Origin of the sequence: Streptomyces ardesiacus, assembly GCF_003112575.1 — a bacterium.
In the GTDB taxonomy this organism is placed as follows: domain Bacteria; phylum Actinomycetota; class Actinomycetes; order Streptomycetales; family Streptomycetaceae; genus Streptomyces; species Streptomyces ardesiacus.
The window spans coordinates 172,523-260,720 of sequence record NZ_BEWC01000009.1; the positions used below are offsets into that span (position 1 = coordinate 172,523).

Below are 88,198 nucleotides of genomic sequence, written 5' to 3' on the forward strand. Positions count from 1 at the left end.
GCCGCCCATCAGCACTCCCCGGCCGGCGGCCAGGGCATGAACACCGGCCTCCAGGACGCCGCCAACCTCGGCTGGAAGCTGGCGGCGGTGCACCACGGCCGGTCCGCCGACGCCCTGCTGGACACCTACCACGCCGAACGCCACCCCATCGGCAAGGCGGTCCTGCGCAGCAGCGGCCTCAACCTGCGCCTCGCCATGGCCCACAACCCGCTGGAGATCGCCCTGCGCACCGTACGCAAGCTGGTGGTCACCCACGTACGCCCGGTGACGCGGCAGGCCGTCGGCGAGATCACCGGCATCGGCTTCTCCTACTCCGCCCCGAGAGGCGCGCACCCCCTGACCGGCCACCGCGCCCCCGACCTGGAGCTGGACCGAGGACGCCTGTACGAGGTGCTGCGAGAGGGACGTTTCGTGCTTGCCCTGCCGCCCGGTACGGAGGCCGGCGGGCTCGCCCGGAACGGACTGGTCGTCGCCCACCTGACCGGCGGCGACGAGGCGCTCCTGGTCCGACCCGACGGCTACTACGCCTGGGCGGGTGCTCCGCGGGCCGCCGTCATCGAGGCGGGCCTCGCCCCCTGGACGGGCTGACCGGAACCGGCGGACCGCGACAGAGCGGTCCGCCATCACCGGCCGAACGCAGACCATCCCAGGCCCTCAGCGCGGCAGCGGCGACAGCGTCGGCAGGTGGGCGAGGAAGCCGCCGTCCACCGAGAGCACCTGCCCGGTGATGAACGAGGCGGCCGGGGAGGCGAGGAACGCCACCAACTGGCTCACGTCCTGCGGAGTACCGAGGCGCGGGATCAGGTTCGCGCTCTGGAACATCTGCTGCACCGGCACCGGCATGTCCGCCTCCAGCGCCGGCGTGCGGACCAGCCCAGGCGCGACCGCGTTGCAGCGGATGCCGTCCGAGCCGTACGCGGCGGCCACGAACCGGGTCAGCGCGATCAGCCCGCCCTTGGAGCTGCCGTAGGCGACCATCACCCGGTCACCGGACAGGCCCTGTCCGCTGGTGATGTTGATGACGGACCCGCCGCCGCGCTCGATCATCACGGGAACCGTGTGCTTGCACAGCAGCATCGGTCCGCGAAGGTTGACCGCGAGGACCTGGTCCCACAGCTCCACCGACATCGACACGACGTCCCGGTCCTGCCGGATCGCGGACGTCAGCGCCGCGTTGTTGTCCAGGACGTCGATGCCGCCGAAGGTGTCGACGGCGAAGTCCACCAGCCGCTCGACGCTCGCCTCGGACGATATGTCGACGCCGTGCCCGACCACCGACAGCCCCTGCGCCGCCAGCTTCTCGGCGGCCGCCTTCGCCGTGTCGTCCGCGACGTCCGCGAGGACGACCTGCGCCCCCGCGACCGCGAGCGCCTCCACCGTCGCGACGCCGATCCCTCCCGCGCCGCCGGTGACCACGGCCACCTTGCCGGCCAGGGACTGCGTTCCGTTCGACATCGGTCAACTGCCTTTCGTAGCCGGGCGGACGTGCACAGAGGCGGCGCTGTACGGTCGTACGGGGTGTCCGGAAAGGTCAGGTGGAGGCGCCGAACAGCTCGCCGAACCGTCCGAGCAGCAGGTCGGCGCCCTTGTAGCCGGAGGTCTCCGCCGCGCCGAGCACGACCGGACCGTCGGGGCCCGGCACCTGAGAGGCACCGCCGGTCGATCCCAGCGGCACGAGCACCGCGTCCGGCCCCGGCCGGTAGGTCTGCTCGACCGGGCGCCCGGCGGCCAGCGCCCTGATGTTGGCCGCGACCGTGACGGCGTGTTCGGTGGCCGCCTTCGACCGCTTCGGCTCGGGCACGGCCGTGACGTCGCCGATGGCGAACACGTTCGGCGCGCCCGCCACCCGCAGGTGCTCGTCGACCTCCACGTGGCCGTCCGGCCGCCGGGCGGCGGCGAGTTCACCGGCCAGCATGTCGCTGAGGGGCGTCATGCCGTAGCACCGGAACCACAGGTCCGCGTCGATCCGTACGCCCGCCTCAGTGGTGACCGAGAACGGCTCGCGCACTCCCGCGGGCGCCGGCGGCGGGGCGGTCAGGGCACTGCCCAGCTCCAGCCGCACGCCCCTCTGGGTCAGTTGCTCGCGCAGCGCGTCGCGCAGCTCGGGCACATAACGGCCGCCCAGTACGTCCTCGGCGGGGTCGACCACGACCACCTCCGTCTGCGGCCACCGCTCGGTGATCTCCCCGGCCAGCTCAAGCCCTACGGGACCGGCCCCGAGCAGCAACACCCGGGAGGAGGCGGCGAGTTCGGCCCGCGTGTCCGCGTGCCGCAGCACGGAGTCGGCCGTGTCCTCGGTGTCCGGCTTCGCCGGGTAGGGGTAGGACGAACCGGTGGCGAGGACGACGTAGTCCGCGTCGACACGCGTGCCGTCGGCGGTGGTGACACCTGCCGCGTCGACCGCCACCGCGCGGCCCCGCACATGACGGCCCCGGGTGAACAGCCCGTCGTACCCGAAGTAGATCCGCCGGGCCCACTCCTCGTCGACCAGCCCGCGCAGGGCCGCCACCGCGTGGACGAAGGCGTCCTTGGGATCGATCAGGACGACGTCGAAGTCCGGGTCCAGCTCACGGGCCAGTGCAGACCCTCCGTATCCGCCGCCGACGATCGCGACCGTGCTGCCCATACGTTGCGCTCCTTGTGCTCACCGCGTCGGTACCACCGGCGGAAAACAGGTCTCCACCGAACCTCGAGGAGCCTAACCGGGGGCTTAGGTAAAGTGCAATCTGCATGGCAATTAATGACCGAAGCCAGACAGAGACGTCGAGGTGCCGCATGCCCCTGGCCTACGTGTACGACCGTTTCGGCGGACCGGAGGTCGAGCACTTCGCCGACCTGCCGCGACCGGCTCCGGGCCCCGGTGACCTGCTGGTCGCCGTGCGCGCGGCCGGCGTCAACCCGGTCGACTGGAAACGCCGTTCGGGCCGCCGCCCGGCCGGGGCGCCCGCCGTCGTCCTGCCCGCCGTGATGGGCGGCGAGGCGGCGGGCAGGGTCGTCGCGCTCGGCCCCGGCACCACCGGGTTCGCCGTGGGCGACGCGGTCCTCGGCGGCCCGACGACAGGCGGGTACGCGCAGTTCACCCTGCTGCCGGCGAGAGCGGCGGTCCGCAAACCGCCGGAGGTCTCCTGGACCGACGCCGCCGTCCTGCCCATCGCCGCCGCGACCGGCTACGGCGCAGTTCGCCGACTCGCCCTGCCGCCGGGCGCGACGCTGCTGGTGACCGGTGTCGGGGGCGGTGTCGGCGTGGCCGCCGCGCAGGTCGCCGCGGGGCTGGGGCTGACCGTGGTGGGTTCGGCGGCCGAGGACAAGCGGGCGTTCGTCGAGGAACTCGGTGTACGGTTCGTCGCCTCCGGACCCGGTCTTGCCGCGCGGATACCGGGCCGCGTGGACGGCGTCCTCGACCTGGTCGGCGGGGAGATCCTGCGCGAGAGCGCCGCGCTCCTGGAGGACCGTACGAAGCTGGTGAGCGGAGCCGACCGGGACGCCGTCGCCGCACTCGGCGGCGCACCGGTGGGGCCGGTGCGCGACCCGGCGATCCTGGGCGCGGTCGTGGAACTCGTCCGCACCGGCGCCCTGGACCCGAAGGTGACGCACGTGATCCCGTTCGAGCGGGCACCGCAGGCGGTCCGGGCCGTGGAGGGCGGACACGGCCGGGGCAAGACCGTCCTGATGATGCCCAGGTAAGGAGAATTCAGTAAAATGCAAGCTGCATGGCAATTCGGCCGACGGGCCGCCCTGATCCACCGGAGGCTCCCCTGAACACCACACCCGCGGCCCCCGCCGACCCTGACGCGCTGCCACGCCCCGGCCGACCCGGCGGCAGAGCTGCGAAACGCCGGGCCATCACCCAGGGCGCGCGTACCGTCTTCGGCCGCGAGGGATACAGCCGCACCAGCATCGAGGCCATCGCCGCCGAGGCCGGGGTGTCCACCCGCACGATCTACAACCACTTCGAGGGCAAGGACCACCTCTTCTCGGAGGTCGTCCACGACAGCGCCGGCCAGGTCGCGGACGCCTTCATCGCGACGGTGGCCGAACAACTCTCCGGCACCGACGCCCGCGCCGACCTGATCGCCCTCGGCCGCGCCCTCGTCGGCCAGCGCACCCAGTTCCCCGACCACTTCGCGATGATCCGGCAGATCAAGGCCGAGAGGCAGCACTTCCCGCCCGCCCTGATCGACACCTGGCAGCAGGCGGGACCCCTCCGCGTCCAGCAGGAGGTCTCCAGGCGCCTCTCCCAGCTCACCGACGCGGGCCTCCTGCATATCTCCAGCCCCGCCCGGGCCACCCTCCACTTCGTCGCCCTGGTCAACTCCGAGATCACCATCAGCCCCTACGCCAGCGGCGCTCCGAGCCCGGCACAGGTCCGCGCCTGCGTCACCCGCGCGGTCGACGCGTTCCTCCACGGCTACGGGGGCGCCGCCGGTACGGCCTGAGCCCCTCTCCACTACGTCCCCGACGGCGGGCGCCGGCCTCCGGGGCGCTCTCCGGAAACCGGACCGCACCACCAGTCGACCGCGGAGGCGGTCATGGCACAGGTGGACCCCGAGGAGTGCCGCGATTTCTCCGGAGCGATGCCTTCTCAGCGGCGTACCCGAGGCGTCTTTGCGCGGCCTTGCGGAGTTCCTGCTCTCACTGTCGGCGTTCGGCCGTCGCGGGATGCTGTCGGGGTGATTCCGACGCTGCCCGCGACGAGCAGGATGAATGCTTCGGCGGCGAACGGGATGGCGTACCGGGGCTGGGTGATGGCGACCTGCATACCGTCTCCCAGGGCGTGGGAGACGACATCCTCGGCCGCTTGGTGCTTGGTGCTTGGTGCTTGGTGGCGACCACCGCACCGGACGGTAGCCCACGCCCCCCGTTCAACGGCCCGGCGCCCTCAACGGCACTGTTTCGATCAGGCAGGCCGGCAGGCAGGTGCCTGTCTGTGCCTCCCGAGACGGACTGTCGGCCGTGACGCTCGTTTGACGCTCTGGGTGCACGCACGGAGGACAGCGAGCCGAGGAGCGGCCCCTGACCTGGCCTTTTCCTCGACCCGCTCAAGTCGAAATCTTTCCGATGACGCACCACGTTGAGTGCGTGGCGATTCTGGAACCCGCCGCAAAGCAGCTCTGAAGTGCAGCTCTACCGGGTTTCTCAGGCGTGGCCGGACAGGCCACGACCACGCCCTTCTCATGGCGCCCGCACTGCTCCGGCTCCGGCTCGTTCCGACCACGCGCACCGTCGTGTCAGGCCGCCGGGACGGGCCGCAGCCGGTAGGCGCCCCCGTGCGCGACGACACGGCCGGCGGTGGGCGGGGCGAAATGGGTGCCCAGGAGGAGGGTGTCCGTGCCGGCGAGGGAAGCGAGCAGTGCACCGCGGGTGGCCTCGGACTGCTGTGGGTCGATGTCCACGCAGGCGCCGATGGCGGGGTGGGCGAGTTGGACCGGGTGGTGAATGCAGTCACCGGTGATCAGCGCGGTTGCGCCCTGACTGCTCAGTTCGACCGCGACATGGCCGGGGGTGTGGCCGGGGGTGGGGACCAGGCGCAGGCCCGGGGTGATCCGCGCGCCCTCGGCCGGGACGTCGACCAGGTCGAGCAGATCGGCCTGCTCGACCGGAATCATCGAGTCGCGGAACATCTGGCGGCGCGCCTCCTCCATGTCGTACGCGGCCCAGAACTCCCTTTCGGCGCGTGCGGTGAGGTAGCGCGCCCCGGGGAACGTGGGGACCCATGCGCCGTCCTCCTTCCGGGTGTTCCAGCCGACGTGGTCGGCGTGCAGGTGGGTGAGGATCACCAGGTCGACGGAGCCGGGCGGGAAGCCGGCGGCGGTCAGGCGCTCGGGGTAGTCGGTGCGCAGGTTGTGCCAGGCCGGGTTGGCCCGTTCCTTGCCGTTGCCGATGCCGGTGTCGACGAGCACGCGCAGCCCGTCCACGACGAACGCGAAACTGTGGCTGTCGATGCGGAGGATGCCGTCGTCGCCGGCGAAGTGGGGGTGCAGCCAGTCCTGGCCGGCCACTACCTGAGGTGTGGCGTCGGGCAGCAGCCAGGGTCCGGTCGCGGGCGGCAGCAGTGTCTCGTCGATGCGGTGGACGGTGATGTCGCCCACGGCCCAGGAGGGGACGGGGGTGTCCGGGGGAGTCTGCATGATCTGTCGTTTCCCTTGTTCTTCGGCGGAGTGGTCGGTTGCGCGGCCTGCCGCAGGGCCTCGTTCGGGTGCGTGCCACCACGGCGAGCGCGGTGAGGAACGCCGCGGCGAGGAGGGCGGCGACGGCGGCGTGGGCGGGAGAGGCGTCCGCCGATCGCACCTCCTTAAAGCAACGAGTTTGCGTTAAGCGACGGTAGGACCTACGGTCGGGCTAAAGCAAATCAATAGCTTTTGGCGTGGGGCGTCTCGTCGCTCCAGGCCCGACCAGGGAGAATCCATGTCCTCCGCCGCACTCACCCCGCCCGAGGCCGCCCGCTGGGCCGCGCGTGCCGGGCTGCCGCTGCCCGATGAACGCCACTGCGCGGTTGCGGTCACCGCCGACCACATCCACTCCGTCGTCGCCGTCCTGCGCGAGCTGGACTTCGGTGACACCCCGCCCGCCGGTGCCTTCCGTGCGGAAGAGGAGCAGCGTGATGCAGCCGTATGAGTTGTCCCTCGCCGCCGCCGCGCGCGAGATCCGGGAGCGGCGGCTGTCCCCCGTCGAGCTGGTCGACTCGGTCCTCGACCGCATCGAGCAGGTGGAGCCGCACGTGGCGGCCTACGTCGCGGTCTCCGCCGAGCAGGCCCGCCGGACCGCCCGTGAGGCCGAGCGCGACGCCGCACGGGGCTCCTGCCGAGGCCCTCTGCACGGGATCCCGGTGGGACTCAAGGACCTGATCGACGTCGCGGGGGAGCCCACCACCGCGAGCTCCAGGACCCGGGCGGGTCACCGCGCGGCCTCCGACAGCACGGTCGTCGCGAGGCTGCGGGCGGCCGGCGCGATTCTGATCGGCAAGACGCACACCCACGAGTTCGCCTACGGGCTGACCACCCCGCAGACCAGCAATGCCTGGGACCAGGGGAGGGTCGCCGGCGGCTCCAGCGGCGGCTCCGCCGTCGCCGTGGCCACGGGTGCGGCGACCTTCGCCCTCGGCACCGACACCGGCGGATCCATCCGGGTGCCCGCCACCCTGAACGGGGTGGTCGGACTCAAGCCGACGTACGGGCTGGTGCCCCGGCACGGCGTCACGTCGCTGTCCTGGTCGCTCGACCACGTCGGCCCGATCACCCGCACCGTCGACGACGCCGCCCTGGTTCTGACCGCCATCGCCGGGCACGACCCCCGCGACCCCGCCTCGGTGGCCGCCCCCGGCGCCGACTACCGGCCGCGCCGCGACCCGGACCTGACCGGAGTGCGCGTCGGCGTGCCTCGCACCTACTACTTCGAACACGTCGACGCGGACGTCGAGGCCGCCGTCCGCCGCGCCGTCGCGCAGCTGGAGGCGCTCGGCGCCCGGCTCGTCGAGATCGACATACCGATGGCCCGCTACGTCCAGGCCACCCAGTGGGGCCTGATGGTGCCGGAAGCCACCGCGTACCACGAGAGCACCCTGCGCACCGTCCCCGAGCTGTACCAGGCGGATGTCCGGATCCTCCTGGAGGCCGGCGAGCTGATGGGCGCGGGCGACTACCTGCGGGCGCAGCGTGCCCGGACGCTGATGCGCGACGCATGGGCCCGTGTCCTGAAGGACGTCGACGTGATCGCCGCCCCTGCGGTCCCGATGGGCGCGGTGCCGTCGGGCCGGGAGACCGTCACCTGGCCGGACGGCACGGTCGAGAGCGTCTCCGACGCCTACGTGCGCCTCTCCTCCCCGGCCAACATCACAGGAGTGCCCGCGCTCTCCGTCCCCGTCGGCCACGACGCGGCGGGCATGCCCATCGGCATGCAGGTGCTCGGGCGGCCTTTCGCCGAGCGGACGCTGCTGCTGGTGGGCCACGCGTACGAGCGGACGCAGCCCGCACGGTCGCTCGCCCCCTCGCCCGAGAACGCCGGAACTCGCTAAACGCAATAAATGTGCTTTAACCTGGTGCGATGAGCAGCAGGCAAGGGGTCCGCCCCGGCGGGCGCAGCGCACGCGTCCAGGCGTCGGTGCACACCGCTGTACGGGAACTCATGGAGGACAGGGGCCGCGAGGCGCTGACCGTCCCCCTCGTCGCCCAGCGCGCCGGGGTCACCCCGTCCACCGTCTACCGGCGCTGGGGCACCCTGCAGGAACTGCTGTCGGACGTCGCGGTGGAGCGGCTGCGCCCCGACACCGAACCGGAGGACCACGGCGACCTGCGGTCCGACCTCACGGCATGGGCCGAACAGTTCCTCGACGAAATGTCGTCCGCCTCGGGTCGCGCCTACATCCGCGACGCCCTGCTCGGCGACCCGGACGGCGACAACGCCGGCCAGTGCTCGGCCTACGCGGCCGAACAGATCAACGTCATTCTCGCCCGGGCCAGGGACCGCGGGGAGAACACCCCCGACGTCGAGACGGCGATGGACCGCGTCGTCGCCCCCCTGATGTACCGCATCCTCTTCCGGCCGGCCGGGCTCGACGCCGCGTACGCCCGACGGCTGGTGGCCGGGCTCGTCGGCGTACGCGGGACGGGCGGCCGGTGACCGGGTGAAGGCGGCTGTGGACGTGTCGCCCGGAGCACCGGCCGAGCGGCCGCGCAGCTCAGGCTGACGCGAACTCTGCGGTCAGGCAGGCCAGCAGTTGCCCCGGTGCGTCCTCCTGCAGGAGGTGACCGGCGCCCTCGATCCAGTGCAGCTCCGCCTGCGGAACACGTTCGTGCAGCCACTCGGCGTACTCCGGCGGAAGGATGCGGTCCTCGCGGCCCCAGACGATCCGTACCGGAATCGGGATGCCGTCCAGCAAGTGCCCGTACGCGGCCGTGTCCGCCTGCCTGATCTGGCTGTACTGACGGTAGAACGCCGCCTGACCCTCCTCCCCCCGCCACGGTGCGAGGAAGGCGTCGAGGATCCCCGGCCGGAACCCGGTGTGCGTGGCGTGCCGCAGATGGGCGGCGACGAGCGCTTCGTGCGCGTAGCCCGGAAGCCCCCGGAAGACCTCCGTGTGCTCCAGGAAGAGCTGGAAGAGTCCCCGCTCCCACGCCCCTCCGCTCACCGCGTCGAAGAGGGTCAGGTCCCGGTAGCTCCTCTGCTCCAGCAGCAGGGTGCGCAGCGCCACCGCCCCGCCGATGTCGTGCGCCACGACGCTGGGGCGGGACAGGCCCCAGTGGTCGAGGAGCCGGGCGAAGTTCTCCGCGTGGGCCGCCAGGCTCAGGTCCTGTCCCTCGCGCTGCTCGGACTGGCCGAAGCCGAGATGGTCGAAGAAGAAGACCTCGCGGGTACGGGCGAGCGCGGGAGCGATGTCCCGCCACAGGAAGGAGGAGTACGGGGTGCCGTGCACCAGCACGAGGGGGTCTCCGCTGCCCAAGGACCCCCACCGGACCACTCCTCCGGGCGTCTCGAACGTCTCGTCCAGTGTCCAGTCCACCGCCGCTCTCCTCTCTCGTCTCTCGCCTCGTGGGCACCACCTTCCACGCACAGCGCGCTTCGATGCGTCGGCAGCCGGGGTCTTCCTGGTCTCCGCCTCGACCAGCGCCCCACGGTTCGGGAAGTGCGGGGCCGCGGCCGGCCGGGGCCGGGGCGCACACCGGGGACGCGGTCAGGCCGTGGACGGGCTCGGTGTGGCTGGCCGGGCCGGGGCCGTCTCCCACTGCTCCGCGATGCGCATGAGGGGTCCCGCCCCGCGCTCGTACGGGGCCCAGCCCGGGTCTCCCGTCGTGGCGAAGGCGATCCATGCCGCGTGTGTGCGTGCGGCGAGGCCGGCCGGTGGCGTCCCGGCGCCGAGCAGGGCGTCGGGGCCGCGCAGACCGGGCTGGTCGGTCACGTCGAAGACGAAGGGGACCTCGACGGCGTGCGCCGCGCCCAGGTGACCGCCCAGAGCGGGCGAACGCCAGGCGAACTCGTAGCGGAAGGTGCGCGAGCCCGGGTGTGCGGCGTGCGCGTCGGCGAGGTCGCGGCTGCCGGCGACGAACAGGGCCTCGGCCATGAGGGCGGAGCGCAGTTCGCCGGCCGTGGCTCCCGGACGGCCGCGGCGGAAGGACGCGACGTACCGCGCGGGGTCGGGGTGGAACAGGGCGGCGGTGGCCTCCAGGTCGGCCGCCGTCGACGTGCCGAGCGTGCCGAACGGGGCGAGGTAGAGATGGCCCTCCTCGGCGTTGGTCCCGATCAGCAGGTCCGCGTGCGCGCCCTGTCCGGCGGCGACGGCGTCGGCGGGCTGACGGTCGAGCACCAGGCTGAATGGGCTGAGCCCGAGGAGCGGATCGCCGGCGGTCGCCGTGCGCAGGTCGATCCCCGACAGGCCGGGCATGATCTCGACGAGGCGGTCGTCGGTGATCCGCGCGAACGCCTCGGCGTGCGGTGCGGCACCCAGCTCCGCGGCGGCGCGCGCCGTCACCCGCGCCGCCTGCTCGGGCGTGAACGCCCCCCGTCCGTTGCCGCTCTGGACGATCACGCGCGAGAGGAGGCCCCGCGCCGCGGGATCGGCCAGGACGGCACCGGCGATGGTGGCACCGGCCGACTGACCGAACAGCGTGACGTTCCCGGGGTCTCCGCCGAAGGCGGCGACGTTCTCCCGCACCCAGCGCAGGGCTTGGAGCACGTCGAGCAGACCCCGGTTGCGCGGGGCTCCGGGCAGGTCGAGGAACCCGGGGATGCCGAGCCGGTAGTTCACCGTGACCAGCACGACGCCGTCACGGGCGAAGCGGCTGCCGTCGTAGAGGGACGCCCGGTTGGAACCGGCGACGAAGCCGCCGCCGTGCACGAACACCATGACCGGCGCACCGGGCCGCGTGGTCCGGGGCGTCCAGACGTTGACGGTGAGGTAGTCCGGCCCTCGCACCCAGCCGGACCCGAAGTAGGCCGTCATCTCCAGTGCGCCGAGGCGGCGCGGCGCCTGCGGCGCGGTCGGTCCCCCTTCCGTGGCGTTGAGGACCCCCTCCCACGGATCGTGCGGTCGCGGGGCCGCGAAGCGTGCCGCGCCGACGGGAGGCGCGGCGTAGGGGACACCGAGGAACACGGCGTGGTCGTCGTGCAGGCTGCCGCGGACCGCGCCCTGCGCGGTCCGGACGACGAGGTTGCGGTCGGTCAACGGACTTTCCTTGTGGGCCGGGGAGTCGTCGGACGTGAGGGGTGGGCCCGGACGGGCCGGTCGGGTCAGGTGAGGGAGAACGGCGCCCAGTCGGTCAGCTCGAAGCCGGAACCCCTGCGACGCATTTCGAAGGCGCCGTGTCCGGGCAGGTGCGCCGGGAGCACGAGCGCGTGGTGGTCCGCGGCGTGCGCGAACATGCGCGCCCGGCTGGCGCGGGCAGCGTCCTCGTCCTCTTCGAAGCAACTGTTGATGTGCGGCTCGTGCACCTGGATCGCGCCGTGCAGCAGGTCGCCGGCGAAGATCGCGCGGTCGCCCCCGGACTCCAGGTGGATGATCGAGGCTCCGGGGGTGTGGCCGGGGGCCAGTTCGAGGCGGAGGTGGGAGTCGATCGTGTACGACTCGTCCCAGGTCCGCACCAGTCCGGCCTCGACGACCGGGTCGATGCTGTCCTCGTAGACGTTCTGGTTGCCACGTCCGAACACCGTGTTGTGGAGGTTCTCCGGCTTCCAGTACTCGAAGTCGCGCCGCGGCATGAGGTACGTCGCGTTGGGGAAGGTGGGCACCCAGTCGCGGCCTTCGAGCCGGGTGTTCCAGCCGACGTGGTCGTCGTGGAGGTGGGTGTTGACCACGATGTCGACGTCTTCGGGCCGCACGCCGGCAGCGGCGAGATGCGCCAGGTAGTCGGTGTTCAGGTAGGACCAGATCGGCTGCAGCGGGCGGTACTTGCCGTTGCCCGCGCCGGTGTCGATCAGGATGATCCTGCCCTCGCTGCGCAGCACCCAGGACTGCGTGGCGGCGCGCGTGAGACCGGTCTCCGGTTCCCAGTGGTGGGGCGCCAGCATCTCCCGGTGCCGCTGCCACTCCTCGGGCGTGCTGCCGGGGAAGAAGACGTCCGTCGTCATGGGCGTGGTGTCGGAGTACTCCATGACACGGTCGATCCGCACATCACCGAGCTCGATGGTGCTCACGGTGGGCGTCGCGGTGGCGGAGGGCGGGGAGTCAAGGGGGGACATGGTTCTCCTTCGAAGGTTCGGACGTCTTCCAGCCTGCGAGCGGGGGGTGCCCCGGCGGTATCGGACAGGTGACTGCACTTCTCCGGGGCGCCGTCCGCAGGAGCCGTCCGTGAGGTGGCCGCACCCGGGGTGCGCCGAGAACGCCCTGGTAGCGTCGGTGCGCGGGATGCGGTGGCCGCAGGCGTCGAGCCCTGGAGGATCCCGCCACGTCTGGAGAACCGGTGGACGAGTACACAGTGACAACCGCCCGGTGCCGCAGCGGCACCGCCCTGGTCAGGCAAGCCGAGCTGGACAGGCTGGTCGCGGCGGTGACCGCGCCGCGCGCGGCGGAGCCCGCGGCGAGGCCGGCGGAGGCCCTGCTGACCGTGGTGGGGGAGTCAGGAGCGGGCAGGACCACCCTGCTGGAGGCGGTCGCGGCGCGCTTCGCCGCGGACGGCGGCCGGGTCCTCAGGGCCGACGGCAGCCGGTCCGAGACCCATCTGGCGTTCTCGGGGCTGCACCAGATGCTGCGCCCGGTCCGCGGACGGATCGACGCCCTGCCCCCCAGGCAGCGCGGTGCGCTGCACGTCGCTTTCGGGGTGGCGGAACGCCGTGGGGCGCCGGACCCGATGCTCATCGGGACAGCGGTCCTCACCCTGCTGTCGGACCTCGCCGCCGAGCGCCCGCTGCTGGTGGTCGTGGACGACGCCCAGTGGGCCGACCTCGCCTCACTGGACGCTCTCTCCTTCGTCGCCCGGCGTCTGACCGACGAACCGGTGACGCTGCTGGTCGCCACCGGGGACCCCACGTTGCGAGGGCTGGCCGTGCGGGAACCGGCCCTCGTCCTGGAGCCCCTCGGCCGCGGCGCGTCGGAGCGGCTGCTGGACCTCCAGCCGCGGGTGCCCACCGGAGTCACCCGGGCATCCGTCCTCGACCAGGCCGAGGGCAATCCGCTCGCCCTGGTGGAACTGGCCCGGGCCGTCGCCGGCCACGACAGCGCGTCCCGCACGGGCTACGGCCCGCTTCCGGTCACCGAACGGCTGGGGCGGGTCTACGCCGACCGTCTGGCCGCACTACCCGCCGCGACGCGCCGCGCGGTGGTGCGTCTGGCCACCGTCGACGGCGAGGACCCGCCGAGCACCGTGCTGTCCTGGCTTCCCGACATCGCCGATCCGGTGTGGGCGCCCGCCGAGGAGGCCGGACTCGTCCGGCGCAGCGGCGGGCGGCTGCGCTGCGACCACCCGCTCTCCCGCCTCGCGATCTATCACGCGGCCCCCGCCGAGGAGCGGCGAGCCGCGCACCTGGGGCTGGCCGGGCTGTTCGGCGACCAGGACCCCGACCGGCACGCCTGGCACCTCGCCGCCGCCACCTCCGGGCCGAGCGCGGCGGTCTCGGCCCGACTCGAAGGCGGCGCGGACCGGGCACGCCACCGCAGTGGCCACGCGGCCGCCGCCCACATGCTGGAACGGGCGGCCGACCTGCACCCCGACCGGGACGAGAGCACCCGGCTGCTGGGCGCCGCGACCCGTGCGGCGGTCCTGACCGGCCGGCTCGACTCCGTCGAACGGCTGGCCGCACGCGTCCGCGCCGCCACCGACGACCCGACGGCCGCGGCCCTCGCCGCCCTCCAGGTCGGCCGGCTCATGCTGCTGACCAGCTCGCACAACGCCTCCTTCGGACACCTGATGCGCCCCGCTGCCGTCCTGGCCGGCACCGATCCGGCGGCGGCCGCGGAGGCCCTGGCCGCCGCCGCCGTGGTGCGCTTCTACTCCGGTGACGCGGCCCAGTTGCACGAGATCGAACGCCTGCTGCCCCGGGCCTCGCCGCCCGACGGCCACCGGCTCGGAGAGCGGGGGGCGTTCCTGGCGGCCTGGGCCGGGGTCGTCGCGCATCCGGAGGCCGCCGACGCGCGCTTCGCCCTGGGGCTGCCCGCCCTGGCCGCGGCCGCGGCGGAGGAACCGCGGACGCTGATCCTGCTCGCCACCGCGGCCTGGCTGCTGGACGAGACGGAACTGGCCGCGCGTACGTACGACGCGGCCTTCGCCGCGCGGACCGCGCAGGGGCCGCTGCCGGACGGCCTCGCCGGGGTGGCCGCCCTCGCCTTTCTGGACCAGGGCCGGTGGGCCCGTGCGCAGACGGCCTGCGCCGAGCTGGCGGCCGTCGCGTCGTCGGCCGGTCTCGATCACGCCACGGCCTGCGCCGCCGCGACGGAGGCGCTGTTGTGCGCACTGCGCGGCGACGTGGCCGGGGCCCGCACGCGGGCGCGGTACGCCCTGTCTCTCGTCGACCCGCGGGAGAGCCGTTCCGTCCTCGTCCTCGCCCACCGCGCGCTGGGCACCGCCGCCACCGTGGAGGGCGATCACCGGACCGCCTTCCAGCACTACCGTGCGCTCTTCGACGACCGGGGCAACCCCACGCACTACCACCTCTCCCACCCGGCGCTGCCCGGACTGGCGGCTGCCGCGGTGCGGGCCGGCCGTCACGAGGACGCCAGCCGCATCGTGGACGGAGTCGAGCGGTCCCTGGCGGAAGCGGGCGCGTCGGCGCCGCGCAGGGCCGCGCTGGTCCGTCTGAGCCGGGCGGTGCTCGCCCCCGCCGAGGAGGCCGAGCACCACTTCACGGCGGCCCTGGAGAATCCCGCGCTCGCCCGCCGGCCCTTCGAGCGGGCCCAGGCGCTGCTCGCGTACGGGGAGTGGCTGCGCCGCCGTCGGCGTATCTCGGATGCGCGTCCGCCCCTGGTCGAGGCCGACGCCGTCTTCCGTCGGCTGGCCGCGCAGCCCTGGGTGGCGCGCGCCCAGTCCGAACTCAGGGCCGCCGGCGCCCGGACCGGCGCCGCGAAACCGGACGCCTTCGACGGCCTCACCCCGCAGCAACAGCAGATCGTGCGGCTGGCGGCGCGCGGGCTGACCAACCGTGAGGTGGCCGAGAGGCTGTATCTGTCCCCGCGCACCGTCGGCTCGCACCTCTACCGGGCGTTTCCCAAGCTGGGCATCACCGTGCGCTCCCAACTGAGGCACGTCGTCGACGGCATGGCCGCTGAGGCGGGCGCGGGCCGAGACGCCGACGCGAGGGGCGGTGCCTGAGCGCCGCCCCTCGCGAAAGGCACGGCGCTCGTGCGCGGCAGGTCCCCTCAGGTGCGGGTCCAGCGCTGGTTGCTGCCGTTCGAGCAGGAGTAGAGCTGGATCTTGGTTCCGTTGGCGGTGCCGTTCCCGACGGCGTCGAGGCAGAGGCCGGACTGGACGCCGACGACGGATCCGTCGGAGTTGAGGCGCCATTTCTGGTTGTCGCCGCCCCAGCAGCCGTAGATCTGGACCTTGGCGCCGTTGCCGGTGCCGGCGGCGTCCAGGCACTTGTTGCCGTAGACCCTGAGTTCTCCGGCGTCGGTGTACGTCCACTGCTGGTTGGTGCCGCTGTGGCAGTCCCACAACTGGAGCTGGGTGCCGTCGGCGGTGCCGGCGTCGGGCACGTCCAGGCAGCGGCCCGAACCGACGCCCTTGATCTGCCCGCCGTCCGCGGGGGGATTGGTGGTGCCGCCGCCGTTGAGCGCGTCGAGGACGGCGGTGTAGGCGGCCTTCTTGCTGCCGTCGTTGTTGAACAGCAACGGTGTCTGCTCCGACCGCCATGAGTCGCTGTCGCGCACACCCCAGACGGTGATGCCGAGGCAGCGCTCGACGGCCAGGCAGTCCTTGGTCACGTTGGCGTAGGTCGAGGCCGGGGCACCCTGGATGTCGAGTTCGGTGATGGCCACGTCGACGCCGAGAGCGGCGAAGTTCTGCAGGGTGGTGCGGAAGTTGGCGTCGTAGGGGCTGCCGCTGTTGAAGTGGGACTGGAAGCCGACGCAGTCGATCGGCACGCCGCGCTGCTTGAAGTCCCGGACCATCGCGTACATGGCCTGGGTCTTGGCCCAGGTCCAGTTCTCGACGTTGTAGTCGTTGTAGCAGAGCTTGGCCGCCGGGTCGGCGGCGCGGGCCGTGCGGAAGGCGACCTCGATCCAGTCGTTGCCGGTGCGCTGCAGGTTGGAGTCGCGCCGTGCTCCCGAACTGCCGTCGGCGAAGGCCTCGTTCACGACGTCCCACTGGGCGATCTTGCCCTTGTAGTGGGCCATCACGCCGTTGATGTGGTCGATCATCGCCTGGCGCAGTGCGCTGCCGCTGAGGCTCTGCATCCACCCGGGCTGCTGGGAGTGCCAGGCCAGGGTGTGTCCGCGCACCTGCTTGCCGTTCTGCACCGCCCAGTTGTACACACGGTCGGCGGCGCCGAAGTTGAACTGGCCCCGCTGCGGCTCGGTGGCGTCGATCTTCATCTCGTTCTCGGCCGTCACCATGTTGAACTCGCGGCCCGCTATCGACGTGTACGTCGAGTCGCCCAGCTTGCCGGAGGCGATGGCGGTGCCGAAGTAGCGGCCGTGCTGTGCCGCCGCGGCGCCGAGGGTGCTCTCGGCGGCGTGTGCGCCGGGCGGTGCGGCCAGTGCGGTGACCAGACAGAGGACGCCGACGACCAGGGCCGGCAGCAGGCCGCGGATCTTCTCGCGGACCGAAGGTCTGGGGAGGGCGTACGAGCCCATTGCTGTGCCTCCAAGTTGGACGTCGCGGAAGGACCGAAGCGGGGGAGACGGAGTCGTCCGCTCCTCTTCGGGCGCTGGTTCTCCGGTGGGCGGACCCGTCGTGCGGCGCGGATCGCCACGGCCGGTTGTGTTCGACATGTCGATCGGCGATCGGGTTCTCAGGCAGGAATGATTGGGCGTTGACGGTGCATCGTCAATGCTTCGGCCAAGAAAAGTTTCAGCTTCGAGTCCGAAACTTTCGAAGCGTCATCGTCCCACCCCGGCCCTCTCCTGGCCGGTGACTCGAACCAACAGCGGTGCGTGCGCGAGGTGTTGACGTGGTTCGTCGGCTCCTTATCATTCGGAATGCTCGACCCCTCGACCTTCGTTCGAAAACCCGAACACAGTCGGTCGTTCCGCGCACAGCAGAGCACCCCAACCCCCCGTCGCAGTCATGGAGGACATCCCCATGCACAGAGGAAGTGTGAACCGCAGGCATACGTCCGCGGTGGTCGCCGCCGTGGTCGCGGCCCTGGCCGCGCTGGCGGCGCTGCTCGTCGCCACCCCCTGGCCCAGGCGGCCACCAGTGGCGCTGTGCGAGGTGTCGGTTCGGACCGGTGTCTCGACGTGGTGGGCGCCGGCCAGACCGACGGCACGTCCGTGCAGCTCCACGACTGCTGGGGCGGGACCAACCAGCAGTGGACGCTGACGGACGCCAACCAGCTGACCGTGTACGGCAGCAAGTGTCTGGACGTCCCGGGACACGCCACCACGGCCGGTACCCGGGTGCAGATCTGGACCTGTTCCGGCGGTGCGAACCAGCAGTGGCGGGTGAACCCCGACGGCACGGTCGTCGCAGTGGAGTCCGGACTGTGCCTGGAGGCCGCCGGCGCCGGCACCGCCAACGGCACCGCGGTGCAGCTCTGGACGTGCAACGGGGGCAGCAACCAGAAGTGGACCGGCCCGACCGGGACGCCGCCGACGGACGGCACGTGTACTCTTCCGTCGACGTACCGGTGGTCCTCGACGGGTGTCCTGGCGCAGCCGAAGAGCGGGTGGGTCGCGCTGAAGGACTTCACCACGGTGACGTACAACGGCAGGCACCTGGTCTACGGGTCGACCTCGTCGGGATCGTCGTACGGGTCCATGGCGTTCAGCCCCTTCACCAACTGGTCGGACATGGCGTCGGCCGGCCAGAACGCGATGGGCCAGGCCGCGGTGGCGCCCACGCTGTTCTACTTCGCGCCCAAGAACATCTGGGTGCTGGCGTACCAGTGGGGTTCCTCTCCCTTCGTCTACCGCACGTCGAGCGACCCCACCAACGCCAACGGCTGGTCCGCTCCGCAGCCGCTGTTCACCGGGAGCATCTCCGGTTCCGACACCGGCCCGATCGACCAGACCCTGATCGCCGACGGCCAGAACATGTACCTCTTCTTCGCCGGTGACAACGGCAAGATCTACCGGGCGAGCATGCCGATCGGGAACTTCCCGGGCAACTTCGGCTCGTCGTACACGACGGTCATGAGCGACACGAAGGCCAACCTGTTCGAGGGCGTGCAGGTCTACAAGGTGCAGGGCCAGAACCAGTACCTCATGATCGTCGAGGCGATGGGGGCGAACGGGCGCTACTTCCGCTCCTTCACGGCCTCCAGCCTGAACGGCTCGTGGACCCCGCAGGCCGCCAGTGAGAGCAACCCCTTCGCGGGCAAGGCCAACAGCGGGGCCACCTGGACCAACGACATCAGTCACGGCGACCTGGTCCGCGACAACCCCGACCAGACCATGACCGTCGACCCCTGCAACCTGCGCTTCCTCTACCAGGGCAAGTCCCCGAACGCGGGCGGGGACTACAACGCGCTGCCGTGGCGGCCGGGTCTCCTCACCCTGCAGCGCTGACCTTCCCGGGCGGGCTCACGTCGACGACGCCGGTTCGGGAGGAGGCGCGGACGCCGGTGCGCCGCTCACCCGTCGCGGTGAGCGGCGCACGGCCAGGACCGCCAAGTCGTCCTGCTGTGCTCCCCCGGTGAAGGTGTGGACGTCCTCGACGAGCGCGTGGGTGAGGCGGTCCGCGGTGATGTCGATGCGGCCCGCGAGGTGAGTCTCGAGCGGGTAGAAGGTGCCCGCGGGGGAGCGGGCCTCGGTGAGGCCGTCGGTGCACAGCAGCAGCGTCGCACCGGCGGGGAAGGGGAACCAGGACACCCTGCGCGGCTCGTCGACGAGGTCCGCCAGGCCGAGCGGCGCGTGCTCCGTCCCCCGGCCCACGGCGGTGACGGCCCCGTCGTGCAGCAGGTAGGGCGGGATGTGGCCGCACGTGACGAACTGGGCCTCGGTACCGGCGTCCACCGCCAGGACGACGGCGGTGACGAACCGTTCCGGCTCGCCGCGCTGTTCCGCGTACCCGTTGTGGCGCACCACCGCCGCCTCCAGCGAGTCCACGAGCGCGGTCACCGTCGGTTCGCGGTGGGCGGCCTCACGGAAGGCGCCGACCACGTCGATCGCCATGCCGATGGCGGCGAGTCCCTTGCCCTGGACGTCGCCGATCAGCACCCGGGTGCCCCAGGGCGTGGCCGCCACGTCGTAGATGTCGCCGCCCACGAGTTTGTCCTGCTGCACCGGCTCGTACACGCCGTCCACGAGTACGTCGTCGGTGAGCAGCGGCAGCGGACGCAGGATCTGCCGTTGCATCGCGGCGGCGGTCGACCGCAGACGGACCAGCGCCCCCTCGCGCGTGATGCGCACCCAGGAGCCGTAGACGGCCAGCGCGCCGAAGCCGAGGGCGAACAGGGCCAGGACCACACGGTCGGCGACCCGCTCCGCCGACAGGGCCACCGGCACGATGACGAGGACGCTCACCCAGGCGGAGATCAGCGCCGTCTGGCGCGGGGTGCACAGCGCGGCGGCGAACGCGGGGAGGAACACCAGCAGCCCCAGCAGGAGCACGGCGGTACCGGTCAGCGTCCCCAGGGCGAGCGTGAGCACCGTCGCCGCGACCGTCACCAGCACGACGGCGCCCGTGGGGGGCGTGCGGATCGTGGCGCCGTCGTCCCGTTCCGCACGGTCCTGCGCGGGGACCGGCGTCGCACGCGACGAACCGAACATGCGAGCATCCTCCAGCGGCGGGGTGATCGGGCGGTGCGCATGCCGGATGCCGCGACCGGCGGGCGGCCTCGGTCATCCAATCCGCTTGGCATACCGAACGGAGGGAGGCTGGCCGCCACCCGTGCCGGAGTGCCTCCGCCCGGGTGATCGACGGAGGCGCGGCTCAGTCGTGGTAGGCGTGGGTCTGGGTGGCCTTGACCGTGGCCCAGACGGCCGCGCCGGGGTGCAGGTCGAGTTCGGCGGCGGCGACGGTGGTGAGGTCGGCGGCGAGGGGGAGTTCGCCGGTGAGGTCGGCGCGGATCCGGTCGCCGTGGGTCTCCAGCCCGGCGACCTCGCAGCGCCAGAGGTTGCGGGCGCTGGTGCCGGTGGGGCGGTCCCGGTGCAGGGTCACCGCGCTGGGCGGGAAGGCGACGAAGGCCGGCCCGGTCAGGTCCTCGGCGGTCGTGATCACGGGGCCGTCGTCGAGCCGTACGGTGTGGCCCGCGGCCTGTCCCCGGTACAGGTTGAGGCCGACCAGGTGGGCGATGTAGTCGGTGCGCGGGCGGCGGGCGATGTGCGAGGGGGCGCCCTCCTGGACCACGTGTCCGTCCTCGACGACGACGAGGTGGTCGGCGAGGACCATGGCGTCCAGCGGGTCGTGCGTGACGAGTACGGCGACGGCCTCGAAGTCGGCCAGGTGACGGCGGAGTTGGGCGCGGACGTCGAGGCGGGTGCGGGCGTCGAGGGCGGCGAGCGGTTCGTCCAGGAGCAGCAGGCGGGGGTGGGTGGCCAGGGCGCGGGCGAGGGCGACGCGCTGGGCCTGGCCGCCGGAGAGCCGCCGCGGCTTGGCGGCGGCGTGCGCGGCGAGGCCCAGGCGCTCCAGCCAGGCGGCGGCCTGCGCCCGCGACCGGGCCCTGCTCGCGCCCCGGCAGCGCGGCCCGAAGGCGACGTTGTCCAGCGCGGTCAGGTGGGGGAAGAGCAGGTAGTCCTGGAAGACGACGCCGACCGGCCGGGACTCCGGCGGCGTGCGGTCCAACTCCACGCCGTCCAGGCGCAGGTGACCGCCCGAGAGCGGAACGAGGCCGGCGAGGGCGCGCAGGGCGGTGGTCTTGCCGGCGCCGTTGGGGCCGAGCAGCGCGACGACGTCGCCGGGTGCCGCGCTCAGGGTCACGTCGAGGCGGAAGGCGCCGCGTTCGACGACGAGCCGCGCGTCGAGCCCTCCGGCGGCCGGGACGCCGGTCCCGGGCCCGGGAGTCTTCTCGGCCGGGGGCCGCTCGTTCTTCTCGGTGTCGGTCATGAGGCGGTCATCCAGCGGTCGCGCAGTCCGGCGAGTACGGCGATGGACACGGCCAGCAGCACCAGGCTGAGCGCGACGGCCGCCTCCGGGTCGCTCTGCAGGGCGAGGTAGACGGCCAGCGGCATGGTCTGGGTGCGGCCGGGGAAGTTCCCGGCGAAGGTGATCGTCGCCCCGAACTCGCCGAGCGCCCGCGCCCAGGCCAGGACGGCGCCCGCGGCGATGCCCGGCGCGATCAGCGGCAGGGTGACCCGGCGGAAGGCGGTGAAGCGGGACGCGCCGAGGGTGGTGGCCGCCTCCTCGTAGCGGGGGTCGGCGGCGCGCAGGGTGCCCTCGACGCTGATGACGAGGAACGGCATCGCCACGAACGCCTCGGCGAGGACGACGCCGGTGGTGGTGAACGGCAGGGTGAGGCCGAACCAGGAGTCCAGCCAGCGCCCGACGACGCCGTTGCGGCCCAGCGCCATGAGCAGGGCGACACCGCCCACCACCGGCGGCAGGACCAGCGGCAGCGTCACCAGGGCCCGGACGAGACCGCGTCCCGGGAACTCCACCCGGGCCAGCAGCCAGGCCAGCGGCACGCCGATCACCATGCTCACCGCGGTCGCCGCCGTGGCGCAGATCAGCGACAGCCGGAGCGCCTGCCACACCTCGGTACTGGTCAGCAGTTCGGGCATGCTCGTCCACGGGGCCCGGACCAGCAGGGCGACGAGGGGGAGCACCAGGAACGCCAGGCCGATCAGCGCAGGCACGAGCAGCGGCAGGGGAGCACCGCCCCGGAGCGGGCGGGGGCGCCGCGGCCCGCCCGTGCGGGGGCCGGCCGCGGCACCGGTCTCGGGCGAGGCGGTCACGGCGCGGTGAACCCGGCCTCGGTCAGGACCTTCCGGCCCTCGGCGGACCGCACCAGCTCGATGAACGCCGTGCCGACCGCGGCGTTGGGCGCGTCCTTGAGCAGGGTGATCGGATAGTCGTTGACGGCGTCGGCCGCTTCGGGGAACTCCACGCCCTCCACCTTGTCACCGGCCGCCCGCACGTCCGTCCTGTACACGACCGCGGCGTCGGCCTCCTTGAGGACGACCTTGTTGAGGGCCGACTTCACGTCCTCCTCGTAGGAGACCGGGGTGAGCTTGAGGTCTGCGGCGGTCAGCGCCTTCTGGGCGGCGGCTCCGCACGGCACCGTCTTGTCGCACAGCACGACCTTGAGGTCGTCCCCGGTGAGGTCCGCGAGGGAGGCGACCTCGTCCGGGTTGCCGGGCAGGGTCGCGATCTCCAGCCGGTTGCGGACGAAGGTGGCCGGCGTGCCCGCGGCGTCCCCGGCGTCGGTGACGACCTTCATCGTCCTGGGGCTGGCTGAGGCGAACACGTCGGCGGGCGCACCGCTGGTGATGCCCGCGGCGAGCGAGTCGCTGCCGCCGAAGTTGAAGACGACCTTGGTGCCGGGGTGCCGCTCCTCGAAGTCCTTGCCCAGCTGCGTGAAGCTCTCGGTCAGCGAGGCCGCGGCGAAGACGTTCACCGTCCCCGACAGCTTGTCCGGACCACCGGCCGACGAGGAGGCGCCGGCCTTGCCGCCGGAGTCCTCGCCGGAGGAGGAGCAGGCGCTCAGGGCTAGCAGCGCTGCGGCGCCGGCGCCGGTCGTCCGAAGCATCCGGCGGGTCCGGCGCGCGGAACGGGTCATCACGGGTGCACTCCTCAAGGTCCTGAACGACACGTCTCCGGATCCCGGCCGTGGGCCGCGAGGGCCGCCCGGGGACGATCCGGCGGCTCCCGGAGGCGGCCGCGCCCTCCATCCGGTAGGTGTGCTTACGTCGAGCATACTGCCGCAGGTGCGAGGAGAAAGTCTCCTGTTGGTTCGCATGAGCCGGATCAAGGTTTCTTTTGCCTGGCATGTGCGTTTGTACTGCCCGGCCGGCCGGGTACGGTTCCGGCGGAGGTGACAGCCCGTGAGTCAGTCCCTCGCGGCCTCCGGTGCGGCGGCCGGCCCACCGGCCGGGATCACCACCGTCACCGGCGACCCGGGCCGGCCGGCCCGGCCGACGGCGGCCGACCTGCGGGCCCGGTCCGCCCGCTCAGACGCGGTCGACGTGCACGTTCGTCGACTTCACGCGGGCGGTGGCCTCCATCCCGACCTCCAGCCCCAGTTCCTCCACCGCCTCCCGGGTGAGCAGGGAGACCAGCCGGTGGGGTCCGGCCTGGATCTCCACCTGGGCCGCGACGTCACCGAGCTTGACGGCGGTGACGATGCCGGGAAAGGCGTTGCGGACCGAGGTGTGGGAGGTGTCCTCGTCGCCGCTCCCGCCCTGGGCGAGTTCCGTCGAGAAGGCGGCCAGGTCCTTCCCGTGGATGAGCCGCTTCCCCGTCTCGTCCCGGTGGGTGGCCACCCGTCCCGCGTCCGCCCACCGGCGTGCCGTGTCCGGACTCACGCCGAGGAGCCGTGCTGCCTGGCCGATCGTGTATGACTGCATGAGCGCCAAGATAGATCCGCCGGCGGGAGACGCGTGCGCCGGCGACGCGTGCCCGGCTCGGCGCCGGTCGGCCGGTCCCCGCCCCGCGGGCCGGACCGGCCTCGTTACCCTTCAGGCATGGCGGAGACGCACGGGGTTGCCGTACTGGCCTTCGACGGCATGGCTCCCTTCGAACTGGGCGTGGTGGTGGAGGTCTTCGGCCTGTCCCGGCCCGAACTGGGGGAGCTGCCCTGGTACGAGCTGCGGGTGTGCGCCGAGGAACCCGGCCGGGACCTGCGGGCGGTCGGCGGGTTCACGCTGTGTGCCGAGTACGGTCTGGACGCGCTGGCCGCCGCGGACACGGTGATCGTCCCGGGGGTGGCCGAGACCGCGGGGGAGGTCCCGCCCGCCCTGGTGGACGCGCTGCTGCGGGCCCACGCGCGCGGGGCCCGCCTGGTGTCGATCTGCTCGGGGGCGTTCGCCCTGGCCGCGACCGGCCTGCTGGACGGCCGGCGTGCCACCACGCACTGGCGCTACGCCCGTGCGCTCGCCGAACGGCATCCCGCGGTCGAGGTCGACCCCGACGTGCTGTACGTCGACAACGGCGACGTCCTCACCAGCGCGGGCAGCGCGGCCGGCATCGACCTCTGCCTCTACCTGGTCCGGGCCGATCACGGTGCCGCCGTCGCCAACGCGGTGGCGCGCCGCTTCGTCGTCTCCCCGCACCGCGAGGGCGGGCAGGCCCAGTTCATCGAGGCGGCGGTCGGAGACATCGATCCCGGGGACGACGGCGTCACGCGGAGCATGGACTGGGCGCTGCGCCATCTGCACACCCCGCTGTCCGTGCCCGCCCTGGCCGGTGCCGCGCGCATGTCGGAACGTTCGTACGCGAGGCACTTCACCCGCCGCAACGGCGTGAGCCCCATGCGCTGGGTCGTCGCCCAGCGGGTGGCGGCGAGCCTGCCGCTGCTCGAGTCCGGCGAGGGCACCGTGGACGAGGTCGCCGCCGCCGTCGGCTTCGACAGCACCGCGACGTACCGGCACCACTTCACCCGCCGGATGCGTACGACGCCGACGGCCTACCGCAAGACGTTCACCCGCGCCCCCGCACCCCCGTAGGGGGCCCGGGGACGGGCTGGCGGAATCTTGGAGATCGCTGGCGTTCACGCCACTCGCGGGGCGGGCCGCGGGCGCGGAGGATCGAGTCGTCGCCGGCCGGGACATCCGGCACGGCAGGCGAGTCCCCCGTCCTGACCCCCGACTTGACAGCGCGAAGAAGAGGTTCCTCCATGTCTCCCACTACGTCCGCGTCCGCCTCCGCCGGGACCACCGGCGCCGTCCTGAGCGTGCCCCCCGCCGCACCGGCCGTGGCCGCGGCCCACTACGCCGCCCGTCTCGCCTTCGAGGCGGACGTCTCCGACGTCCACGCCGACCTGGAGTCCGGTGCCCCCGGGATCGTGGTGGTCGACACCCGTGGCGACGCGGGCTGGGAACAGGGACGCGTCCCGGGCGCCCTCCACATCCCGACCGCGCGGATCGCCGACGTGGCCCCGCGGCTCGTCGACCCGGCCCTGACCGTGGTCACCTACTGCTGGGGCCCCGGCTGCAACGGGGCGACCCGTGCGGCGCTGGCCTTCGCCCGCCTCGGCTACCGGGTCAAGGAGATGCTCGGCGGCTTCGAGTACTGGGTGCGGGAGGGCTTCGCCTTCGAGTCCGCCGCCGGTGCCCGGCGGCGTCCGGTCGACGACCTCACCGCGCCGCGTTCGGGCATCTCCTGCGCCTGCTGAAACCTTCGGGGGCGGCAACGCCACGTCGTCAGGTGTCCGACGCGGCGCTGCGCGCCCCCGCCGGGGCCCCGGAGCCGGCCGCGTCGACGTGGGGCGGCATGGCCCGACGGCGGGGAGACGGCCGGACTGTCGGACCCCGTCCGTAGGGTGCACCCATGACGCAGTTCACCGACTTCAACTTCAAGCTCCTGGTCATCGAGCGGCTCATGTACGCCGACGGGACCCTCACCCCCAGGTTCGACCTGGGCTCCCACCTCGTGGAGCAGGGTCTGATCGAGGACGACGGCGACCCCGCGTACACGTACACCGTGCGGAACGGCCTGAGCCACCAGGTGGTGCCCGCCGCCCGGGAGTACTTCGAGGCCCTGGAGATATCTCCGGAACTGCTCGCCTCCGTGGAGGAGTTGGTGCTCGACGGCGGGCTTCGGGTCTACTTCCACTGCTCCCCGGTCTGGGACGGCGAGGACGACCTCTACGACGTCCGCTCCCTGGACGACCTGCCGCTCCTGCCCCACCTCAAGCGGATCAGGGGCGCCGACGACTTCTGGCCGCCGGAGTTCCTGGAGGTCCTGCGGAAGCGGGGCACGGCGACGGACGGCTAGCCGGGCACGGTCGGGGCGGCGGGCCTCCGGGCGGTCGCCGCCGTGGAGTCACCGAGAGACCGAGAAGGGGCCGTCCAGGGCCGCCCATTGCAGGAGCAGCACGGTCTTGCCGTCGGTGATGCGGCCGTCGCGGGTCATCGCGAGGGCTTCGGCGAAGGGCAGTTCAAGGACTTCGATGTCCTCGCCCTCCGCCTCCACGCCTCCGCCGTCTCCGGTGCGGTCGGCGGGCGTGTAGGGGGCGGCGAAGAAGTGGAGGCGTTCGGTGACGGAGCCGGGGCTCATGTAGGCGTCGAGGACGTGGGTGAGGGCGCCGAGGGTGACGCCGAGTTCCTCGGCCGCCTCGCGGCGGACGGCGGCCACCGGGTCGTCCGCGTCGAGCAGTCCGGCGGCCGCCTCGACGAGCATGCCGTCGGGATGGTCGTTGACGTAGGCCGGGTAGCGGAACTGGCGGGTGAGCAGGACGCGGCCGCGTGCCGTGTCGTAGGGGAGGACGACGGCGCCGTTGCCGCGGTCGTACGTCTCGCGGACCTGCGTCTCCCAGCGTCCGTCGCGGCGGCGGTAGTCGAAGGTGGTGCGGCGCAGGACGTGCCAGCCCCGGGAGGTCAGCTCGACGTCGCGGACCCGGACGGCGGGGTTGCGGTCGAGGCCGCGCCCGGCCCGGTCGAGCCCGGTCCGGCCGCGGTGGTCCGGGGTGTCCACGCCGGGCCGGGGCTTCACGCGGCGCCCTGCCGGTCGAGGGCCGGGGTCTCGGCGACGCCGTGGCAGACGGGCAGGGCGATCCACTCCCCGATGACGGGAAGGTGCCCGGCGGCGAGGACGAGCACGGGTGTGTCGGTCATGGGCGCTACGATACATGCAGAAACGTGCAACAACAGGAGAGAATGCGGATGCTGGCTGCTGAACGACGCGACCACCTGCTGGACCTGCTCGCCCGGGAAGGCAAGATCGTCGCCAAGGACGTGGCCGCCGGGCTGCGCATCTCCGAGGACACGGTGCGGCGGGACCTGCGCGACCTCGCGAACGAGGGGCTGTGCCAGCGGGTCTACGGCGGGGCGCTCCCCGTCTCACCGGCCGTGGTGGACTACGGAGCCCGGCAGACCGTGGCCCCGGACGGCAAGCGGAAGGTGGCCTCGGTGGCCGCCGGACTCGTGCGGCCCGGCGGCGTCGTGATCCTCGACGGCGGCACCACCGCCCTGGCCGTGGCCCACGCGCTCCCGCGGGACCTGGCCTGCACCGTGATCACCCACAGCCCGCCGGTCGCCGTCGCCCTGCTCGACCATCCGCAGGCCGAGGTCCTCGTGCTGGGCGGCCGCCTCTTCAAGCACTCGGCGGTCACCTGCGGCGCGGCCGCCGCCGAGGCCGCGCGGAACGTCTCCGCCGACCTCTTCCTCCTCGGCGTCACCGGGGTGCACCCCGAGGCGGGCCTCACCACCGGGGACGCCGAGGACGCCGCGATGAAACGCGCCCTGGCGGCCCGGGCCGCGGACACCTACGTCCTCGCCTCCTCCGAGAAGATCGGCACCGCATCCCGGTACCGCGTCCTGCCCTGGGAGGAGATCAGCGGACTCGTCACGGACGAGCCGGCGCACAACCCGGTGATCGAGCAGCTCACGGCAGCCGGGGTCGACGTGCTGCCGGCCGGCGCACCCTCACCGTCGTCCGAGGTCAGCGCCTGAAGTCCGTCTCCTCCAGCCGGGTCTGCACCGTCCGGCCCGACTCCCACGCGTTGGCGCCCGGTGCCACGTCCGGCACGGGGATGTCCGCGCGGTGCTCGCGCTTGCGGGCCGTGGAGAGGCCGAGTCTGTCGTCACGGGCCCGGATCATGTCGTCCGACGCCTGTCCGTCCTCGGTGAAGCCCATCATGAGCCGGGGGATGCCGTACGGGAAGTCGTCGCGGTCGTACTGCCAGGTGTGGAAGGTCTTGCCGTACGTGGTGACGAGGTCCTCGAAGTAGGCGTGCTCGGCCAGGTCCGGGATGCCGGGGGCGGTGAGGATGCCGGACGTGACCTCGTAGTGGTGACTGTGCCAGAGGCGTTTCTCGTCCTCGGGCAGGGCACGGAAACGCTCCTCGCTGATGATGTACTCGATGCCGATCAGACGGGCGTCGGGCGCGTTGCGGTCGAAGATGACGCACTGGTGCAGGTCGTGCTGGAGGTGGATGCACAGGTGCGTGGCCTCCACCTGGCGGCCCATGTCGTCGGCGTACATGTGGAAGCCGTTGAGATACGTGCTCATCGCCTCCAGCGGGTACTTCCGCTGGATCGAGCCGGCCGCCAGGTCCAGCGCGCGGTGCTTGAGCGGATGCCCCTTGCCGATCCTGCCGACCGTGGCCGCCTTGCGGCCCAGCAGGAGACCGGCCGCCGCCGTGACGCCCGCCGCGGCGCCGATGCCGATGCTCGCGGCCGCCCCCGGGCCGGAGCCGCGTCCGCCCTGTGTGCCCCGTGTGAATGCCATGGGCGGCGAGTCCCCCGGGCCGGGCGGCCGTAACACCCGTCGCCGGTCGGCGACCCGCCTCCGCCCCCTACCCCGGTAGCACTCCCGCCTTGGCTCCCCGGTATGACGCCCGGCGCACCGGCGTCACCGCACTCTGCCTCCCGTCACCCCAGGGACGGCCGTACCACTCGCGGACGGCGCCCGCACGGACGAGGAGGCGGAGATGACGACCCGACGGGAAGTGCACGACACCGGTGAAGCGGCCGGTACGAGCGCGGCCGGACGCTCATGACCACCACCGTCCCGGCGCCCCCGGCCCGCGTCGGGAAGGCCGCGGTCGGGGCCCTCGGCCTGCTGGCGCTGTCCACCGGCGCCCTGGAGTCGGTGGTGTCGCCGACGATCCCGCTGCTGGAGCGCGAACTGGACATGAGCCAGTCCGAGGGGGCGCTGCTCAGCATCGTCCTGCTCATCACCGGCGCGCTCGTCACCCCGCTGGCGGGCAAGTTCGGCGACCGCTGCGGCGGGAAGCGGGTCCTGGTCCTGCTGATGGCGGTGGTGTCGGCCGGCGGCACGGTCTCCGCGCTGGCCCCCAACCTGCCCGTGCTGCTGCTCGGCCAGGTACTGCAGGGCGCGATGGTGGGCGCGCTGCCCCTGTCGTTCGTCGTGGTCCGCCGGCACCTGCCCGCGGGCGAGTCCAAGGTCGCCATCGGCGTCGTCAGCGGGCTCTTCGTCGGGGGCGGCATGGTCGGCATGCTGTGCGCCGGGCCGGTGGCCGAACAGCTCTCCCGGCACTGGATGTTCGCCCTGCCCACCCTCGCGGTCGCCGGGGCCACCCTGCTCGTGCACCGGATCATGCCGGACGACCCGCCCGGGCGGGCGGACGGTGCCGGGATCGACTGGCCCGGCCTGCTGCTCCTGAGCGGGATGCTGGTCACGCTCATGCTCGTCCTCGCGCTGGCGCCCGAGGCGGGCTCGCAGCCGCTCGTCCTCGGCTGTCTCGTCGCGCTGCTGGCCGCCCTCGTCGCCGGATGGGTGAGGGTCGAACGGCGCGCCGCCGCTCCCATGGTCGACCTGCGCATGCTCGCCCGCCCCGCGATGTGGAAGGCGTGCGTGCTGACGTTCGTGATCTGCCTCGGCACCGCCATGGCGGTCTACCTCGTCCCGCAGTTGCTCGACGAGCGCGGCGAGGGCTACGGGTTCGGGGCGAGCGCCACGGAGATCGGCTTCTTCCTGCTGCCCGGCGCGATCGCCGCGACGCTGGCGGGACCGCTCGGCGGAATCGGCGACCGGCGCTTCGGCTCGCGGGCCGTGGTCGGCACCGGCGTCGTCGTGATGGCCCTCTCCCTGGTCGCCCTGGCCGCCGTGCACAGCGAGATCTGGCACCTCGTCGTCGGCAAGGCGCTGATCGCGCTGGCCAACGGGCTGTGCGTCACGGCGCTGATGACCAGCACCGCCACCGCCGTCGACCGGGACGACACGGGCATCGCCACCAGCCTGATCCTGGTCAGCCGGGTCCTCGGCTACGCCGTCGGCGGCCAGCTCGGCGGCGCGCTCCTCACCGCCGGAACCCCTGCCGGGTCGCAGGCCGCCGCCGAGTCGGCCTACGTCACCGGATTCGTCATCGCCGGAGCCGTCGTCTCGACGGCCCTGTTCGTCACCCGCACCCTGCGCAAAGGAGCCACGGCATGACCCGCACCACACCCCGGCCCACGGTCCTCGTCTCCGGGGCGAGCATCGCCGGACCCGCCCTCGCCCACTGGCTCAACCGCCACGGATACGCGGTCACCGTGGTGGAGAAGGCCCGCACGATCCGCAGCGGCGGCTACCCCGTGGACGTCCGCGGCACCGCACTGGACGTCGTGGAGAAGATGGGCCTCCTGCCCCGACTGCGGGACGCGCACGTCGACCTGCGCCGGCTCACCTTCCGCGACGCGGACGGCGGCGAGGTCGCCTCACTCCACCCGCACGCCGTCACCGGCGGGGCCACCGGCCGCGACCTGGAGATACGGCGCGGGGACCTCACGGACGCTCTGTACGCGGCGGTCCGGGACGACGTGGAGTTCCTGTTCGACGACTCGGTCGACACCCTCGACCAGTCCGGGCACGGGGTCGACGTCGTCTTCCGGAGCGGCCGAAGCCGTACGTTCGACCTGGTCTTCGGCGCGGACGGCATGCACTCGCGCACCCGGGGGATGGTGTTCGGCCCCGAGGAGCGCTTCCACCGCTACCTCGGTCACTGCTTCGCGGTGTTCCCCATGCGCAACACCCTCGGCCTCTCCCACGAGACGGTCGTCTGGAACACCCCGGGCAGGACCGCCGCCCTCTACGCCGTGGAGGACGACGACGAGGTGCACGCCTTCCTGAACTTCGCCCAACCCGCCCCGCCGCGCGAGTTGTTCGGGGACAAGCAGGCCCAACGCGACCTGATCGCGGACGTCTTCGCCGACGCCGGCTGGGAGGTCCCCGGCATCCTGGCCGCCCTCCGCGACGCGGACGACGTGTTCTTCGACGCGGTCGGCCAGATCCGCATGCCCCGCTGGTCCAGCGGCAGGGTCGCGCTGCTGGGCGACGCCGCGTACGCCCCCTCGTTCCTGACCGGCCAGGGCACCAGCCTCGCCCTCGTCGGCGCGTACCACCTGGCCGGTGCCCTGGCCGCCGGGGGCCACGCGGAGGGCTTCGCCGCCTACGAGCGCGGTACGCGTGACGTCGTGACCCGGACGCAGGACCGGGTCGGGGAGGGCGGCGGCACCCTCTTCCCGACCACGGCGGCAGCCCTGGAGCGTCGCAACGAACGGCTGCGGAGCCTCAGCGGCCGATGAACCCGGCCCACGCGTCGCGCGAGACGCGGATGACGGGACCGGGGACGGCCTTGGAGTCCCGGACGAGCACGGCGTGCGTGCCTGCGGCTATTTCGACGCATTGGCCGCCCTCGGTTCCGCTGTAGCTGCTCTTGACCCAGGCGACTTCGACGCAGTCGCCGCCTTCGGCCCCGCTGTAGCTGCTTTTGAACCAGGTAAGTTCGGGCATGACGGCCGAGGGATCAGCGGTGTTCATAGGTCTCCCAGCAACCTCTCGATGAACGCCAGTGACTCTCGCGGAGTGAGAGCCTGTGATCGGATGATCCCATAACGGGCGGCTGCGAGCGCCGCCTGTTGCGGGTCCGTCTGCAGGCTGCTGGTTCCCTGAGCCTCTGTATAGGCGAACTTCTTGCCGTCTTCCCGGGTGACGACCGTGAACGGTCCGTCCACACCGGCACTTTCCTCACAGGCGAGCGGCATGATCTGGATCTCGACGTTGCGCCGCTGCCCCGCCAGCAGCAAGTGCTCCAGTTGGCCCCGCTGCACGGCCTTTCCACCGAGCGGACGTCGCACCACCGACTCGTCCATCACGAAGCTCAGCAGAGGGGCGGGTTGTCGATCGAACACGCTTTGCCGGGCGAGTCGGGCCGCCACCCGTTGCTCCACCGTGTCCTGGTGAAGGGGCGGTCGGCGCATGGTGAGCACCGCTCTCATGTAGTCCTCGGTCTGCAGAAGGCCCTTGACCACCAGAGTGTCGTACGCGAGCAACTCGATGGCCTCCTTCTCCAACGACGCCATCCCCTGGAAGAACACCGGATACTGCGCCCGCTCCACCTGCTCCTTCCACACCGTCAGCAACCCGCCCGCGTCCAGGACCTCGTCCGCCCGCTCGATGGTCCTGGGCGACGGGATGCGCCGCCCCTGCTCGTACGACGCGACCGTGGCCGCCGAGTAGCCGATCCGCCGGCCGAACTCCTCGCGTTCCAGGCCCGCCCGCACCCGCAGCGTCTTCATCGTCTGGCCGAACGCGACGACCACCGTCTGCCCGGACGTGTCCGCACCCTCACTCATCGGCACCGCCTCCCTGCCCCAACGCCGTCCCCGCGCACCCGTTACGCCGCGCGGCGCGTACCCGCGGCGCCCCCGCGCGTACACCCGGCCGCGTCGGTGCGTCACCACTGGTCACGCTACGCGGCCGGCGTCACCGTTGTCGGCATGACCAGCCAACCCGCCGTCGCCGACGGCAACGTGACGCGCGCCTTCGAGATGCGCTTCACCTCGACCCCGCGCGGCGCCCGTCTGGCCCGCCGACTGGGCGCGCACCGACTGGACGCCTGGGGCATCCCGTACGGCACCCGCCCGCACGAGGAGATCGTGCTCGTCCTGGGCGAGCTGACCGCCAACGCCGTGCGCCACGGCCATGTCCCCGGCCGGGACTTCCACCTGCTCCTGCGCGTGCTCACGCCCTCCGGCCGGGTGCGGATCGAGGTCACCGACAGCCGGGGCGAACGCCTGCCGCCCTCGCCGGAGGAACTGCCCGCGCCCGACGACGGGGACACGGGCGGCCGGGGTCTGCTCCTGGTCGCCGCACTCGCCGAGCGCTGGGGCCGGCACCCGCGGTCCGGGGGGCCGGGCAAGACGGTGTGGGCGGAGTGCGCACCCGGTTGACGCATTGGTCCAGACCTTCTACGTTGTGGGCGCTCCACTCCCTCACGCGCGCACGGTTCACCTCACCCCTGTACCACCCCACCACCACAGGGAGAGCCATGTACCCCAGGCGCAGACCACCCACCGGGTTCGGGGCGCGGATCGCCGCCCTGCTGACCGCACTGCTGCTGCCGCTGGCGGCGCTCACCGCGCTGGCGACGCCCGCCCGGGCGGCCGGGACGCTCACGGCGACCTTCACCACCCAGACCAACGGGTCGGGCTGGACGGGCAAGTACGTCGTCCACAACAACGGCACGGCCGCCTCCGACGGCTGGACCCTGGAGTTCGACCTGCCGCCCGGCGTGTCCGCGAGCGGGCACCTCTACGGCGAGGCCACGGTCTCCGGCCGCCACGTGACCGTCAAGAACGCCTACTACAACGGCAGGGTCCCGGCCGGCGGCACCACCGAGCCCTACAGCTACCAGTTCTCGGCGACCGGCCCCGTGGGCACCCCGACCGGCTGCACCGTCAACGGCGACAAGTGCGACGGCACCCCCGACGTGCCGCCGGCCGCTCCCGGCACGCCGGAGGCGACCGCGGTCACGGCGCACACGGTCGCGCTGAAGTGGGCCGCGGCCAAGCCCGGTGACCACCCCGTCACCTCCTACGAGGTGCTGAAGGGCACGGACACCGTCGCCACCACCGGCGGCACCTCCGCGACCGTCACCGGCCTGACTCCGGCGACGCGTTACACCTTCACCGTCCGGGCCACCGACAAGCGCGGCAACGTCGGACCGGCGAGTCAGCCGCTCACCGTCGCGACCGTGGACCCGTCCACCGACCCGACGCCGCCGACCGCGCCGGGCAACCCGCGCAGTACCGGTAAGACGGCCACCACCGTCGCCCTCGCCTGGGACAAGTCCACCGACAACGTGGCCGTGGCCGCGTACGACGTCTACCGCGGCACCACCCTGGCCAAGACCGTCGGCGCGGACACCACCACGGCCACGGTGGACGGGCTCTCCCCGGCCACCGCCTACACCTTCACCGTCAAGGCCCGGGACACGGCCGACAACTCCTCGGCGGCCTCCGCGGCCGTGAAGGTGACCACCGACGACGTGGCCGGACCGGGGAAGCAGCTCAAGGTCGGGTACTTCGTGCAGTGGGGCATCTACGGACGCCAGTACTTCGTGAAGAACCTCGACACGTCCGGCGCCGCGAAGCAACTGGACGTCGTCAACTACGCGTTCGAGAACCTCGATCCGACGGCCCTCACCTGCCGGGCGGGCGTCACCAAGGGCACCTCCGGCAATCCGCAGGACCCCGACGAGGGCACCGGCGCCGGGGACGCGGACGCCGACTACGCGCGGCCCATGTCCGCCGCGCAGTCGGTCGACGGCGTCGCCGACGACGGCTGGGGCAAACTGCGCGGCAACCTCAACCAGCTCAAGAAGCTCAAGGCCAAGTACCCGCACCTGAAGGTCGTCGTGTCCCTCGGCGGCTGGACGTACTCGAAGTTCTTCTCGGACGCAGCCGCCACGCCCGAGTCCCGGAAGAAGTTCGTCGAGTCCTGCATCGACGTGTGGATCAAGGGCAACCTGCCCGTCTACAACGGCGCGGGGGGCCCGGGCACGGCCGCGGGCATCTTCGACGGCATCGACATCGACTGGGAGTGGCCGGGCGCCGAGGGCCACCCGGGCAACCACTACGGCGCCCAGGACAAGGGCAACCTGACCGCCCTGCTCGCCGAGTTCCGCAAGCAGCTCGACGCGCTCGGCGGCGAGCACAAGCTGCTCACCGCGTTCACCCCGGCCGACCCGGCGAAGATCGAGGCGGGCTGGGACCTCGGCAGGATCTTCGCGTCCCTCGACTACGCCAACGTGCAGGGGTACGACTTCCACGGCGCGGGCAGCGACAACTCCTGGGAGCCCAAACGGACCGGACACGCGTCCAACCTGTACGCGGACGCGGAGGACCCCTACCCCTTCCACTTCAGCGTCGAGAACGCCATCCAGACGTACCTCGACGCGGGGGTCAACCCGCGCAAGCTGACCGTCGGTTTCCCGTTCTACGGGCGCGGCTGGCAGGGTGTCGCCGAGGGCGGCGCGGCCGGTGAGTGGCAGGACGCGAACGGTGCGGCGCCCGGCCAGTTCGACACGGAGGCCGGGGTCCGCGGGTACAACAACCTGATCGCGAGCTTCCCGGCCATGACCGTCCGCCACGACGAGGCGTCCGTGTCGACGTTCGGTTACACCGGCCCCGGCGGTCAGTGGTGGTCCTTCGACGACACCTGGTCGATCGGGAAGAAGACCGACTGGGTCAGGTCCAAGGGCCTGCTCGGCGGATTCGTCTGGGAGATGTCCGGAGACACCCCGGACGGCCGGCTGATGACCGCGCTGGACACCGGACTGAAGTGAGGCAGGGCGCCACCGGCCGAGGCCGCCTCGCGCGAGGGATGCGCGAGGCGGCCTCGGCCGGCCGCCCTCCCGCCCGCCCCGTGCCAGAATGGACCTCCCGTGCCCCCAGCCCAGCCCCGCACCGTCCCGCACCGAGGTTCCCGTGACCAAGCCCGTCGCCCGTGAGCCGCAGCGACGCAACGCGCGGTCCAACCGGGCGCGCATCCTGGCCACCGCCCGCCGGGAACTGGGCCGCAATCCGGACACCACGCTGGAGGAGCTGGCCCGGGCGGCCGGGGTCGTACGGCGTACCCTCTTCGGCCACTTTCCGGGGCGCTCGGCCCTGCTCGAAGCCCTCGCCGAGGAGGCGTCCGAGACGCTGCGGGAGGCGATGGCCCACGCGGCCGGGGCGTCCGAACCGGCCGACCGGGCGCTCGCGCACTTCACGCTGCTGATGTGGCCCGTGGGCGACCGCTACCGCATGCTGCTGGCCCTGGCCCGGCACGACCTGGGCGCGGAGCGGGTGTCCGAGATCCTGGCCCCGGCCCGCGCGGAGGTCACCGCCATCCTGGAGCGCGGCCAGCGGGACGGGGTCTTCCCGGCCCACCTGCCGCCCGTGGCGCTGAGCGCCGGGCTGGAGGCGATGATCGTCGCCCTGCTGGAGCAGGTCAACACCGGCGCCCTGGAGGACGACGGCACCCGGGCCGCCGTCGCCACGCTCATCGCGGCCGGAGTGCCGGAGCGGCGGGCCGGGGCCGTCGTCGAGGCCGTCGCCCCGGCGGCGTTCGCGCAGTCCGTCGCGGCCGAGTAGAACCCCCTCACCCCACCAGGAGATCAGCCACGCCCGAGGCGTGGCCGTGTCGCCGTATTTGCACACCCGTGTGCAACAAACTAATCTGCTCTTGTCTGCACACCCATGGGCAATTAAGTAGCCCTCGCTCGTTCCCCGGGAGCCCTCCCATGTCCCTACTGGCCACCACCCCCGTCGAGAAGATGTCCGGGCCCTACGCCCGGCGCTGGTGGGCTCTCCTCGTGCTCTGCCTGAGCCTGCTGATCGTCGTCATGGCCAACACGTCCCTGATCGTCGCCGCCCCGGACATGACGGCCGACCTGGGGCTGAGCAGCAGCGACCTGCAGTGGGTCATCGACGGCTACACCGTCCCGTACGCCGCGCTGATGCTGGTGCTCGGCGCGATCGGCGACAAGTACAGCCGCCGCGGCGCCCTCGTCGCCGGTCTGGTGATCTTCGCGGGCGGTTCGGTGATGGGCAGCCTCGTCCACGAGACGGGGCTGGTCGTCGCGGCCCGCGCGATCATGGGCGTCGGCGCCGCCGTCGTCATGCCGGCCACGCTGTCCCTGCTGGTCGCGGTCTTCCCGAAGGGGGAGCGGGCCCGCGCCATCACGGCCTGGACCGCCACCTCGGGACTCGCCATCGCCGTCGGGCCGCTGGTCGCCGGCCGGCTGCTCGAAGACCACGCCTGGGGCTCGACCTTCCTCGTCAACGTCCCCATCGCGGTCCTCGCCGTCGCCGGCGCGCTGATCCTCGTACCGCCGTCCAAGGCGGCCGGCATGGGCCGCATCGACTACGTCGGCGGCCTGCTCTCCATCGTCTCCGTCGGCAGCCTCGTCTACGCGACCATCGAGGGCCCGCACTTCGGCTGGGGCGCCGGTCCCGTCGTCGCCGCCGTCGTCGCGGGGGTCGGGCTGGTCGCCTTCGTGGCCTGGGAGCTGCGCCACCCGCACCCCATGCTGGACGTGCGGCGCTTCCTGCTGCGGCCCTTCAGCGGCTCCATGCTGGCGGTGCTGTTCTTCTTCTTCGGCACCTACGGCGCCATCTACTACGCCACGCAGTTCCTGCAGTTTGTGCTCGGCTACGGCGCGCTGGAGACCGGCGTACGGCTGCTGCCGCTGGCCGGTGCCGTCTTCGTCGGCGCCGCGGCGACCGGGCGGCTGACCCCGAGGCTCGGTGTGAAGGCGATGGTCGGCTCCGGCATGGCGATCGGCACCGTCGGCGTCTTCCTCCTGGTCCTGATCGACCAGGGCTCCACCTACGCCGACTTCCTCGCCCCGATGCTGCTGCTCGGCCTCGCCATCGGCCTCAGCGTCTCCCCGGCCACCGACACCATCATGGGCTCCTTCCCGGAGAGCGAACTCGGCGTCGGCGGCGGCGCCAACGACACCGCCCTGGAACTCGGCGGCTCGCTCGGCATCGCCGTCCTGGGCTCCCTGCTCGGCACCTCCTACCGGGACGAGCTCTCCGGCCTCGTCGGCGACCGGCTCCCGGCAGCAGCCCTCGACACCGCCCAGGACTCCGTGGGCGGGGGACTGGCCGTCGCCGAGCGGCTCGCCACCAACCCGGCCGCCGGACCGGAGCAGGCACAGGCCCTCGCCGACGCCGTGAACAAGGCCTTCGCCCACGGCGTGTCGACGACCAGCCTCGTCGGCGGCATCATCATGGCCGCCGGTACGGCCCTCGTCCTCGCCGTCCTGCCCGGCCGCCGGTCCCGCCGCGCCGCCGAGGCCGAATCCGAGCAGGACACGACGCGGGAGCCGGACGCCGAACTCAGCCGTTCCCGGGACTGAGCCCCGGGCACTCGGCGCCGGCGTCACTCCGCCGGCGCCGCCGGCTCCTCCGCCGTACGCGGACCCCTCGCCGAGCCGGCCAGCAGCCCCCGTGCCCGCAGCAGCCCCGCCGCCGCGCGGCCTCCGAGGGCACGTCAGCGGGACCGGCCCCGCTCGGGACGCCGGACCACCATGTCCCGCATCCGGGTGGTCAGCGCGGTCGCGGCGGCGGTGAGGAAGACGAAGCTGTACGTGATCTGGAGGACGGCCACCACGCGTGCGGCCTGTCCCCGCGGCGTGATGTCGCCGTACCCGACGGTGGCGAGCGTCACCACGGTGAAGTACAGCGCGTCGATCTTGGTGTGCAGCCCGTTGAACTCGCCGGGCTGCTTGGCGAGGGCGTAGTACCCGGCCGAGAAGACGTGCACGGACAGGACGATCAGCAGGGAGATGACCACCCCGGGCCGGGTGTCCGGACGGTTGAGGAGGACGTGCCGGATCTGCCGGAGCAGCGCCACGGCCACGGCGGTGAGCAGCACGGCGAACAGCGCCCAGCTCAGCACGGGCCGCTGCGGGCCCAGTTGGTCGAGGGGAAGCAGGAAGTAGGCCACGACCACGGCGGCCGCGATCCCGGTCCGGACGAGCCAGGGCCGGACGGCGGCCCACCCGGCGGCCCACCCGGTGGGGCGGGGCGCTTCGCTGTCGTGGGGCGGGTCGGCCGGGTCCGGGGGCGTGGGGCCCGTCCGGCCGGTCACCGCTCCGCCCCCGTCGCCGGCGCCTTCCTCGTGCCCGCCCCGTCCCGGCGCACCACTTGGGCCACGACGAAGGAGACGACCGACGCCATGACGATCAGCGGCATCTGGTCGTGGGCGTCCCGGCCCATCAGCAGCACCGCCAGGACCGCGCTGCCCAGCGGCAGCCCGGTCACCGCCGCCGCGGCGGCCGAGATGCCGAGGGCGAGGGCCGGGGTCGTGCCGAACCCGGGCAGCCCGGAGCAGGCCAGGGCGGTCGCCGCGCCCAGCAGTACGGACGGGAAGATCGGGCCGCCGCGCAGGGACCCCAGCGCGATGCCCCAGGCCAGCCCCTTGCACGCGACCAGCGCGACCAGCGCCCCCACGGACCAGGCGTGCGGGTGCGCGGCGAGCTGGGCGAGGGTGGCCTGGCCGGACAGCGCGGCCTCGGCCGGGTTGCGGCCGGTGATCAGCGCGTACGCGGCGACGCAGACGCCGACCGCGGTGGCGCAGGCGACGGTGCGGGCGGCGGTGCGGTGCCGCGTCCAGGTGACGGTGCGGCGGCCCAGCGCGCGGGCCAGCGTGACCAGGACGGCGATCAGGGCGGCCGTGGGCAGTCCCCACAGGAAGTCGCCCGCGTCGGGACCGGCCTGCGGCGGCAGGTCGGGCAGGGACAGCGCGCCGATCTTCAGCCCCGTCCACTGCCCGAAGCCGGTGAAGACCAGGGCGCCCGTCGCGCTGGCCAGCAGACAGGGCAGCAGCAGGGCGACGAGCTGGGTCCCGGCGAGCCCCGCCCCCTCGATGAGCAGGACCGCCGCCGCGATCGGGCCGCCGAGGATGGTGGAGATCGCGGCGGTGGAACCGGCCGTGGCGAGGATCGCGCTCGCCCGCTGATCCACGCCCGTCCGCCGCCGCACCGCCAGCAGGGCGAGCCCGCTGCCGACGGCCATGAGCGGGGCCTCGGGGCCCAGCACCACGCCGAGCGGCAGCGTCGCCAGCGCGGCGAGCACCGCGCCGGGCAGGGCACGGGGGCCGACGGGCGCGCCGCCCAGGCCGTCCACCGGGAGGTGGCCGCCGCCGCCCGGCATCCGGGTCACGATCGGCGCCAGGACCAGCCCGGCGAGCACCAGCGCGGGCAGCGGCCACCACCAGGGCGGGGTGTCGTACCCGACCGCCTCGGGCAGCGAGGTCCACACCCAGTGCTGCAGCTCGTGCTGGAACCCGACGAAGAAGAAGCAGGCCAGCGCGACGGGAACACCCAGCAGCACGCAGAGCAGCAACAGCCGCCGGTACCCGGGGCTGAGCAGCGTCTGCCGCAGCGACTGCTCGGCCCGCTCCGGCACGGCGTCGGCGGGCGCGGTCACGGAACCCGCGCGTGCGGCCCGCGCCGGGACAGCGCCCCCCGTCGGGACAGCGGCCGACTCCTCACGCGCCCTCCTTCTTCCGCACCGGTTCCCGCTCGCGCCCGCGCTCCGTCGGTCACCCGCGGTCGTGGGTGGCCTCAGTCAACGCGAGTTCACGGGCACCCGCACGCGCACGGCCGGCGCGTGGCTCACCCGTTCGGTGGGCCCGCGTGGCCGGGGAGCGCGGCGGCCCGCACGCTCGTACAGACCTGTCGGTGCCGTTCGCGCCGGTGGGGAGTTGCCCCGTACGGGGGACACAGAAAGGACTCCGCTCATGAGCCAGCACGCCGAATCCCCTTCCGGCCGGCCGTCGCACGGCGGCGACCCCTCCTGGGCCCGGCGTCCGGACGACCGCACCAGCGGCTGGGTGACCGGCGGTGTCGTCTTCGCGGGCGTCCTGCTCCTGCTGAGCGGCGCCCTCACCATCCTGCAGGGCATCGCGGCCATCGCCGAGAACGACGTGTACGCGCATATCGGCGCCTACGTCTACAAGATGAACCTCACCGGCTGGGGGATCGTCCACGTCGTCCTCGGCGCCCTCGTGCTCGTCACCGGGTACAGCCTGCTCAGGGACATGACCTGGGCGCGCATCACGGGCATCGTCCTCGCCTCGCTGAGCCTGATCGCCCAGTTCCTGTTCCTGCCGTACTCGCCCGTCTGGTCCGTGGTCATGATGGCGATCGACGTGTTCGTCATCTGGGCCCTGGCCAGCCGGCAGGAGCACGCGTCCCGCGTCTGACGCCCCGTCCCCCCCGGCCCGGCGGCCGGGGGCTCAGCGGCGGCGCAGGCTCCGGGCCAGGACCGACGCCGCGCCCGCCGTCCCCAGTGCGGCGGCCGCCGCGCCCGCGAGGGCCAGGACCCGGGCCCGGCGGCCCGGGACCGCCGGACGGGCGCCCGGCGCGGTGCCGTACGCGCTGCCCGCGGCCCCGGGGCCGCCCGGCAGGGCCGAGGCCAGCAACTCCGCGAGGTGCACGCCCTCGTGGCCGCCGCTGTCGAACTCGTGGATCTGGGTGCGGCAGCTGAACCCGTCCGCGAGGACGACGGTCGACTCGTCCTCCGCCCGCAGCCGGGGCAGCAGCACCCGCTCCGCGCAGGCCTCGCTGACGTCCAGGTGACCGCGCTCGAAGCCGAAGTTGCCGGCCAGCCCGCAGCAGCCGGAGTCCAGCCGCTGCGCGTCCACACCGGCCCGGCGCAGCAGCTCCCGGTCGGCCTCCCAGCCCAGTACCGCGTGCTGGTGGCAGTGCACCTGGGCCAGCGCACGCGCGGAGCGCTCGGGCACCCTCGGCGGCTCGTAGCCGGGGGAGTGCTCGGTGAGCAGCTCCGAGAGGGTCACCGTCTGACCGGCCAGCCGCAGCACGTCCTGGTCGCCGGGGAAGAGTTCCGCCGCGTCCGCCCGGAACACGGCCGTGCAGCTCGGCTCCAGCGCCACGACCAGGCCGCCGGCGCGGACGTGCCCGGCCAGGGCGCGCACGGTCCGGGTGAGGACCTTCTCCGCCGTGCCGAGCTGCCCCGTGGAGATCCAGGTCAGCCCGCAGCACAGCGGCTCCTCGGGCAACCGCACCCGCCAGCCCGCGTGTTCGAGGACCCGTACGGCCGCCCTGCCGATGTGCGGGTGGAAGTGGTTGGTGAAGGTGTCCGGCCACAGCAGCACGGACCCGCGGTGCCCGTCGCCCTCCGGTTCGTGGTCCGCGAACCACTGCTCGAACGTCCGCTCCGCGAACAGCGGCACCTCCCGGTCCGCCACCCCCGCCGCCCACACCGCCGCCTTCGACAGCAGCGGGGCGTGCGTGAGCGCGTTGACGACCGGCCCCAGCCGGGTGCGGCCCACCACCTGGGCGAGGGCCGGCAGCCAGCCCATCGACCAGTCCGAACGCGGCCTGCGCCACGGCCGGCCCGCGTAGTGGTGGGAGAGGAACTCCGCCTTGTAGGTGGCCATGTCCACGTCCGCCGGGCAGTCCTTCTTGCAGCCCTTGCAGGCCAGGCACAGATCCAGGGCGTCCTTGACGGCCTCCGAGCGCCAGCCGTCCCGGATCGCGCCGTCCCCGTGCCCGTCGAGCATCTCGAACAGCAGCCGGGCCCGCCCCCGCGTCGAGTGCTCCTCCTCCCGGGTCACCTGGTACGACGGGCACATCACCGTGCCGTCACTGGTGTGCTGGCGGCACTTGCCGACGCCCACGCAGCGGTTGGCCGCCTGCGCGAACGAACCCCCGTCGTGGGGGAACCGGAAGTGCAGGTCCCGGGGCTCGAACGGGGCCCAGTCACCGCCGAGGCGCAGATTCTCGTCCAGCCCGTACGGCGCGACGACCTTCCCCGGGTTCATCCGGTTGTCCGGGTCGAAGACGGCCTTGAGCCGCCCGAACGCCTCCACCAGCCGGTCCCCGAACATCCGGGAGAGCAGCTCGCCCCGGCTCTGCCCGTCCCCGTGCTCGCCGGAGAGCGAACCGCCGAACTCGACGACGAGATCGGCCGCCCGCTCCATGAACCGCCGGTACGCCGCCACCCCGTCGGCGGTGTACAGGTCGAACGGGATCCGGGTGTGCACGCAGCCCTGGCCGAAGTGGCCGTACAGGCTCGGACCGGTGTCGCTCAGGTACCCGAACTCCTCGAACAGGGCGCGCAGCCGCCGCAGGTAGTCGCCCAGCCGGTCGGGGGAGACCGCCGAGTCCTCCCAGCCCTCGAAGGTGTCGGGCTTGCCCGGGATGTGCGCGGTGGCGCCGAGCCCGGCCTCCCGGACCTGCCACAGGTCCTGTTCGTGCGCCGGGTCGTCCAGGAACGCGCAGTCGGCATCGTGCTCGGAGCGGTGCACGGCCTCCAGCAGCCGGTGCGCCCGGGAGTCGGCCTCCTCGACGGTGTCCCCTCCGAACTGCACCATCAGGTAGGCGTTTCCCTCGGGCATCTGGGCCAGCGCCCGCGGGTTGAGGTGCTTGATCCGCTCGTCGCGGACCAGCCGGGCGTCGACGCCCTCCAGCGCGATCGGCTCGTGCGGCAGGATGTCGGGCACCGCGTCGGCGGCCTTGTCGATGCTGTCGAACCCCAGCACCAGCAGGGAGCGTTCCTTCACCACCGGCACCAGTTCCAGCTCCGCCCGCACCACGGTGACCAGCGTCGACTCGCTGCCCACCAGCAGTCCGGCCACGTCGAAGCCGTACTCCGGCAGCAGCGAGTCCAGGTTGTAGCCCGAGACCCGGCGCGGAACGTCGGGGAACCGGCGGCGGATCTCGTCCCCGTAGGTGTCACGCAGCGCGCGCAGCCGCCGGTAGACGGTCGCCCGCAGATCGCCCTGCCGCTCGATCTCGGCGTACTCCTCGTCGCTGGTCTCCCCGCACCAGAAGCGGGTGCCGTCGTACAGCAGCACCTCCAGGCGGGCGATGTTGTCCACGACCTTGCCGTGCGCCTGCGCGGTGGCGCCGCAGGAGTTGTTGCCGATCATGCCGCCGAGGGTGCAGTTGGCGTGCGTGGCGGGCTCGGGACCGTAGCGCAGGCCGTACGGCGCGAGCTGCCGGTTCAGGTCGTCCAGCACGATCCCGGGCTGGACGACGCAGGTGCGGGCGTCGGCGTCCACCGACTCCACCCGCGTGCAGTACTTCGACCAGTCGAGGACCACACCCGCGTTGGTGCACTGCCCGGCCAGGCTCGTCCCGCCGCCGCGCGAGAGCACGGGCGCGCCGAACTCCCGCGCCACGGCCACCGCCTCGGCGCCGGCCTCCGGGGTGCGCGGGACGACCACGCCGAGGGGCGTCTGCCGGAAGTTCGACGCGTCCGTGGAGTAGGCGGCCCGGCTCCCGGCGTCGAAGCGGATCTCCCCGTCCACCCGGTCGTGCAGGGCCGCCTGCAGCGCGGCGGTGTCGACGGGCGCAGGTGCCCCTTCGCGCGTGACGGGCTCGGGCAGATCCAGCGCACCCATGGGCACTCCTCCGTGTGACGGTGTACGTCCGCCGGCGCACCGGTGGCACCCGCCGGGCGCGGCGGCCGTCGCTGAGTACCCCGCCCCGCGCCGCGCAACCACCGGACACGGAGCGTCGCCAACCGTGTCGCTGTTGGGCCGAACGGGTGACTTGGCGTAAGAATTGGCTGGTGCACGCAATGAAGGCGAGTGGAATCGGGGGGAGCCGGTGAACAGCCACGACGTCACCGATGAACAGTGGGAAGGGCTCGCCCAGGTCGTTCCCTTGCGCGGACGCGATGCCTGGCCCTCTTCGGTCGGCCACCGGGCGATGCCGGAGGCGGAGACGGAGCGGCGCCGCCGGTTCGTCGTCCTGCGGGTCAACGTGTTCGCGGACGCCCGGGAGGTCGCCGAGACCCTGATGTCGGGCATCCCGGTCCTCCTGGACCTGACCAGTGCCGAGGGCGAGGTCGCCAAGCGGGTCCTGGACTTCAGCACCGGCGTCGTCTTCGGCCTGGCCAGCGGGATGCACCGGGTCGACCGCAACGTCTTCCTGCTGACCCCGGCGGGGACCGAGGTGAACGGGCTGATGGAGGGCGCGGTGGGGGTCACCGGCATGTGACGGCCGCCCGGCGGCCCCGGCCGCCGGGTCCCCCGATCGTAGGAAAGCCGTCCCGGCAAAACGGTTCGCCGCCCGGCGGAGCCCTACGGTCCGCATATGGCAGCGTCACCTGCGTCCTCCGCGTCACCGGCATCCCCCGGCTTACCCGGGTCCTCCGCGTCGGCGGCGTCCGCCGTGGCGCTCGCCGGCCGTCCCCGCGTCACCCAGCTGAGGCTGGCCGCCTACGCCGGGCACCGGCGCGCGGTGCTGCGGCTAGGGCCGCTCACCCTGCTCGCCGGGCCCAGCGGCAGCGGCAAGACCAGCGCGCTCAGGGCCTACGACGCCCTGGCACGGCTCGGCGGCGGTGCGGAACTCGCCGCGGTGTTCCCGGACCCGGGGGCCTGCGTGCCCGAGCGGTCCCGGCCCGACGCGCAGCGCCGCCGGGGCTTTCGCATCGGCTGCACGGCCGACGGAGCCGAGGGGCCGGTGCACCTGGACGTCGCCGTGCAGGCCGAGCCCGAACTGCGCATCGTGGGGGAGCGGCTGTCGGCCGACGGCGTCGTGCTCCTGCAGACGGCCCTGCGCGACCCGGGCCGCCGCACCGTGCAGGCGGCCTGGCACACGGCCGGATCGGCGCCCGTCACCCGCGCCCCCCTGCCCGACGACCGGCTCGGCACGCCGCTGCTGCCGCTGCGGGTGGCCGGCAAGACGGACGGGCAGCGCAGGGTGCTGGCGGCGGCCGAGCAGATGGTGGTGGCCCTGCGCTCCGTCTTCGCCTGCGACCCGCGGCCGGGCCGGATGCGCGAGCCCGTGCCCAGCGGCTCCGGGCGGCTGCTCGGCGGCTGCGACAACCTCGCCGACGTGCTGTGGCGCACCCGCGCCGAGTGCGGCCGGCGGCACGCGCAGTTCGTCGCGGCGGTGCGCACCGGATGCGCGGGCGCCGTCGAGGACGTCCTGGCCGAACCGGACCTCGGCGGCGTGGTCCGCGCGCTGATCGACCGGGGCGACGGCACCCGCACCGGCCTCGCCCGGCTCGGCTACGGCGAACTGCGCTACCTCGCCCTCACGCTGGTGCTGTTCACCGGACCCGGGGTGCTGGAGGTCGACCCGGCCGGGGAGGTGCCCGCCGCGCTGCAGACGCTCACCGTCCTCGCCGACGGCTTCGACCGCGGGCTGGACCCGCACCAGCGCGCCGAACTGCTCCGGCTGGCGGCGCGGATGTGCGACCGGGGGCACATCGGCTTCGTCGGGGCGGTCGCCGACGCGTCGTGGGCGGCGGACGCGGTCGGGGAGGCGGGGACGCCGGGCGGGGACGGGGCGGGCGGCGTCACGGTGGTACACCTGGACCGTGACCGATCATCCCCGTGACCTCGCGGCCCTGCGGCGCAGACTGGCCGAGTTCGCCGCCGCCCGCGACTGGCAGCCGTACCACACCCCCAAGAACCTGGCCGCGGCCCTCAGCGTGGAGGCCTCCGAACTGCTGGAGATCTTCCAGTGGTTGACCCCGGAGCAGTCGGCCCGTGTGATGACCGACCCGGACACCGCCCACCGGGTCCGGGACGAGGTCGCCGACGTCCTGGCGTACCTGCTCCAGTTCTGCGAGGTGCTCGGCGTCGACCCGCTGGCCGCGCTCGCGGCGAAGATCGAGCGGAACGAGTCCCGGTTCCCCGTGCCGGGCGCGTCCCCCGCGACGGGCGAACCGGAGGGCTGAGGCGGAGGAGTCAACCACTCCGTTATCACTCTCCGCAGTCGCTATCCGGCCACAATTCACCACGGTGTCCGAAGATTTCCGCCTTCCTCTGGCTTTTCGTCCCACACACCTTCACTCTGGGTAGTGGACAACGGAGTTCGGGCGGACGCGCCACGGGCGCGTCGGACAGACGGGGGCAGCGCATGGACGCTGTGCGGCTCATCGTGACGAGTGGGCGTGCCCTGGCCGCCGGCGGCGAGGTGCCGGTGGTCCTGACGGAGGTGTGGCAGGTGCAGGCCCTGGCCCAGGCGATCGGCAGTCGGCTGGCGGTGTACGGCCCGCCCGAACTGCGGGGCGAGGCCATGGGGTTGACCGAGCTGGCGGGCCGCGGCTGCGGGGTGCTGCGCACCCCGGAGCTGGCCCCGGGCGAGCTGCGCGCCGCCCAGCTCACCGAACTGGGCGACGCCCGGCAGGCCCTGATGCGCCTGGGCACCCTGCTCGGCGAGACCGGCATCGCCCTGGTGGGCGTCGCCTGCGCCGCCGCCGACGAGGCGACGTACTGGCAGTGCATGGAGGCCATCGACGCGGCCGACGAGTCCCGGGACCGGGTCCTGGAGATGCTGCGCAAACTGACGGACCGCGAGGCGCACTTACCGGAGCGGGAGGCGGGGTAGGTCCCGCGTCCCGCGCGCCGCGAGCGGAGCCTGTGCCGGACACCCGTGCCGAGCAGGCAGGATGGTGGGCATGGATCTCCGTATCTTCACCGAGCCCCAGCAGGGGGCGACCTACGACACCTTGCTCACCGTGGCCAGGGCGACCGAGGACCTCGGCTTCGACGCCTTCTTCCGCAGCGACCACTACCTCCGCATGGGCGCCGTGGACGGCCTCCCCGGCCCCACCGACGCCTGGATCACCCTCGCCGGCCTCGCCCGCGAGACCAAGCGCATCCGCCTGGGCACCCTCATGACCGCGGGCACCTTCCGGCTGCCCGGCGTCCTCGCCATCCAGGTCGCCCAGGTCGACCAGATGTCGGGCGGCCGCATCGAGCTGGGCCTGGGCTCCGGCTGGTTCGAGGAGGAGCACAAGGCGTACGGCATCCCCTTCCCGAAGGAGAAGATGGGCCGCCTGGAGGAGCAGCTCGCGATCGTCACCGGCCTGTGGGCCACCGAGACCGGCAAGACCTTCGACTTCCACGGCACGTTCTACGACCTGACCGACTCGCCCGCGCTGCCCAAGCCCGCGCAGGCCAAGGTGCCCGTGCTCATCGGCGGCCACGGCGCCACCCGCACCCCGCGGCTGGCCGGCCAGTACGCCGACGAGTTCAACATGCCGTTCGCCTCCCTCGAGGACACCGAGCGCCAGTTCGGCCGGGTACGGGCCGCCGCCGAGGCGGCCGGCCGGGCGGCCGACGCCCTCACCTACTCCAACGCGCTGGTCGCCTGCGTCGGCAAGGACGACGCCGAGGTCGCCCGCCGCGCCGCCGTGATCGGCCGCGAGGTCGAGGAGCTGAAGGCCAACGGCCTCGCGGGCTCCCCGGCCGAGGTCGTCGAGAAGATCGGCCGCTACGCCGAGGCCGGCGCCCAGCGGATCTACCTCCAGATCCTGGACCTCGACGACCTGGACCACCTGGAGCTGATCTCCTCCCAGGTCCAGTCGCAGCTCTCCTGACGCACCGGCACCGCGACGCGAATAACCGAAGGCGCCGGTCACCCGCCCTGTGCGATCGTGTGACCGTCGTTCCGCCGGAGCCCTCGGGGTACCGCCCCGGGGGCTCTCGCGCGCACGGCCCAGCAGTCGTCCGTCGCACCGCCGACCCGGCCGGAGAGGCCCATGTTCCTGACCGTCACCACCACCGGTACCCCCGAGCACCCCGCGACCGACCTCGGTTTCCTGCTGCACAAGCATCCCGGCAGGGCGCAGGCGTTCTCCACCTCCTTCGGCACGGCCCACGTGCTCTACCCCGAGGCGGAGGAACAGCGCTGCACGGCGGCGCTGCTGCTGGAGGTCGATCCGGTGGCGCTGGTCAGGCGTGGCAAGGGCAAGGGCCGCGGCGGCGCCCCCGACGCGGCCCTCGCGCAGTACGTCAACGACCGTCCGTACGCGGCCTCGTCCCTGCTCGCCGTGGCGCTGCGCACCGTGTTCTCCAGCGCGATGCGCGGCGTGTGCAAGGCCCGGCCCGAGCGCGCCGCCCGGCCGCTCCCGCTGCGCGTCGAGATCCCGGCGCTGCCCGCCCGGGGCGGTCCCGGCCTCGTACGCCGCCTCTTCGAGCCGCTCGGCTGGACGGTCGCCGTCGACGCCGTGCCGCTGGACACGGAGTTCCCCGAGTGGGGCGACTCCCGTTACGTCCGGCTCGTGCTGGAGTCCGGGACGCTCACCCTCTCCGACGCCCTGCGCCACCTGTACGTCCTCCTGCCGGTGCTGGACGACGCCAAGCACTACTGGGTCTCCCCGGACGAGGTCGACAAGCTGATGCGGGCCGGTGCGGGCTGGCTGCCGGGCCACCCCGAGCAGAAGCTGATCACCAGCCGCTACCTCTCCCGGCGCTGGTCCCTGACCCGCGAGGCGATGGACCGGCTGGAGCTGATCCGGCTGGCCGAGACCGACGACAGCGAGGTCGAGGAGATCGACAACGCCGTCGAGGCGGAGGCCGAGCAGGAGGCCAGGCCCACCCCGCTCGCCGTGCGGCGCCGCGAGGCGATCCTCACGGCGCTGCGCGACCACGCCGCCGCCCGCGTCCTCGACCTCGGCTGCGGCGAGGGACACCTGGTGCGCGAACTGCTCCAGGAGCCGCGCTTCACCGAGATCGTCGGCGTGGACGTGTCGGTGCGCGCCCTGACCATCGCCTCCCGGCGGCTCAAGCTGGACCGCATGGGCGAGCGGCAGGCCGCCCGCGTCCAGCTCCTCCAGGGCTCCCTCGCCTACACCGACAAGCGCCTCAAGGGCTACGACGCGGCCGTGCTGAGCGAGGTCGTCGAGCACGTCGACCTGCCGAGGCTGCCCGCCCTGGAGTACGCCGTCTTCGGCTCGGCCCGCCCCCGCACCGTCGTCGTCACCACGCCCAACGTCGAGTACAACGTGCGCTGGGATACCCTCCCGGCCGGGCACGTCCGCCACCGCGACCACCGCTTCGAGTGGACCCGCCAGGAGTTCCGCACCTGGGCCGGCCGGGTCGCCGAACGGCACGGCTACGCGGTGGAGTTCCGCCCCGTCGGTGACGACGACCCCGAGGTGGGGCCGCCCACCCAGCTCGCCCTGTTCACCCTGACCACTCCCGCGACCCCGACCGAGAAGGAGGCGAAGGCCGCATGAGCACCACCGGCAGCAGCCGCACCCCCGTGCGGGCCCGCGCCCTGCCCGTCACCGACCTCTCCCTCGTCGTGCTGATCGGCGCCTCCGGCTCCGGCAAGTCCACGTTCGCCCAGCGCCACTTCACGCCGACCGAGGTCATCTCCTCCGACTTCTGCCGGGGCCTGGTCGCCGACGACGAGAACGACCAGAGCGCCAGCCGCGACGCCTTCGACGTCCTGCACTACATCGCCGGCAAGCGGCTCGCCGCCGGCCGTCGCACCGTCGTCGACGCGACCAACGTGCAGCAGGACGCCCGGCGTCAACTGATCGACCTGGCCCGCAAGCACGACGTGCTGCCCATCGCCGTCGTCCTGGACGTGCCCGAGCAGGTCTGCGCCGAGCGCAACGCCGGCCGCGCCGACCGCGCCGACATGCCCCGCCGCGTCGTCCAGCGCCACACCCGCGAACTCCGCCGCTCCCTGCGCCACCTGGAGCGCGAGGGCTTCCGCAAGGTGCACGTGCTGCGCGGCGTCGCGGAGGTCGAGCACGCCACCGTCGTCACCGAGAAGCGCTTCAACGACCTCACCCACCTCACCGGCCCCTTCGACATCGTCGGCGACGTCCACGGCTGCGCCACCGAGCTGGAGACCCTGCTCGCCAAGCTCGGCTACACCGACGGCGTCCACCCCGAGGGCCGCACCGCCGTCTTCGTCGGCGACCTCGTCGACCGCGGCCCGGACAGCCCCGGCGTGCTGCGCCGCGTGATGTCCATGGTCAGGTCGGGCAACGCCCTGTGCGTCCCCGGCAACCACGAGAACAAGTACGGCCGCCACCTGAAGGGCCGCAAGGTCCAGCTCACCCACGGGCTCGCCGAGACCGTCGCGCAGATGGAGCGGGAGAGCGAGGAGTTCCGCGCCGAGGTGCGGGACTTCATCGACGGCCTGGTCAGCCACTACGTCCTCGACGGCGGCCGGCTGGTGGTCTGCCACGCCGGTCTGCCCGAGAAGTACCACGGCCGCACCTCGGGCCGGGTCCGCGGCCACGCCCTGTACGGCGACACCACCGGCGAGACCGACGAGTTCGGCCTGCCCGTGCGCTACCCGTGGGCCGAGGACTACCGGGGCCGTGCGGCCGTCGTCTACGGACACACCCCCGTCCCGGGGGCGACCTGGCTGAACAACACCCTCTGCCTGGACACCGGCGCCGTCTTCGGCGGCCGGCTCACCGCGCTGCGCTGGCCGGAGCGGGAGATCGTCGACGTACCGGCCGAGCGGGTCTGGTACGAGCCGGTCAAGCCGCTGCGCACCGAGGCCCCCGGCGGCCACGACGGCCGCCCGCTGGACCTGGCCGACGTCCGGGGACGCCGGGTGGTGGAGACCCGGCACGCCGGGCGGATCACCGTACGCGAGGAGAACGGGGCGGCGGCCCTGGAGGTCATGAGCCGCTTCGCCACCGACCCGCGCCTGCTGCCGTACCTCCCGCCGACCATGGCACCGACCGCCACCTCCGGCGTGGACGGCTACCTGGAGCACCCGAGGGAGGCCTTCGCGCAGTACGCGGCGGACGGCGTCGCGCGGGTCGTGTGCGAGGAGAAGCACATGGGTTCGCGGGCGGTGGTCCTGGTCTGCCGCGACGCGGAGGCGGCCCGCGACCGCTTCGGCGTGGAGGGCGTCACGGGCTCCCTCTACACCCGTACCGGCCGTCCCTTCCTGGACGACGCGTCGGTCACCGAGGAGATCCTCGACCGGCTGCGCACCGCCGCCGGCGAGGCCGGCCTGTGGGACGAACTGGCCACGGACTGGCTGCTGCTGGACGCCGAGCTGATGCCGTGGTCGCTCAAGGCGGCCGGACTGCTGCGCTCCCAGTACGCCGCCGTGGGCGCCGCCTCCGCGGCCGTGTTCCCCGGCGTGCTGGGCGCGCTGGAGGGCGCCGCGGCGCGCGGCGTCGAGGTGCACGACCTCCTCGACCGCCAGCGCGCCAGGGCCGCCGACGCGGCCGCCTTCACCGACGCCTACCGCCGCTACTGCTGGCCCACCGACGGCCTGGACGGCGTCCGCCTGGCCCCGTTCCAGATCCTCGCCGTCCAGGGCCGAAGCCTCGCCGCGCTGCCGCACGACGAGCAGCTCGGGCTCCTCGACCGGCTCGTCGAGCACGACGGCAGCGGCCTGCTGCAGACCACCCGCCGGCTGTACGTCGACACCGGCGACCCGGAGTCGGTGGCGGCCGGGACCGACTGGTGGCTGGAGATGACCGGCCGCGGCGGCGAGGGCATGGTCGTCAAGCCTCTCGGCGCGCTGGTGCGCGACGACAAGGGCCGTCTGGTGCAGCCCGGCATCAAGTGCCGGGGCCGGGAGTACCTGCGGATCATCTACGGCCCCGAGTACACCCGCCCCGACCACCTCGCCCGCCTCAGGCACCGGTTCCTGAACCACAAGCGGTCCCTGGCCGTCCGCGAGTACGCCCTCGGCCTGGAGGCCCTGGACCGCCTCGCGGACGGGGAGCCGCTGTGGCGGGTGCACGAGGCGGTGTTCGGGGTGCTGGCCCTGGAGTCGGAGCCGGTGGACCCCCGGCTGTGACCGTCACTCACCTCGTCCCGGTCCCTCGACACCGCCCTCGGCCGCCGCGTACGGCTGCGGGGCGGTGGCGGGGACCGGCGCCGCGGGGCGGTCGCGTGCCGCGAGGCGGCGCGTCAGCACGAGGAGCGGCTGGGTCAGGAGGGTCGTGGCGAGCGCCATGAACACCAGGACCGTGTAGAGCGGCGCGCTGACCAGCCCCGCCTCCAGGCCGGCGTTGAGGGCGATCAGCTCGGTCAGACCCCGGGCGCTGAGCAGCACCCCGACGGTACGGGCGTCGTGCCGGTCCAGGCCGCCGAGCCGGGCCGACACCAGCCCGCTGCCGACCTTCGTGGTGACCGCCAGCACCGTCACCGCCAGCAGCACCGCCCACCCGGTGCCGGACATGCTGTCGAGGGCCACGGACTGCCCCGAGAGGACGAAGAAGAACGGCAGCAGCAGGGAGCCGACCTCGTGCAGCGGGCGCAGCAGGTCCGGGTCCAGGGTGCCGCCCTCCTCCCGGGGCGTCACCAGCCCCGCGAGCAGCGCTCCGAAGATCACGTGCAGTCCGAGCCAGTGCGTCACCCAGGCCGACCCGAGGGCGAAGCCGATGAGCAGCGCCAGCCGTAGCGAGGGTTCCAGACGCGTGCGCCACAGCAGCCTGCGCAGCACCGGCCGGGCCGCGAGCGCCATGACGGTGACGAAGCCGACGGCGAGCGCCGCGCGCCAGGGCCAGGCCAACGCCGCCTCGCCCGCGCCGCTGTTGAGCATCGTGCCCGCCAGCACCGTCCAGCACACGGCGTCGAGGATCCCGGCCGCCGAGACCGCCACCACCCCGGGCACGGTGCGGGTGAGGCCGTTCTCCCGCACGATCGCGGTCAGCACGGGCACCGCCGTTATCGACAGGGCGATGCCCGCGAACACCACCGCGGCGGCCGGCAGTTCCCGCCCGCCGCCCAGGTCGCGCAACGTGTCCCGGAAGAGCAGGGCGGCGCCGCACCCCACCGTCATCGGCACCACGAACGAGGCCAGCGCCACGGTCACCGAGACGCGCGCCCGGTCACCGAGGATCGCCAGGTCCAGCTCGTACCCCACCGCGAACAGGAACACCACCAGGGAGAACTGGGAGAACCCGGTCAGCGCCGGGCCGATGGCCGCCGGGAAGAGGTCGTCGTAGGCCCGGGGGGCGAGGGCGCCGAGGAGGGAGGGGCCGAGGGCGATGCCCGCCGCCAGTTGGCCCACGATGTAGGGCTGCCCGAGCCGCCGGGCCAGCCCGCCGCCCGCATGCGCGGCGACCAGGATCAGAGCCGATGCGCCCACGAGGTGGGCGATCAACGCGTCAGGACTCAAGGTGTCTCCGCACGCTCCGGGGTCCGGTGCCGGCCCCGTCGTGAGCCGGGCGGCACTGCCAACCTCCACAGGATGGGCGCGCCCCCGCGTCGCATCGCAGGTCGTACACCCGACCCGGGCCGGGGCACGGGAAGCACGCGGGGCGGTCGTCCCCGTCCCGTGCCCCGGCCCGCGCACCGCGGGCCTCGTCGCGACCGAGGGGCGCCTCCCGCCCGGGGCGTAGGGCAGGAGCGCTCGGGGGTCCGCGAAAGCGGGGGTGAACGGGCGCCGGAGTGGTCAGGATGAAGACATGGGATTCCACGTCGACTCCGAAGCCGGGCGGCTCACCCGCGTCATCCTGCACCGGCCGGATCTCGAGCTCAAAAGGCTCACCCCCAGCAACAAGGACGCCCTTCTCTTCGACGACGTGCTGTGGGTGCGCCGGGCGCGCGCCGAGCACGACGGGTTCGCCGACGTGCTCCGCGACCGCGGGGTGGCGGTGCACCTCTTCGGCGACCTGCTCACCGAGACCCTGGACGTCCCGGCCGCCCGGCGGCTGGTCCTGGACCGGGTCTTCGACGAGAAGGAGTACGGAGTGCTGGCCACGGACCACCTCCGGGCCGCCTTCGAGAACCTGCCCGCCTCCGAGCTGGCCGAGTGGCTGGTCGGCGGGATGACCAAGCGGGAGTTCCTGGACGCGCACCCGGAGCCGACCTCCGTGCGCTTCCACGCCATGGAACTGGACGACTTCCTGCTCGGGCCCCTGCCCAACCACCTCTTCACCCGGGACACCTCGGCCTGGATCTACGACGGCGTCTCCATCAACGCCATGCGGCTGCCCGCCCGGCAGCGCGAGACCGTCCACTTCGAGGCGATCTACCGGCACCACCCGCTCTTCCGCGACGAGACCTTCCACCTCTGGTCCGAGGGGCAGGCCGACTACCCCTCCACCATCGAGGGCGGCGACGTCCTGGTCATCGGCAACGGCGCCGTGCTCATCGGGATGAGCGAGCGCACCACGCCCCAGGCCGTGGAGATGCTCGCCCACAAGCTGTTCGCCGCCGGTTCCGCCCGGACGATCGTGGCCCTCGACATGCCCAAGCGGCGTGCCTTCATGCACCTGGACACGGTGATGACGATGGTCGACGGCGACACCTTCACCCAGTACGCCGGGCTCGGCATGCTGCGCTCCTACACCATCGAACCGGGTGCCGGGGAGAAGGACCTGAAGGTCACCGACCACCCGCCGGAGCACATGCACCGCGCGATGGCCGCGGCCCTCGGGCTCGGCGAGATCCGGGTCCTGACCGCGACCCAGGACGTCCACGCCGCCGAGCGCGAGCAGTGGGACGACGGGTGCAACGTCCTGGCCGTCGAACCGGGCGTCGTCGTCGCCTACGAACGCAACGCCACCACCAACACCCACCTGCGCAAACAGGGCATCGAGGTGATCGAGATCCCGGGCAGCGAACTGGGCCGGGGCCGGGGCGGGCCCCGCTGCATGAGCTGCCCGGTGGAACGGGCGGCGGTGTAGGGAGAGGGGGGCGGAGGGCGTCCCGGAGCGGACTGTATATAAATTCAGAAGCTCGTATACACTTCCAGGAATCCGTTTCCCTGTCCCTGTATGTACCTCTGGAGCGCCCCATGGCGACAGTCCCGACCGCCCTCGCCGGCCGCCACCTCCTCAAGGAGCTCGATCTCACCGAGGAGGAGTTCCGCGGCCTGGTCGAGCTGGCCGCCGAGCTGAAGGCCGCCAAGCGGGCCGGGACCGAGACCCGGTACCTCACCGGCCGGAACATCGCCCTGATCTTCGAGAAGACCTCGACCCGCACCCGCTGCGCCTTCGAGGTCGCCGCCGCCGACCAGGGGGCCTCGACCACCTACCTCGACCCGGCGGGCTCGCAGATCGGCCACAAGGAGTCGGTCAGGGACACCGCCCGCGTCCTCGGACGGATGTTCGACGCCATCGAGTACCGCGGCGACAGCCAGGCCAAGGTCGAGGAGCTGGCGGCCTGCGCCGGCGTCCCCGTCTACAACGGCCTGACCGACGACTGGCACCCCACCCAGATGCTCGCCGACGTGCTGACCATGACCGAGCACAGCGACCGCCCCCTGCGGGAGATCACCTTCGCCTACCTCGGCGACGCCCGCTTCAACATGGGCAACTCCTACCTGGTCACCGGCGCCCTGCTCGGCATGGACGTGCGCATCGTCGCCCCGAAGGCCTACTGGCCCGCCCAGGAGATCGTCGACCGGGCGCACGAGCTGGCCGGGACCAGCGGGGCGCGCATCACCCTCACCGAGACCGTGGCCGAGGGGGTGCGCGGCGCCGACTTCGTCGTCACCGACGTCTGGGTCTCCATGGGGGAGCCCAAGGAGGTCTGGGCGGAACGGATCGAGGCCCTCGCGCCCTACGCCGTGACGATGGACGTCCTGCGCGCCACCGGCAACCCGGACGTCAAGTTCCTGCACTGCCTGCCCGCCTTCCACGACCTGGGCACCAAGGTCGGCCAGGAGATCTTCGAGACCCACGGGCTCGACTCCCTGGAGGTCACGGACGAGGTCTTCGAGTCCGCGCACTCGGTCGTCTTCGACGAGGCGGAGAACCGCCTGCACACCATCAAGGCCGTCCTCGTGGCCACCCTCGCCTGACTCCGTCACACGGCCCTCTCCCCCCACCAGGCCCTATGCTGACCGGCGGCTCCGGAGCCACCCCTTCCGGCGCCGCCGGCCGCGACCACCGTCGCGCCCCCCCGCACCACCAGAAACGAGCACCACCCGCCATGCCCGTCTCCCGCGTCAAGTCCCCCCACCTGCTGGTCGCCGAATCCGGCGCCGACCGCGAAGGCCACGGCCTGAAGCGCACGATGGGCCTGTTCCAGCTCGTCTGCTTCGGCGTCGGCGCGATCGTCGGTACCGGCATCTTCGTCGGCCTGTCCGACTCCGTCGCCGAGGCCGGGCCGGCCGTCGTCGTCTCCTTCGTCCTGGCCGCGATCACCTGCGTGTTCACCGCGTTCTCCTTCGCCGAACTGGGCGGCGCGATCCCGGTCTCCGGGTCCTCGTACTCCTTCGCCTACGCCGGACTCGGCGAACGCACCGCCTTCCTCGTCGGCTGGTGCCTGCTCCTGGAGTACGGCGTGTCGGTCTCGGCGGTCGCCGTCGGCTGGAGCCAGTACGTCAACGAACTGCTCGACAGCGTCCTCGGCGTCCAGCTCCCGCACGCGCTCTCCGCGGGCCCCGGCGACGGCGGCGCCGTCAACCTCCCCGCGGTGATCGTCATCGCGCTCGCCTCGGTCCTGCTGGTGCGCGGCGTGCGCGAGAGCGCCCGCGCCACGGCCGCCATGGCCGTCCTCAAGCTCGCCGTCCTGCTCGCCTTCTGCGCCATCGGCTTCTACGCCTTCCAGGACGGCAACCTGACCCCGTTCTCCCCGGCGGGGCTCGGCGGCATCGGCGCCGGCACCACGGCCGCCTTCTTCTCGTACATCGGCTTCGACGCGATCACCACGGCCGGCGAGGAGGCCAAGAACCCGCGCCGGGACATCCCCGTCGCCATCCTGGTCTGCATCGGCGTGGTCACCCTGCTCTACTGCGCGGTCGCCGTCGCCGCGATCGGCGCCGTCGGCGGCGACCAGGTCGGCAACCGGCCCGCCGCGCTCTCCTACGTCGTCGACCGGGTCACCGGCTCGGCGATCGGCGGCGGCGTGGTCGCCTTCGGCGCGGTCGTCGCCATCGCCTCGGTGGTGCTCGCCGTGATGTACGGCCAGACCCGCATCCTGATGTCGATGTCCCGGGACGGTCTGATCCCCCGGGTCTTCGAGAAGGTCTCCCCGCGCACCGCCACCCCCGTCGCCGGCACCCTGATCGTCGGCGTGGTCTTCGCCCTCCCGGCCGCCTTCGCCCCGCTCGACGCGGTGGTCAACCTGTGCACCATCGGCACCCTCGCCACGATGGCCGCCGTCAACCTCTCGGTGCTCACCCTGCGCCGGCGCGAGCCGGACCTCGCCCGGTCCTTCCGGGTCCCGCTGTACCCGGCGACGCCCCTGCTCGGGATCGGCTTCTGCCTGTACCTGATGTACGAGACGGGCGGCGCCACCTGGCTGCAGTTCGCGGTGTTCCTCGCGGTGGGCCTGCTGGTGTACACGGCCTACGGGCGCCGGCACTCCCGCCTGGCCGCCGGCGTCAGCGCGGCCGACGCTGAGCGGGCACCGCGGGGAGCCTGAACCAGACCGCCTTGCCCGCCCCCGTGGACCGGTGACCGCAGGAGGAGCTGAGGGCGCGGATCAGCAGCAGACCGCGTCCGCCCTCGCGCCACGGGTCGGGCGGTTCCACGTCCGGCCGGGTGAGGTCGGCGGGCGGCGACGGGTCCGGGTCGTGCACCTCGACCTGGCAGCCGGTCGGCCGCAGCTCCACCACCAGCTCGATCGGCGTCCGGCCGACGGAGGTGTGCTCCACGGCGTTGGCGACCAGTTCCGCCGTGAGCAGCTCCGCGGTGTCGCCGTCGGCCGTGTGATCCAGCTCGGCCAGGGCGTTGCGCACCAGGGCACGCGCCACCGGCACCGCCGCGGCGGAGTGCGGCAGTGCGATGCGCCAGGAGGCGGGTGCGGGGGAGTGATCGTGCACGGCGGGTCCGTTTCGTGGAGCAGGGTGTCCTGTCCTGCTTTCAACCTTATGAATGGTACGGCGCCGCCCGGCAGAGCCGTTCGACGGGCACCCCCGGGACCTTCGGCCCTCGACACCGACGCCTCCGTCCGCCTTGTAGCGGACCCGTGACGACAGTCACGGAACGGTGATAACTTCGAGTGTCATGAGTCCCTTCACCGGCTCCGCCGCCCCCACCCCCGACTGGCGGCACCTGCGCGTCGAGACCACCGACGGCGTCGCCACCGTCACCCTCGCCCGCCCCGACAAGCTCAACGCCCTCACCTTCGAGGCCTACGCCGACCTGCGCGACCTGCTCGCCGAGCTGTCCCGCCGGCGGTCCGTGCGGGCCCTGGTGCTGGCCGGCGAGGGGCGCGGCTTCTGCTCCGGCGGCGACGTGGACGAGATCATCGGCGCCACCCTCTCCATGGACACCGCGACGCTGCTCGACTTCAACCGGATGACGGGCCAGGTGGTGCGGGCGGTACGGGAGTGCCCGTTCCCGGTGATCGCCGCGCTGCACGGGGTCGCCGCCGGCGCGGGCGCCGTCCTCGCCCTCGCCGCCGACTTCCGCGTCGCCGACCCCTCGGCCCGCTTCGCCTTCCTCTTCACCCGCGTCGGCCTCTCCGGCGGCGACATGGGGGCCGCCTACCTGCTGCCCCGCGTCGTCGGCCTCGGCCACGCCACCCGTCTGCTGATGCTCGGCGAGCCGGTGCGCGCCCCGGAGGCCGAGCGGATCGGCCTGATCAGCGAACTGACGGAGGAGGGCCGAGCCGACGAGGCCGCCCAGGCCCTCGCCCGCCGCCTGGCCGACGGCCCGGCCCTGGCCCACGCCCAGACCAAGGCCCTCCTCACGGCGGAACTGGACATGCCGCTGGCGGCGGCGGTGGAACTGGACGCGTCCACGCAGGCCCTGCTGATGACGGGCGAGGACTACGCGGAATTCCACGCGGCCTTCACGGAAAAACGGCCCCCGAAGTGGCAAGGGAGGTAGGACGATGCCGTCGACGCGGGGGAGTGTGCCGGACCCGGGGGCGCCGGGAGGTGCCGATCAGCGGCTCCGCCGCGGGGCGCGGGCACCCGCACCGCACCCGCACGCGCCGGACGACCGCGGCCGCCCCCACCGCATCGCGATCGTCGGCGGGGGCCCCGGCGGCCTCTACACCGCCGCCCTCCTCAAACGCCTCGCCCCCGACCGCGAGGTCACCGTCTACGAGCGCAACGCCCCCGACGACACCTTCGGCTTCGGCGTGGTCCTCTCCGACGAAACCCTCGGCGGCATCGAACACGCCGACCCCGCCGTCCACGAGGCCCTCAAGGCGCACTTCGTCCGCTGGGACGACATCGACATCGTCCACCGGGGCATCCGCCACACCTCAGGAGGACACCGCTTCGCCGCCCTCGGCCGTCGCCGCCTCCTCGGCATCCTCCACGACCGCTGCCGCGACCTCGGCGTGGACCTCCGCTTCCGCACCGAGGCCCCGCCCTCCGACCGGCTCGCGCGGACCCACGACCTCGTCGTCGCCGCCGACGGCGTGCACAGCGCCGTCCGCGAGGCCCACCGCGACGTCTTCCGCCCGCACGTCACCTACCACCGCTGCCGCTACATCTGGCTCGCCGCCGACTTCGCCTTCGACGCCTTCCGCTTCGAGATCGCCGAGACCGAGCACGGCGTGATGCAACTGCACGGCTACCCCTACTCCCGCCCGTCGCCCGACCAGCAGCCGTCAACGAGGCCCCGCGGGCCGCAGCACGAAGCCGCGTCGACCGTCATCGTCGAGATGCGCGAAGAGGTCTGGCGGGCGGCCGGCTTCGACGCGCTCGACGAAACGGAATCCACCGCCCGGTGCGCCAAGATCTTCGCCGACGCCCTCGGCGGGCGGCCGCTGCGCTCCAACAACTCGGCGTGGACCACCTTCCGCACGGTCGTCAACGCACGCTGGTCGCACGGCAACGTCGTCCTGCTCGGCGACGCCGCCCACACCGCGCACTTCTCCATCGGTTCCGGCACCAAACTCGCCGTGGAGGACGCCCTCGCGCTCGCCGCCTGCCTGGAGGAGCGGCCCACCCTCCGGGAGGCGCTCGGCGCGTACGAGGAGGAACGGCGCCCCGTCGTCGCCTCCACGCAGCGGGCGGCCCGGGCCAGCCTGGAGTGGTTCGAGGACCTGGGCCGGTACGTCGGCCAGCCGCCGCGCCGGTTCGCCTTCAACCTGCTCACCCGCAGCCGCCGGGTCACCCACGGCAACCTGCGGCTGCGCGACGCCGGCTTCACCGACTCCGTCGAGCGCGAGTTCGGCTGCCCGCCCGGCACGCCCCCGATGTTCACACCGTTGCCACTGCGCGGCCTGACCCTGCGCAACCGCGTCGTCGTCTCCGCGATGGACATGTACTCGGCCGACGACGGGGTCCCCGGCGACTTCCACCTGGTCCACCTGGGCGCCCGGGCCCTGGGCGGTGCCGCCCTGGTCATGACCGAGATGGTGTGCGTCAGCGCCGAGGGCCGCATCACGCCCGGCTGCACGGGCCTCTACACCGGCCGCCAGGGCGGGGCATGGCGGCGGATCACGGACTTCGTGCACGACAGCGCGCCCGGCACCGCGATCGGCGTGCAGCTCGGGCACAGCGGCCGCAAGGGCTCGACCCGGCTGATGTGGGAGGGCATGGACGAACCGCTGCCCGACGGCAACTGGCCCCTCGTGGCCCCCTCCCCGCTGCCGTACCGGCCCGGCAGCCAGACCCCGCGCGAGCTGACCCGGGCCCAACTGACCGACGTACGGCAGCAGTTCCGGGCCGCGGCCGAGCGGGCCGCCCACGCCGGGTTCGACCTGCTCGAACTGCACTGTGCCCACGGCTACCTGCTCTCCGGCTTCCTCTCCCCGCTCACCAACCACCGCACCGACGCCTACGGCGGCTCACTGGAGCGACGCCTGCGCTTCCCGCTGGAGGTCTTCGACGCCGTACGCGAGGTGTGGCCCGCCGAGCGGCCCATGACCGTACGCGTCTCCGCCACCGACTGGGCCGAGGGCGGCACCAGCGGAGAGGATGCGGTCCGCATCGCCCGGGCCTTCGCCGCGCACGGCGCCGACGCCATCGACGTGTCCACGGGGCAGGTCGTCGCCGAGGAGCGGCCGGAGTTCGGCCGGTCGTACCAGACGCCGTACGCGGACCGCATCCGGCACGAAGCGGGCGTCCCGGTGATCGCGGTCGGCGCCATCTCCTCCTGGGACGACGTCAACTCGCTGATCCTGGCCGGACGTGCCGATCTGTGCGCGCTGGGCCGCCCGCACCTCTACGACCCGCAGTGGACGCTGCACGCCGCCGCCGAACAGGGCTACGACGGACCGGGCGCCCCCTGGCCGGCGCCGTACCGGGCGGGCAGCCGTCCGCCGCGCACCGGACGCACCGACGCCCCCAGGCCGAGGCTGACCCTGCACGGCCCGCGTCAGGACGTGTAGCCCCAGGCCGCGCACATCGGGCGCAGCCGCTCGGGGATCTCGTCCTGCGGGGGCAGCGCCCGCCCCGGCTGGACGGTGCCGGTGCGGATGTTCTCGCGCCAGTCGCCCAGGCCCCTGACCAGCTCGGCGTTGCCCTTCTTGCCGTAGTGCAGCATCTGCGGCGCGTAGTCGACGCCGAGGTACGCGCACAGGCGGCGCATCTCGCGCTCGGGGTCGGCGGTGATGTCCTCGTAGCGCACGGTGAAGCCGTCGGCGTCCGCCGCGCGGGCCTCCTCGACGGCCGTCACGTACCGCAGCACGTCCGTGACGGCCCTCTCGTGCGGCCGCTTGACGGGGTCGCTTTCGTGCCAGGAACGGGCGATCGACGCGGGGTGGCGCAGCAGGAAGACGAAGCGGGCGTCGGGCCAGCAGTCCCTCAGGCGCCGGTACATGTACGCGTTGGCCGGTGTCTTCTCGACCACGAAGTCCTTGCCGGACCGGATGAGTTCACGGTGCAGGACGCGGTCCCACAGCAGGTGCTCCAGGTCGCCCCGGCGCAGGCCGAGTTCGCCCATCGCCCGCTCGGAGTGCCAGGTGGCGCAGGCGACCTCCAGCTTGCCGATGTGCAGTTCGTGCGGGGCGTGCAGCCGCGGGTGGGCGCCCGTCATCATCCGCAGCAGGGTGGAGCCGGAGCGGATGGAGGAGATGATGAAGACGGGCCGCCGCAGCAGCCGTTCGGCCGGCTGTTCCTCGGCCGTCGGACATCGGTAGGCGGCCGTCGGCCGCGCCGCGGGCCCGGCGGCGGGGGACTTCGCGGCGGGCCTCCCCTTCGGTTTCCCCTTGGCCGCCTGGGGCGCTCTGCGGACCTGCAGGCCGGTGGTGACGGTGAGGGCACGGTTCAAGTTGCGCGCGAGACTCATGCGTCCGCACGGTAGGAGGGAAACCTGAGAAGAGGATCTGAGCGGGCTGAGGGTTCACTGATCCCGTGCGGATGTGACGCGACTCACTGCTCGGGCGGTGCGGCCGGTCCCGGGAGGGGGCCCAGGGCCGCGTAGTGCGCGCCCGCGTCGCGCAGCCGCTCGTGCAGCGCCCGGAAGACCGCCGCCGAGCGCGTGCCGGGCCAGTCCCCGGGCAGCAGCCCGGCGGGCAGCCCCGGGTCCGTGTAGGGCAGGTGCCGCCAGGAGTCCAGGGCGAGGAGATAGTCGCGGTAGGCCTCCTCGGGCGGGGTGTCCGTCCGCCGTTCCCAGGCGTGCAGGACGCGCGCGTGCCGGTCGAGGAACGCCTCGTGCTCCTTGGCGATCGCGGCCAGGTCCCACCAGCGGGCCACCGCCTCGGCGGTCGGCGTGAAACCCAGGTGCTCCCCGCGGAAGAAGTCCACGTAGGAGTCCAGGCCGAGGCGGCCCAGCGCGTGCCGGGTCTCCTCGTACAGCCGGGCCGGGGCGATCCACACGCCGGGGGCCGCGGTGCCGAAGCCGAGACCGGCCAGGCGCGAGCGCAGGACGTGCCGCTTCTGCCGCTCCGACTCGGGCACGGAGAACACGGCGAGCACCCAGCCCTCGTCCTCGTGGGGCGCGGTGGCGTAGACGCGCCGGTCACCGTCCTCCAGCAACTGGCGGGCCTCGTCGGAGAGTCCGTAACCGGCCGCGCCCTCGGCCGTACGGGCGGGCAGCAGCAGCCCGCGCCGCTTCAGCCGGGACACCGACGAGCGCACGGAGGGCGCGTCCACCCCCACCGCCGCCAGCAGCCGGATCAGCTCGGCGACGGGCACCGGGCCCGGCGCGAAACGGCCGTAGGCGCCGTAGAGCGTGACGATGAGGGACCGCGGGGCGTGCTGTACGTGCTGGTCGGACACGTTGATCATCTTATGTCGTCGGCGTCAGGCCCGGCCGCCCAGGGGATCCGGCCGGGCCCCGGGAGGGGCGGCGGGGGCGGCGTCGGCGGGATCCAGGAGCCGGTGGCGCTGGAGCTTGCCGGTCGCCGTGCGCGGCAGCGCGTCCAGGAAGACGATCTCCCGCGGACACTTGTACGGCGCCAGCTCCGACCGCAGGAACGCGCGCAGCGCGTCGGCGTCCCGGCCGGCCCCCTCGCGCAGCACGGCGTGCGCCACCACCACCTGCCCCCGGCGCCCGTCGGGCCGGCCCACCACCGCCGCCTCCACGACGTCGGGATGGCGCAGCAGCGCGTCCTCCACCTCCGGACCGGCGATGTTGTACCCGGCGGAGATGATCATGTCGTCGGCACGGGCCACGTACCGGAAGTACCCGTCGGGCTCGCGGACGTAGGTGTCCCCGGTGACGTTCCAGCCGTCGCGCACGTACTCGCGCTGGCGCGGGTCGGCGAGGTAGCGGCACCCGACCGGCCCGCGCACCGCCAGCAGCCCCGGCTCCCCGTCGGGCACCGGCCTGCCCCGTTCGTCCTGCACGCGTGCCTGCCACCCCGGCACCGGTACACCCGTCGTGCCGGGCCTGATGGCGTCGTCCGCCGCCGAGACGAAGATGTGCAGCAGCTCGGTGGCGCCGATGCCGTTGATCACGCGCAGGCCGGTGCGCTCGTACCAGGCGCGCCAGGTGGCCGCGGGCAGGTTCTCGCCCGCCGAGACGCAGCGCCGGAGGCTGCCCAGGTCGTAGCCGTCCAGCTCGTCGAGCATCGCGCGGTAGGCGGTCGGCGCGGTGAACAGCACCGACACCCGGTGCTCGGCGACGGCCGGCAGGAGCTGCCGGGGGCCCGCCCGTTCGAGCAGCAGGGCGCTCGCACCGGCCCGCAGGGGGAAGACCACGAGCCCGCCGAGCCCGAAGGTGAAGCCGAGCGGCGGACTGCCCGCGAAGAGGTCGTCGGAGCGCGGCCGCAGCACGTGCTCGGAGAAGGTGTCCGCGATCGCCAGCACGTCGCGGTGGAAGTGCATGCAGCCCTTGGGCCGCCCGGTGGTGCCGGACGTGAACGCGATCAGCGCCACGTCGTCGGCGGCCGTGTCGACGGCCCGGTACGGCGTGCCGGGCGCCGCACCCGACGCCGTACGGCGGCGCAGGTCGTCCGGCGCGTCCCCGCCGAACGGCGTGATCGCGAGGCCCGCGACGTCCGCCCGGGCGAGGTCGTCGACGGACCGGACGTCGCACAGCGCGTGCCGCACCCGGGCGGTCTCGCAGATCGCGCGCAGCTCGTGCGGGCGCTGCTGGGCGAGCACCGTGACCGCCACCGCGCCCGCCTTCAGCACCGCCAGCCAGCACGCGGCCAGCCACGGGGTGGTGGGGCCGCGCAGCAGCACCCGGTTGCCCGGGACGACACCGAGGTCGCCGGTCAGCACGTGCGCGATCCGGTCGACGCGCTCGCGGAGCCCGCCGTAGGTCCAGGTGTCCCCGGACACGGTGCGGAAGGCGGGGCGGTCGTCGGGCGGGCCGGCGAGCAGCTCGGCGGCGCAGTTCAGCCGGGCCGGGTAGCGCAGCCGGGGCAGCTCGAAGAGGAGCTGCGGCCACTGCTCGGGGGGCGGCAGGTGGTCGCGCGCGAAGGTGTCGACATGGGCGGAGCGGTGCGGGTCCGCGTGGCGCGCATCGGCCATGGCGGTTCGCCCCCTTTGTCGTGGTGGGCTCGCGCCACGAGCGTATCGTGTCGGTGACGACAGTCAACGGGGCGCGATAGCCTCGGCCGTGGACCCGGAGGGCAGGACGGCAGGGGAAGGGACCGGCGATGACCGCATTCTCGCTCGAACCGGCACACGTCACCTGGTGCGAAGAGCTGCGCGCCCTCGCCGCCCAACGGCTGCGCCCGCTCGCGGAGAAGGGCGAGCCGGGCCGCGTCAACCGTGCCCTGGTCGCCGAACTGGGCGCCCTCGGCCTGCTGTCCCGCCTGTTCACGTCCGGCGCGCTCGACCTGTGCCTGATGCGCGAGTCCCTCGCCCGTGCCTGCACGGAGGCCGAGACCGCCCTCGCCCTCCAGGGCCTCGGCGCCCACCCCGTGCACACCCACGGCACCGAGGCCCAGCGCGCCCGCTGGCTCCCCCGCGTGAGCGACGGCACCGCGGTCGCCGCCTTCGCCCTCAGCGAGCCCGGCGCGGGCTCGGACGCGGCGGCGCTGTCCCTGCGCGCGGAACCGGACCCCCGGCCGGGCGGCCACCCCTCCGCCTGGCGGCTCACCGGGGAGAAGTGCTGGATCTCCAACGCCCCCGAGGCCGACTTCTACACCGTGTTCGCCCGCACCACCCCCGGCGCCGGCGCCCGCGGCGTCACCGCCTTCCTCGTGCCCGCCGACCGTCCCGGCCTCACCGGCAGCGCGCTCGACATGCTCTCGCCGCACCCCGTCGGCGCCCTCTCCTTCGACGCCGTGCCCGTCACCGCGGACGACGTCCTGGGCGCACCGGACGAGGGCTTCCGGGTGGCCATGGGCACCCTCAACCTGTTCCGCCCCAGCGTCGGCGCCTTCGCCGTCGGCATGGCGCAGGCCGCCCTCGACGCGACCCTCGCGCACACCACCGTCCGCGACGCCTTCGGCGGCACGCTGCGCGACCTCCAGGCCGTCTCCCACCAGGTCGCCGAGATGGCCCTGCGCACCGAGGCGGCCCGCCTGATGGTGTACGCGGCGGCGACGGCGTACGACGCGGGCGCCCCGGACGTCCCGAAGCGCGCCGCGATGGCGAAGCTCCTCGCCACCGAGACCGCCCAGTACGTCGTCGACCGCGCCGTCCAGCTCCACGGCGCCCGCGCCCTGCGCCGCGGCCACCTCCTCGAACACCTCTACCGCGAGGTGCGCGCCCCCCGCATCTACGAGGGCGCGAGCGAGGTGCAGCGCGGCATCGTCGCCAAGGAGCTGTACCGCACGTACCACCCCGACGCCACGACGACAGAGACGACAGAGACGACAGAGACGACAGAGACGGCCGAGACGGCCGAGACGACCGAGACGGCCGAGACGACCGAGACGACCGAGGAGACCGGAGCATGACCGCCGAACGGATCAACCCGCCCGAACTGTCCCCGCCCACCGGTTTCTCCCACGCCGTCGTCGCCACCGGCACCCGCGTCGTCCTCCTCGCCGGGCAGACCGCCCTCGACAGCGACGGCGCGATCACCGGCGACACCCTCCCCGCCCAGTTCGAACGGGCCCTCACCAACCTCCTCACCGCCTTGCGCGCCGCCGGGGGCACCCCCGCCGACCTGGCCCGCGTCACCGTCTACGCCACCGACGTCGCCGCCTACCGCACCCACGCCGCCGACCTGGGCCGCACCTGGCGCGAGCTGGCCGGCCGCGACTACCCGGCGATGGCGGTCGTGGAGGTCGTACGGCTCTGGGACGAACGGGCGCTGGTGGAGCTCGACGGCTTCGCCGTACTGCCGTAGCGGGCGCGCGGCCCCTACGCTTCCGGCATGCCGGACATCGAACTGAGCGCGGGCACCATCGAGTACGAGGACACGGGCGGCGACGGCCCGGTCGTCGTCCTCCTCCACGGCCTCGTCCACGACGCCACCGTCTGGCGAGGAGTCGTCGCCGACCTGTGCACCGACCACCGGGTGATCGCGCCCACCCTGCCCTACGGCGCCCACCGTCGCCCGATGCGCCGGCCGCCCACGCCCGACCTGGTCAACGAGCTGATCGCCGAGTTCCTCGACCGTCTCGACCTGACCGGCGTCACCCTCGTCGAGAACGACTGCGGACGCGCCCAGACGGTGGCCGCCCGGCATCCGGAGCGGCTCGCGCGGCTGGCGCTCGTCGCGTGCGAGGCGTTCGACAACTACCCGCCGGGCCTGCCGGGAAAGCTGATCGGCCTCGCCTGCCGGACGCCCGGCGGAGTGTCCGCGCTGGTCCGCGTTCTGGGCCTCGCACCCCTGCGCCGCCTGCCCGTCGGCATCGGCGCCCTGACCAAGCGGCCCGTACCGGACGAGGTCGTGGACGGCTGGCTGCGCCCGCTGCGCACCGACCCGGCGGTCCGGCGCGACTTCCGGCACTACAACACGCACGTCCGCCGCGACGAACTCCTCGAAGCCGCCCAGGGATTGCGGCGGTTCGACCGGCCCGCGCTCGTGGTCTGGGCGACCGAGGACCTGATGATGCCCCGCGCCCACGGCCGGCGCCTGGCCGAACTCCTCCCGCAGGGGCGGCTGGTGGAGGTCGAGGACTCCCGGACGCTGATCCCCGAGGACCAGCCGGAACTGCTCGCCTCCCTGCTGCGGGAGTTCGTCGCCGGCCGGCCCTGACCGCCGCCCGGCGCCCCGCGGTCGCTCAGGCGGCCACGGCCAGGGGTCCGCCCGGCAGCCGGCGCGGGGCGACGGCCTGGCCGTCGGGCCGCAGTTCACCGGTGTCGTCGAAGACGATCGTGCCGTCGCACAGCAGGTTCCACCCCTGCTCCGGGTGGGCGGCGACGACGTGCGCGCCCTCGGCGCGCGCCTCGGGGGACGCGGCCGCGGGGCAGGAAGGCCGGCGGGTACACATGGCGCACCTCCACGTCGAAGGACCGTCCCTTCGCCGAGACCGTCGCGTGCACCGACCGTGCCCCCGCCGGGAGGCCGCCGCCAAGAGCCCGGGCGCGAGCGTGACAACACCCGGACGAACCGGCGACGGTTCCACGACGGTGGCCGGGCTGAGGCCGGCGGGCCGACGCGGACTCGCCACCGAAGGGGTGACGGTCACTGCCGCCCGCCCCTTCGCCCGGTACCAGTGGAATCCCCTCATTCCGACCGACCGGGAGATTCCCCCATGCGCGTAAGATCCGCCGCCCTCGCCACGGCCGCCGGTGCCGCCCTCCTCCTGCTCACCGCGCCCGCCGCGCCCGCCGCGCCCCACGACGCCCGTCTCGCCGCCGAGTCGGTGACCGTCGACCCCGTCGGCCGCATCGCCGCCGACGGCAGCGTCACCCTCACCGGCACCTACCGCTGCACCGGGGGCACCGGCCCGGTCTTCGTCAGCTCCTCCGTGAGCCAGAGCGACCCGTCCGTCCGGTACGGCGTCGGCGGCACCCGCGCGGTCTGCGACGGACTGGAGCACCGCTGGGCCAACACCGGCACGCCCGACCAGGTCGTCCTCAAGCCCGGCGCGGCCCAGGTCGAGGCCACCTTGATGGAGCTGCGCCCGATGGGCATCGTGCCGCTCCCGAGCTTCCACGCCCGGCAGACGCAGGACGTGACCCTGACGGCGTCCTGATCCCGCCCGGCGGCCTCCGGGCCCGCCCGCACACACGGCCGGGACCGACTTCCGCATTCCTTTTCCCGCGCACCTCCGGGAATGCACGGAAGCCCGGTCCGGCCACTTCCAGAAGCTCCGGTTCAGATTCTTTTCCCGGGGCGCGGGCCCGGCCGTGACGAGCGCGGATGATTCTGCCGCTGCTGCGGAAGGGACACCGCGTCGGAGGCCGCCCGGCCCGACGGGTCGTCACCCGGAGTGACCGTGGCGCGCTGCCGGTGCCGCGGCACCGCCCGCCGGGGCGGACGGGTGAGCGTGATCTGCCGGACGACCTGCTGGAAGCAGACCAGCGAGGCCAGGCCGGGCAGGGCGGCCGCCGCGCCGTCGCTGACCGTCCGCGGCGCCTCCGCGACGCACAGGAACATCGCGATGGCGGAGAACAGCAGGACGACGGCCCAGGAGTGCACCGCCCGGCGCTGGTGCAACGCGGCCCTCAGCACCGCCAGCGAGGCCACCAGCCAGGGTCCGTAGACCAGCAGCGGCCACCAGGACACGACGCTGCCCCGGGTCCGGGTCACGGCCGCCAGCCGCAGCGGTTCGTAGGCCACCATGCCGCCGAACAGGCTCACGGAGGCGGCGATGACCGCGGCGAGCGCGGCGACGAACAGGCTCGCCGCACGCAGCCGGCTCACCTTTCTCCCTCTGCGGACCCTGCGGTGACTCGTCGGGGACTCCCTCAACGGGGGCAGTTCCGCCGTGATCTCCTGGAGATTGCTCAGCGGTGTGCCCGGGGCGGGTGCGAGCGCCGAAGGGTCGGGGGAAAAGGGGGCGCCGGTCTGCTGCTCCATCGCGTCCTGGAGCAGGAACGCCAGCTCCTCGGCCGGGTCCCAGCCGGGCTCCGGCGGCACCAGGGTCTCCTGGAAGGCCTGCTCGGGCGCCCGGTGCCGGCCCGTGCCCGTACCGGTGGCGTGGAACGAGCCCTCGCCGTACGGCATGGGGGGATGGGTGTGCCAGGGGTGAGTGTGTTCTTCGTACACGAGGTGCCGGTCACTCCGCCCCGGTGCGCAGGCGCCGCAGGACCGGGGTGGTCGCGCGGAGAGCGACGGGGCGCCCGCCTCTGGTCAGAGTTCTGCCGCCCGGTGACGGACAGTGATCTCTGCCGGGCCTGCAGGCATACGGGCCAAGCGCCGTCGGTTCCCCGTTTTCCTCGGTCATATCCGAAGTAACGTCTGCCTAGTCCGTCGGATGCGCGGCAGTCGAGTGAACGATTTCTGCGATCCTTACCCAATCCCGAATTCACACCGGTCCGGTCGCGGAGGCGGATGTGCCCAAGGGACAGGTGGCCGTGCGCTCCTCGACGTACCTCTCGATCCCGTCGAGCAGCCGCTGGAGTCCGAACTCCAGGTCGTGCGTCGTGCCTTCGCCCGGACCCGCGCCCGGCCGGAAGGCGCCCGCCGCCACCACCCGGGTCAGCGTCGGGAAGCGGTCGGTGTCCAGCACGCGCTCCAGGATCTGCGCGTAGTCCGCGCCGACCCGCTCGGCGGGCACGCCGGTGTGCGCGGCGGTCTGGGCCGCGGCGGTGGAGTGCCGGGCGAGGCCGGTCGCCGCTCCGTTGAGGAAGAGGCTCACGAACAGCATCTCCTCGGCGGTGAGGCCGGTGCCGTCCAGTGCGGAGAGCGAACTCTCCAGCCACGCGAGCTGGTTGGGGCCCAGGGGCGGGCCGCTCGCCTGCACCTGGAGCATCCACGGGTGCTGCTGGTAGCGCACCCACAGGGCCTGCACCCACCGCTCGATCCGGTTGCGCCACCCCTCGGCGGCGGGCAGCTGCGGCGGCGGGCCCGAAGCCGCGTCCATCATCGCGTCGACGAGCTGGTCCTTGCCGGGCACGTACCGGTACAGCGACATGGTGGTGAAGCCGAGCCGGCCGGCCACCTGCTGCATCGACAGGCCGTCGATGCCCTCGGCGTCGGCGATCTCGATCGCCGCGCGCACGATCTTCTCCAGGCTGAGCGCGGGCTTGGGGCCGCGGCTCGGTTTGTCCTTGGAGCCCCAGAGCAGATCCAGACTGCGGCTCAGCCGGTCGGCCCCGTCGTGCTCCGCTGCCATCCCGTGTACCCCTCGTCGGTCCCGTTGCCGTCTGTTGACCGCCTCATTGTAACTGTGTATAGGATACGCGGGTCAGTGTGTGACGTACACAGTTGTGGAGTCGACCTGTGGCCAACAGCTATGCGATCGAGATCTCGGGTCTCACCAAGTCCTATGGGGACGTGCATGTCCTCAAGGGCGTGGACCTCCAGGTCGAGCGTGGCACCATGCTCGCCCTCCTCGGGCCGAACGGAGCGGGCAAGACGACCCTGGTCCGGATCCTGAGCACCCTCATCGGCCCGACCGGCGGCACCGCCGTGGTCCACGGGCACGACGTGGTCCACCAGGCCGCCGGCGTGCGCCGGTCCATCGGGCTGGTCAGCCAGTTCATGGCCCTGGACTACGTGCACAGCGGCCGGGAGAACCTGGTCATGCTGGGCCGCCTCCAGCACCTGCGGGCCCCGGCCGCCCGCCGCCGGGCGGAAGAACTGCTGGAACAGTTCGACCTGGTGGAGGCCGCGGACCGGCCGGTGAAGACCTACTCCGGCGGTATGCGGCGCCGCCTCGACCTCGCCATCAGCCTGATCACCGCGCCGCCGGTGCTCTTCCTCGACGAGCCGACCGTCGGGCTCGACCCGCGCAGCCGCCGGACCCTGTGGGGGGTCATCCGGGAACTGCTCGCCAAGGGCTCGACGATCCTGCTGACCACGCAGTACCTGGAAGAGGCCGACCAGCTCGCGGACCGGGTCGCCGTGATCGACGAGGGACGCATCGCCGCGCAGGGCACGGCCACCGAGCTCAAGCAGCGCATCGGCGCCGAGCGGATGCAGGTGACCTTCGACACCGACGAGGACTTCCTCAAGGCCGACGCCCTGAGCCGGGCCGGGGACGAGCACCTCCAGTGGGACCGCGAGACGCGCACGGTGAGCGTCGCCACCGACGACCTGGAGCTGCTCGTCCGGACGCTGGACGAGCTGCGGCGGTCGGGGGCGCGGATCGGCTCCCTGGATGTGGCCAGACCGTCGCTGGACGACGTCTTCCTCACTCTCACCCAGCACACCTCCGCCACCGGGCAGCCCGGCACCCGGAGCGTCAACCCGCCCGCCGCGTCCGCGGCGGCCGGCGCCGAAACGGTAGGAAGCAGGAGCGAATGACGACCGCCACCACCTACGAGGAGGCCGTCCGCCCGTGCGGCGGGGGCTCCAGGATCGCCTGGGCGTTCAGCGACGCCCGGGTCCTCGCAGGGCGCTACGTGCGCCACATCCTGCGCCAGCCCGAGGAGATCGCGACCGCGGTCCTGATCCCCACCGTGCTCATGCTGATGTTCCGCTACATGCTCGGCGGCGCCGTCGACGCGGGCGGCTCCTCCTACGCCAACTTCCTGGTGCCGGGCATCCTGGCCATCGGTGTCACCCTCATCTCGGTCTCCACCACCGTGGGGGTCTTCCTCGACATGCAGGAAGGGTTCGTCGACCGGCTCCGGTCGATGTCCACCCTCGCCACCTCGGTCGTCATCGGGCACATCGTGGCGGCGGTGATGCGCGCCCTCATCGGCCTGGTGGTGCTCACCGCCATCGGATTCGCCGTGGGCTTCCGCCCCTCGGCCGGCGTCCTGCAGTATCTGGCCGCGTTCGCGCTGCTCATGCTCTTCGCCGTCGCCGTCGGCTGGATCTCCGCGCTCTTCGGGCAGCTCGCCAGGAGCACCGAGGGGGCCAGCGGCCTGGCCCTGACCCTGACCTTCCTGCCTTACGCGAGCAACGTGTTCGCGCCGACCGAGACCATGTCGCCCGGTCTGCGGGTCTTCGTCGAGCACCAGCCGGTCACCGCGGTCATCGACGCCGTGCGGGCGCTCCTGCTCGACCAGCCGGTGGGCAACGCGGCCTGGATCGCGGTGCTCTGGTGGGGCGGCATCATCGCCCTCGCCGTGCCGCTGTCCAACCGGCTCTTCCGGCGCCGGTTCTCCTGAGCCCGAGCCGTGACACGGGGCTCGCTCGCCGGGCAGGGCCCACGCACCGAACCGTCAGGAGCACCGCACCGATGAGTCGCTTTCTCGCTGGTCCCTTCGCCCCGGTCGACGAGGAGGTCACCGCCTTCGACCTCCCCGTCACCGGCCGTGTCCCCGGCGAGCTGGCCGGCCGCTACCTGCGCATCGGGCCCAACGCCCTCGGCGTCGAGGACCCCGCGGCCCACCACTGGATGTCGGGGCCGGGCATGGTGCACGGTGTCCGCATCCGCGACGGGCGCGCCGAGTGGTACCGCAATCGCTGGGTCCGCTCGGAGCAGGTGCGTGGCCTGCTCGGCGAGCCGTCCGGCGGCGCCGCTTGCGAGATCGGGATCGACTTCGCCTGCAACACCCACGTCATCGGCCACGGCGGCCGCACCCTGGCGCTGATGGAGGACTGGGCCTGCCCCCAGGAGCTGACCGCCGAGCTGGACACCGTCGGGCCGTACGCGCTCGGCGGTGTCCGACCCGGCTTCACCATGGGCGCCCACACCAAGCTCGACCCCCTGACCGGTGAACTGCACGGCCTGGCCTACCTCAGCGGGCGTCGGACGGCCAGGCACCTGGTGGTCGACGGGGCCGGCCGGCTCGTCCACGAGGCGGAGATCCCTCTCGACGGCAACCCGATGATGCACGACTTCGCCCTCACCGAGCGGTGGGTCGTCGTCTACGACTCCCCGGTGGTGTTCTCTCCCGAGGCGATGAGCACCGGCGCGAGGACGCCGTACACGCGTGACCCGCGGCGGCCGTCCCGCGTCGGGGTGCTGCCGCGTGCGGGGGGCGGTGTGCGCTGGTTCGAGGCGCCGGACGCCTTCGTCTCCCACACGCTCAACGCCTACGACGACGGCGAACGCGTCGTCCTCGAACTGGTCACGCTGCCCGCCGACTTCGACATCGCCGCCATGCGCATGAGCCGGTACGGCACCCTCGACCGGTGGACCGTCGACCTGTCGGCCGGCACGGTGTGCGAGCAGCGGCTGGACGACCGGCCACAGGAGTTCCCGAGGATCGCCGACACCGTCGTCTCCCGGCCGCACCGCTACGGCTACACCGCGGCCACGGCCGCCATGTACCAGGCGTACGTGCCCGCCGGGGACGGGTCGCTGCCCGACGAGGCCTTCGTCAACGCCCTGATCAAGCACGACACCGTACGCGGGACCAGCGAGGTCCACACCTTCGAGCGGGACGCCGCGGCCGGCGAGGCCGTGTTCGTGCCGGCGGCCGGCGGCCGGGCCGAGGACGACGGATACGTCATGGGGTACGTCCATGATCCGCGGCGGGGAGCGGCGGACCTGGTGATCCTCGCCGCTCAGGACTTCACGGCCGAGCCAATCGCGCGCATCCACCTGCCGCGCAGGGTGCCGCTGGGGCTGCACGGGAGCTGGCTGCCCGACCGGTGAACCGCCACCAGCCGCTCCACCTGTGGCACGACGGCACGCGGCGACGGCGTGGCGTGCAGCTCCCGCCGGACGGCGTGCGCCGCGCTCCGGAACGACGGCTCGCCGAGCAGCCGGGCCACTCCTGCCCGCAGCACCTCGGCCGACGCCTCCCGCGGGTCCACGAGCAGTCCGGCGCCGCGTGCCTCGATGTGGCGGCCCAGGTCGGTCTCGTCCCACCAGGGCGCGGGGACGGTGATGCTGGGCACGCCGTGGGTGAGGACGTTGCCGACGGTGCCGAAGCCGCCGTGGTGGATGACGGCCGCGCAGGTCGGCAGCAGGTCGTTGAGCGGCACGAAGTCGACGGCCCGGACGTTGTCCGGCAGCCCGGAGACCGCGGCGAGCTGGTCCTTGCTCAGCGTCACCACCAGTTCGATGTCGAGCTCGGCCAGCGTGCGCAGCAGCACCGAGACGGGCGGCTCGGCCGACGCCCCGTCACCGATCGACATCTGGTCCCGGCCCAGCAGCTCACGGCCCGACATGCCCAGCGACATGCACACCCGGGGACGCCGGGGCCGCTCCAGCACCCAACCGGGCACCGTGGACGGGCCGTTGTACGGGACGTAGCGCATTGGCAGCAGAGGGACGCCCACGGGCAGCTGCATCCAGGCAGGGGTCGGGTCGATGGTCCACTGGCCCGTCATCATCTCCACGGCGTCCTCCGGCTCGAACGGGAGGCCGTAGCGGGCGAGCCGTCCGGTGAGCCAGTCCGACAGCGGGTCGTCACGGGTCTGCGGCGGCTGTGCGGACAGCAGGTCGGCGTAGGCGCCGAGCATGTGCGCGTTGTAGTCCACGCCGAACAGCACCCGCGCGTGGGCGGCCCCGCAGGCCCGGGCCGCGACCGGGCCGACGAAGGTGAGCGCGTCCCAGAGCACCAGGTCGGGGCGCCAGGCGCGGGCGTGCTCCACCAGGTCGTCCATCATCGACTGGCCCGCCATGTGTTCGTACTCCATGGAGCAGCCGATGGTGTAGGTGCCCAGCACGTAGTTCCAGGTGAGCTTCTCCGGACGGGTCTCGGTGACCCCGCTCAGGCGCTGCCACACACCGCCCTGCTCCGCGCCCGCCCGGTCCTCGCCGGGGCGGAAGGAGGCCGACAGGTTCAGCTCGTCGCCGACGGGCACCGCGGTCAGCCCGGCCCGGGTGATGGCGTCGGTGACGTCCGGCTGACTGGCGACGCGCACTTCGTGGCCCGAGGCACGCAGCGCCCATGCGAGCGAGATGAGGTTGTACAGGTGCGGCTTGGCCGCGAACACGGTCAGCAGGACGCGCATGGGCCGGCTCCCTTCGGGCGTGGGCACGGACGGGGGCACCGCGACACGGACGTCACCGGTCCCCCTGGCGGGTGCGGTACGAACGGGCCCGTCGCTCCAGCTCCGGTACGAGGTCGTGGGGGCTCGGCGTGGCGAGCAGGTCCGCGCGGACGTCGGCTGCCCGGGCGGTGAAGGACGGGTCGTCGAGGAGGCGCCGCAGGTGGTCGCGGAGCGCGTCGAGATCCGGCCGGTGCGGGTCCATGAGGAACCCGGCGCCGCGTGCCGCGATGCGGCGGCCGAGGTCGGTCTCGTCCCACCAGGGCGCCGGGATGGTGATGCTGGGCACGCCGTGGGTGAGGACGCTGCCGACGGTGCCGAAGCCGCCGTGGTGGATGGCGGCCGCGCAGGTCGGCAGCAGGTCGTTGAGCGGCACGAAGTCGACGGGCCGGACGTTGTCCGGCAGCGCCGACGTACCGGCGAGCTGTCTGCTGTCGAGGGTGGCGACCAGCTCGATGTCGAAGTCGGCGAGCGCGTCGAGCAGGTCCCCGATGGACAGCAGGTCGCCGCCCAGCTGGTCCCGCCCGGACATGCCGAGGGACAGGCACACCCGGGGCCGGGCCGCCGGCTCGCGCACCCAGTCCGGCGCGGTGGTGGGCCCGTTGAACGGGACCAGCCGCACCGGAAGGTACGGCAGCGGCAGGCGGAACTGCATCCACGACGGCGTCGGGTCGATCGTCCACTGGCCGGTCAGCATCTCCAGCGTGTCCTCGGGCCCGGACTTCACCCCGTACCGGGCGAGCCGGCCCGCCGTCCACTCCGTGACGGGGTCCTCCCGCCGCTCGGGCGGCTGGGCGGCGAGGAGTTCGGTGTAGCGGCCGTACATCCGGGCCACGTAGTCCATCCCGAACAGCATCCGGGCGTGGGCGGCCCCGCAGGCCCGGGCCGCGACCGCGCCGGTGAAGGTGAGCGCGTCCCAGACCACCAGGTCGGGCTGCCACGCCTGGGCGAACTCCACCAGGTCGTCCATGACCTGGAGGCCCGCCAGGTACTCGTACTGCACCGAGCAGGCGACCGTGAAGGTGCCCAGGACCCGCTCCCAGCTCGGGTCGTCGGACGGGTCCTCGACCATGCTGCCGCTGACGCCCTGGAACGTCTGGGTGGTGGGCCCCTTGCCCGCGCCCCCCATGGAGAGCGGATCGCCGACGGGCACGGCGGTCAGGCCGGTACGCGTGATCGCCTCGGCGAGGTCGGGGTGACTCGCCACGCACACCTCGTGGCCGGCCGCCCGCAGCGCCCAGGCCAGCGGCACCAGGTTGTACATGTGCGTCTTGACTGCGAACACGGTGAACAGGACCCGCATGGAACTCTCCACGGCATGGTGCGTGCCCCAGCGGCACGGCTCGGACGGGGCACGCCTCAGACGATGTGGACCTCGGGCACGTAGAGGATCCAGCGCCCTCCGGCGTCGCGGAAGGCCTGTTCCTTGGCCATGATCTCCTCGGCGTGGTTCCAGGCGAACAGCAGTGCGTAGTCCGGGTAGGGGTCGCGGAACGCGGTGTCCGGGCGTACCGGGATGTGCATGCCGGGTGTCAGCTTTCCCTGCTTCGACGGAGTCGTGTCGCAGACGTAGGGCACGAGGTCGGGGCCGATGCCGCAGAAGTTCGTCACGGTGGAACTCTTGGCCGTGGCGCCGTAGCCGGCGATCCGGTGGCCCTGCGCCGTCAGGTCCCGCAGCAGGGCGACCAGGTCCCGGCGGACGGTGTGCACGGCCGCGCCGAACCGGTCGAGGCCGGCCGCCTCCCCGATGCCGCGGGCCGCCTCCTCGGCCAGCAGTTCGGCGACGGCCGCCGTGGGCGTGCGCCGGCCCGCCCGTGCGAGGGTGTAGCGGATCTGGCCGCCGTGCACCGGCAGCCGCTCGACGTCGACGAGCTGGAAGCCGAAGCACGCCGCCATGGAGGCCACCGAGCGGGCGGTGAAGAAGAAGACGTGCTCGTCGTAGATCTGGTCGAAGCTGGTCCGGGCCAGGATCTCGCCCAGGTACGGGTCCTCGAAGACGAACACCCCGTCGGGCGCCAGCAGGATGTCGGCGCCCTCGAAGACGGCGCCGAGACCGGGGATGTCGCACAGGGTGTTGGCGGAGTACACCACCTGCGCCGGTCCCTCGGCGGCCCGCACCTCGGCGGCCGACTCCGCGTCGAAGAAGGCGCTGTGCACCCGGCCCCCGGCGACCCCCGTCGGCTCGAAGGCGAGATGGCGCACCCCCGCGTCGGCGACGGTGCGCAGGGTGACGCCGTCGTTGCAGCCGATCTCCACGAAGAACGGGTCGGGGCCGCCCAGTTCCCGCGCGAGGAACCCGCGGCCCGTCTCCTCGAAGTGCGCGTGCATCACCGTGGAGCCGGCCGAGTGGTACGGGTAACCCTTGTGGAACAGCCGCTCCCGGGGGACGTCCTCGGTGAGCTGCACCATGCCGCAGGACGTGCAGGCGCCGACGGCGAGCCGGTAGCGGAACTCTTCACCGGTCGCGTCGGGACTGACGAACGCGGAGGACAGGGGATGGCTGCCGAAGTCGAGGAACTCGCGGACCGTGCTGCTGCATATCCGGCACTGTGACATGGGCGCGGACAACTCCGAAGGTCGAGTGGTCGTGGTGGGTTCAGACAACCGGAGGCTGCCCGGTGAGGCTGTGCAGGCAGGCCACCAGACTGCGCGCCTGAATGTTGACGTAGTGGCTGTGCCGCAGGAGGTCGACCAGTTGCCGCACCGTCATCCAGCGGAAGTCGGGGTGGCTGAAGCCGGCGTCGATGTCGGTTTCCACGACGAGGTACCGGTTGCGCGCGTGGTAGAAGCGCCCGCCCTCCTCGGAGAGCACGGCGTCGAACCGGATGCGGTCGGCGGGCGCGCCGAGGGCCTCGTCCAGGAACATCGGGCGCGCCGCGTCGGGCAGGTGATCGAAGTTGCGGGGGGTGCACTGCACGGTCGGGGACAGCTCCGCGACGTCCAGGTAGCCGGGCTCGACCAGGGCGTGCATCAGGACGTGCAGCACTCCGCCGATGGACTTCACCAGGAAGGCGACGACGCCGCCGTCGCGCGGTTTGATCATCGGCTGGGTCCAGCCGCCGACCTCCCTGCCGCCGGCCCGCACGTCCACGGCGATCAGCTCGAAGAACTGGCCGCTGTCGTGGGTGATGGCGTACTCGCCGCGCCGCCACTGCTCCAGGGCGTTCAGCGGCAGCGGGCGCGTGAGCACCTCGGAGCGGGTGCGCACCTCGGTGACCCAGTTCAGGATGTGGTCGTCCGGGTGCAGCGCGCCGCCGACGCCGTGGCACGAGCGCAGCAGTGCGGCGGTGAAGGAGTCGTCCTCGGGCCCCGGCGCCGGCCGGTGCGTGGGGCCGGAGAAGGGCAGGCAGGACAGGACGGTGCGGGCGTCCATGTTGACGATGTCGTCCAGGGCGAGCAACTGGTGGATCTGACCGAGGGTGAGCCACCGGAAGCCGTCGAGGAGTTCGACGTCCTCCGTGACCTCGACGATCATGTTCCGGTTGCGCTTGCGGTAGAACCACGAGCCCTGCTCGGACTGGCGGACGTCGGTGATGACGCGGTGCCGCCCGGGTTCCCTGAAGTAGTCCAGGTAGGGCACCGGGCGGCCCCGGTGGACGCGTGAGTAGTTGCTGCGGGTCGCCTGCACGGTGGGGGAGAGCTGGAGCCCGTTGACGTTCCCCGGTTCCACCTTGGCCTGCATCAGGAAGTGCAGTACGCCCTCGAACTCCTTCGCCAGGATGCCGAGGATGCCGATCTCCGGCTGGTTGATGATGGGCTGGGTCCAGTGCGGCACCGGCCCGTCGGGGACCGTCACGTCGAGCCCCTCGACCCGGAAGAAGCCGCCGCTGACATGGGCGAGGTTCCCGGTGACCGGGTCCGTGGTCCAGCCGGCCAGCTCGTCCAGGGGAATGGGCCGCACGTCCGTGTAGGCGCGCTCGGCGCACTCCTTGAACCACGGGTGGAAGGTGTCCAGCGGTGCGACCCGGCTGTCGCGGGCGTCGACGGACCGGCCGATCCGCCCCGGCACCGCCGCCGGAGCGGCGGGGTGTTCCGTCATCGAGGGCTCCTCGTCTGCTGTCGGGCGGCCTGCGGTCAGACGGTGCGCAGGACCTCGCGCAGCGCGTCGATCACCTTGTCCTGTACGTCCGGCGACAGGGACGGGTACATCGGCAGGGAGAAGATCTCGCCGGCCAGGGACTCGGTGACGGGCAGCGACCCTTCGGCATAACCGAGGTGCGCGTAGCCGCTCATGGTGTGGACCGGCCACGGGTAGCTGATGTTGAGCATGATGTCGTACGACTTCAGGGCTTCGATGACGGCGTCGCGGCGCGGGTGGCGGACCACGTACACGTAGTACACGTGCTCGTTGCCGGGCGTCGTGCGGGGCAGGACCAGCTCCGTGTCGCCGAGGCCCTCGGCGTACCGCTCGGCGACCGCACGGCGCCCCTGCACGTACTGGTCGAGCCGGCGCAGCTTGCGGCGGAGGATCTCCGCCTGCACCTCGTCCAGGCGGCTGTTGTGACCGGGGGAGCGGACGACGTAGTAGCGCTCCGCCATGCCGTAGTAGCGAAGCTGGCGCAGGGCGTCGGCGGTCTCGGCGCCGGAGGTGATGACGGCGCCGCCGTCGCCGTAGGCGCCGAGCACCTTGGTCGGGTAGAAGGAGAACGCCGCCGCGTCGCTCATGCTGCCGGCGGACCGGCCGTGGTGGGTGGCCCCGTGGGCCTGGGCGCAGTCCTCCAGAACGGCCAGACCGTGCCGGCCGGCGATCTCCCGCAGCGGTTCCATGTCCACGCACTGCCCGTACAGGTGCACCGGCAGCAGGCACCGGGTCCGGTCGGTGACGGCCGCCTCGACCTGGGCGGTGTCCATGAGGTAGTCCTCGGCGCGCACGTCGACGAAGACCGGCTTCGCGCCGGTGCCCTCGATGGCCACGACCGTCGGTGCCGCGGTGTTCGAGACGGTGATGACCTCGTCGCCGGGGCCGACGCCCAGGGCCTGGAGGCCGAGCTTGACCGCGTTGGTGCCGTTGTCGACGCCGACGCCGTGGGCGACGCCGTGATACGCCGCGAACTCCTCCTCGAAGCTCCGCACGCTGTTTCCGAGCACGAGCCTGCCGGACCGGAAGACATGGTCCACTGCGTCGAGGATATCGTCGCGCTCTTCCTCGTATTCCGCCAGATAATCCCAGACGAGCGTGGTCACAGATACTCCCGATTCTGCATAATGGGGCGGTGCGAACCGGCCCAAGTCTGGCCAGCCCGCCAGGAACTCACAACCCCTAGCCGCCCCACACCGGTTGGGGCCACCCCAGACCAACGGTATTCGTCTTGCGGGGAATGCGATGATATCGCTAGCTTGCGCCCATGAAGGGAATAATCCTTGCCGGCGGTACGGGTAGCCGGCTCAATCCGGTAACCATCGCCGTGACAAAACATCTCCTGCCGGTCGGCGAAAAGCCGATGATTTATTACCCCATCTCGGTGCTCATGTTCGGTGGCATCAAAGAAGTACTGATCATCGCGAGGCCGGAGGACATCACCCAGTTCCAGCGCCTGCTCGGCGACGGATCGCATCTGGGCCTGTCCATCGAATACGCGGAGCAGCCGCGGCCGACCGGCCTGGCGGACGCCTTCGTCATCGGCGCCGATCACATCGGCGACGACTCGGTCGCCCTCGTCCTCGGCGACAACATCTTCCACGGACCCGGCTTCCAGAACCTCCTCGACGAGCACACCAAGGACGTCCAGGGCTGCGTCCTCTTCGGGTACGGCGTCAAGGACCCCGAGCGCTACGGGGTCGGCGAGACGGACGCCCTCGGCCGGCTGGTCTCCATCGAGGAGAAACCCCTCCGGCCCCGGTCGAACCGCGCCATCACCGGCCTGTACCTCTACGACAACGACGTGATCGACATCGCGAAGAACGTCCGCCCCTCCCCGCGCGGTGAGCTGGAGATCACCGACGTCAACCGGGTCTACCTGGAGCGCGACCGGGCCACCATGGTCGACCTCGGCCGCGGGTTCGCCTGGCTGGACACCGGCACGCCCGAGTCGCTGCTCCAGGCGTCCCTGTACGTGCGGACCCTGGAGGAGAGGCAAGGAGTGCGCATCGCCTGCCTCGAAGAGATCGCCCTGCGCAAGGGCTTCATCGACGCCGACCAGTGCCACCGCCTCGGCGAGGCCCTCGGCAACTCCGGCTACGGCCAGTACGTCATGGACATCGCCCGGGAACTGTCGGCCTGACAGGGCGTCAGCCCGCCTGCGTGGCCGCCACCGGGCAGCGGGCGACGCCCTGCACGACGGGCGACCGCATCCGGCGCACCACGTCACCGGCCAGGCCCAGGGTGCCGACCCGGTCGGCGACGAGCCTCCCGAGCGCCGCCCCGGCCACGAACCGCACCACGGGCGCCGTGAAGCCCGCCGGGGAGCGCCCGTGCAGCGACAGCGGGGGCACGCCGGGCGCCCGGTCGACAAGGAACCGCTCCGGCTCCGGGTACACCTCCGGATCACGGCCCGCCGCGTCGACGAGGACCACCACCTGGTGCCCCTTGTCGAGCCTCTGGCCCGCGATCTGCACCTCCTCGCTCACGATGCGGCTCTCCAGACGGACCGGCGGCTGGAACCGCAGCGTCTCCTCGACGGCGCCCGCCACCAGCCCGGGGTCCTCCCGTACCAGCGCCAGCTGACCGGGGTCGGCCAGCAGCGCCAGCACCGCGTCGCAGACCAGATTCGCCGTGGTCTCCACGCCCACCACCAGGGTGAGCATCAGCGCCACGGTCGCGTCGGCCGCCGCCCCGCCCGGATCCGGGGCCTCGCGCAGCAGCCGGCTCACCGGGTCGTCACCGGGCGCCGCGGACCGCGCCGCCACCAGCGTGTCGACCACCTTCCGCAACCCGTCGAAGGACTCCACGAGCCTCCTGGTCATCCCCAGGGTCGGCGGGCACAGCAGGGCGTCGAGCGCCGTGCCGGCCCCCGGGCACAGCCCGGCCACCTCCGCGCGCTCGGCCTCGGAGAGCCCCAGCAGCTCCGCGACCGCGGCGACCGTACCGGGCCGAGCGAAGTCCTCCATCAGATCGAACGAACCCCCCAGCGACCCCAGCGTCCGCTCGAACACCCCGTCGACGGCGCCGCGGTGCCGCTCCAGCGCCGCACTCCCGAGCACGGGCGCGACCGCCGCCGACAGCTCTGCGTAGAACGCCGGGGGCCTGGCCAGCACGTCGTCGTCGAGCTGCAGCACGTGCTTCAGGCTGGAACCCGCGTCGATGCCGAAGACCTTCCGGCGGCGCCGCGCCTTCGGATCGCGCAGCGTCAGCCGTTCGTCCTCCAGCACCTCGGCACCCGCCGTGTACGACGCCGTCACCCACGTGTCGGACTCGCTCTGCCGCAGCGCCGGCCGCCCCCGCATCCCCCGGTACAGGGCGTGCGGATCGATGCCCTGCGCGCGCAGGATCAAGGCGTACGGATCACCGCGGTTGCCCCGCATCCACTGCGTACCGCGAGCCGCCAGCAGATGCCGCGTCAGTTCGCTGTCGTCCAGCAGCCTCGGATCGACCTGATGCCTCGTCATGGCTGTGGAGCTCCCTTCCGTCACACCCCGGTGGACACGGTCTGTGTCGTTCCTAGCCGTTCCCGGCACCAGTGGGCCACCCCTGCCGCCCGGTACTGCAGGTCACCGGCCCACCTGCGGCGAAAAGGGGTGGATAGGGGCTGAAGGGGCCCGGGCGGCGTGTGAGGGTGTGCCCGTACCTGGTGGGAGTGCGTACCCCCATTCACGTGACCGGATGACGGGAAGGCCTGATGGCTAAAGCTTTGATCATCGGTGGTGGCGTCGCGGGACCCGCCAGCGCCATCGCCCTGCAGCGGGCCGGGCTCGAACCGGTCGTCTACGAGGCGTACGACAGGGACGCCGACGGCATCGGGCAGAACCTCGTCCTCGCCGTCAACGGATACAGCGCTCTGCTCACCCTCGGCGTCGGCCACCTCGCCCGCGGCTTCGACATCCCCCGCTACCGCTTCCACCTCGGCAACGGCAAGGAGCTGTGCCAGGTGCGCAACGGCTCCCCGCTGCCCGACGGCACCGCCGCCCGTGCCATCACCCGCTCCGACCTGTACACGACGCTGCGCGACGCGGCCATCGACCGCGGCATCGAAACCCACTTCGGCAAGCGGCTCGTCGACGCCTCGCTCACCGAGAAGGGGGTCGTCGCGCGCTTCGCCGACGGCACCGAGGCCACCGGCGACGTCCTCGTGGGCGCCGACGGCCTGCACTCCGTCACCCGCAAGGTCATCGACCCCTCCGGGATCCGTTACCGCTACGGCGGCCTGTGGACCACGGGCGGCTACGCCACCGGCGTCGACGTCCCCAGCGACCCCGGGACCGAGTTCATGTACCTCGGCAAGCGCGGCTTCTTCTGCCACATCCCCGACCCCGAGGGCCGCGTGTGGTGGTACGCGTCGATCACCCGCCCCGAGGAGCCCGACCCGAAGGACCTGGCCGCCATCACCCCCGAGGAGTGGCGCGCCGAACTCATCCGCCTGTTCTCCGGCGACGACAACTCCGCCGTCGACCTCATCAACGCCACCGAGGCCATCTGGCCGCCCCGTCCCATCCAGGACATTCCCTCCCTGCCCAAGTGGCGCAACGACCGGATGGTCGTCATCGGCGACGCCTGCCACGCCGTCTCGCCGTCCGCCGGGCAGGGCGTCTCCATGGCCATCGAGGACGCCGTCGTCCTCGGCAAGTGCCTGCGCGACATCCCCGACATCCCCCGGGCCCTGGCCGTCTACGAGGACATCCGCCGCGAACGCGTCGAACGCATCGTCGCCTTCGGCAAGCAGTGCGGCCAGGCCCTGATGACCGGCAGCAAGGCCCGCAGGATCGGCCGGGACGTGTTCGCCCGCATCGCGTTCAGCCAGCGCGGCGCCGAGAAGGGGCAGGAGGAGATGCGCTGGCTCTACGACCACCGCATCGACTGGGACGCGCCGATCGGCACCACCAACGTGCCCGCCGGGGCGTAGGAGCCGGAGGCATCGGCCGGCCGCTGTGACCGGACCAGCGGCCGTGGCACGACAGGGGGAGGAGCCGCCATGCGCGTCCTGTTCGCGGTGTACGGCGCGAAGACACACTTCTACAACGTGGTCCCGATGGCCTGGGCGCTGCGCGCCGCCGGGCACGAGGTGTGCGTCGCGAGCCAGCCCGAGATCGTGGACGCCATCACGCGCACGGGCCTGCCCGCCGTCGCCGTCGGCGAGGAGGTCGACCTCCGCCTGCGCTCCGGCGCCGGCGGCGACGACCACGTCACCAGCGGCTCCTCGTGGCGCGACCTCAACGCGGGCGTCACCGAGACCCGGCCCGAGGAACTGACCTGGGACTACGTCCTCGGCACCTTCACCATCGCCTGCTCCATGCACTACGAGCACGCCACCGGCGGCCGGCCGATGCTCGACGACCTCGTCGAGTTCGCCCGCCACTGGCGCCCCGACCTCGTCATCTGGGACGCCATGACGTTCGCCGGTCCGGTGGCGGCCCGCGCCTGCGGCGCCGCCCACGCCCGCATGCTGTTCGGGATCGACTACATCGGCAGGATGTACGGCGACTACGCCACGCAGCTCGCCGCGCAGCCTCCGGAACGCCGGGACGATCCGGTCGGCGACTGGCAGGCCGGCCGCCTCGCCCGCTTCGGCTGCCCCTGGGACGACACACTGGCCACCGAGATGATGACCGGTCAGTGGACCATCGACCCCACGCCGCCATGGATGCAGTTCCCCCTGGACCTGCCGTTCACCCCGGTCCGGTACCTGCCGTTCAACGGGCCCACCGCCGTGCCCGACTGGGTGCACGAGCCACCCAAACGCCCCCGGGTCTGCCTGACCCTCGGCATGACGGCACGCGAAGTCCTCGGCGGCGACCTGTTCTCCACGGCGCAGATGCTCCAGGCGCTGGCGGAACTCGACATCGAACTCGTGGCCACCCTCGACGCCGGCCAGCTCGCCGAACTCGACACCCTCCCCGACAACGTGCGCGTCACGGACTTCGTGCCCCTGAACGACCTGCTGCCCAGCTGCTCCGCCATCGTGCACCACGGCGGCTTCGGCACCCTCGGCAACGCCCTCGCCCACGGCGTCCCCCAGATCATCGCGCCCGGCCGCTACTGGGACGAGGTCCGCTTCGGCGAACGGCTGGCGGACCGCGGCGCGGGCCTCCTCCTCGACTACGAACGCCTTTCCGGCGACGGCCTGCGCAACCAGCTCGACGCCCACATGCTCAAGAACCAGATCAACCGGCTCCTCGGCGAGCCGTCGTTCCAGGAGAACGCCGCCCTCATCCGTGAGGAGCTACTCGCCACCCCCAGCCCGCACGACCTCGTGGCGGAGCTGGAAGAACTGACCGCCCATCACCGCGACTAGGGCCTCGGTCCCCAGCGCCTGCGAGGGAGTAAACAGCGTGTCATCAGGAAAGTGGTCCGGGAAGACAGCCGTCGTCACCGGTGGCACCGGGTTCATCGGATCGCACTTCGTCGAAGAACTGCTCGCTGCCGGCGCCGACGTGACCTGCCTCTACCGCCGTGACAACCGGGGTGTCCTGCCTCAGCTCCCCCGCACCGAACGGCTCCGCCCGGTGCAGTGCGACGCGCTCGACGAGCACGCGCTCGGCGCCGTCTTCGACGCACTCCCGCAGGTGGACGCCGTCTTCCACTGCGCGGTGGTCTCCGGTACCTGGGACTTCCGCCGCGAGCACTCGGCGCAGATCCTGGACACCAACATGCGCACGGTCTCCAACACGCTGCGGCTGGCACGACGGCACAGCGTCCCCGAAGTCGTCATCCTCAGCTCCAGCGACGTGTACCTGTCGCCGACCACGGACCCCATCCGCGAGGACGACGACTTCCACCGGCAGATGCACTACCACCCGGACGGCTACTACCTGTCCAAGACGTACACGGAAGTGCTCGCGGAGACCTACCGCAACGAGTACGGCATGAACATCTACCTGCCCAGGCTCACCAGCGTCTACGGTCCCCGGGACAACTTCGAGGTCGACACCACCCGCGTCGTCCCCAGCATGTTCGCCAAGGCCGTCTCGGGACAGGACATCGAGATCTGGGGAGACGGCAGCCAGACCAGGACCTACATGTACGTCACCGATCTGGTCCGCGCCATCCTGCAGACCGTCGGCAACGACAAGTACCACACCATCAACGTCGGAACCGCGGAAACCGTCTCCGTCCTCCAGCTCGCACAGTACGTGTGCGCCGCACTGGGACAGCCCGAGCGCATCACATTCCTCCGTGACAAATCGGGTGGCCGGCCGAGCCGCAATCTCGATCTCGGAAGGCTCGACGAACTCATCGACTTCCGCCCGCGCACCCTCCGCGAAGGGCTCGAGGCGACCGTCGACTGGTACCGCAGGCACCGCCCCTACCAGCCCCTAACGTGAAGGCCCGGCAGCGGAACTCCGCCACGTAAATAAGGGTGTGATGCCGTTGTGGCGGCGGGATAACGTGGCCATCACCGTCCCCTCGCCTTGTCCCGTTGGAAGAGGATTTATGCGCGTCCTTCTCACCACTCATGCCGTGCATTCACATCTCTACAATCTGGTGCCGATCGCCTGGGCGCTTCGCACCGCGGGGCACGAGGTGTGCGTGGCCACCCACCCCAATTTCCTGGAGACCGCGAAGAGCACCGGAATCACCACGGTGCCCGTCGGCGAGGAACTCGCCGCCCCCCGCGACCTTCCGGCCGCCCCCGGCGCCCCGGCCGGATCGGGAACGCCTTTCGGATTCGGCTACGACATGGCGGAGACCCGCCCCGAGGTGCTCACTCCCGCATACGTACGGGGAACACTCGCCACCTACACGTCCAGGATGTGCGAGTACCTGTCCAACCAGTCCATGCTCGACGACCTGGTGGAGTTCGCCCGGGCCTGGAAGCCGGACCTGGTCGTCTGGGACGCGCACCACTACGCCGGGCCGGTCCTCGCGCGGGCCGTCGGCGCGGCACACGCCCGCATCCTCGCCGCCCCCGACCACTGGGCCAGGATGCACTCCCTGCTGCCGGCCCCCGCGCCCGGGCAGTCCGCCGCACCGGGCGACGACCCGCTGGCCGACTACCTCGGGGGCAAACTCGCGCCCTACGGCGCCGAGTTCGACCAGGAAATGGTGGTCGGGCAGGCCACCATCGACCCGCTGCCGTCCTTCCTGCGCGTTCCCCTGCCGAACGGGCACCTGCCGATGCGGCACGTCCCGTTCAACGGTCCCGCCACCATTCCCGCCTGGCTGCGTCGCAAGCCGAGGCGTCCGCGCGTCTGTCTGACGCTCGGCATGACCCGCAGGGCGTCCGGCGTCGAGCAGCGGGCCGGCAACGCGTTCCCCTTCGCCACGGTGCTGGAGCAGCTCGCGGGCCTGGACGTCGAGGTCGTGGCCACCCTCAGCGCCGACCAGGTGCCGCCGGGCACCAGCATCCCGGAGAACGTGCGGATCTTCGACTATCTGCCCCTGAACGCCCTCCTGCCGACGTGCGCGGCGATCGTCCACTACGGCGGCATGGGCACGGTCGGCGTCGCCGCCGTGCACGGCGTTCCCCAGCTGAGCATTCCCGGCAACATCTGGGGCGAGGGGGTCGTGATGCGGCAGTGGGCCGAGCAGGGCGCCGGCCTGGTCGCCGACGCCGACACCCTCGTCGAGCGGCTGGGCCGGCTCATCGACGACCCGTCGTTCGCGGCGGGAGCGGAGCGCATCCAGAAGGAAATGCTGGCCGCCCCGAGCCCGCACGACCTCGTCCCCGCCCTGGAAGAGCTCACCGAACGGCACCGGGGCTCCCGGACCGACGCCGCCTGAACGACACGAACTGCCTGGAGAACCGGTGGACAACGAGGAGAAGCTCCTCCAGTACCTCAAGCGCGCGACCGCCGACCTGCGGGAGGCCCGCCGACGGCTGCGGGAGAACGAGCAGCGCGCGGGAGAGGCCATCGCCATCGTGGGGATGGCGTGCCGGTATCCGGGTGGGGTTA

The 88,198-nt window shown here is 72.9% G+C and carries 77 protein-coding genes and 1 pseudogene (1 of these 78 only partly in view); 44 read left to right on the forward strand and 34 right to left on the reverse strand.

Annotated features, from left to right (window positions below; all coding sequences use genetic code 11):
• A protein-coding gene (locus tag Sdi02f_RS29495) for an FAD-dependent oxidoreductase (protein WP_108934325.1) crosses the window boundary here: on the forward strand, window positions 1–588 show its 3' end. It extends 849 nt beyond the left edge of the window; the window shows 588 of its 1,437 coding nt (coding positions 850–1,437); its start codon lies off the left edge, out of view; it ends in the stop codon at window positions 586–588.
• A gap of 66 nt (window positions 589–654) precedes the next feature.
• Here Sdi02f_RS29495 and Sdi02f_RS29500 read toward each other — a convergent pair whose 3' ends face one another.
• The gene (locus Sdi02f_RS29500) at window positions 655–1,455 is read right to left on the reverse strand and encodes an SDR family NAD(P)-dependent oxidoreductase (protein WP_031082032.1); all 801 of its coding nucleotides are present in this window, start codon (window positions 1,453–1,455) and stop codon (window positions 655–657) included.
• Between the two features lie 76 nt (window positions 1,456–1,531).
• Complete coding sequence (locus Sdi02f_RS29505) at window positions 1,532–2,626, reverse strand: NAD(P)/FAD-dependent oxidoreductase (RefSeq protein WP_031082031.1); 1,095 nt, start codon at window positions 2,624–2,626, stop codon at window positions 1,532–1,534.
• Window positions 2,627–2,775: 149 nt separating this feature from the next.
• Between Sdi02f_RS29505 and Sdi02f_RS29510 the strand changes: the two genes are divergently transcribed.
• Window positions 2,776–3,684 (forward strand): NADP-dependent oxidoreductase, encoded by a 909-nt coding sequence (locus Sdi02f_RS29510; protein WP_108934326.1) that lies wholly within the window; start codon window positions 2,776–2,778, stop codon window positions 3,682–3,684.
• 26 nt (window positions 3,685–3,710) lie between these two features.
• Window positions 3,711–4,436 carry a TetR/AcrR family transcriptional regulator gene (locus Sdi02f_RS29515; RefSeq protein WP_051849577.1) on the forward strand — a complete coding sequence of 242 codons (726 nt, stop codon included), beginning with the start codon at window positions 3,711–3,713 and terminating at the stop codon, window positions 4,434–4,436.
• A 792-nt stretch (window positions 4,437–5,228) separates the two neighbouring features.
• Here Sdi02f_RS29515 and Sdi02f_RS29525 read toward each other — a convergent pair.
• On the reverse strand, window positions 5,229–6,128 hold the full coding sequence (locus Sdi02f_RS29525; protein ID WP_108934327.1) for an MBL fold metallo-hydrolase: 900 nt from the start codon (window positions 6,126–6,128) through the stop codon (window positions 5,229–5,231).
• Between the two features lie 277 nt (window positions 6,129–6,405).
• Between Sdi02f_RS29525 and Sdi02f_RS29530 the strand changes: the two genes are divergently transcribed.
• The 3 genes from Sdi02f_RS29530 to Sdi02f_RS29540 are packed head-to-tail and all read left to right on the forward strand — an operon-like array spanning window position 6,406 to window position 8,616.
• The gene (locus Sdi02f_RS29530; RefSeq protein WP_030402524.1) at window positions 6,406–6,615 is read left to right on the forward strand and encodes a hypothetical protein; all 210 of its coding nucleotides are present in this window, start codon (window positions 6,406–6,408) and stop codon (window positions 6,613–6,615) included.
• Window positions 6,602–8,011, forward strand: coding sequence for an amidase (locus Sdi02f_RS29535; protein ID WP_108934328.1), 1,410 nt, complete (start codon window positions 6,602–6,604; stop codon window positions 8,009–8,011). Before Sdi02f_RS29530 ends, Sdi02f_RS29535 begins: the two co-directional genes overlap by 14 nt.
• Window positions 8,012–8,040: 29 nt before the next feature.
• Complete coding sequence (locus tag Sdi02f_RS29540; RefSeq protein WP_051783507.1) at window positions 8,041–8,616, forward strand: TetR/AcrR family transcriptional regulator; 576 nt, start codon at window positions 8,041–8,043, stop codon at window positions 8,614–8,616.
• A gap of 58 nt (window positions 8,617–8,674) precedes the next feature.
• On the opposite strand, the gene Sdi02f_RS29545 is transcribed toward Sdi02f_RS29540, so the two are convergent.
• The 3 genes from Sdi02f_RS29545 to Sdi02f_RS29555 form a co-directional block, all read right to left on the reverse strand.
• The gene (locus tag Sdi02f_RS29545; protein WP_108934329.1) at window positions 8,675–9,496 is read right to left on the reverse strand and encodes an alpha/beta fold hydrolase; all 822 of its coding nucleotides are present in this window, start codon (window positions 9,494–9,496) and stop codon (window positions 8,675–8,677) included.
• 171 nt (window positions 9,497–9,667) lie between these two features.
• Window positions 9,668–11,155 (reverse strand): carboxylesterase/lipase family protein, encoded by a 1,488-nt coding sequence (locus Sdi02f_RS29550; protein ID WP_108934330.1) that lies wholly within the window; start codon window positions 11,153–11,155, stop codon window positions 9,668–9,670.
• A gap of 65 nt (window positions 11,156–11,220) precedes the next feature.
• A complete protein-coding gene (locus tag Sdi02f_RS29555; protein WP_051783505.1) occupies window positions 11,221–12,168 on the reverse strand; it encodes an MBL fold metallo-hydrolase in 948 nt (315 codons plus the stop codon).
• A 221-nt stretch (window positions 12,169–12,389) separates the two neighbouring features.
• On the opposite strand from Sdi02f_RS29555, the gene Sdi02f_RS29560 reads away from it, so the two are divergent.
• The gene (locus tag Sdi02f_RS29560; protein WP_108934331.1) at window positions 12,390–15,230 is read left to right on the forward strand and encodes an ATP-binding protein; all 2,841 of its coding nucleotides are present in this window, start codon (window positions 12,390–12,392) and stop codon (window positions 15,228–15,230) included.
• Between the two features lie 47 nt (window positions 15,231–15,277).
• Here the strand turns inward: Sdi02f_RS29560 and Sdi02f_RS29565 are convergent, their stop codons facing one another.
• On the reverse strand, window positions 15,278–16,711 hold the full coding sequence (locus tag Sdi02f_RS29565; RefSeq protein WP_031082015.1) for an endo-1,4-beta-xylanase: 1,434 nt from the start codon (window positions 16,709–16,711) through the stop codon (window positions 15,278–15,280).
• Between the two features lie 448 nt (window positions 16,712–17,159).
• Between Sdi02f_RS29565 and Sdi02f_RS29570 the strand changes: the two are divergent.
• A pseudogene (locus Sdi02f_RS29570) lies at window positions 17,160–18,586 on the forward strand (non-reducing end alpha-L-arabinofuranosidase family hydrolase).
• Between the two features lie 15 nt (window positions 18,587–18,601).
• On the opposite strand, the gene Sdi02f_RS29575 reads toward Sdi02f_RS29570, so the two are convergent.
• The 5 genes from Sdi02f_RS29575 to Sdi02f_RS29595 form a co-directional block, all read right to left on the reverse strand.
• A complete protein-coding gene (locus Sdi02f_RS29575; RefSeq protein WP_108934332.1) occupies window positions 18,602–19,789 on the reverse strand; it encodes a PP2C family protein-serine/threonine phosphatase in 1,188 nt (395 codons plus the stop codon).
• Window positions 19,790–19,952: 163 nt separating this feature from the next.
• A complete protein-coding gene (locus Sdi02f_RS29580; protein ID WP_055468949.1) occupies window positions 19,953–21,065 on the reverse strand; it encodes an ABC transporter ATP-binding protein in 1,113 nt (370 codons plus the stop codon).
• Entirely contained in the window at window positions 21,062–21,913 is an 852-nt protein-coding gene (modB, locus tag Sdi02f_RS29585; RefSeq protein WP_031184958.1) for a molybdate ABC transporter permease subunit, read from the reverse strand. Before modB ends, Sdi02f_RS29580 begins: the two co-directional genes overlap by 4 nt.
• Window positions 21,910–22,737 carry a molybdate ABC transporter substrate-binding protein gene (gene modA / locus Sdi02f_RS29590; protein ID WP_108934333.1) on the reverse strand — a complete coding sequence of 276 codons (828 nt, stop codon included), beginning with the start codon at window positions 22,735–22,737 and terminating at the stop codon, window positions 21,910–21,912. Before modA ends, modB begins: the two co-directional genes overlap by 4 nt.
• 391 nt (window positions 22,738–23,128) lie before the next feature.
• Window positions 23,129–23,524 (reverse strand): TOBE domain-containing protein, encoded by a 396-nt coding sequence (locus Sdi02f_RS29595; RefSeq protein WP_030402511.1) that lies wholly within the window; start codon window positions 23,522–23,524, stop codon window positions 23,129–23,131.
• A gap of 117 nt (window positions 23,525–23,641) precedes the next feature.
• On the opposite strand from Sdi02f_RS29595, the gene Sdi02f_RS29600 reads away from it, so the two are divergent.
• From Sdi02f_RS29600 to Sdi02f_RS29610, 3 genes are all read left to right on the forward strand, one after another.
• Entirely contained in the window at window positions 23,642–24,622 is a 981-nt protein-coding gene (locus Sdi02f_RS29600) for a helix-turn-helix domain-containing protein (RefSeq protein ID WP_030402510.1), read from the forward strand.
• Between the two features lie 170 nt (window positions 24,623–24,792).
• Window positions 24,793–25,290, forward strand: coding sequence for a rhodanese-like domain-containing protein (locus Sdi02f_RS29605; RefSeq protein WP_030402509.1), 498 nt, complete (start codon window positions 24,793–24,795; stop codon window positions 25,288–25,290).
• Window positions 25,291–25,445: 155 nt separating this feature from the next.
• On the forward strand, window positions 25,446–25,892 hold the full coding sequence (locus tag Sdi02f_RS29610; RefSeq protein ID WP_031082004.1) for a DUF6892 domain-containing protein: 447 nt from the start codon (window positions 25,446–25,448) through the stop codon (window positions 25,890–25,892).
• Window positions 25,893–25,940: 48 nt separating this feature from the next.
• On the opposite strand, the gene Sdi02f_RS29615 is transcribed toward Sdi02f_RS29610, so the two are convergent.
• Together Sdi02f_RS29615 and Sdi02f_RS36770 are read right to left on the reverse strand one after the other, a co-directional pair.
• Window positions 25,941–26,609, reverse strand: coding sequence for an NUDIX domain-containing protein (locus Sdi02f_RS29615; RefSeq protein WP_055468946.1), 669 nt, complete (start codon window positions 26,607–26,609; stop codon window positions 25,941–25,943).
• Window positions 26,606–26,731 (reverse strand): hypothetical protein, encoded by a 126-nt coding sequence (locus Sdi02f_RS36770; RefSeq protein ID WP_267884300.1) that lies wholly within the window; start codon window positions 26,729–26,731, stop codon window positions 26,606–26,608. The genes Sdi02f_RS29615 and Sdi02f_RS36770 overlap by 4 nt, the downstream gene beginning before the upstream one ends.
• A 48-nt stretch (window positions 26,732–26,779) precedes the next feature.
• Between Sdi02f_RS36770 and Sdi02f_RS29625 the strand changes: the two genes are divergently transcribed.
• The gene (locus Sdi02f_RS29625; RefSeq protein ID WP_030402506.1) at window positions 26,780–27,568 is read left to right on the forward strand and encodes a DeoR/GlpR family DNA-binding transcription regulator; all 789 of its coding nucleotides are present in this window, start codon (window positions 26,780–26,782) and stop codon (window positions 27,566–27,568) included.
• Here the strand turns inward: Sdi02f_RS29625 and Sdi02f_RS29630 are convergent.
• Window positions 27,558–28,346, reverse strand: coding sequence for an OBAP family protein (locus Sdi02f_RS29630; RefSeq protein ID WP_108934334.1), 789 nt, complete (start codon window positions 28,344–28,346; stop codon window positions 27,558–27,560). The two genes, Sdi02f_RS29625 and Sdi02f_RS29630, sit on opposite strands and share 11 nt — an antisense overlap.
• 267 nt (window positions 28,347–28,613) lie before the next feature.
• On the opposite strand from Sdi02f_RS29630, the gene Sdi02f_RS29635 reads away from it, so the two are divergent.
• Both Sdi02f_RS29635 and Sdi02f_RS29640 read left to right on the forward strand, forming a co-directional pair.
• Entirely contained in the window at window positions 28,614–30,014 is a 1,401-nt protein-coding gene (locus tag Sdi02f_RS29635) for an MFS transporter (protein WP_108934335.1), read from the forward strand.
• Window positions 30,011–31,144: an FAD-dependent monooxygenase gene (locus Sdi02f_RS29640; protein WP_055468944.1), complete on the forward strand. Its 1,134-nt coding sequence runs from the start codon at window positions 30,011–30,013 to the stop codon at window positions 31,142–31,144. The genes Sdi02f_RS29635 and Sdi02f_RS29640 overlap by 4 nt, the downstream gene beginning before the upstream one ends.
• Here Sdi02f_RS29640 and Sdi02f_RS29645 read toward each other — a convergent pair.
• Both Sdi02f_RS29645 and Sdi02f_RS29650 read right to left on the reverse strand, forming a co-directional pair.
• The gene (locus Sdi02f_RS29645) at window positions 31,131–31,379 is read right to left on the reverse strand and encodes a DUF397 domain-containing protein (RefSeq protein WP_174843411.1); all 249 of its coding nucleotides are present in this window, start codon (window positions 31,377–31,379) and stop codon (window positions 31,131–31,133) included. The genes Sdi02f_RS29640 and Sdi02f_RS29645 overlap by 14 nt on opposite strands.
• Window positions 31,376–32,194, reverse strand: coding sequence for a helix-turn-helix domain-containing protein (locus tag Sdi02f_RS29650; RefSeq protein WP_031088230.1), 819 nt, complete (start codon window positions 32,192–32,194; stop codon window positions 31,376–31,378). The genes Sdi02f_RS29645 and Sdi02f_RS29650 overlap by 4 nt, the downstream gene beginning before the upstream one ends.
• 144 nt (window positions 32,195–32,338) lie before the next feature.
• Between Sdi02f_RS29650 and Sdi02f_RS29655 the strand changes: the two genes are divergently transcribed.
• The 4 genes from Sdi02f_RS29655 (at window position 32,339) to Sdi02f_RS29670 (ending at window position 37,749) form a co-directional block, all read left to right on the forward strand.
• Entirely contained in the window at window positions 32,339–32,791 is a 453-nt protein-coding gene (locus Sdi02f_RS29655) for an ATP-binding protein (protein ID WP_167458271.1), read from the forward strand.
• Window positions 32,792–32,889: 98 nt separating this feature from the next.
• On the forward strand, window positions 32,890–35,187 hold the full coding sequence (locus Sdi02f_RS29660) for a glycosyl hydrolase family 18 protein (RefSeq protein ID WP_108934337.1): 2,298 nt from the start codon (window positions 32,890–32,892) through the stop codon (window positions 35,185–35,187).
• A gap of 142 nt (window positions 35,188–35,329) precedes the next feature.
• A complete protein-coding gene (locus Sdi02f_RS29665; RefSeq protein ID WP_031087332.1) occupies window positions 35,330–35,977 on the forward strand; it encodes a TetR/AcrR family transcriptional regulator in 648 nt (215 codons plus the stop codon).
• A gap of 149 nt (window positions 35,978–36,126) precedes the next feature.
• Window positions 36,127–37,749: an MFS transporter gene (locus Sdi02f_RS29670; RefSeq protein WP_030402497.1), complete on the forward strand. Its 1,623-nt coding sequence runs from the start codon at window positions 36,127–36,129 to the stop codon at window positions 37,747–37,749.
• A gap of 134 nt (window positions 37,750–37,883) precedes the next feature.
• On the opposite strand, the gene Sdi02f_RS29680 is transcribed toward Sdi02f_RS29670, so the two are convergent.
• Both Sdi02f_RS29680 and Sdi02f_RS29685 read right to left on the reverse strand, forming a co-directional pair.
• Entirely contained in the window at window positions 37,884–38,483 is a 600-nt protein-coding gene (locus tag Sdi02f_RS29680) for a potassium channel family protein (RefSeq protein ID WP_370592497.1), read from the reverse strand.
• Entirely contained in the window at window positions 38,480–39,823 is a 1,344-nt protein-coding gene (locus Sdi02f_RS29685) for a chloride channel protein (protein ID WP_108934338.1), read from the reverse strand. The genes Sdi02f_RS29680 and Sdi02f_RS29685 overlap by 4 nt, the downstream gene beginning before the upstream one ends.
• Before the next feature lie 313 nt (window positions 39,824–40,136).
• On the opposite strand from Sdi02f_RS29685, the gene Sdi02f_RS29690 reads away from it, so the two are divergent.
• Window positions 40,137–40,601: a DUF7144 family membrane protein gene (locus tag Sdi02f_RS29690; RefSeq protein ID WP_108934339.1), complete on the forward strand. Its 465-nt coding sequence runs from the start codon at window positions 40,137–40,139 to the stop codon at window positions 40,599–40,601.
• A gap of 33 nt (window positions 40,602–40,634) precedes the next feature.
• On the opposite strand, the gene Sdi02f_RS29695 is transcribed toward Sdi02f_RS29690, so the two are convergent.
• The gene (locus tag Sdi02f_RS29695; RefSeq protein ID WP_108934340.1) at window positions 40,635–43,766 is read right to left on the reverse strand and encodes an FAD-binding and (Fe-S)-binding domain-containing protein; all 3,132 of its coding nucleotides are present in this window, start codon (window positions 43,764–43,766) and stop codon (window positions 40,635–40,637) included.
• A 208-nt stretch (window positions 43,767–43,974) separates the two neighbouring features.
• Here Sdi02f_RS29695 and Sdi02f_RS29700 point away from each other — a divergent pair, with 208 nt between their 5' ends.
• The 7 genes from Sdi02f_RS29700 to Sdi02f_RS29730 all read left to right on the forward strand — a co-directional run bounded on the left by Sdi02f_RS29700 (window position 43,975) and on the right by Sdi02f_RS29730 (window position 51,900).
• Window positions 43,975–44,367, forward strand: a complete 393-nt coding sequence (locus tag Sdi02f_RS29700) for a cell division protein SepF (RefSeq protein ID WP_030402492.1) — start codon at window positions 43,975–43,977, stop codon at window positions 44,365–44,367.
• Window positions 44,368–44,463: 96 nt separating this feature from the next.
• Complete coding sequence (locus tag Sdi02f_RS29705; RefSeq protein ID WP_030402491.1) at window positions 44,464–45,714, forward strand: AAA family ATPase; 1,251 nt, start codon at window positions 44,464–44,466, stop codon at window positions 45,712–45,714.
• On the forward strand, window positions 45,695–46,057 hold the full coding sequence (locus Sdi02f_RS29710; RefSeq protein ID WP_030402490.1) for a nucleotide pyrophosphohydrolase: 363 nt from the start codon (window positions 45,695–45,697) through the stop codon (window positions 46,055–46,057). Before Sdi02f_RS29705 ends, Sdi02f_RS29710 begins: the two co-directional genes overlap by 20 nt.
• Window positions 46,058–46,239: 182 nt before the next feature.
• Window positions 46,240–46,710, forward strand: a complete 471-nt coding sequence (locus Sdi02f_RS29715; protein ID WP_030402489.1) for a DUF6099 family protein — start codon at window positions 46,240–46,242, stop codon at window positions 46,708–46,710.
• A gap of 70 nt (window positions 46,711–46,780) precedes the next feature.
• Complete coding sequence (locus Sdi02f_RS29720; protein WP_030402488.1) at window positions 46,781–47,704, forward strand: LLM class F420-dependent oxidoreductase; 924 nt, start codon at window positions 46,781–46,783, stop codon at window positions 47,702–47,704.
• Window positions 47,705–47,866: 162 nt separating this feature from the next.
• Window positions 47,867–49,345 (forward strand): 3' terminal RNA ribose 2'-O-methyltransferase Hen1, encoded by a 1,479-nt coding sequence (locus Sdi02f_RS29725; RefSeq protein WP_108934341.1) that lies wholly within the window; start codon window positions 47,867–47,869, stop codon window positions 49,343–49,345.
• The gene (locus Sdi02f_RS29730) at window positions 49,342–51,900 is read left to right on the forward strand and encodes a polynucleotide kinase-phosphatase (RefSeq protein ID WP_167458272.1); all 2,559 of its coding nucleotides are present in this window, start codon (window positions 49,342–49,344) and stop codon (window positions 51,898–51,900) included. Before Sdi02f_RS29725 ends, Sdi02f_RS29730 begins: the two co-directional genes overlap by 4 nt.
• 3 nt (window positions 51,901–51,903) lie before the next feature.
• Here Sdi02f_RS29730 and Sdi02f_RS29735 read toward each other — a convergent pair whose 3' ends face one another.
• The gene (locus Sdi02f_RS29735; RefSeq protein ID WP_031185767.1) at window positions 51,904–53,226 is read right to left on the reverse strand and encodes a cation:proton antiporter; all 1,323 of its coding nucleotides are present in this window, start codon (window positions 53,224–53,226) and stop codon (window positions 51,904–51,906) included.
• Between the two features lie 289 nt (window positions 53,227–53,515).
• Here Sdi02f_RS29735 and Sdi02f_RS29740 point away from each other — a divergent pair, with 289 nt between their 5' ends.
• The 3 genes from Sdi02f_RS29740 (at window position 53,516) to Sdi02f_RS29750 (ending at window position 57,425) form a co-directional block, all read left to right on the forward strand.
• Window positions 53,516–54,739 carry an arginine deiminase gene (locus Sdi02f_RS29740; protein WP_030402484.1) on the forward strand — a complete coding sequence of 408 codons (1,224 nt, stop codon included), beginning with the start codon at window positions 53,516–53,518 and terminating at the stop codon, window positions 54,737–54,739.
• Window positions 54,740–54,849: 110 nt separating this feature from the next.
• On the forward strand, window positions 54,850–55,857 hold the full coding sequence (gene argF, locus Sdi02f_RS29745; RefSeq protein ID WP_030402483.1) for an ornithine carbamoyltransferase: 1,008 nt from the start codon (window positions 54,850–54,852) through the stop codon (window positions 55,855–55,857).
• Window positions 55,858–55,988: 131 nt separating this feature from the next.
• Window positions 55,989–57,425 carry an amino acid permease gene (locus Sdi02f_RS29750; RefSeq protein ID WP_030402482.1) on the forward strand — a complete coding sequence of 479 codons (1,437 nt, stop codon included), beginning with the start codon at window positions 55,989–55,991 and terminating at the stop codon, window positions 57,423–57,425.
• On the opposite strand, the gene Sdi02f_RS29755 is transcribed toward Sdi02f_RS29750, so the two are convergent.
• A complete protein-coding gene (locus tag Sdi02f_RS29755) occupies window positions 57,385–57,825 on the reverse strand; it encodes an ATP-binding protein (RefSeq protein WP_030402481.1) in 441 nt (146 codons plus the stop codon). The two genes, Sdi02f_RS29750 and Sdi02f_RS29755, sit on opposite strands and share 41 nt — an antisense overlap.
• A 184-nt stretch (window positions 57,826–58,009) precedes the next feature.
• On the opposite strand from Sdi02f_RS29755, the gene Sdi02f_RS29760 reads away from it, so the two are divergent.
• A complete protein-coding gene (locus Sdi02f_RS29760) occupies window positions 58,010–58,837 on the forward strand; it encodes an enoyl-CoA hydratase family protein (RefSeq protein ID WP_030402480.1) in 828 nt (275 codons plus the stop codon).
• Between the two features lie 4 nt (window positions 58,838–58,841).
• Window positions 58,842–61,298 (forward strand): bifunctional salicylyl-CoA 5-hydroxylase/oxidoreductase, encoded by a 2,457-nt coding sequence (locus tag Sdi02f_RS29765; protein WP_108934342.1) that lies wholly within the window; start codon window positions 58,842–58,844, stop codon window positions 61,296–61,298.
• Here Sdi02f_RS29765 and Sdi02f_RS29770 read toward each other — a convergent pair.
• The 3 genes from Sdi02f_RS29770 to Sdi02f_RS29780 form a co-directional block, all read right to left on the reverse strand.
• Window positions 61,286–62,197, reverse strand: a complete 912-nt coding sequence (locus tag Sdi02f_RS29770) for a sulfotransferase family protein (RefSeq protein ID WP_108934343.1) — start codon at window positions 62,195–62,197, stop codon at window positions 61,286–61,288. The genes Sdi02f_RS29765 and Sdi02f_RS29770 overlap by 13 nt on opposite strands.
• A gap of 83 nt (window positions 62,198–62,280) precedes the next feature.
• Window positions 62,281–63,138: a PaaX family transcriptional regulator gene (locus Sdi02f_RS29775; RefSeq protein WP_030402477.1), complete on the reverse strand. Its 858-nt coding sequence runs from the start codon at window positions 63,136–63,138 to the stop codon at window positions 62,281–62,283.
• A gap of 15 nt (window positions 63,139–63,153) precedes the next feature.
• A complete protein-coding gene (locus Sdi02f_RS29780; protein ID WP_051849752.1) occupies window positions 63,154–64,830 on the reverse strand; it encodes an AMP-binding protein in 1,677 nt (558 codons plus the stop codon).
• 128 nt (window positions 64,831–64,958) lie between these two features.
• Here Sdi02f_RS29780 and Sdi02f_RS29785 point away from each other — a divergent pair, with 128 nt between their 5' ends.
• The 3 genes from Sdi02f_RS29785 to Sdi02f_RS29795 are packed head-to-tail and all read left to right on the forward strand — an operon-like array spanning window position 64,959 to window position 67,459.
• A complete protein-coding gene (locus Sdi02f_RS29785; protein ID WP_245962249.1) occupies window positions 64,959–66,209 on the forward strand; it encodes an acyl-CoA dehydrogenase family protein in 1,251 nt (416 codons plus the stop codon).
• Complete coding sequence (locus tag Sdi02f_RS29790) at window positions 66,206–66,604, forward strand: RidA family protein (protein WP_030402474.1); 399 nt, start codon at window positions 66,206–66,208, stop codon at window positions 66,602–66,604. The genes Sdi02f_RS29785 and Sdi02f_RS29790 overlap by 4 nt, the downstream gene beginning before the upstream one ends.
• A 27-nt stretch (window positions 66,605–66,631) precedes the next feature.
• Window positions 66,632–67,459: an alpha/beta fold hydrolase gene (locus tag Sdi02f_RS29795; RefSeq protein ID WP_108934344.1), complete on the forward strand. Its 828-nt coding sequence runs from the start codon at window positions 66,632–66,634 to the stop codon at window positions 67,457–67,459.
• A gap of 25 nt (window positions 67,460–67,484) precedes the next feature.
• Here Sdi02f_RS29795 and Sdi02f_RS29800 read toward each other — a convergent pair whose 3' ends face one another.
• The gene (locus Sdi02f_RS29800; protein ID WP_030402472.1) at window positions 67,485–67,694 is read right to left on the reverse strand and encodes a DUF5999 family protein; all 210 of its coding nucleotides are present in this window, start codon (window positions 67,692–67,694) and stop codon (window positions 67,485–67,487) included.
• Window positions 67,695–67,958: 264 nt separating this feature from the next.
• Between Sdi02f_RS29800 and Sdi02f_RS29805 the strand changes: the two genes are divergently transcribed.
• Complete coding sequence (locus tag Sdi02f_RS29805) at window positions 67,959–68,402, forward strand: DUF6299 family protein (protein ID WP_030402471.1); 444 nt, start codon at window positions 67,959–67,961, stop codon at window positions 68,400–68,402.
• 122 nt (window positions 68,403–68,524) lie between these two features.
• Here the strand turns inward: Sdi02f_RS29805 and Sdi02f_RS29810 are convergent, their stop codons facing one another.
• Both Sdi02f_RS29810 and Sdi02f_RS29815 read right to left on the reverse strand, forming a co-directional pair.
• Window positions 68,525–69,376: a DUF2637 domain-containing protein gene (locus Sdi02f_RS29810; protein WP_174843412.1), complete on the reverse strand. Its 852-nt coding sequence runs from the start codon at window positions 69,374–69,376 to the stop codon at window positions 68,525–68,527.
• Between the two features lie 301 nt (window positions 69,377–69,677).
• On the reverse strand, window positions 69,678–70,487 hold the full coding sequence (locus Sdi02f_RS29815; protein ID WP_051783494.1) for a TetR/AcrR family transcriptional regulator: 810 nt from the start codon (window positions 70,485–70,487) through the stop codon (window positions 69,678–69,680).
• A 107-nt stretch (window positions 70,488–70,594) separates the two neighbouring features.
• Between Sdi02f_RS29815 and Sdi02f_RS29820 the strand changes: the two genes are divergently transcribed.
• The 3 genes from Sdi02f_RS29820 (at window position 70,595) to Sdi02f_RS29830 (ending at window position 73,868) form a co-directional block, all read left to right on the forward strand.
• Window positions 70,595–71,620 carry an ATP-binding cassette domain-containing protein gene (locus tag Sdi02f_RS29820; protein WP_063788284.1) on the forward strand — a complete coding sequence of 342 codons (1,026 nt, stop codon included), beginning with the start codon at window positions 70,595–70,597 and terminating at the stop codon, window positions 71,618–71,620.
• Entirely contained in the window at window positions 71,617–72,432 is an 816-nt protein-coding gene (locus Sdi02f_RS29825) for an ABC transporter permease (RefSeq protein ID WP_030402467.1), read from the forward strand. Before Sdi02f_RS29820 ends, Sdi02f_RS29825 begins: the two co-directional genes overlap by 4 nt.
• Before the next feature lie 71 nt (window positions 72,433–72,503).
• On the forward strand, window positions 72,504–73,868 hold the full coding sequence (locus Sdi02f_RS29830; protein WP_108934346.1) for a carotenoid oxygenase family protein: 1,365 nt from the start codon (window positions 72,504–72,506) through the stop codon (window positions 73,866–73,868).
• Here Sdi02f_RS29830 and Sdi02f_RS29835 read toward each other — a convergent pair.
• The 5 genes from Sdi02f_RS29835 to Sdi02f_RS29855 are packed head-to-tail and all read right to left on the reverse strand — an operon-like array spanning window position 73,778 to window position 80,395.
• Complete coding sequence (locus Sdi02f_RS29835; protein WP_063885100.1) at window positions 73,778–75,175, reverse strand: activator-dependent family glycosyltransferase; 1,398 nt, start codon at window positions 75,173–75,175, stop codon at window positions 73,778–73,780. The genes Sdi02f_RS29830 and Sdi02f_RS29835 overlap by 91 nt on opposite strands.
• Window positions 75,176–75,227: 52 nt before the next feature.
• Window positions 75,228–76,514, reverse strand: a complete 1,287-nt coding sequence (locus Sdi02f_RS29840) for an activator-dependent family glycosyltransferase (protein WP_030402464.1) — start codon at window positions 76,512–76,514, stop codon at window positions 75,228–75,230.
• A gap of 56 nt (window positions 76,515–76,570) precedes the next feature.
• Window positions 76,571–77,767 carry a class I SAM-dependent methyltransferase gene (locus Sdi02f_RS29845; RefSeq protein WP_108934347.1) on the reverse strand — a complete coding sequence of 399 codons (1,197 nt, stop codon included), beginning with the start codon at window positions 77,765–77,767 and terminating at the stop codon, window positions 76,571–76,573.
• A gap of 40 nt (window positions 77,768–77,807) precedes the next feature.
• Complete coding sequence (locus tag Sdi02f_RS29850; RefSeq protein WP_053638043.1) at window positions 77,808–79,250, reverse strand: NDP-hexose 2,3-dehydratase family protein; 1,443 nt, start codon at window positions 79,248–79,250, stop codon at window positions 77,808–77,810.
• A 35-nt stretch (window positions 79,251–79,285) separates the two neighbouring features.
• Entirely contained in the window at window positions 79,286–80,395 is a 1,110-nt protein-coding gene (locus Sdi02f_RS29855) for a DegT/DnrJ/EryC1/StrS family aminotransferase (RefSeq protein ID WP_030402461.1), read from the reverse strand.
• Window positions 80,396–80,556: 161 nt separating this feature from the next.
• Between Sdi02f_RS29855 and rfbA the strand changes: the two genes are divergently transcribed.
• Window positions 80,557–81,432 carry a glucose-1-phosphate thymidylyltransferase RfbA gene (gene rfbA / locus Sdi02f_RS29860; RefSeq protein WP_030402460.1) on the forward strand — a complete coding sequence of 292 codons (876 nt, stop codon included), beginning with the start codon at window positions 80,557–80,559 and terminating at the stop codon, window positions 81,430–81,432.
• A gap of 7 nt (window positions 81,433–81,439) precedes the next feature.
• Here rfbA and Sdi02f_RS29865 read toward each other — a convergent pair whose 3' ends face one another.
• Entirely contained in the window at window positions 81,440–82,756 is a 1,317-nt protein-coding gene (locus Sdi02f_RS29865; protein ID WP_108934348.1) for a cytochrome P450 family protein, read from the reverse strand.
• A gap of 230 nt (window positions 82,757–82,986) precedes the next feature.
• Between Sdi02f_RS29865 and Sdi02f_RS29870 the strand changes: the two genes are divergently transcribed.
• The 5 genes from Sdi02f_RS29870 to Sdi02f_RS36905 form a co-directional block, all read left to right on the forward strand.
• A complete protein-coding gene (locus Sdi02f_RS29870) occupies window positions 82,987–84,207 on the forward strand; it encodes an FAD-dependent oxidoreductase (protein ID WP_031087382.1) in 1,221 nt (406 codons plus the stop codon).
• Between the two features lie 69 nt (window positions 84,208–84,276).
• A complete protein-coding gene (locus tag Sdi02f_RS29875; protein WP_030402457.1) occupies window positions 84,277–85,596 on the forward strand; it encodes an activator-dependent family glycosyltransferase in 1,320 nt (439 codons plus the stop codon).
• A gap of 37 nt (window positions 85,597–85,633) precedes the next feature.
• Complete coding sequence (locus Sdi02f_RS29880; protein ID WP_030402456.1) at window positions 85,634–86,626, forward strand: NAD-dependent epimerase/dehydratase family protein; 993 nt, start codon at window positions 85,634–85,636, stop codon at window positions 86,624–86,626.
• 109 nt (window positions 86,627–86,735) lie between these two features.
• Complete coding sequence (locus Sdi02f_RS29885) at window positions 86,736–88,025, forward strand: activator-dependent family glycosyltransferase (protein ID WP_030402455.1); 1,290 nt, start codon at window positions 86,736–86,738, stop codon at window positions 88,023–88,025.
• 25 nt (window positions 88,026–88,050) lie between these two features.
• The coding region (locus Sdi02f_RS36905; protein ID WP_174843413.1) for a polyketide synthase docking domain-containing protein at window positions 88,051–88,198 on the forward strand (148 nt) is incomplete at its 3' end.

Coding starts and splice junctions, on each gene's coding strand:
- Sdi02f_RS29500 (WP_031082032.1), bottom strand. CDS start 1,455: ATGTCGAACGGAACGCAGTCCCTGGCCGGCAAGGTGGCCGTGGTCACC.
- Sdi02f_RS29505 (WP_031082031.1), bottom strand. CDS start 2,626: ATGGGCAGCACGGTCGCGATCGTCGGCGGCGGATACGGAGGGTCTGCA.
- Sdi02f_RS29510 (WP_108934326.1), top strand. CDS start 2,776: ATGCCCCTGGCCTACGTGTACGACCGTTTCGGCGGACCGGAGGTCGAG.
- Sdi02f_RS29515 (WP_051849577.1), top strand. CDS start 3,711: ATGGCAATTCGGCCGACGGGCCGCCCTGATCCACCGGAGGCTCCCCTG.
- Sdi02f_RS29525 (WP_108934327.1), bottom strand. CDS start 6,128: ATGCAGACTCCCCCGGACACCCCCGTCCCCTCCTGGGCCGTGGGCGAC.
- Sdi02f_RS29530 (WP_030402524.1), top strand. CDS start 6,406: ATGTCCTCCGCCGCACTCACCCCGCCCGAGGCCGCCCGCTGGGCCGCG.
- Sdi02f_RS29535 (WP_108934328.1), top strand. CDS start 6,602: ATGCAGCCGTATGAGTTGTCCCTCGCCGCCGCCGCGCGCGAGATCCGG.
- Sdi02f_RS29540 (WP_051783507.1), top strand. CDS start 8,041: ATGAGCAGCAGGCAAGGGGTCCGCCCCGGCGGGCGCAGCGCACGCGTC.
- Sdi02f_RS29555 (WP_051783505.1), bottom strand. CDS start 12,168: ATGTCCCCCCTTGACTCCCCGCCCTCCGCCACCGCGACGCCCACCGTG.
- Sdi02f_RS29565 (WP_031082015.1), bottom strand. CDS start 16,711: ATGGGCTCGTACGCCCTCCCCAGACCTTCGGTCCGCGAGAAGATCCGC.
- Sdi02f_RS29575 (WP_108934332.1), bottom strand. CDS start 19,789: ATGTTCGGTTCGTCGCGTGCGACGCCGGTCCCCGCGCAGGACCGTGCG.
- Sdi02f_RS29580 (WP_055468949.1), bottom strand. CDS start 21,065: ATGACCGACACCGAGAAGAACGAGCGGCCCCCGGCCGAGAAGACTCCC.
- modA (WP_108934333.1), bottom strand. CDS start 22,737: ATGACCCGTTCCGCGCGCCGGACCCGCCGGATGCTTCGGACGACCGGC.
- Sdi02f_RS29595 (WP_030402511.1), bottom strand. CDS start 23,524: ATGCAGTCATACACGATCGGCCAGGCAGCACGGCTCCTCGGCGTGAGT.
- Sdi02f_RS29600 (WP_030402510.1), top strand. CDS start 23,642: ATGGCGGAGACGCACGGGGTTGCCGTACTGGCCTTCGACGGCATGGCT.
- Sdi02f_RS29605 (WP_030402509.1), top strand. CDS start 24,793: ATGTCTCCCACTACGTCCGCGTCCGCCTCCGCCGGGACCACCGGCGCC.
- Sdi02f_RS29610 (WP_031082004.1), top strand. CDS start 25,446: ATGACGCAGTTCACCGACTTCAACTTCAAGCTCCTGGTCATCGAGCGG.
- Sdi02f_RS36770 (WP_267884300.1), bottom strand. CDS start 26,731: ATGACCGACACACCCGTGCTCGTCCTCGCCGCCGGGCACCTTCCCGTC.
- Sdi02f_RS29625 (WP_030402506.1), top strand. CDS start 26,780: ATGCTGGCTGCTGAACGACGCGACCACCTGCTGGACCTGCTCGCCCGG.
- Sdi02f_RS29630 (WP_108934334.1), bottom strand. CDS start 28,346: ATGGCATTCACACGGGGCACACAGGGCGGACGCGGCTCCGGCCCGGGG.
- Sdi02f_RS29635 (WP_108934335.1), top strand. CDS start 28,614: ATGACCACCACCGTCCCGGCGCCCCCGGCCCGCGTCGGGAAGGCCGCG.
- Sdi02f_RS29640 (WP_055468944.1), top strand. CDS start 30,011: ATGACCCGCACCACACCCCGGCCCACGGTCCTCGTCTCCGGGGCGAGC.
- Sdi02f_RS29645 (WP_174843411.1), bottom strand. CDS start 31,379: ATGAACACCGCTGATCCCTCGGCCGTCATGCCCGAACTTACCTGGTTC.
- Sdi02f_RS29650 (WP_031088230.1), bottom strand. CDS start 32,194: ATGAGTGAGGGTGCGGACACGTCCGGGCAGACGGTGGTCGTCGCGTTC.
- Sdi02f_RS29655 (WP_167458271.1), top strand. CDS start 32,339: ATGACCAGCCAACCCGCCGTCGCCGACGGCAACGTGACGCGCGCCTTC.
- Sdi02f_RS29660 (WP_108934337.1), top strand. CDS start 32,890: ATGTACCCCAGGCGCAGACCACCCACCGGGTTCGGGGCGCGGATCGCC.
- Sdi02f_RS29670 (WP_030402497.1), top strand. CDS start 36,127: ATGTCCCTACTGGCCACCACCCCCGTCGAGAAGATGTCCGGGCCCTAC.
- Sdi02f_RS29690 (WP_108934339.1), top strand. CDS start 40,137: ATGAGCCAGCACGCCGAATCCCCTTCCGGCCGGCCGTCGCACGGCGGC.
- Sdi02f_RS29695 (WP_108934340.1), bottom strand. CDS start 43,766: ATGGGTGCGCTGGATCTGCCCGAGCCCGTCACGCGCGAAGGGGCACCT.
- Sdi02f_RS29705 (WP_030402491.1), top strand. CDS start 44,464: ATGGCAGCGTCACCTGCGTCCTCCGCGTCACCGGCATCCCCCGGCTTA.
- Sdi02f_RS29715 (WP_030402489.1), top strand. CDS start 46,240: ATGGACGCTGTGCGGCTCATCGTGACGAGTGGGCGTGCCCTGGCCGCC.
- Sdi02f_RS29720 (WP_030402488.1), top strand. CDS start 46,781: ATGGATCTCCGTATCTTCACCGAGCCCCAGCAGGGGGCGACCTACGAC.
- Sdi02f_RS29725 (WP_108934341.1), top strand. CDS start 47,867: ATGTTCCTGACCGTCACCACCACCGGTACCCCCGAGCACCCCGCGACC.
- Sdi02f_RS29730 (WP_167458272.1), top strand. CDS start 49,342: ATGAGCACCACCGGCAGCAGCCGCACCCCCGTGCGGGCCCGCGCCCTG.
- Sdi02f_RS29740 (WP_030402484.1), top strand. CDS start 53,516: ATGGGATTCCACGTCGACTCCGAAGCCGGGCGGCTCACCCGCGTCATC.
- argF (WP_030402483.1), top strand. CDS start 54,850: ATGGCGACAGTCCCGACCGCCCTCGCCGGCCGCCACCTCCTCAAGGAG.
- Sdi02f_RS29750 (WP_030402482.1), top strand. CDS start 55,989: ATGCCCGTCTCCCGCGTCAAGTCCCCCCACCTGCTGGTCGCCGAATCC.
- Sdi02f_RS29760 (WP_030402480.1), top strand. CDS start 58,010: ATGAGTCCCTTCACCGGCTCCGCCGCCCCCACCCCCGACTGGCGGCAC.
- Sdi02f_RS29765 (WP_108934342.1), top strand. CDS start 58,842: ATGCCGTCGACGCGGGGGAGTGTGCCGGACCCGGGGGCGCCGGGAGGT.
- Sdi02f_RS29770 (WP_108934343.1), bottom strand. CDS start 62,197: ATGAGTCTCGCGCGCAACTTGAACCGTGCCCTCACCGTCACCACCGGC.
- Sdi02f_RS29775 (WP_030402477.1), bottom strand. CDS start 63,138: ATGATCAACGTGTCCGACCAGCACGTACAGCACGCCCCGCGGTCCCTC.
- Sdi02f_RS29780 (WP_051849752.1), bottom strand. CDS start 64,830: ATGGCCGATGCGCGCCACGCGGACCCGCACCGCTCCGCCCATGTCGAC.
- Sdi02f_RS29785 (WP_245962249.1), top strand. CDS start 64,959: ATGACCGCATTCTCGCTCGAACCGGCACACGTCACCTGGTGCGAAGAG.
- Sdi02f_RS29790 (WP_030402474.1), top strand. CDS start 66,206: ATGACCGCCGAACGGATCAACCCGCCCGAACTGTCCCCGCCCACCGGT.
- Sdi02f_RS29795 (WP_108934344.1), top strand. CDS start 66,632: ATGCCGGACATCGAACTGAGCGCGGGCACCATCGAGTACGAGGACACG.
- Sdi02f_RS29800 (WP_030402472.1), bottom strand. CDS start 67,694: ATGTGTACCCGCCGGCCTTCCTGCCCCGCGGCCGCGTCCCCCGAGGCG.
- Sdi02f_RS29805 (WP_030402471.1), top strand. CDS start 67,959: ATGCGCGTAAGATCCGCCGCCCTCGCCACGGCCGCCGGTGCCGCCCTC.
- Sdi02f_RS29810 (WP_174843412.1), bottom strand. CDS start 69,376: ATGCCGTACGGCGAGGGCTCGTTCCACGCCACCGGTACGGGCACGGGC.
- Sdi02f_RS29815 (WP_051783494.1), bottom strand. CDS start 70,487: ATGGCAGCGGAGCACGACGGGGCCGACCGGCTGAGCCGCAGTCTGGAT.
- Sdi02f_RS29825 (WP_030402467.1), top strand. CDS start 71,617: ATGACGACCGCCACCACCTACGAGGAGGCCGTCCGCCCGTGCGGCGGG.
- Sdi02f_RS29830 (WP_108934346.1), top strand. CDS start 72,504: ATGAGTCGCTTTCTCGCTGGTCCCTTCGCCCCGGTCGACGAGGAGGTC.
- Sdi02f_RS29835 (WP_063885100.1), bottom strand. CDS start 75,175: ATGCGCGTCCTGCTGACCGTGTTCGCGGCCAAGCCGCACCTGTACAAC.
- Sdi02f_RS29840 (WP_030402464.1), bottom strand. CDS start 76,514: ATGCGGGTCCTGTTCACCGTGTTCGCAGTCAAGACGCACATGTACAAC.
- Sdi02f_RS29845 (WP_108934347.1), bottom strand. CDS start 77,767: ATGTCACAGTGCCGGATATGCAGCAGCACGGTCCGCGAGTTCCTCGAC.
- Sdi02f_RS29850 (WP_053638043.1), bottom strand. CDS start 79,250: ATGACGGAACACCCCGCCGCTCCGGCGGCGGTGCCGGGGCGGATCGGC.
- rfbA (WP_030402460.1), top strand. CDS start 80,557: ATGAAGGGAATAATCCTTGCCGGCGGTACGGGTAGCCGGCTCAATCCG.
- Sdi02f_RS29865 (WP_108934348.1), bottom strand. CDS start 82,756: ATGACGAGGCATCAGGTCGATCCGAGGCTGCTGGACGACAGCGAACTG.
- Sdi02f_RS29870 (WP_031087382.1), top strand. CDS start 82,987: ATGGCTAAAGCTTTGATCATCGGTGGTGGCGTCGCGGGACCCGCCAGC.
- Sdi02f_RS29875 (WP_030402457.1), top strand. CDS start 84,277: ATGCGCGTCCTGTTCGCGGTGTACGGCGCGAAGACACACTTCTACAAC.
- Sdi02f_RS29885 (WP_030402455.1), top strand. CDS start 86,736: ATGCGCGTCCTTCTCACCACTCATGCCGTGCATTCACATCTCTACAAT.